We start from the raw sequence: 103,484 nt of genomic DNA, 5'->3' as shown, positions 1-103,484 counted from the left end.
ACCAGGAAACTCTAGAGCGAAGGTCGTCGTCGCCAGCAGCGCCGCCGCCCTCGTCAGTGATCGGGCTTATAGACCCCACACCTCGCAGACGTCAACAGACATCTTCAAAAAAACTTCAAAAACAGACAACCCATTGAAATAAAACATAAATACAGGCTGTTGATAAATTCGGTCGGTTTTGAAGACCGCTTTCCCGCGCTATCGGGCCGCAAATCACCGGCCGGACACCGGGAATTCGCAATCCCGCCATGATCCGACACCCATTACGGTCGCGACACGCGCCGCGCGCTCACCGGCAACGGCGCCGCCTCGCGGATGAAATCGCCGCGATTCTCCCGGACCGTCTGCAGCAGAAACTCCCGAACCGCCCTCACCCGTGGAACCGCCAGGAGATCCCGATGGCATACCATCCAATAGGTGCGCTTGAGCTCGATCTCGTCGGGCAGAACGATATCCAGATCCTCTGCCTCCCGCGCCATGAAGTGCGGCAGCACGCAGAGACCAAGTCCCTGACGCACCGCCTTCAGCTGGGTGAGAATGCTCGAACTCTGGAAATGCGCCCGCAGTCCCGGCTGCAATTCGCCGAGATAATCGAGGCCGGGCGCAAAGATCATGTCTTCGATGTACCCGACGAAACGATGCGCCGCGAGGTCGTTGCGACCGGTGATCGGCGCATGCCTGGCCAGATAGCTGCGTGCGCCATAGACATGCAGCGTATAGGGGGTGAGCACCTCGGAATGATAGGGGCCGGCCTTCGGCGCCGTCAGCGCCACCTGGATGTCCGCCTCCTTGCGCGACAGCGACATGATCTGCTGGATCGCCACCAGCTCCAGCGAGACGTTCGGGTAGCGCGCGGCAAAATCCGCCAGCCGGTCGGCGAGGAAGAAATTGCCGAAGCCTTCGAGCGTGCTCAGCCGCACCACGCCGCGCTGTGCGGTCAGCCCATCATTGATGTCGAGCTGCAGCTGTTCGGTCTCGCGCTCGATGCGCTCGGCCGTCTCGATGAAGCGCTGACCCATACCGGTCAGGACGTAGCCGCGCGGATTGCGCTCGAACAGCTTCACCTTGAGCGCGAATTCCAGCCGGTCGATCCGCCGCGAAACCGTGGCGTGGCTGGTTCTGAGCCTGCGCGCCGCCGTCGACAATTGCCCGGTGCGGGCGACCGCCAGAAAGAACTGCAGATCGTCCCATGTGAAATTCGGATTCATTGTCACTCCCCATCTGTTCGAAAATGAACAGACCCTGTTTGCAATTTACGGTCGGCGGCGCTTGCATCCAAGCGGTTTTTTCCGGATTGTAACGGATAGAGCCGACATCTGAGGAGCATGTCTGGCCAAATATGAACAGAACGAAATGGACGATCCGGCGTTGCTGACAGCGTGCCGGAAACGGCGCGCGCGTTTGCGCTGTGTTTCGTTACGGTTCCAAGCCCTGGAGGAGGACATGATGACGAAGAAACTGATCGTAACATTGGCAGCGATGCTTGCCAGCAGCACGGCCGCTTTCGCCGATGCATCCGACGGAAAGGTCAAGATCGGCATCCTGAACGACCAGTCCGGCGTCTATGCCGACTTCGGCGGCAAGTCCTCCTACGAGGCGGCGCTGATGGCGGTCGAGGATTTCGGCGGCAAGGTGCTCGGCGTGCCGGTGGAAGTGATTACCGCCGACCACCAGAACAAGGCCGACATCGCCTCCAACATCGCCCGTCAATGGTACGATACCGAACAGGTCGACAGCATCATGGAGCTGACCAGCTCCTCGGTCGGCCTTGCGGTACAGGCGCTGTCGAAGGAAAAGAAGAGGATCACCATCAACACCGGTGCAGCGACCACCGAGCTCACCGGCAAGCAGTGCTCGCCCTATGGTTTCCACTGGGCCTATGACACCCATGCGCTGGCCGTCGGCACCGGCGGCGCGCTCGTCAAGCAGGGCGGCGACAGCTGGTTCTTCCTGACCGCCGACTATGCCTTCGGTTATTCGCTCGAGGAAAACACCAGCAACTACGTCAAGGAAAACGGCGGCACGGTCGTCGGTTCCGTCCGCCATCCGCTGGCAACCACCGACTTCTCCTCCTTCCTGTTGCAGGCGCAATCCTCCGGCGCCAAGGTGATCGGCCTTGCCAATGCCGGCCTCGACACCTCGAACGCCATCAAGCAGGCGGCCGAATTCGGCATCGTCCAGGGCGGCCAGCGCTTGGCAGCGCTGCTCTTCACGCTCGCCGAAGTCCATGGTCTCGGGCTTGAAGCGGCGCAAGGCCTGACGCTCACCGAAGGCTTCTACTGGAACCGCAACGAAGAAAGCGCCAAGTTCGGCAAGCGCTTCATGGAGCGCACCGGCAAGATGCCGAACATGGTGCATGCCGGCACCTACTCGGCCGTGCTTTCCTATCTGAAGGCGATCGAGAAGGCCGGCACGGACGACGCCGATGCCGTTGCCAAGGAACTGCGTGCGCTGCCGGTCAACGATGTCTTCGCCGAAAACGGCAAGGTCGCCGAGAATGGCCGCATGATCCACGACATGTATCTTCTGGAAGTGAAGAAGCCGGACGAAAGCAAGGAACCCTGGGATTACTTCAAGGTGCTCGCCACCATTCCGGGTGCCGAAGCCTTCATCGATCCGGCCAAGAGCGGCTGCGACCTCGTGAAGTCCTGACGCGATGGGCGCACCGGTCAACGAACCGAACGGCGCGCCGCGGGTGGTTCTCTCCGCCCGCGGCCTGCGCCGCGACTTTGGTGGCTTCACCGCCGTCAACAACGTCAATCTCGACGTCCATCATGCGCGCGTGCATGCGCTGATCGGTCCGAACGGCGCCGGCAAGACGACGGTCTTCAACCTGTTGACCAAGTTCCTGCAGCCGACCGACGGCACGATCACGCTGCTTGGCGAGGACATCACCCGCACGGCACCGGACAAGGTGGCGCGCATGGGGCTGGTGCGCTCGTTCCAGATCTCCGCCGTCTTTCCGCATCTGAGCGTGCTCGACAATGTGCGCGTTGCGCTGCAGCGACCGAACGGGCTGGCGACCCAGTTCTGGAAACCGATCTCGGCGCTCGACAGCCTCAACGCCAAGGCCGACCAGCTGATCCGCTCGGTCGGTCTCGACCGGGAGCGCAATGCCATTGCCGCCGATCTTTCCTATGGCCGCAAGCGCGTGCTCGAAATCGCAACGACGCTGGCGCTCGATCCCAAGGTGCTGCTCTTGGACGAGCCGATGGCCGGCATGGGCCACGAGGATGTCGGCATGGTTGCCGAGATCATCCGCGAGGTGGCGCGCGAACGTGCCGTGCTGATGGTCGAGCACAACCTCTCCGTCGTCTCGACGCTCTGCCACCACGTCACCGTGCTGCAGCGCGGCGAGATCCTGGCGGAGGGCGACTACGCCGAGGTGTCCGCCGACCCGCGCGTGCGCACCGCCTATATGGGCACCGAGGAGGCCTGAGATGAAACCGCTCTTGAAAGTTTCCGGCCTCAACGCCTGGTACGGCGAAAGCCATATCCTGCACGGCGTCGACCTTTCCGTCGGCGAAGGCGAGATGGTGACGCTGCTCGGCCGCAACGGCGTCGGCAAGACGACGACGCTGCGCGCAATCATGGGCATCGTGCGCAAGCGCAGGGGCGAGATCAGTTTTGCCGATGCGGACCTGATGAAGGTGCCGCTACACCGGGTCGCCCATCACGGCCTCGGCTTCATTCCCGAAGAGCGCGGCATCTTTTCGACGCTGTCGGTGCATGAAAACCTGCTTTTGCCGCCGGCGGTCGCCAAGGGCGGCATGACGATCGACGAGATTTTCGAGCTCTTTCCGAACCTCTACGAGCGCCGCAGCAGCCCCGGCACCAAGCTTTCCGGCGGCGAGCAGCAGATGCTGGCGATCGCCCGTATCCTGCGAACCGGCGTGCGCATGATGCTGCTCGACGAACCGACCGAGGGACTTGCCCCCGTTATCGTCCAGCGCATCGGCGACGTGCTGAAAACCCTGAAGCAGCGCGGCATGACCGTGCTTCTGGTCGAGCAGAACTTCCGCTTCGCGAGCAAGGTCGCAGACCGCTTCTATCTGATGGACCATGGCCAGATGGTCGGCGAGTTCCCGGTTTCGGAGCTTTCCGCCCGCATGGACACGCTGCATGATGTGCTGGGGGTCTGAGCGATGAGTACGATTTTCGGAATTCCCATGCAGGCCTTGCTCGGGCAGCTCCTGATCGGGCTGATCAACGGCTCGTTCTATGCGCTGCTCAGCCTCGGCCTTGCCATCATCTTCGGCCTGCTGCGGGTCATCAACTTCGCCCATGGCGCGCAATACATGCTCGGCGCCTTCTTCGCCTGGCTGCTGCTGTCCCACTTCGGTCTCGGCTACTGGCCGGCGCTGGTCGTCGCCCCCATTGCCGTCGGCCTCGTCGGCGCGGTGATCGAGCGCACGATGCTGAGACGCCTCTATACGCTCGACCCCCTCTATGGCCTGCTCTTCACTTTCGGCCTGGCACTGACGATCGAGGGCACCTTCCGCTATCTCTATGGCGCCTCCGGCCAGCCCTATGCGACGCCGGCGGCCCTTGCCGGCGGCACCAATCTCGGCTTCATGTTCCTGCCCATCTATCGCGGCTGGGTGATTGTCTTCTCGCTTGTCGTGTGCATCGGCACCTGGCTTGTGATCGAAAAGACCAAGCTCGGCTCCTATCTGCGGGCGGCAACCGAAAACCCGGTGCTGGTGCAATCCTTCGGCATCAACGTGCCCTTCCTGCTGACGCTCACCTATGCGCTCGGAGCAGCACTTGCCGCCCTTGCGGGTGTGCTTGCAGCACCGATCTACCAGGTCTCGCCGCTGATGGGCTCCAACATCATCATCGTCGTCTTCGCCGTGGTGGTCGTCGGCGGCATGGGCTCGATCATGGGTGCGATCGTCACCGGCTACCTTCTCGGCGTCGCCGAGGGGCTGACCAAGGTCTTCTATCCGGAGGCCTCCAACATCGTGATCTTCGTGATCATGGCCATCGTTCTCCTGATACGGCCGGCAGGCCTCTTCGGCCGGGATGCTTGATATGACGCTGACACTCGACATCGAAAAACCGAAGGAAAAGAGCCCGGTCGTCGCCCAGACGGTGTTCCTGGGCTTGGGGTTGGCGCTCCTCATCCTGGCGCCGTTGTTCTTCTACCCCGTCTTCCTGATGAAGCTCCTCTGCTTCGCGCTCTTTGCCTGCGCCTTCAACCTGCTGCTCGGCTATACCGGCCTTCTGTCCTTCGGCCACGCGGCCTTCTTCGGCGGGGCGGCCTACTTCACCGCCCATGCCGTCAAGGAATGGGGCCTGCCGCCGGAACTCGGCATTCTCGTCGGCGTCGCAGGCGCGGCGTTTCTCGGGCTGATCGTCGGCTATCTGGCGATCCGCCGGCAGGGCATCTATTTCGCGATGATCACGCTGGCGCTGGCGCAGATGTTTTATTTCTTCTGCCTGCAGGCGGAGTTCACCAAGGGCGAGGACGGCATCCAGTCCGTGCCGCGCGGCCACCTCTTCGGCTTCATCGATCTCAGCCAGTCGACGAACATGTACTACTTCGTGCTCGGCGTCTTCGTCATCGGCGTCGCCATCATCTGGCGCATCATCCACTCGCCCTTCGGCATGATCCTGAAATCGATCCGCGAGAACGAAACGCGCGCCGTGTCGCTCGGTTACTCCGTGCGCAACTACAAGCTCGCGGCCTTCGTCATGTCGGCAGCGCTGACCGGCCTTGCCGGTGGCGTCAAGGCGCTGGTCTTCCAGTTTGCCACGCTGACCGATGTCGGCTGGCAGATGTCGGGCGAGGTGATCCTGATGACGCTGCTCGGCGGCATCGGCACGCTGATCGGCCCGCTCTTCGGCGCCGGTCTCGTCGTGACGCTGCAGAATTATCTCGCAACCTCCGAATTCCCGGTGACGATCATCACCGGCCTCGTCTTCATGGTCTGCGTGCTGGTCTTCCGGCGCGGCATCGTCGGCGAGTTCTATCATTCGCGGCTCGGCCGCAAGCTTGGATTTGAACACAGACAGTAGCTGGCCCTTCCCGCCCCGTCGGCGGGAGGGAGCCATAGCCCGATCCGGATGAGCCAAGGATCGAGCCCCGAACATTGAGAGAGAACCATGGACACGTTCGACTACATCGTCGTCGGGGCGGGTAGCGCCGGCTGCGTGCTTGCCAACCGCCTTTCTGAAAATTCGCGCCATCGCGTGCTGCTGCTGGAAGCTGGCGGCCGCGACAATTACCACTGGATCCACATCCCGGTCGGCTACCTCTACTGCATCAACAATCCGCGCACCGACTGGTGCTTCACGACGGCGGCGGAAGAAGGTCTGAACGGTCGTTCGCTCGGTTACCCCCGCGGCAAGGTGCTCGGCGGCTGCTCGTCGATCAATGGCATGATCTACATGCGCGGCCAGGCCGAGGATTACGACCACTGGCGCCAGCTCGGCTGCGCCGGCTGGGGCTGGGACGACGTGCTGCCGCTGTTCAAGAAATCCGAGGACCATTATCGCGGCGGAAACGACATGCACGGGGCCGGCGGCGAATGGCGGGTGGAAAAGGCGCGCGTGCGCTGGGACGTGCTTGACGCGTTCCAGAAGGCGGCGACCGAGGCCGGCATCCCCGAAACACCGGATTTCAACCGCGGCAGCAACGAGGGCTCCGGCTACTTCGACGTCAACCAGCGCTCGGGCATCCGCTGGAACACGGCCAAGGCATTTCTGCGCCCGGCGCAGAAGCGCGGCAACCTCACGGTCCTGACCAAGGCGCATGTGCGCAAGCTGATCATCGAGGGCGACCGCATCGCCGGCGTCGAGTTCCAGCACGACGGTGTGGTCAAACGTGCCCGCGCTGCCCGCGAGACCGTGCTTTCCGCCGGTGCGATCGGCTCGCCGCATATTCTCGAACTCTCGGGCATCGGCCGCGGCGACGTGCTGAAGGAAAACGGCATCGAAGTCCGTCACGAACGGGCGGGCGTCGGCGAGAACCTGCAGGATCACCTGCAATTGCGCATGGCCTACAAGGTGACGGGCGTGCCGACGCTCAACGAAAAGGCCAACTCGCTCTTCGGCAAGGCGTCGATCGGGCTCGAATATCTGCTGAAACGCTCGGGCCCGATGGCGATGGCGCCGAGCCAGCTGGGTATCTTCACCCGCTCGGGTCCGGAGAAGGAAACGCCGGACCTGCAATATCACGTGCAGCCGGTCTCGCTCGACAAGTTCGGCGAGCCCGTCCATTCCTTCCCGGCGATCACCGCCAGCGTCTGCAACCTTCGTCCAGAGAGCCGTGGCTCCGTGCATCTGAAAGGTCCGGATTTTGCTGCGGCCCCGGACATCCGCCCGCGCTACCTGACGGCCGAAGCCGACCGCAACGTCGCCGTCAGCGCCATTCGCCTGACCCGGCAGATCGTCAGGCAACCGTCCTTCGCCCGCTTCAATCCGGTCGAGTTCAAGCCGGGCCCGTCCTATGAGAGCGAGGACGACCTGAAGCGCGCCGCCGGCGATATCGGCACGACGATCTTCCACCCGGTCGGCACCTGCCGCATGGGCGCCGATCCCGACAGCGTCGTCGATCCGGAACTGCGCCTGCGGGGCCTTAAGGGATTGCGGATCGCCGATGCCTCGATCATGCCGACGATCACCTCGGGCAACACCAATTCGCCGACGATCATGATCGCCGAAAAGGCGGCGACGATGATCCTGGCGGCCAATCACTAGGGCTTGTCCGGCAACAGCGGGCATGGTTGGAGCACCAGGACTTGCGCGACGCGGCTCCCGCCGAAGGTGCTGATTCCATGTCGGATTCAGCCGGGATTGCGGTGTCGGATAACGGTAAACTGGCCAAAAAGCGACGCGGAAAGCTTAAATCTCAGGGCCTGAGCCCCTATATCAGGCCCTGATGGCTCGGACTTCGAGCCCAAGCAAGATTAGGGGTTGTGATGGCAATGCAGCTATTTGGGCGTTTTGGACGAACTCTGGCAATGATGGCGATCGGCATGGTCGTCGCGCTGACCGTTGTGGACGTCGCCGAAGCGCGGCGCTCGGGCGGCGGCTTTGGCAGCCGCGGCACCCGCACCTTCTCGCAGCCGCCGGTCACCCGTACCGCGCCGACCAACGCGGCACCGATCGACCGCTCGATGACGCCGCGTCAGGACGCTGGCCCGGCCGCCACCAATCCGGCAGCCGGCCAGACGCGCCCGACCAACGCCACCCAGCCGAACGCCCGTCCGGGCTTCTTCAGCGGCTTTGGCGGTTCGCTGCTCGGCGGCCTGATGGTCGGCGGCCTCATCGGCATGCTGATGGGCGGTGGTTTCGGCGGCGCTGCCGGCTTCCTCGGCCTGATCGTGCAGATGCTGCTGATCGGTGGCCTGATCATGCTGGCCATGCGCTTCTTCGGCCGCAACCGCCAGCAGACGGCCTATGCCGGCCCGTCCGAGCGCTCGTCGGGCCAGTCGCCGTCGAACGGCATGCCGTCGTTCAAGATCCCGAGCATCGGCGGCGGCCAGGCCGGCGGCCAGGCAAATGCACGCCCCCAGGCCGCGCCTCAGCCGGCGCCCGTCACCGACGGGCCGGCCGATGAAATCGGCATCCAGGGGACCGACCTCGAACAGTTCGAAAAGATGCTGAAGGACGTGCAGGCCGCCTACGCTGCGGAAGACTATGGCACGCTGCGTCGCCTGACGACGCCGGAAGCCATGTCCTATCTGGCCGAAGAGCTCAGCGACAACGCGACGAGCGGCGTCAAGAACGATGTGCGCGACGTGCACCTCGTCCAGGGTGATGTCGCCGAAGCCTGGTCGGAAAACGGAACCGAGTTTGCGACCGTCGCCATGCGCTATGAAAGCATCGACGTCATGCGCGACCGCACCACCGGCAAGGTGATCAGCGGCGATCCGGACAACCTGACGGAAGCGGTCGAACTGTGGACCTTCGTCCGCAAGCCGGGCGCCGACTGGCAGGTTTCGGCGATCCAGGGCGTCAGCCACGACTGACGCCAAGGCGAAATGAAATGCACGAAAGGCCCGGTCGGCTCCGCCGCACCGGGCCTTTCGCTTTTCAGCGCTGCGCGATCGCCGCAACCGTGCCCTACTGCAAAGGTTTACAGCGACCTTTGCGCGTCTGATAAGACGCGCGGCGCCGTAGGGACGAGAAGCTGGCCGATCAGGTCCCGCAGCCAGCGATGGGCGGGATCGCCGTCGCGCCGGCGGTGCCAGATCTGCCGGAACGCAAAGGGCGGGATGGCGAAGGGCGGATCAAAAACCGCCAAGGACCCGGCCCCGGCATCCTGCGGCAGGATCCGGCGTGCGACCGTCAGCACCAGATCGGTACCGAGCACGAGCCCGGGCGCAGCGCTCCAATGCGGCAGCGCCAGCGCGATGCGGCGTTTGTGCCCCGCTTCAGCCAGCGCCAGGTCGATCTCGTTGCCGGTATCGCCGCGCAGCGAAACCAGAATATGCGGCCGCTGCAGATAGGCCGGGAGATCCAACGTCCTCTTGTCGCCAAGGCTCGCGGCATCCGCCAGGCAGGCGAAGTGCTCCTCGAACAAGAGCGACGTCCTCAGATCATCGGCCAGCGTCGGGAAAACACCGAGCGCCAGATCGATCTCACCGTCGACCACCTGCGCCATCATCACTTCGCGGCTCGCCTGGCTGACGATGAGGTCGACGTTCGGCGCCTGCCGGCGCAGCACCGTCATCAATTGCGGCAAAAGCACAAGGGCGGCGTAGTCGGACATCGCCAGCCGGAAGACATGGCCCTCGCGCGCCGCATCGAACGGCTGAGACCCCATGAGCTGGCGCATATGCGCAAGCGCTTCGGCAAGCTGCGGCGCGATCTCCAGCGCCCGAACCGTTGGCTCGAGCCGGCCGCCATGGCGCACGAGCAGGGGATCGTCGAAGAGGGCGCGCAAGCGCGCCAGCGCATGGCTGACCGCAGGCTGGCTCTTGTTCAGCCGGATGGCCGCACGCGAGACGTGGCGCTCCGCCAGGAGGGCGTCGAGCACCACCAGCAAGTTCAGATCGACCGCGCCAAGATTATTCATGAAACGAATATAACACGTGAAAATTCGGAATTTCCATTCTTGAAATCGATGATGGATAAGGGATCAATCAAGAAGGAAAAAACAATGCCCACATACTCCTCCCTCCTCATGCTTGCCGCGGCGATCTTCGCCGGCGCCGTCGTCCCCCTCCAGGCCGGCGCCAATGCCAATCTTGGCCGCCTCCTCGGCCATCCGCTCTGGGCAACGGTCGTCTCGCTCGGCGTCAGCCTCGTCCTCATCCTGCCGATGCTGATCGCCTTACGCGTGCCGTTGCCTACCCTGGCTATGGCATTCAAGGGTCCGTGGTGGATCTGGATCGGCGGCGCAGCCGGCGTGATCTATATCACCGCGGCTCTCCTCCTTGCGCCGAAGCTCGGCGCGGCAAGCTTCATTGTCGCCGTCATCGCTGGCCAGATGGTGATTTCCATGGTGATCGACCATTTCGGCCTCATGGGTTTCCCGCAAAAGCCGGTCAATGCGGCGCGGCTGACCGGCTTGCTCTTTATCGTCGGCGGCATGGTGATCACACAGATCGCCAATGTCACGCCGGCCCTGGCCAACGCAACGCGATAGCCATGGCCCGCACCCCGACACAGCGGCAGCTACCGGCTGCCGCTTGCCACCTTTGAAGCGCCCATGGTAGATGGCCGGTCATGTCGAGCGAACCCCATTTGATGGCCTGATTTGCCCCGCAAGGCGGGGCTTGCAGCTGTGAGCCCAGAACCGTCCGCCTGTTGAGCGGGCCATTCCTGTTCGCGTCGATCCCATCTCACCTGCCCAGTGCAGCTGACCCGAGGTCGATTGCGTTTCATCGGGCTCTCCTTATGAAAAGTTCCAATCTCTGGGGCCATGCCGCCTTCCGGCGCATCAGCCTCGCTCTCGCCGTCGATTCCTTCTGCTCCTGGATGCTCGTCGCAGCACTTCCCCTGGTCGTTGCAAGCCGCTTCGGCGCCGGTGCGGAACTGGTCGGTAGTCTTGCGTTGCGCCTGCTGCCGAGCCTCCTGCTTGCGCCATTCGTCGCGACGCTGTTGCGGCGCAGCGGCCCCCGCCTTCCCGTTCTGTGCGCCCTGTCGGCGACCGCCGTCGCCATCCCCGGCCTTGCCTTCGCACCGGACGCAATGACATTGCAGATGGTCGTCCTGGTCATCGGCGCTGCGGATGCGGTGATCACGCCGGGTCTGTTGACGTTGCGCGCCGGCGTCGTTCCCGCCGGCCGCAACATGGAGGCCAACACCGCCTTCCAGGCCATCGACCGCTTCGCCAAGATTTTCGCACCGCCGGCGGCGGGTCTCGCCGTCGCCTCCACCTCGATCACGGTGACACTTCTTGCGCTGGCACTCGCCCAGATCGCCGCAGCCTGGCTGCTGATGCTTCAACCGTGCAACGAGCCTGCAAAACAGCAACCGGCGCCCTTGCCCGCATCGAGTTTCGGAAGGGAGGCCGTTGCGATCCTCCGCGAAAAGCCGTTGCTTTGGGCTTTGCTGTTGCCTGCCTTCGGCTACATGGTCTCGCTCGGTGCGCTGCAGCCGTTCCTGTTCTGGCTCAATCGTGACCAGTTCCATCTGGGCCCGGAAATGTGGACCTTGCTTCTGGCCGCACAGGGTGCCGGCGCCCTGATCGGCGCGTTCGTCTCGCACCGGCTGGCCGGGGCCTTGACCAATACAGGGACGCTGCTTCGCGCCTATCTCGTCGCCAGCCTGCTCGAAGGCCTCTCGACCTTCGCGCTGATCTTTGCCCCCAACCACCTCGTGGCCGGTGGACTGCTGATCGTCGGTGGCATACCGGAGATGGTCGCTTTCGCCACGTATTTCACCCTTGTGCAGCGCTGCCTGTCTCTGGAACGCCAGACGGTCCTTTACGCCATCAGCCTGCCACTGATGGATGTCTGCCTGATCGTCGGCATAGTCTCCGGCGCCTTGTATACGAGCAGTCTCATGACCCTCGGGCAGTTCTGGCTGTTTGCCAGCGCCTGCGCCGTGCTGCCGGTCCTGCCGTTCCTTAAGCGCCGAGCGGGCGACCGCTGAAGACCGGCCCGCCAATCCGAAAAAGATCAACGCCAGCCGTAACTTGCGGCTGGCGTGTTTCGTTTCGACTGGCCATACTTGCCCCGGGCTAAAAAGGGGTATGGCATGCAGGATCGGCTGTTCATCGACGGCAAATGGGAAAAACCGCGGCGCGGCGGCACGCTCGACGTGATCGATCCGGCGACGGAGGAGATCATCCATCGTGCGCCGGCGGCGACCTACGAGGATGTGGACCGGGCCGCAAAGGCCGCCCGCATCGCCTTCGACAGCGGTCCCTGGCCGAAACTGTCAGGCGCCGAGCGCGCCGTTTATTTGAGGGCGATCGCCGAAAAGATCGAAGAGAAGCGCCATTCCCTGGCGCGGCTTGAAGTGGCCGACAATGGCAAGCCGTTGCCGGAGGCGCTCTGGGACATAGACGATGCCGCCGGCTGCTTTCGCTACTATGCCGGCCTCGCCGACGAATTGGACGCCAATCCCGAGGAGACGATCGCGGTTGGCGACAATCGTTTCACCGCGCGTGCGGTACGCGAGCCGCTCGGCGTCGTCGGGGCGATCACGCCGTGGAACTATCCGCTGCTGATGGTCTCCTGGAAGGTGGCCCCGGCGCTTGCCGCCGGCTGCACCATCGTGCTGAAACCTTCCGAACTGACGCCGCTGACGGCGCTTGAGCTCGGCGTCATTGCCGAGGAGGTCGGGCTCCCGCCTGGCGTGCTCAATATCCTGACCGGCACCGGCCAGGACGCCGGCCAGCCGCTCACCGAACATCCGTTGATCGACAAGCTCGCCTTCACCGGCTCGGTCGTCACCGGCCGCAAGGTGATGATGGCCGGCGCCCAGGACATCAAGAATGTCAGCCTGGAACTCGGCGGCAAGTCGCCCTTCGTCGTCTTTGCCGACAGCGACATCGACAAGGCCGTCGAATGGATCATGTTCGGCATCTTCTGGAACCAGGGTCAGGTCTGCTCGGCGACATCGCGCGTGCTCGTCGAAGAGGAGATCTACGAGACCGTCGTCAGGCGCCTTTGCGCGGAGGCCGCGAAGATCAGGATCGGCAATGGCCTGGAGGACGGCACCCTGCTCGGACCGATCGTGTCCCGAGGCCAGTATGACAAGATCATGGGCGCCATTGACCGTGCCCGCCAGGACGGTGCGACGGTGGCTGCGGGCGGCGGCCGGCCGGCCGGCCTCAACAGCGGTTACTTCCTCGAGCCGACGGTGCTGACCGACATGCGCGAAGACAGTTATGTCTGGCGCGAGGAGATCTTCGGCCCGGTCGTCTGCGTCAAGTCCTTCCGCGAGGAGGCCGACGCAATCCGCATGGCCAATGACAGCCGTTTCGGGCTGGCGGCGGCCGTCATGTCGGCCGACAGGGACCGTTGCGAGCGCGTTGCCCGCGCGTTTCGCGCCGGCATCGTCTGGATCAACTGCTCGCAGCCGACCTTCACCGAGGCGCCCTGGGGTGGCTACAAGCAGTCGGGCATCGGCCGCGAGCTCGGGCGCTGGGGCTTGTCCAACTATCTCGAGACCAAGCAGATCACCAGTTTCGATGCGGACGAACCCTGGGGCTGGTATCTGAAGGGATAGGCTGAAACCGCGAACGTCAAATTCCCTTCATGCGGCTGTGAAATAAGCCGACTAACGATAGCAGCAAGCAAAGCTGCTGCGGGCAACTCAATCCGGAGGGTCAGATGATCAGGTCCAACGAGGATATCGAAACGCAGGACTGGCTCGAAGCGGAACTGGCCGACACGATCGATGAGGATTACGAGCTCGAGCTTTCCGAGCCGGCGCTGTCGGAAGAGATCCGCAAGATCTACCGCAAGAGCCACCCGCCTTCGATCCCGCGCATCGAGTACTTCCGCACGCTCTTGCGGCTGCAATCCGAGCTGATCAAGCTGCAAGACTGGGTGGTCCACCACAAGGAAAAGGTGGTGGTGATCTTCGAGGGCCGCGATTCCGCCGGCAAGGGCGGTGTCATCAAGCGCATCACCCAAAGGCTCAACCCGCGCGTCGTGCGCGTCGCCGCGCTGCCGGCGCCGTCCGACCGCGAAAAGACGCAATGGTATTTCCAGCGCTACGTGCCGCACCTGCCGGCCGGTGGCGAGATCGTGCTCTTCGATCGTTCCTGGTACAACCGCTCCGGCGTCGAGCGCGTCATGGGCTTTGCCACCGAGGACCAGGTCGACCAGTTCTTCAACGACGTGCCGGAATTCGAGCGCATGCTGGTTCGCTCGGGCATCCGGTTGGTGAAGTACTGGTTCTCGATCACCGACGAGGAGCAGCAAATGCGCTTCCTCGTGCGCATCCATGACCCCCTGAAGCAGTGGAAGCTCTCGCCGATGGACCTGCAGTCGCGGGTGCGCTGGGAGGCCTATACCAAGGCCAAGGAAGAGACCTTCGCCCGCACGAACATTCCCGAAGCGCCCTGGCACATCGTCGAAGGCAACGACAAGAAGCGCGCCCGGCTGAACTGCATCGACCATCTGTTGGCGCAGATCCCCTACGAGGATGTGCCGCACGAGGAAATCTCCCTGCCCGAGCGCGTCTTCAACCCGGACTATGAGCGCAAGGTGCTGCCGCCGGAGCTCTACGTGCCCTCAAAATACTGACGCGCAGGCAACTGCGCCCGTCGGCCGCAGTTTAAAGCGAGGCGGCACCCGCCCGCCTCGCTTGCAATATCCCCGCGAAAATCAGAGATTGCCGTGAAACGACAGTTTCATGGAATCGACATGAGCCCGAAAGAACGCTCCTTCCTCACGCGGGTCCGCCAGGTGCTGCCGGAGCTGCATCCGGCCGAACGGCGGTTGGGGGATTTCCTCTGCGATTTTCCCGGAGAGGTCGCGAGCTACTCCGCCCAGGAACTGGCGGCGCTGGCGCATGTGTCGAAGGCGACCGTCTCCCGTTTCATCCAGCGGCTCGGCTACGACAATTACGAGGAGGCGCGCCGCCATGCCCGCGCCGACAAGCAGACGGGCTCGCGCCTGTTCCTCGCAACGGCCACCGACAGCGGCGGCGAACAGTCGCTGTCCTCCCATGTGGCGCAAGGCGTCGCCAATATCGAGGCGACCTTTCTCGCCATTTCCGAAACCCAGGTGACAGCTGCGGCGACCGTCATCCTTGGTGCCCGCAAGGTCTGGGTCATCGGCTTTCGTGCCAGCCATTCCTTCGCAACCTACCTGCAATGGCAGATGACCCAGGTGATCGAGAATATCGCCGCCATTCCGGGCGGCGGCCAGACGCTCGGCGAACATCTGGTCAGCATCGGCAGCGACGATGTCGTCATCCTCTTCGGTCTGCGCCGGCGCGTTTCCCTGATGGAACCCATTCTCGCACAGCTCGAAAAATCAGGTGCGCGGCTGCTCTACATCACCGACGAGGGCGTTCCCTTCCTCAACCAGGCGGAATGGCACTTCCGCTGCCAGACGCTGGCGCCGGGGCCGCTCTTCAACCATGTCTCCGTCATGGCGCTTTGCCATCTGCTCACCACCCGGTGCATCGAAATCGCCGGCACTTCCGGCCGCAACCGTCTGCGCGGCATCGAAGCCATCAACGACGCGCTTGAGGAATTGTGAGCGCCGATTGGGCATTTGCCTGAAACTCCAGAACATTTTTCAGGCATAAGAAATCTGAGTTTCAACTCCTCGTTCGATCGTGATTTGCCGCCAAGCTTTTGACGGTAAACAAGAAACCTTGGTTTCTCTTGGGATGGCACGAAATCTGCTTTCCCTAATCTGGGTTGCGGGCGGCCATTTCCTTTCGCAGCGCGTCATAGAATCTTCTATGAAACCAGGATTTCATGATGTAGATTTCATGAAACTGAGTTTTCACATTTTCACGTTGTTAAGCCATAAAGGGGAACGAACCATGGCAGCGGAAAATATGGTGCCTTCCGGCAGGTCATCGCCGGTCATCAGACAGTTGGAATCAGCCTTCACCAAGATCGGCGTCACCGGCGCCCACAAGCAGATCCTCGCCCTGGTGCTCATCGGTTGCCTGTTCGACAGCTTCGAGCAGAACACCATCGGCGTCGCCGGCCCGATCCTCAAGGAACACTGGGGCCTCACCGGCACCGACATCGGCTTCCTCAACACCATTACCTTCGGCAGCGCGGCGATCGGCCGGCTGCTTTCCGGCATCCTCGGCGACCGCTACGGCCGGCGCGTGATGTTGACCATCAACCTGCTGCTCTTCACCATCGGCTCGGCCGCCTGCGCCATGGCGCCGAACTTTGCGACACTCTGCTTTGCCCGCGCCATCGTCGGCTTCGGCGTCGGCGGCGAAATCTCGACCGCCGTCACGATGCTGTCGGAATTCTGCTCGCCGAAATTCCGCGGCACGGCGGCCGGTCTCGTCAATGTCGGCGCCGGCGGCTTCGGCAACTTCCTGGCGCCTGCCTTCGGCCTGATGATCTTCACCCTCTTCCCGGGTGAAAACAGCTGGCGCTGGCTCTTCGCAGCCCTCGCCCTCCCGGCCCTGCTCGTCGTCTTCTACCGCCGCTTCGTGCCGGAAACGCCGCGCTTCCTTGCCTCGCAGGGCAAGATCGACGAAGCCAACAAGGTGCTGTCGATCCTTGCTTCCGGCTCGCTTCGCCCGCGCAATCTCAAGGTCCAGGAGTATCTGACCAAGGATCACCTGAAGGACGAGGAGCCGGCCAAGAGCGACTGGAAGGAACTCTTCCGTGCGCCCTTCATCGGCCGCACCATCCCCGTCGCCATCGCCATCCTGATGAGCTACGGCGCCCAGCTTTCGGTACTGACGCTGATGCCGATCATCTTCGTGTCCATGGGCTACACGCTGCAGGGCAGCCTGCTCTACAGCATGATCATCCAGAGCGGCAGCGTGCTCGGCGCCATCGCCGCCTCGATGTTCGGCTATTACTTCCCGCGCAAGAAGGTGCTCACACTCGGCGCCGTGTTCGCCTGCCTCGCTGCCGTCTCGATCGCCTATCTCGGCACCAACATCTATCTGGTGCTGATGTTCGGCGCGATCTTCCAGTTCTTCGTGCTGCTGCTCAACACCTCGATCTGGATCTATGCGCCGGAACTCTTCCCGACCCGCATCCGCGCCTTCGGCGTGGCGCTGATCCTTGCAACCGGTTCGGCCGCGGGCTCCTTCATCCCCACCATCGCCGGCGCGCTCTTCGACGTCTACGGCATGGTCGGTGTCTTCGGTCTTGCCGCCGGCATGTATGCGGTCTTTGCCTTCTGCATCCAGCTCGGGCCCGAGACCTACGGCATGTCGATGGAAGACCTCACCCAGCCTGCCGATGCCGACCTCGCAAAGGCTGACACTTCCGAAATCAAAGTCGGCGTGGAACTGAGAACGTGAGCGCACATATCCTTCTGATCAACCCGAACAGTTCGCGTGCCACCAGCGACATGATGGTCGCCATCGCACGCCGGGCCGCATCAGGACGCATGGCCGTGGCAGTCGCCACGGCCATGCGGAACCCGCCGATGATCGTCACGCCGGAGCAGCTGGATGCATCCGCTGCCGAGGTCGTGGAGATCGGCCAAAAGCACGACGCCGGATGCCTCGGCATCGTCGTCAGCGCCTTCGGCGATCCCGGCCTTGCCGCCCTCAAGCAGCGGCTCGATATCCCCGTGATCGGCATCTGCGAGGCCTCGATGATCGAGGCCTCGCAGAGCGGCCGCAGGTTCGGCGTCGCCACCACGACGCCGGAGCTGATCCAGGCGATCGACGATCGCGCCCGCGACCTCGGCGTCTGGCCGCAATATACCGGCATCCGCTGCACGCCCGGCGATCCGCTCGCGCTCTCCGCCCACCCGGAGCGACTGCTTTCGGCGCTCGGCGAAGCCGTCCGCCAATGCATCGAAGAGGACGGCGCAGAGGCGGTCATCATCGGCGGCGGCCCGCTCGGTCAGGCGGCCGACGAGCTTCAGCCGATGTTCTCGACACCGATCATCGCGCCGATCCCGAGCGCGATCGGCCGCATGCTCGACCTGATGCAGGTCGCCGCCTGACAGGCATTCCTCATCGCAGACACCCAAAAGGAGTATGGATCGGGCGGCGCTAATGCCTGTTTCCGCCGGCCGCCCTGTGGTATTTTCGCCCTTCCTAATTGGCGAGACCGAAGCTGGGGCGGAGGTTACGCGATGAAATCTCTCTTTGCTTCGCTGGCCGCGGTGGCGTTCTTCGCCGCGGCGGCAAGCGCGGGTCCTTTGCATGACGCGGCACGGGACGGCGACACGGAACGCGTCAAACAGTTGCTCGATCAGGGAACCGACATAACCGAGCCCGATGCGGCCGGCGAGCCGGCGCTGCTGATTGCGGCCCTGAAGGGACGCCCCGAGGTCGTTGCACTCCTTCTCGATCGCGGCAGCGACATCGAGATCCGCAACAAGGGTGGCCTGACGGCACTGCATGCCGCTGCCTATGGCGGCAATCTCGAAACCGTCAAGCTGCTTGTCGCCAAGGGCGCCGCCGTCAACGACACCGCCAACTTCTACAAGATGTCACCGCTGCATGCGGCCGCCGAAGAGGGCCACGCCGACGTGGTCGCCTTCCTGCTCGCCAACAAGGCCGACATCGAGGCCAAGGAACGCAACGGCTACACGCCGCTGACCCAGGCAGGCTGGCGATCCTATTGGCCGGCCGCCGAGCTTCTCTTGAAGGCCGGCGCGACCTGCCAGAAGGCCGAGCTTGTCGGCGAATGGCTCTATGGCGAATGCACGAAACGGCAATGATCGGATCCGGAAACGGAGGAAATGGCATGTCTCGACACTCCATACGATATGCAATCGCGGCGACAGCGGCGCTCCTTGCTTCCGCTGTCCCGTCGCTGGCGGAAGAGCCAGTTAATACCGGCTACTTCGGAGATGTGGCGATCAAGGGTTATGACCCGGTCGCCTATTTCACCGAGAACAAGGCGGTCGAAGGTTCACCCGAATTCAGCTATCGCTGGCTTGGCGCCACCTGGCAGTTCGCCAGCGCCGAGCATCGTGACCAGTTCATCAGGGAACCGACCCGCTATGCGCCACAATATGGCGGCTATTGCGCCGATGGTGTTTCCTTCGGCACGGTAACGACCAACATCGACCCCAAGGCGTGGCGCATCATCGAGGACAAGCTGTATCTCAGCTACGATCCGGGTGCCGCCGACGGGCTCGTCAAGAATCCGAACAAGGTGGTCGATTCGCGCAAGCACTGGTCCGAGGTCGAGCAGACGCTGCTGACCGAAAAGGCGAACATCAACTGGACGAAGCCTTCGCGCTGAGATCGCCGGCGGCCGTCACTTCTCGATCGAGAAGAACTTCAGAGCCTGCGGCGTGACGTTGATGTAGTCCGCCGTGCGCTCGCCTTTCGCGGTATTGCGGTAGACGTAGCCGCAGACCATGCGGTCGAGGAAATACCCGTCATATTTCTCGCAGAGCTGATTGCCCTTCACCTCGATGCGGCCGGTGATGTTGGTGTTGCTCGTACGGTAGGCGGTGTTGCCGTCCTTGTCGAAAAACTGGGCGAAGCCCGTGCCGTTCTTGTGCACGCCGACCCAGGTCTTGTCGGTGGTCAGTCGCTTGAGCTCGGCCGGGCCAAGCCGGTCACTGGCCGCACCGACGAAGCCGAAGGGCCATTCGGGAATGCCGGCGACACGAAGCCCGAAGAGGTGGCGATAGAGATCCTCCTCGCGCCAGTAGTCGTAGAGATAGCCGTAGTAGCTGAGGTTGGTGTCCGGGAAGAGCTTCAGCAGTTCCGACGCCTGCGCCGCGGCACTCTGCTGATCGCCGCGCTGGGCATAGGCGGACGCCAGATACTCGCGCACCGCCTCCGCCTTCGGCAAGGACGCGCCGGCCGCTTCGATCAACGGGATCGCCTTTTCGAGACGGCGCGTGGTGTAGTAGACGATGCCCGCCAGCAGTTGCAGGCTCGAGGACGGCGAGGGATCGAGCCTCAGCGCCCGCTCGACATCGTCGATCGCCTGCTCATGGTCGCCGGTCTGCGCCAGCACCAGCGCCAGATTGGCCAGCGCCTCGGCATCGTTCGGCTGCGCCGAGACGGCCCGAAGCGCCGATTCCTTGGCCTCCAGCGGACGGCCGTCGACGAGTTGCAGCAGCGCCAGCACCGTATGGGCACGGGCGTTGTTGGCGTCGAGCTTCAGCGCCTGGCCCGCAGCGTCATAGGCGATCTTGCGGGCAACGGCCGCCGACCAGAGATAGTTGTAGTCGTTGCGCCAGACGTCAACCGCCACGCGGGCGATACCGGCATGGGCGTCGGCAAAATCCGGATCGAGATCGATCGCGCGCTGATAATAGGCGAGCGTCTGGCGATAGGTGTCGACATCGCGCCAGATGAGGCCCTGCTGCTCGGCGCGCATGTAGTTGTCGTAGGCTTCCAGATTGTCGGTGGGGATGCGCGCCAGCTGGTCGCGCTCGCCCTCGCTGAGCTTGACCTCCAGCGCGGCGATGATCTTGCCGATGACATCATCCTGAACCGCGAAGAGATCGGCATATTGCCGGTCGTAGCGCTCGGCCCACAGCGATAGCCCGCTCATCGCGTCGATGAGCTTGACGTTGATGCGCAGCCGCTGGTCGGCCCGCTGCAGCGTGCCCTCCAGCACGTAGTGCACGCCCAGTTCGGCGGCCACGTCCTGGATCTTGGCGGCATTGCCCTTCAGCGCAAACACCGAATGGCGGGCGATGACGAAGAGGCCGGAAACCTTGGACAACTCAGTGATGAGATCGTCCGTCAGCCCTTCGGCCAAATGGTCGTGGTCGCTGTCGCCGCTGACATTGATGAAGGGCAGCACGGCGACGGACGGCTGGTCCGGCAACGGGTAGGCGAAACGTTGCGCCGGACCTGGGGAAGAGATCAACGTCCATGGCTGCCACCAGGCGGCCGCGGCGGCCAGCGCCAGCACCATCAGCCCAATCAGCAGGCTCCCCAACCAGGGACCGCTGCGCCCGTTCTTCGCGACGATGGTCTTGCCGGCCGCATCGGGATCGAGAAGCACCCGGTAGACCCGGATCGGCTCGGCAAGCCCCTTGACCGCCTGTTGGCCCAGCGAGGCAAAACCGACTCTCAGTTTGGAGACCACCTGGTCATAGGCCGTGCCGGAGATCGCGATGCCGCCCGGCTCGGCAAGCCCCTGGACCCGATCGGCGATGTTGACGCCGTCGCCATGGATGTCGTCACCCTCGACGATGATGTCGCCGAGATTGATGCCGATGCGGAAGGCCAGCCTCTCGCCGTTTGGTGCCTTGTCGGCTTCCGCCTCCGCCTTGCGCCGCTGGATTTCGACCGCGCATTGGGTCGCGTCGACGACGCTCCGGAACTCGACCAGCAGACCATCGCCCATCGTCTTCACCAGACGCCCGTGATGCTCCAGGAAGAGCGGTTCGAGGATATTGCCGAGGTCCGACTGGAATCGAAGACGCGTCCCTTCCTCGTCCAGCCGGCTCAAGCGGCTGTAACCGGCGACATCCGCGATCAGGACGGCAGCGAGGCGGCGCTCCATCGACGGGCTCTCAACGTGCGATGTACTCCAGCGACAATGTTACCGCAGCTTGGCAGGCGGCGCCATCGGTGCGCTCGGGCGATGGCGGTCGCTGGCATCGTAACCGTTACGTACTTGCGGGACCTCGCCGAAGTGGCACGATCGTCGGCACCATCTGAAGGGAGCTGACATGCTTAAACGACGTTCGCTGCTGATGCTTGGCGCCCTTGCGACGGCGCTGCCTGCGCTCAGAGTGACAAATGCGGACGCTGCCGATAGCGGCCTTAATGCCGAAGAGGCGCGCGCCATCGCCAAGGACGCCTATATCTACGGTTTCCCGCTGGTCGACAATTACCGCATCCAGCATTCCTACTTCGTCGATCGCAGCAATCCCGAATACAAGAGCGGCTGGAACACGCTCAACAACACCGCCCGCGTCTACACGCCCGAGGACAAGGCGATCCAGACGCCGAATTCCGACACGCCCTATTCGTTTCTCGGCGCGGATCTGCGTGCCGAACCGCTGGTCCTGACGGTGCCGGCGATCGAGAAAGAGCGCTACTACTCGCTCCAGTTCATCGACATGTACACTTTCAACTTCGCCTATGTCGGCAGCCGCGCGACGGGCAGCGAGGCCGGCAGCTTCCTGCTGGCGGGCCCAGGCTGGAAGGGCGAAACGCCGCCCGGGGTCAAGGCGGTGATCCGCTCGGAAACCGAGTTCGCCTTCGTGCTTTACCGCACCCAGATGTTCAATCCCGCCGACATCGAAAACGTCAAGAAGATCCAGGCGGACTACAAGGTCGAGCCGCTGTCGCGTTTCCTCGGCCAGCCGGCACCGGCACCCGCCGCGGCCGTCGATTTCGTCAAGCCGCTCAGTGCCGAAGAGGAAAAGACCTCGCCGGAGTTCTTCAGGATCCTCAATTTCATCCTCGGCTTCTGCCCGACGAACCCTTCCGAAACCGCCCTGATGGAGCGCTTCGCGAAGATCAATGTCGGTGGCGGCAAGAGCTTCGACTTCGAGACGTTTTCTCCTGATATGCAGCAGGCGATCGAAGGCGGCATCGCCGACGCCTGGGCCGCCTTCAAGGCGTTCAAGGAAACCGAGCTCGATACCGGAAAGCGAACGAGCGGCGACAGCTTCGGCACCCGTGAGTATCTGAACGGCCGCTATCTCGACCGCATGTCCGGTGCCGTACTCGGCATCTACGGTAACTCCAAGGACGAGGCGATCTATCCCGCCTATTTCACCAGCGACGACAAGAAGCCGCTCTCCGGCGAAAACAAATACACGCTGCGCTTCGAGCCGGGGCAACTGCCGCCGGTCAACGCCTTCTGGTCCCTCACCCTTTACCAGCTGCCGGCAAGCCTGCTCTACGCCAATCCGCTCAACCGCTACCTGATCAATTCGCCGATGGTTGCGGATCTGAAGAAGGACGCCGACGGCGGCGTGACGCTCTACATCCAGTACGAGAGCCCTGGGCCCGACAACGAGGCCAACTGGCTGCCTGCGCCAAGCGGCCCGTTCTTTACGGCCATGCGGCTCTATTGGCCGAAGCCGGACGCATTGGACGGCAAATGGAAAGCCCCGCCGATGCGGCGCGCCAACTGATCAACGAGGATTTGAAGCATGATGCACTATCGTTCGCTCCTCATAGCCAGCACACTGGCGATGGCTGCCGCAACCCAGGCCAGTGCCGCCGACCCCGTCATGGTCGGCGTCGACAATTTCATTCGCGCCGAGAGCGACATGTATGCGGCAAGCATGGTCAAGGACGGCGCCTTCGGCAAGTTCCTGCACCGGCGTGAGCCCGCTTCGATCGAAAATCAGACCGTCATCCGCCTCAACCGCGATACGCTCTACTCGTCAGCCGTGTTCGATCTCGATGCCGGTCCGGTCACGATTACCCTGCCGGACGCCGGAAAACGCTTCATGTCGATGCAGGTGATCAACGAGGACCATTATGTGCCCGAAGTCGTCTACGGGGCCGGCGAGACGACACTGACCAGGGAAAAGGTCGGCACGCGCTATGTCGTCGTCGGCGTCCGCACGCTTGTCGATCCGGCCGACCCGAAAGATATCGCCGAAGTGCACGCGCTGCAGGATGCGATCAAGGCCAGCCAAGAGACGGAAGGCAAGTTCGAGGTCCCGGCCTGGGATCCGGCAAGCCAGAAGAAAGTGCGCGAGGCTCTGCTCGCACTTGGCGCAACCATGCCGGACTTCAAGAAGGCCTTCGGCACCAAGAAAGAGGTCGATCCGATCCGCCACCTGATCGGCACAGCAACCGGCTGGGGGGGCAACCCGGACAGGGATGCGACCTATCTCAACGTCACGCCGGCCAAGAACGACGGCAAGACGGTCTACAAGCTCGACGTCAAGGACGTTCCGGTCGACGCCTTCTGGTCGGTCAGCGTCTACGACGCGCAAGGCTTTTACGAGAAAAACCCCTACGACGCTTACACGATCAACGACATCACCGCCAAGAAGGGCGACGACGGCGGCGTTTCGATCCAGTTCGGCGGCTGCGATGGCAAGATCGCCAACTGCCTGCCTGTCGTCGATGGCTGGAACTACACAGTGCGGCTCTACCGGCCACGCAAGGAGATCCTCGACGGCTCCTGGCACTTTCCCGAGCCGCAACCGGTGAATTAAGCTTCCCGCGTCGCGAAGCAGCCAGCGGAGATCGCATGCATGGAATTCAGGGATGACGACCTTGCGGCCTTCGCCGACCGCGGTGCAATGCCCCTGCCCGCAGCAACGGTTGAAGGCCATGTCGAGCATGACGGCGCACGGATCTGGTATGCGACCTATGGCCAGGGCAAGCCGGTGATCCTCCTGCATGGCGGTCTCGGCCACAGCGGCAACTGGGGCTTTCAGGTCCCGGCACTGCTTCAAGCTGGGCACTGTGTCATCCTGATCGACAGCCGGGGCCACGGCCGCAGCACCCGCGACAGCAAGCCCTATACCTATGAGCTGATGGCCTCGGATGTGCTTGCCGTGATGGACAGGCTGAATGTTCGGAAGGCGGCCTTTGCCGGCTGGAGCGACGGCGCCTGCATCGCACTTGTTCTTGCCTCCAAGGCGCAGGAACGCGCGACCGGCGTCTTCTTCTTCGCCTGCAACATGGACCCGACCGGCACCAGGGAGATCGAGCCGAGCCCGGTGCTCGACCGCTGCTTCGGCAGGCACTCGAGCGACTACAAGGTGCTATCGGCAACGCCAGACGATTTCGGCGCCTTCGTCGATGCGGTCAGCGCGATGCAGCGAACCGAGCCGAACTACACCGCCGAAGATCTCGGCAAGATCCGCGTACCGGTGTTGATTGTTCAGAGCGAAAACGACGAATTCATCAAACACGAGCACGCGGACTATCTCGCCCACAGCATTCCGGGCGCCGCCTTTATCCTGCTTGGCGGCGTCAGCCACTTCGCACCACTACAGCGGCCGGACAGCTTCAATGCGGCGCTCACGGCCTTCCTGGCCGCGCTGGATGATGAACCCGAGGCCGACGAGCATCAGCGGCAATGACGAGCCCGGATAGACCCGTCACCATGCTGCCCCGCGACGCTACTCCGCCGCTTCGGTCTCCGGCATCGGCACGTAGTTGAGGATCGGCGACAGCCAGCGCTCGACCTCGCGCACCGGCATGCGCTTGCGCGTCGCATAATCCTCGACCTGATCGCGCTCGACCTTGGCGACGCCGAAGTAATAGGCTTCGGGGTGACCGATATAGAGGCCGGAAACCGACGAGCCCGGCCACATCGCGTAGCTCTCGGTCAGGCTGACGCCGATCGTTGCTTCCGCGTCGAGCAGACGGAAGAGCGTTGCCTTTTCCGTATGGTCGGGCTGGGCCGGATAGCCCGGCGCCGGGCGGATGCCGGCATAGGGCTCGCCAATCAGTTCCTGCGGCGTGAAGGTCTCGTCCGCCGCATAGCCCCAGAGTTCGGTGCGCACATATTCATGCATGCGCTCGGCAAAGGCTTCGGCGAATCGGTCGGCCAGCGCCTTGACCAGGATCGAGGAATAGTCGTCGTTGGCACGCTCGAAGCGCTCGGCGATCGCCACTTCCTCGATACCCGCGGTCACAACGAAACCGCCGACATAGTCTTGGGAGCCGCTATCAACTGGCGCGACGAAATCGGAAAGCGCCACGTTCGGGCGCCCGTCGCGCTTGCTGAGTTGCTGGCGCAGGGTGAAGAAGGTCGCAAGCTCGGAGGCCCGGTCTTCGCCGGTGAAAAGCCGGATATCGTCGCCGACCGTGCCTGCCGGCCAGAAACCGACGACCGCCTTCGGCGCGAACCACGTCTCCTCGATGATCTTTTTCAGCATCGCCTGAGCATCTTCGAAGAGCTGGCGCGCCGCAGCGCCCTGCGCCTCATCGTCAAGAATCTTCGGATAGACGCCCTTCAGTTCCCAGGTCTGGAAGAACGGCGTCCAGTCGATGTAGCGGGCAAGCTCGGCGAGATCCCAGCTTTCGAACACCCGCGTGCCGAGGAAGGACGGGGCCTTCGCCTGATAGGCGGACCAGTCGATCCTGTGCTGGTTGGCGCGCGCCTGCGACAGCGGCAGCCGGCGCTTTTCCGCCTCGTTGCGCGCATGCGCGTCGGCAACCTTGCGATATTCCGCCCGGACGGTCTCCATGTAGCTGTCGCGGGCTTCCGGCGACAGCAGGCTCGATACGACGCCGACGGCGCGGCTCGCGTCGGTGACGTAGACCGTCTGGCCGCGATCGTAGCGCGGATTGATCTTGACCGCGGTGTGCACGCGGCTGGTCGTCGCCCCGCCGATCAGCAGCGGCACGGCGAAGCCTTCGCGCTCGAGTTCGGACGCCACATGCACCATCTCGTCGAGCGACGGGGTGATGAGGCCCGAAAGCCCGATGATGTCGACCTTCTGCTCGCGCGCCACTTCGAGGATCTTCGCCGACGGCACCATGACGCCGAGATCGATGATCTCGTAGTTGTTGCAGGCAAGCACGACGCCGACGATGTTCTTGCCGATGTCGTGCACATCGCCCTTGACCGTCGCCATCAGGATCTTGCCGGCGCTTTCGCGCGCTTCGCCGCCGTTGGCGAGCTTTTCGGCCTCCATGTGCGGCAGGAGCACAGCGACCGCCTGCTTCATCACACGCGCCGATTTCACCACCTGCGGCAGGAACATCTTGCCGGAGCCGAAGAGGTCGCCGACGACGTTCATGCCGGCCATCAGCGGGCCTTCGATGACGTGCAGCGGCCGCGCTGCCTCAAGCCGCGCCTCCTCCGTATCGGCCTCGATGTATTCGGTGATGCCGTTGACGAGCGCGTGCTCAAGACGCTTTGCCACCGACCATTCGCGCCAGGAGAGATCCTTCTCGCGGCCCTGCGCCCCGCCCTGTCCGCGGTAGCGCTCGGCGATTTCGAGCATGCGCTCGGTCGAATCGGCGCGGCGGTTCAGCACCACGTCCTCGCAGGCCTCGCGCAGATCCGGATCGATCGCGTCATAGACGGCGAGCTGGCCGGCATTGACGATGCCCATGTCCATGCCCGCCTGGATGGCGTGGTAGAGGAAGACCGCGTGCATCGCCTCGCGCACCGGCTCGTTGCCGCGGAAGGAGAACGAGAGGTTGGAGACGCCGCCCGACACGTGCACATGCGGCAGGGTCTTGATGATCTCGCGCGTCGCCTCGATGAAATCGACGCCGTAGTTGTTGTGCTCCTCGATCCCCGTCGCCACGGCAAAGATGTTCGGGTCGAAGATGATGTCCTCGGGCGGGAAGCCCGCCTGTTCGGTCAAAAGCTTGTAGGCGCGGGTGCAGATCTCCACCTTGCGCGCCTGGGTATCCGCCTGGCCGACCTCGTCGAAGGCCATGATGACGACGGCTGCGCCATAGGCGCGGCAGAGCCTTGCGTGGTGCAGGAACGCCTCTTCGCCTTCCTTCATGGAAATGGAATTGACCAGCGGCTTGCCCTGCACGCATTTCAGGCCGGCCTCGATCACCTCCCATTTTGACGAATCGATCATCACGGGTACGCGGGCGATATCCGGCTCGGAGGCAACGAGGTTCAGGAACTCGACCATCGCCTGCTTCGAATCGATCAGGCCCTCGTCCATATTGATGTCGATGATCTGCGCGCCGTTGGCCACCTGGTCGCGCGCGACATCGAGGGCTGCCGAATAGTCGCCGGCGGTGATCAGCTTGCGGAACTTCGCCGACCCCGTGACGTTGGTGCGCTCGCCGACGTTGACGAAAGGAATGTCGGAAGTGAGCGTGAAGGGCTCGAGCCCGGAAAGCCGCATCAGCGGTTCGACCTTGGGGATCTCGCGCGGCGGGTGCTTGGCGACAGCCTTGGCGATCGCGCTGATATGGGCCGGCGTCGAACCGCAGCAGCCGCCGACGATGTTGAGGAGGCCGTCGCGAGCAAAGGCTTCCACCTGTGCGGCCATCTGCTCCGGCGTTTCGTCATACTGGCCGAACTCGTTCGGCAGGCCGGCATTGGGATAGGCGCAGACGAAGGTATCGGCAACGCCCGAGAGCTCGTCGATATGGGCGCGCATCGCGTTGGCGCCGAGCGCGCAGTTGAGCCCGATGGTGAAGGGCTCGGCATGGCGAACCGAGTGCCAGAAGGCCGTCGGCGTCTGGCCGGAGAGCGTGCGCCCCGAAAGATCGGTGATCGTGCCGGAGATCATGACCGGCAGATCGACGCCCTTTTCGGCAAAGACTTCCTTGGTCGCGAAGATCGCCGCCTTGGCGTTCAGCGTGTCGAAGATCGTCTCGATCAGGATGATGTCGGCGCCGCCGTCGATCAGGCCGCGGATCTGCTCGGCGTAGGCGATCCGGAGATCGTCGAAGGTGACGGCGCGGTAGCCGGGATTGTTGACGTCGGGCGAGATCGACGCGGTGCGGTTCGTCGGCCCGAGCGCGCCGGCAACGAAGCGGCGGCGGCCATCCGCGGCCTCGGCCCGCTTGGCGGCGCGCCGCGCCAGCCGGGCGCCATCGCGGTTGAGCTCATAGACCATGTCCTCCATGCCGTAGTCGGCCTGGGCGATACGGGTCGAGGAGAAGGTGTTGGTTTCGAGGATGTCGGCGCCGGCGATCGCATAGGCGTAGTGAATGTCCTCGATCGCTTTCGGCTGGGTCAGGGTCAAGAGATCGTTGTTGCCCTGCTGGTGACAGGCGCAGCCGCCGAAGCGGTCGCCACGGAAATGCTGCTCGATGAAGCCGAGCTGCTGGATCTCCGTGCCCATCGCGCCATCCATGATCAGGATGCGTTCGCGCGCCGCTTGGGCCAGCGCCCGCTTGATCTCGGAGCCATCCGGCTTGGAGGAAACGTCGCCGAAAAGGGCGTCGATGGCGGACATGGGAAATCTCCCGTTCTGAAAACGACAAACAATAAGTTGAGTCAATCACATAAAGATATCTTTATGTCAACATATGCAACAATCACATTTGTCTTTCGAAGCAAAGAAAATGGCCCGCCGCGATTGCGACGGGCCACTAGGTGCATTCGGGTTCACAACGGCAAGCTTAGAGCCGCGCGAGGCAATCCTCGGTTTCGTAGATGGCGCAAAGGATGTGGTAGAAGCTGCTGGCGGGCGCCGGCTCGTCGACGAAGCTGCCGTCGGCCTTCTGCTTGTCGCGCCAGAGGCCCGCAACCGGCGTCTCCAGGAAGATCCGGAGTGCCGCCGCCGCCCGTGCAGCCGAAGCGAGATAACGCTCGCGCTCGGCACCATTGGTGAGGGCCGCAAAGCGCACGGCCGCCTTCAGCCACTCGGTCTGCGGCCAGAGCCTGGCGATCGGGTCGGCCACCGAGAGATCGTCGAGAAGCGTCATGATCGCGACATTGCGGTTCGCGCAGATGCCGTGCGCCTCGCCGATATCGAACAGCCGCCGCGCCTTCACGATCGCGTCGGCACAGCCGCGGCGCTCCGCCCAGCGCAGAAGCAGCCAGGCCCATTCGAACAGATGGCCGGGCTCGACGATCCGGCCCTTGTCGCCGGCCATCGGCGCCCAGTCGTGATCGAAGAATTCGCGCAGCACCCCGCTCTCGGCATCGATGAAGTGATCCATCGCCAGATCCGCAATCTCGTCGGCGAGATTGGCCCAGGCGACCCGGTCGAAGCCCTCGACCGTTTCGCTGGCCAGGCACGCCTCGAAGAGATGCATGTGCGGATTGGAGCAGAGCGGCAGGCGCGGGGGATTGTCTTCCTCGAAACCGGCGACCGGATGCTTGACATGCGCCTCGATCCGAGACCGAAGGTCGTTGCTGCGCTCGATCATCTCGGCCTTCCGTGCCGGCACGACCTCGGCAAGGTAGGCGAAGGCGAGCAGCGCGAAGGCCTGATTGTAGAGATCGAAGGACGGATCGAGCAGATTGCCTTCGGCATCGGCGAGCGCACCATAAAAGCCGCTCGGCTGCTTGAAGACGCGATCGAAATAGGCAAGCCCGCCTTCGGCGGCACCGCGCCAGTCACCCGACCAGCCGCGCCGCCCGGCTTCCGCGAAGCAATAGACCTGCCGCGGCTGCACCCGCGCGCGGCGGTTGGCATTGGTCGGCTCGCCGGCCATGTCGATCGTTTCGACGAAGCCGCCGGCAGCGTCGATGCCTTTGGCACGCCAAAGCGGCAGGGCCTTGTCCGCCAGCCACTGCGACAGCGCCCGCGATTGCGAAAAAATATCCACCGCCAACACTCAGTCCTCGAGCTTCAACGCGCCATGATCCTTGCCGAGCAAGGTTGCGAGCGCCTCGACCACCATATTGTGGTCCTCGCGCTGCGGCAGGCCGGAGACGGTAACGGCGCCGATGCAGCCGGTGCCCTTGACGACGATCGGGAAGCTGCCGCCATGCGCCGCATAGTCGGCATCGGCAAGCCCGAGCTTGGCCTGCAGGTTGGTTTGCGCCTTGGCGAGTTCGCGGCCGGTGGCGTAGCTGCTCTTGAACAGCCGGAACACGGTGTTGCGCTTGCGGCGCACCCAGTTCGGATTGTCGGGCGTCGCCCCTTCCAGCGCGGCGTAGAACACCTGCATCGAATACAGCGTAATGTCGATGACGACACCGAGCTTGCGCTCCGCTGCCGTCTTGCGCAGCAGCGAGCCGAGCGCCCAGGCCGTATCGAGATCGAAGCGATCGAACTGCAACTCCTGTTCCTGCCGCACGATGCGGGCGAGGTCCCTGTCGATATTCATGGGGTCAGTCCTTCCAGAGCCAGGCGGCACCGCGCACGCCGGAACTGTCGCCGTGCAGCGCCTTGCGAATGGGCGTTTCGAACGTGTCGCCGAAGAGGTAGTTGACCACTCGCGGCGGCACGTCGTCATAGATCTCGTCGACATTCGACATGCCGCCGCCAAGCACGTAGACATCAGGGTCGACGATGTTGGTGAGCAGCGCCAGGCTGCGCGCCAGTCGGTCGACAAAGCGCTCGTAAACGCCCGTTGCCACCGGATCGCCCGCCCGCTTCGCCTCGATGATGTCGCGCCCGCGCTTTTCGACGCCGGTCGCAATCCGGTAATCGAGCTCGACGCCGGTGCCGCAGGCATACATGTCGAGGCAGCCATGCTTGCCGCACCAGCACTTGTGGCCCGGATACTCGTCCTTCGTCATCCAGGGCAGCGGATAGTGGCCGATCTCGGCGGCCACGCCCTGGTAGCCGGCATGCACTTTCTTGTCGATCGCAAGCCCGCCGCCATGGCCGGTACCGACGATGACGCCGAACACCACATGCGCAGTCTTTCCGGCACCGTCGACCGCTTCGGAGACCGCCAGGCAATTGGCGTCGTTGGCCAGCCGGACCGGACGGCCGAGCGCCGCTTCGAGGTCGCGCCCGAGCGGCTTGCCGTTGATCAGCACGGCGTTGGAATTGCGCACGATACCGGTGCGCGGATTGGGGCTGCCGGGAATGCCGATGCCGATCGAGCCCTGTTCGCCGGCCGTCTGCTCTGCGGCGGCAACGAGGTCGAGAACGGCGCGGATGCAATCGTCATAGCCGCTGGTCGGGGTCGAGACGCGATGCCGGGCGCGCGTTTCGCCATCGCGGCCGAGCGCGATGACTTCCATTTTCGTGCCGCCCCAATCTATTCCGATGAACATATGTGGATCAGGTCTCTGATGAAGGTCTTAAAGGAGAGTGCCGGCTTCCTCGGGCCAACGCTCGCATGCTTAGCATTCGAAAGACCTGAAAGACCAGCCCCGTTTCACAATCGGTTTAAACCCGCTGAGGACGCTGCTGGCGTGCCGCCGTCGCGAGATTGCCAAGCGCGACGTCGCCCGCATTTCCGCCGTCACACACGCAAAAACACTTGGCGAAGACGCCTTGCTTTTGTATGGGTGCTATCCAAGTGGTCCCGTAGCTCAGCAGGATAGAGCACCAGATTCCTAATCTGGGGGTCGCGCGTTCGAATCGCGCCGGGATCACCAGTAAATCAACGAGTTAGCATCAATGCCGTTCTGATCGTTCTGAAAGCGTTCTGAAACGTTGTTCTTTGATTGTTATTCCAGTCAGTTTCGGAACCACGTGAATATCTCGATCACAGCCTTGCGATGCAGCATGGAAGAACATTTATGGCAATGTTTAGAAAATTAAGAACAAAACTAGGTTTAAGAAAAGAACGCCCTCCGCCAGAACATGTTAAAATTGGGCGTCATACTTATGGCATAAAACCAGACACCATTTATCATTTCGATAAAAATAACCCCCTCACAATAGGAAACTTCTGCTCTTTTGCCGATGAGGTTGTACTGCTTAATCGCGCTAACCACCCTACAAATTTTGCATCTACCTATCCGCTAAAAGAGCTTTTTATTCCGAGCATGAATGGCGGTCTCAATTTACTTGACCAAGGAGGTATTGAAATAGGCCATGATGTTTGGGTCGGGCGTCGTGCCATAATCCTACCAAAAGTAAAAATTGGCAATGGTGCGATTATTGGTGCGGGATCTATTGTGACAAAGGACGTTCCTCCTTATGCAATAGTTGCTGGAAACCCAGCAAAACTTATCCGCTATCGTTTTGATATATGTACGATACTAGCGCTTCAAAAAATTGAATGGTGGAATTGGGATGATAACAAAATCAAAAATCATTTAGATGATTTGTTCCTTCCGATTGAAGAGTTTGTAAAAATCCATTTGACTGAGGATTATTCAAGCTTGAACCAGCAGTTGTGATGCCCGCTCATCACCAAACAATTGAACTGCGATCTGTTGCAATAGTGGCCAAAGTTCGTGATCTGACCGCTATGCTCGAGCAGTTGCGAAAATCTGCCGCGTGCGGGATGACTGCTGAGACATTGCCGCCTCGATTTGAACGCCTTCCGCTTCCGTGTTGGCATAGATTCCTAATCTGGGGGTCCCGCGTTCGAATCGCGGGCGGGATCACCATAAAAATCAACCACTTAAAATAACATGCATTCCCCGGGCGTTCCCCACTTATGTTTGCGGAACGTTCTTTTGGCCGCGATGGGCGACCCGCAACTCCGCGACCTGCTTCGTTTCTTCGGGCGTACTTCTGTTGTAGCGTTGCGTCGTCTGAGCGTTTTTGTGGTTGGCGTGATGTCGGCAGATGAAGGAAACACCTTGGAAAGGCTACTGGGTACAGGATGGGAGCTTAGCGTCTTTCGGGAGAATGGCCGCCTTTTGATCGGCATACCCGTGGATTGTGGCCACTGGAGCAAGGGCTTCGACTTCGAGGCTTCCGAAAGCGACTATGAAGTGCTTCGCCAGGACATTTACCGCTGGAAGACATTGGAGTTTATCTTGCATGAGCGCCTTCAGCAGCGAATGGGAAACAACGACTACGAGAACATCGAAGACGAAGCGCATGCCGTCATTCGGCGTATCCTTCATGGCTCCGGTGACGACGTCGAGCATGAGATTTCAGTTTCTCCCAATGCCACCTTCATAAGAATTCAATTGCAAAAAGCTGGCTTGGGAAAGGAATGACCCGCAGCAAAGTGGGCCTGCGTATCGATTGCCATTGGAGTTCGATCTTACCGCGAGAGATTAATCGATCTCATATCATGCGCTGATTTCACTGACCTATCTGTACCCACATCATGTTTTGGCGGCGGGAGGGCCCGCCGCTAGCTGTCAATTTACGGCCGCCTGACGCCATACCTCACCGAAGCGGCTCCCACGCCGGACCGCGCCAGGCCTTCAACGCCTGGAGAAAGACCTGCAGTCGCGATGGCAGAAACCGCCGCGTCGGATAGACCGCATGCACGAAGACATCGGGCGCCGACCATCCGGGAAGGACGCGCACGAGCTTGCCGCTTGAAAGCAGGCTGTCGCAGAAGATCGGCGGAAGCCGGCCGATGCCGTGGCCACGCTCGGTGATGGCGCTCGCCGATTGGATGTCGTGGACCGTTACCGAACCGGTCACAGGAAGCGTAACCGCCTTGTCGCCGTTGACGAGATGCCAATCGGCCTCATTCTTCCGGGCATTGACGAGGACGCAGCGGTGGCCGCTTAGATCTTCGGGCCGCAAGGGAACGCCGTGCCTGTCGAGATACTCAGGGGCGGCCACGAGGAGGTGGGTGCTTCGGCCAATGCGCTGCGCGACAAGCGACGAATCACGCAATTCGCCGAACCGGACGGCGACGTCGATGTTCTCGGCGACAAGATCCATGAACATGTTGGTGACGAGAAGATCGACCTCGATCTCGGGATACTTTTTCAGGAACGCGGACAGGAAATCGAAGAAGGGCGGCTGCCCGAGTGTCACCGGAACCGTGATGCGCAGCAACCCCTCGGGTTTTCGCTGCGCCTCGCTCAGCACCCTCTCCGCGTCGTGAAGCTGCTTCAGCGGTTCGCTGCACTCGGCACAATAGGCACGCCCCTGAACCGTCAGGCTCAACTTCCGCGTCGTCCGCTGGATCAACGTGACACCCAGTTTCTGCTCCAGCGCGGTCACCTTGCGGCTGACGGTGGAGACCGGCATGCCGAGGGAGCGGGCCGCCCGGCTGAAGCTTTCGAATTGGGCAACGGCGGCAAAGACCGCGATATCGTTCAGGTCGACCATGCCGATATTTTTGCACTGATGGAAATGTAATTCCAGATATTTCCAGCTTATCGCGCAATCTCGCCGCAGCCATATTCATCTCACCAAAATCGTCCAACCACGGAGAGATCGAATGGCAAACAAGGTCGCAATCATCACCGGCGCCTCCCAGGGCATCGGCGCGGGCCTCACAAATGCCTTTCTGGCACAGGGCTATGACGTCGTCGCAACCTCGCGCAACGTCAGCAAGTCGGGCGAAATCAGCGATTCCGACCGCCTGGCCCGGGTCGACGGCGATATCGCCGATCCGGACACGGCGAAACGCGCGGTCGACACCGCGATCGACCGGTTCGGCTCGATCGACGCGCTCGTCAACAATGCCGGGATCTTCTTCACCAAGCCCTTCGTCGACTATACGGCCGAGGACTACCGCCAGCTCAGCGCGACGAACATCGAAGGATTCATCCACACGACCCAGCTCGTCGCCAAACAGATGCTGGCGCAGAAGCGGGGCGGCAGCATCGTCAGCATCACGACGCCGCTCGCCGATCGACCGATAGCAGGCATGAACGCTTCGGTCGCCATGCTGACCAAGGGCGGCATCAACGCGATTTCGAAGAACATCGCCATGGAATACGCAAGGGACGGAATCCGCGTCAACGTCGTCGCCCCCGGCGTCGTCGACACGCCGCTCCACAAGGACAATCCGAGGGATTTCCTCAACACCCTTTCGCCGATGCACAGCATTTCCAGCGTCGATGAGATCGTGGACGCCGTCCTGTTCCTGACCAGGGCACCGCGCATAACCGGGGAGGTGCTGAACGTCGACGGCGGCGCGCACTTGGGCAAATGGTAGACCTGGAGGACACGTCCACCGCTGACACAGAACAGCGGCTGACGGAACTCGGCATGGCACTGCCTCCTCCGCCAACGCCCTTCGGCAATTATGTCGAAGCGGTCCGGATCGGCCGGCTCGGCGCCGAGTTGACGGTCGATGAAGGACGCCGCGCGGCGGAGACCGCCACGCTCAGCGCTCTTGCGGCGATCAGGGCGGAGCTCGGTTCACTCGACCGGGTGACCGCCGTCGCCAAGCTCGGCGTCTACATCGCCACATCGGACGATTTCCGGGAGCACCCTCAAGTCGCCGACGGCGCGTCCGACCTGCTCGCCAAGGTCTTCGGTCCTGAAATGCTGTCGGGCCGCATCGTCCTCGGCGTCGCCAGCCTGCCGCTCGGACTGCCGGTCAAAATCGAACCCTTGGTCGAGGTGGCGGACTGAAATGCTGGACCGGCCTTCCGGAACGCCGACCCATCAGGAAAACGCCTTTTCGTCATTTGCCTGTCACGAACAACGGCTAAACACTGGGCATACCTTCTTGATGACCACGGATGAACTGGCATCGGCGAAGGTGATGAGGAAGGTCGGGTTTGCCCCGGCCTTTTTTGTTTTGTCAGCCTTGGCCGCCATTCTACATGCTTGACAGTAGCCGCTGCCTGCCCGAGTTTGCTCGCATGACGGGAGGAAACCATGGGTAAACTTCTGCAGATCATCGGCATCGTCATCATCGTGGCCACAATCGTTGTCGGCTTAGCCATGCTGGCAGGCGATCCGGCGACGGCGTATTTGCGCGTACTGTCTATTCTCCCCTGGACTTGGAGCGCGATACTAACCGGTATTCTTCTGGCTGCTTTCGGAACGATGCTGCGACAACTGAGCGCGATCCGGGCCGCCACCGAGAGACAGGCCACCCTGTTTCAAGCAATTCTCGACCGCAAGGCACCGACGACCGCGCAATAGATCGCGCCTGAAATCCAACGGGATAACCGGAAAGCCCTCAGCCGTCCGGCCGGCATACACGCAGCCGATGTCCATCGGGATCCAGCGCGACAAAGGTGCGGCCGAAGACGGCGGTCTTCAGTTCCTGCTCGATCGTCAGCCCCCGTTCCTGCCAGTCAGCGTAGAGCCGCTCGACCTCGGCGTCGTCCTTGACCATGAAGGCGATTTCCGACCGGTGGCCCGTGCCGGAGGACACGAAATCCCTCGCTGCGGTGGACCAGAGGCTGAAGGTCAGCCCGTTTTCCAGATCAAAGGCGACATAGGCCGGGAACGCCGCGGCGGGCTCGCGACCGAGCAGATCAGTATAGAAGCGGGCGCTCGCCATCGGGTCTTCGACGTAAAAGAGCACGAGGTTCGGTGACAGCATGGGTCGGATCTCCTTTTCGATCCCCGGACCCTAGGCAAAGCCACTGTCAGTTCCCGTCAGCATTCGACCGGGCACAAGAAACCGCCGGCCCATCGGAACCGGCGGCTTTCGTTTTGGCTGGAAGGCGGCGTCAGAAGACGGCCAGGTATTTCAACAGAGAGATGATGCCGATGATGATGACGATGATCTGCACGATCTGCTTGGCGCGTGCGTCGAGCGGCAGACGCTGGACGAGATAGAGCACCAGCACGATGACGAGGAATGTAATCAGGATTCCGATAAGCAGCCCCATGGATCAACTCCCTTTTCACAACGACAGCGCGACAGCGCCGGGATTGTAACTATGAAGCGAGGGCAAAAGTTCCGATTTTCAGCGGAAATTCTTCCGCTGGTCGCGCTGACCGCCCGGCAAGCATCGGAGGCGAGCGGAAGGTTCCATCAGGAGGCGGGCTTGCAGGCAATCCCCTTGTCCTCGTCGCCCTTGGTCGCGTCGAAAAGCGTCGCCTCCTCGCCCTTCGTCCACCAGACATATTGCCCGCCGGCATATTTGGCTCCGGATGCGGCAATCACGTTGGAGGCGACGACGAAGGTCCCGTCGATGGTGAAAGTCACCAGCGAAACCGGGCCGGCATTGATGTATTCGGCTTCGACGGATTTCCCGCCGCAGTCGTAGCGCACCGATTGCCGGTCCACCGCCTCGGCGCCGGGAATGCGGATGGTCACGTCGGCGCCCTCAGACGCTGCCGACATCGAGGCCAGCTTCAAGGCAGTGCCGCCGCCGGCCTTGCCAAGCATAAGCTTCGATCCTTCCACCGACCAGGAAAGCTCGCTGTTGAGCGCCTTGAGGAACTTCTGCTCCTGATTCATCACCGCCGGCACGCACATCTTGCGCGTGGACGCAGCAGGACCGAAGGTGATCCTCGAGCCTGAAAGGCTGAAGGTACCGGTGAAATGGTTGCAGCCGGCCATGCCGCCATAGGTGCCGTCCTCGCGGATCTCCAGCGTCGACTGGAGATTGTCGATGACCCCACCCCCGCCGATGTCTTCGGCAAGCCAGGTGCCGACCAGTTGCTCCGGTACGTTCTCAGCGGCGACAGGCTGCATCGAGGCCATCTCGATCGCGACGCAGGCGCAGGAAACGGCGGTTATGACTTTCAGCATCGCGAACTCCTTCGGACCCCGACTCACGGCATCCGATTCTTAGCCCGCCGACGAGACGGATTGAAGACCGTGCCCTTGTTGCCGGCGGATTTCGCCTGTAGAGCCTAGCAAACAACATAAAACTCGGATCGATCTCGTAGAGACCACCTGCCCGGCGAAGGCTCAGCCGGGCGTTCGTCCGGGAAGAAGAACATGGGTATTGGCATGGCATCCCGCGACACTGCGAAGCGCCGACTGACGATCCTCGGCTCGACCGGTTCGATCGGCACCAACACGCTCGACGTCATCGAGCGGTTGGGCGGTCGCGAGCGTTTCGACGTCGTCGCCGTCACCGGAAACGGCAACATTCCGCTGCTCGCAGAGCAGGCCAAAAAGGTGGGCGCAGAGCTCGCCGTCACCGCCAACGACAGCCAGTACGAAAACCTGAAGGCGGCCCTCGCCGGCACCGGCATCGCGGTGGCCGCCGGCCGAAGCGGCCTGATCGAGGCGGCCGAGCGCGACGCGGACTGGGTGATGGCCGCGATCGTCGGCAACGCCGGTCTCGCCCCGACGCTGGCAGCCGCCCGCCGCGGCGCCGACATCGCCCTTGCCAACAAGGAGTGCCTGGTTTCCGCCGGCAACCTGTTCATCGACGCGGTAAAGAAGGGCGGCGGCCGGCTGCTACCGGTCGACAGCGAACACAACGCCATCTTCCAGGTGCTGGAAGAGCACCAGCGCCATGCGGTCGAGCGCATCATCCTGACGGCGTCCGGTGGCCCCTTCCGCACCAAGTCGCTCGAAGACATGCGCCATGTGACCGCGGATGTCGCCCGCGCCCACCCGAACTGGTCGATGGGCCTGAAGATCTCGATCGACAGCGCCTCGATGTTCAACAAGGCACTGGAGATGATCGAGGCGAAGCACCTCTTCGCGCTCGAACCCGATCAGGTCGAGGTGATCGTGCATCCGCAGTCGGTCATCCACTCGATGGTCGGCTACACCGATGGCTCGGTGCTGGCGCAGCTCGGCTGCCCGGACATGCGCACCGCCATCGGCTATGCGCTCTCCTATCCGAGCCGCTGCAGCCTGCCGATCGAGCGGCTCGACTTCGCTAAGCTCTCGCGCCTCGATTTCGAAGCCCCGGACGAAGTTCGTTTCCCGGCGATCCGGCTGGCGCGGCGCGCCATGATCGAAGGTGGCGTGCAGGGGGCCGTGCTCAACGGCGCCAAGGAAACGGCGCTCGACGCCTTCATCGCCGGCCGAACCGGTTTTCTCGCCATGGCGGAGATCGTCGAAAAGGTGATGGACAAGCTCGCCGGCCTGCCGGCGGCAGCCACCATGGACGAGGTCTTTGCCGCCGACGAAAAAGCCCGGCAACTGGCGGCCGGGCTGCTTCAGTAGTCAGGTTCTCTGGGCGCGCCGCGCTCAGTAAGGGAAGCGCCCCTCATCCGCCTGCCGGCACCTTCTCCCCGCAAGCGGGGCGAAGGACGTTGCAGCTCCGACTCTGATCCACCAGCGACGTTCTCGGTCTGCTTCCGCCAAGGAGCAGGACAGCATCTTGGCAGTGGACGGACACGGAGTTGCATCCAACGTCCTCGTCCCCTCTCCCCGCATGCGGGGAGAGGGTTAGGGTGAGGGGCAGGTTTCTCGTAAGGTTAGCCGAAGCCTACGCGACGGCGCGGGCCAGCGCACAGCGCGACCACAGCGAATGCAGCGCACCGACGAGATGGTCGATGTCGGCGTCCGAATGCAGCGGCGTCGGGGTGATGCGCAAGCGCTCGGTCTTCTTCGGCACCGTCGGATAGTTGATCGGCTGGACGTAGACGCCGAAATTGTCGAGCAGGAGATCGGAGATCCACTTGCACTTGGCGGCGTCGCCAACCATGACCGGCACGATATGGCTCGGGTTCGGCATGTGCGGGATGCCGCGCTGGTCGAGCAGCGAACGCAGGCGACGCACGCGCTCCTGGTGGGCGAAGCGTTCGACCTGGCTTTCCTTCAGGTGACGGATCGAGGCGAGCGCGCCGGCAGCAAGCGTCGGCGGCAGCGCCGTCGTGAAGATGAAGCCGGAAGCAAACGAGCGGATGAAGTCGCAAAGGGCTGCCGAACCGGTGATATAGCCGCCCATGACGCCGAAGGCCTTGCCGAGCGTGCCCTCGATGACCGTCAGCCGGTGCATCAGGCCTTCGCGCTCGGCGATGCCGCCGCCGCGCGGACCGTACATGCCGACCGCATGCACTTCGTCGAGATAGGTCATGGCGCCGTACTTGTCGGCGAGGTCGCAGAATTCCTTGATCGGCGCGATATCTCCGTCCATCGAATAGACGGACTCGAAAGCGATGAGCTTCGGCGCGCGCGGGTCGGCAGCGGCGAGCTTGGCCTCGAGGTCAGCGACCGAATTGTGCTTGAAGATGACGCGTTCGCACTTGGAGTGACGGATCCCCTCGATCATCGAAGCGTGATTCCCGGCGTCCGAGAAGACGATGACGCCAGGAATCTTCGAACAGAGCGTGCCGAGCGCGGCCCAGTTGGACACGTAGCCCGAGGTGAACAGCAGCGCCGATTCCTTGCCGTGCAGGTCCGCGAGCTCGCGCTCAAGCAGGACGTGGTAGTGGTTGGTGCCGGAGATGTTGCGGGTGCCGCCGGCGCCGGCGCCGCATTCGTCGATCGCGCGCTTCATCGCCTCGGTGACAACAGAATGCTGGCCCATGCCGAGATAGTCGTTCGAACACCAGACGGTGACTTCCTGAACGCCGCCAGCCGTGTGGCGTGCGGCCTTCGGGAATTGGCCGCGATGGCGGGCGAGGTCTGCGAAAACCCGGTAGCGGCCTTCCTGATGCAGTCCGTCCAGCTCGTTCTTAAAGAAATTTTCGAAATCCATCATCTTCTCCAGTGCCCGGCCGCTTTTCTTCAATCAATGCGACCTGGGGTCAACCTCGGAATGCCCGGCATCTGCCAACTGCGGCAAAAGGCCCATCAAGTGCTGCCCGCCCAATGAATGCATCCGGGATGATCTAGCATTTTTGATCCAGAGCATCTTCGCTGCTTTCAGTGAAACCGTTTCAATCGAGACAACGCTAGTTTTGAAACATTCCAAAGAAAGCCTTAGCGCATGTTCATCTCTTCAAGCTTGATCGAAGTCAAGCAAGGATGAAAAAAGGACGGCCGAAGCCGCCCTTTTTCGCTGTTTGCACGGCGGCGGACGGCGCTCATGCCGCAGCCACGGCGCGTTTGGCCATGACCTTCACCAGATTGGCGCGATAGGCCGCGTCGGCGTGAATGTCGGAGAGCAGATCCGAGGCATCGACGCTGATCGTGGCGAGTGCATCCGGCGACCAGTTGGCGGCAAGTGCGGCCTCCATCTCCGCCTGCCGGAAGACGCCGTTTGCTCCCGCACCCGTGACGGCGACCCGGACCGCCCCATCGTCTCCCTTTGCCACGAAAACGCCGGTCATCGCATAGCGCGACGCAGGATTGGCGAATTTCTGGTAGGCGGCCTTGGCCGGCGCGTCGAAGCGGACGGCGGTAATGATCTCGCTGTCTTCCAGCGCCGTTTCGAACAGGCCGGCGAAGAAATCGTCCGCGGCAACCTCGCGCCGGTTGGTCACGATCGTCGCGGCGAGCCCCAGCATCGCTGCCGGATAGTCAGCGGCCGGATCATTGTTGGCGATCGAGCCGCCGATCGTGCCCATGTGCCGCACGTGCGGATCGCCGATATGGCTGGCGAGATGACAGATCGCCGGACAGACGGCCTTCAGCGCCGCCGACGAGGCCACGTCATAGTGGGTCGTGGCCGCACCGATCCGCACCGATCGGCCGTTGACCGTGATGCCCTGCATCTCGGCGATGTGCCTGAGGTCGATCAGGTCGCTCGGCGACGCCAGTCGCTGCTTCATCGTCGGGATCAGCGTCATGCCGCCGGAGACGTATTTGCCCTCGCCGGCAGCTTCCATTCGGCTGACGGCGTCCTGAACCGAAGACGCCCGGTGATAATGGGTCTCGTACATGTGGGTGTCCTCCCGTTCACTTGGCCGCGTGCGCCGCCGCCCACACCTTCTGCGGTGTCGCCGGCATGGTGAGCGCGTTGTTGCCGATGGCGTCGGTGATGGCGTTGATCAGCGCCGGCGGCGAGCCGATCGCACCCGCCTCGCCGCAGCCCTTGATACCCAGCGGATTGTTCGGGCACGGCGTGTTCGAGGTCGAGACCTGGAACGACGGCAGATCATCGGCGCGTGGCATGGCATAGTCCATGTAGCTCGCCGTCAGCAGCTGGCCCGAGGCATCGTAGTGCACACCTTCGAGCAGCGCCTGGCCAATGCCCTGGGCCAGCCCGCCATGTACCTGCCCCTCGACGATCATCGGGTTGATGATGTTGCCGAAGTCGTCGGCAGCCACGAACTGGACGATCTTGGTGCGCCCGGTATCGGGATCGACCTCCACCTCGCAGATGTAGCAGCCGGCCGGGAAGGTGAAGTTGGCGGGGTCGTAGAAAGCCCCTTCCTTCAGCCCCGGCTCCATGCCCGCTGGCAGGTTGTGGGCGGTATAGGCGGCGAGCGCCATCTGGAACCAGGGCACCGCCTTGTCGGTGCCGGCGACCTTCAGCTCGCCGTTCTCGATGACGATATCGCTTTCATCCGCTTCCATCAGATGCGCGGCAATCTTCTTCGCCTTGGCCTCGACCTTGTCGAGCGCCTTGACGACGGCCGACATGCCGACGGCACCGGAGCGCGAGCCATAGGTGCCCATGCCCATCTGCACCTTGTCGGTATCGCCATGCACGATGTTGACGCTGTCGAGCGGCACGCCGAAACGATCGGCGACGAGCTGGGCAAAGGTCGTCTCGTGGCCCTGCCCGTGGCTGTGCGAGCCGGTCAGAACCTCGATGGTGCCGACCGCATTGACGCGCACTTCGGCCGATTCCCAAAGACCGACGCCGGCACCGAGCGAGCCGACCGCCGCCGACGGTGCGATGCCGCAGGCCTCGATGTAACAGCTCATGCCGATGCCGCGTTTCATGCCGCGACGCTCGGCTTCGGCCTTGCGCGCCGCAAAGCCGTTCCAGTCGGCCGCCTTCATCGCCGCTTCGAGCGACGCTTCGTAGTCGCCGGCGTCATAGTTCATGATCACAGGCGTCTGGTGCGGGAAGGAGCGGATGAAATTGACCCGCCGCAACTCCGCCGGCGAGACGCCGAGTTCGCGCGCCGCCGTCTCCATGGTGCGTTCGAGCAGATAGGTCGCCTCCGGTCGCCCGGCACCGCGATAGGCATCCACCGGCGCCGTGTTGGTGTAGACGGTCCGCACATTGGCGTGGATCGCCGGGATGGCGTACTGGCCCGAAAGCAGCGTCGCGTAGAGATAGGTCGGCACCGCCGAGGAAAAGAGCGACATATAGGCGCCGAGATTGGCGACCGTGTCGACCTTGAGCCCGATGATGCGGTTGTTGGCGTCGAAAGCCATCTTCACCTTGGACACATGGTCGCGACCATGGGCGTCGGTGAGGAACGCTTCGGTGCGATCGGACGTCCATTTGACCGGAACGCCGGTGCGCTTCGACGCCCAGAGACAGACGATCTCCTCTGGATAGATATAGATCTTCGAGCCGAAACCGCCGCCGACATCGGGCGCAATCACCCGGAGCTTGTTTTCCGGGGCGACATTATAGAAGGCGCTCATCACCAGCCGGGCCACATGCGGGTTCTGGCTGGTGGTGTAGCAGGTGTAGTGGTCGTCGCCGGCGTCGTAGATGCCGAGGGCCGCGCGCGGCTCCATCGGGTTGGGCGAGAGCCGGTTGTTGTGGATGGTGACCTCGGTGACATGGGCCGCCGCTGCGATCGCCGTGTCGGTCGCCGCTTCGTCGCCGATCTGCCAGTCGAAGATCAGGTTGTTCGGCGCCTCGGGATGCAGTTGCGGCTGTCCGGCTTCGAGTGCCCTCGTGGCGTCGATGACGACGGGCAGTTCCCGGTACTCGACGACGACGGCCTCGGCCGCATCGCGCGCTTCGGCCACGCTGTCGGCAACGACGATCGCCACGGCATCGCCGACATAGCGCACCGTCTCGTGCGCAAGCGGCCGCCAGGCGCCCATCTTCATCGGCGATCCGTCCTTGGAGTGGATCATCCAGCCGCAGATCAGGTTGCCGATACCGTCGGCGAGCAGCTGCTTGCCGTCGAGCACGCCGATCACGCCGGGCATGCCCCTGGCCGCAGACGCGTCCACCTTCACGATCTTCGCATGCGCGTGCGGGCTGCGCACGAACACCGCATATTTCATGCCCGGCACGGACATGTCGTCCGTATAGCGGCCCTTGCCGGTCAGGAACCGCTTGTCCTCCTTGCGCGCCACGCGCGCGCCGATGCCTTCAACGCCCATTGCCTATCTCCTCCCGAGATATCCAGCGACAGTCTCTCGATGACATGCGTCAGGGGCGAGAGTCGCCCTTAAATCTACCGCTATTCTGCAGCCACGCGGGCGCCGCTCATCTCGGCGGCGGCGGCAAGGATCGCCTTGACGATGTTGTGGTAGCCGGTGCAGCGACAGATATTGCCTTCAAGTTCGGCGCGCACCGTTGCCTCGTCCAGCTGGCCCTGATGCCTTCGGATCATGTCGACGGCCGTCATCACCATGCCGGGCGTGCAGAAGCCGCATTGCAGGCCGTGATTGGCCTTGAACGCCGCCTGTACCGGGTGCAGCTCGCCGTCGGCGGCGAGCCCTTCGATGGTGGTGATCGTGGAGCCTGCCGCCTGCGCGGCAAGGATGGAACAGCTCTTGACCGATTTTCCGTCCATATGGATGACGCAGGCGCCGCACTGCGTGGTATCGCAGCCGACATGGGTTCCGGTCAGTCCGAGATTTTCACGTATGAATTGCACCAGCAATGTGCGGTCGTCGCAATGACCGCTCACCTGACGGCCGTTGACCGTCATCGTTACTTTCGCCATTTCGCTCCTCCGGGGTCGGTCAATGCCAACACGAGCGCGGCCGGAAAGTCGGGTGAGATGGTTCACGCGACTAGGGTACGCGCCAACTGATATCGATGCCCGTCGCCCACGGATCCGCTCCTCCGGATTTTGCAGGCTTGTTTGTATCATTTGTCTTTTTTTGGAATGCCGCAACCGCCCCTGCCCACCGGACGATAAAATTTTTCCACGCCGGTTGTATCTCGGGGAACTGAGCCTTCATGTCCCGTTCAGGAACGATATCATTATCTTGCCGCCAGGAAGAAACCGCAGCGCTCCCGTAGACTTTCGATGGGGACCGCGTATTTTCCGAATTGCAAGTTCAGGTGGAGCGGGATGTGCCCGGCTTCGCCATCATCCACGGGACGGACTGAGCGATAGGCTTGAGATCCGTAGAGATCGGAGAGAACAACATGAAGAAAGCCATCGCACTGGTGCTGGTCGCCCTGTCGGTCGCAAGCTGCACCCAGACGGAAAAGGGCGCCGGAATCGGTGCCGTTTCCGGCGCGATCATCGGTGGCGCGGTTACCGGCGACGTCCGTGGCGCAGCGGTCGGCGCAGCCATCGGCGGTGTCTCGGGCGCAGTCATCGGCAACGTCACCGAACAGCCCGGCCAGTGCTACTACCGCGACCGTTACGGCCGCCGCTACATCGACTCCTGCCCGCGCTAAGGCGCAGCAGGAACGATCGTCCTGAGGCGCAGCGCAAGCGCACCGACGGCACAGTTCCCCCTCCTGGCAGTCGCCGTGAGGGGGTTTTTCGTTGCGGCAGGCAGCGATCACGACAAAAACGACGCGCGCCTCACCCAAATGGCCGGGCGCGCAGAAACCGGGTGGCTCTTCTTCACGCAAATCCGTTTCGTGGCCCCGACCTAAATGATCGAGGCTCCTCATGTCGAAACCGGAAAACATCGCCCTGCCCCCGGCCTTCAAGCGAATCGGCTGGTCCAACCTGTTTGCACAGTTCTCCGAGCAGATGGCGCTCGCGGCCGCTCCGCTCGCGGCCGTGCTTCTGCTCGCCGCGGGCCCTGCGGAAACCGGCTGGCTGCAGATGGCCCAGACGCTTCCCTTCCTCCTGCTCTCCATTCCCGCCGGCCTCATTGCCGACCGCGCATCGAGACGCAGGCTGATGGTCTCCTCGGAAATCCTGCGCGCCCTGTCCCTGGTCGCCACCTTGCTCTTGATGGTCAGCGGCCTGCTGTCACTGCCGCTGCTTGCGGTCATGGGTTTCGTCGGTGCGATCGGCACGGTTTGTTACAATGTCGCCGCGCCAGCGCTGATCCCGGCGATCGTTCCCCGCGCCCAGCTGGGCGACGCCAACCGCTGGATGGAACTCGCCCGCAGCCTCGCCTATTCCGGCGGACCTGCGATCGGCGGCGCGATCGTCGCATGGACCGGCGCGTCGCTTGCCTATGTCGCCGCCACGTGCCTCTCCCTTCTCTCCGTCGTCCTGCTTGCCGGCCTTAGCGACCACCAGCAGCCAGCCAGTCCCAGGCGCAAGCTCCTTCAGGATCTGACGGAAGGCGCCCGGTTCCTGGCCGGTCACGCGCTGCTCAGGCCCATCCTGGTGACGGCCATCGTCTTCAATACGGCGTGGTTCGTGCTGCAGGCGATTTATGTCGCCTATGCCATTCAAACCCTTGGGCTGACGGCGACCGGCGTCGGCGTCACGCTCGGCATCTATGGCACCGGCATGATGCTCGGCGCCTTCGCAGCACCCGCCATTGCGCGCCGCGTCCCCTTCGGCCTGATGATCGTCCTTGGGCCGCTCGGTGGGCTGACGGCCGCCGCCGTGATGCTCTCGACCATTTGGGTTCCCTCCGGCGCGCTCGCCGGCTTGAGCTTCTTCCTGTTCGGCGCCGGTCCGGTGCTCTGGTCGATCGCCACGCTGACCTTGCGACAGGCCGTCACGCCCAATGCGATGCTGGGGCGCGTATCGGCCTTCATCACCACCGCCACCTTTGGCGCGCGGCCGATCGGCGCAGCACTCGGAGCCGTCGTCGCCACGCGCTTCGGCGTCGAGGCCTGCCTTGCCGTCGCAGCGGCCGGCTTCCTCATCCAGTTCCTCGTCATCATCGCGTCCGGCGTACCGCAATTGCGGGCGCTGCCCGAGGCGGCATAGCGGCTCGGCACGACGGACCAGGCGGGGCCAAGCCTGCAAAAGAGGCCCGGCGCCAGCGTGGTTGTCGGCGCCGCGGAGCCGATGGTTGTGCTGCGCTGACAACATTTCCGTGCTTTTTCGACGAAATCGGCACCGAAATTCGGCATCGGGGGTGGATGCAGCGGGTGGTCATCGTTAACAAATGGAAAACCTTAGGCATGCGATAGTGACCCGGCCGCATAAGCAGGCAGTTTGTATTGGGTCGCCTGAAGACGGGATGCGGAAGCGAATGTCCCCACCACGGTCGAGTATTGCGTACTGGAAGGCAGCGACTGCGTTTGCTGTTGCCTTTTCGTGCGCGCTTGGCCCGCTTTCCGCTGAAAAGGCCTACGCCTTCAAGCTCTTCGGCATGAAGTTCTTCGAGAGCGACGAGGAAGAGGCGCCAGTCATCGACCCCGTCAACTATTCGCTCACCTTCGATGCCGGCACCGACGACAAGGAACTGAAGGAAGCGCTGGAAAACAGCTCGCAGCTCGTCCAGGGCCAGGAAAAGCCGGTCTCCGGCGATCTCGGCCTTGCGATCCGGGCGCGTGACGACCGCGACCGGCTGCTTGCCGCACTCTACGAAAAGGCCCGCTACGGCGGCACCATAGCCATCCGCGTCAACGGCCAGGACATCGACAGCCTGCCGCCCGATCCGTCCTTCCCGGACGGCAAGCCGATCCCGGTCAGCGTCACGGTAACGCCGGGCCCCGTCTTCAAGGTCGGCTCGGTTCGCTTCGTGGGTGATGCGGCCGGCTTCAATCCGGCCGATTACGGCCTGCCCGCCGGCGCGCGCGCCGACTCGACCCTCATCATCAAGGCGGGCGAGAAGGTCGTCAACGACCTGCGCGAGCAGGGCCGGCCGCTCGCCAAGCTCACCGAGCGCAGTGCCGTCGCCAATCACGCCAATTCGACCGTCGACATCGTTATCGGCGCCGCCGGCGGACCGGTAGCACCTGTCGGCGAGGTGAGCGTCGATGGCACCAAGACCGTCGATCCCGGCTTCGTGCGCGACTATTCGCGGCTCAACGAAGGCCGCCCCTATTCGCCCGAGGACATCCGCAAGGCCTCCGAGCGCCTGCGCCAGCTCGGGGTCTTTTCGAGCGTCACCATCAAGGAAGCCAACACGCTTTCGCCTGATGGATCGATCCCGATGAAGATCGAGGTGTCCGAAGGCAAGCACAAGTATTTCGGCTTCGGCGCCCAGGTCTCGACCACCGACGGCCTCGGGCTTTCGGGCTACTGGGGACACCGCAACCTCTTCGGCCGCGCTGAATCGCTGCGCATCGAGGGCTCGGTCGATCGCATCGGCGAGACCAAGGAACTGGACAAGCTCGACTATTCGGTCGGCATCCTCTTTGCCAAACCCGGCGCCTTCGGCCCCGCCTCGACCTTTACCGCGAGCCTCAAGGCCAACATCCAGGACCCGGACGCCTACCGCGCCAAGATCCTGACGGGGGCGGCCGGCGCGACTTTCGAACTCTCGCCGACCGACACATTCTCCGGCGGCGGTGAGCTGAGTTGGGCCAACATCGACGACGCCTTCGGCTCGAATTCCTACCTGACGGCTGCCATCCCGCTCGAATATGTGCGCGACACCCGCAACGACAAGCTGAACGCGACCGAAGGCTATCGGGCGATGATCAACGCCAAGCCGAGCTACGAGATCAAGGGCCAGACCTTCTTCTCGTCCTTCGAAGCCTCGGCATCGGGCTACCATGCGCTCGGCGACGAGAAGCGCTTCGTGCTTGCCGGCAAGATCGGCGCCGGCGTGCTGGTCGGCGGCAGTGGGCTTGAGGACATTCCGGCAAACCGTCGCTTCTATCTCGGCGGTGGCGGCTCGGTGCGCGGCTATTCCTACCAGGAGATCGGCCCGCGCAATTCCGACAACGAGGAGACCGGCGGGCGCTCCTATGTCAACGCCTCGCTCGAAGCCCGCATCGCGATCACCGATACGATCGGCGTCGTTCCCTTCATCGACGCCGGCACGGTCTCGGCAAAGACGACGCCCGACTTTTCCGACATCCGCGCCGGTGCTGGCATCGGCCTGCGCTATGCGACGCCTTTCGGACCGATCCGTCTCGACTTCGCGGTGCCGCTCAACAAGTATCCGGGCGGCACCAAGTACGGCATCTATGCCGGTATCGGGCAATCCTTCTGACGCGCGCCGTTTCTCCCGCAGGAACAAGCAAATTGCCGTCTTCGGTTGATAGTTTCCACCCGCGGAGATTCCGCTGCAGCGCAACTTGCGTTATGGGTAAATGATGAATCAGGTCGTCCGCTTCCTTCGCGCGACGCTGCGCTTGCTTAGCGTGATCGCGGTCGTTGCCCTCCTTCTCCTCGCGTTCGTGGGCTTCACGACACCTGGCGCTCGCCTCGTTGCCTGGGCGATCGAGAAATATGCGGCAACGCCTGACCAGATCGTGCGGATCGCCGATCCGAGCGCGCTGCTGACGGGCGAGTTTACGGCCGGAAGCATCACGCTGCTCGACGGTGAAGGTATTTATGCGGAGGTGCGCGACCTCAAGCTCAACTGGTCGCCGGCGGCCCTTCTCGCCTTCCGCTTCGAGGCCGCAGCGCTCTCGGCCGGCACGGTGCGCGTCGAACGCCTGCCGATCCCCTCCACCGAGACCAAGGAAGTCCGCTCGACCTTTGCGCTTCCCGTCGACGTCAAGATCGACGCGATCGACATGAAGGAAATCATCATCGGCAAGGCGATAGCAGGCGAAGACCAGTTCCTGACCGCCAGCGGCAAGATCGACGCCACCAACGAAAGCATCGCCCTTGGGCTCGCTGCCGCCCAGCGCGACCGGCCGGAGGCCCGCGCGGTCGCCGATATCGTCTTCAATCCGGCGGGCAACGAACTGAAGCTCGAAGCAACCGTGGACGAGCCCGCAAACGGCGTATTGGCAAAGCTTCTTCGCCTGCCCAACGAACCCTCGGTCAACATCAAGCTGACCGGCGAAGGCCCTCTTTCCGACTGGGCGGGCAGCGCCACGGCAGCACTCGACGGCAGCGAAATCCTCAAGCTCGGCGGTCGCCACGTCCAGACGCCTGACGGAATGCATCGGCTGACCGTCGACGGCGGCGGTGGCTTCGGCGCGCTGATGCCCCCGGCGCTGCGCCCGATGTTTAAGGGCGAGACCAGGATCGACATCGCCACCGCGTTCAACGACCAGGGGCTGGTTCAGGTCGACAAGGCGCATGTGACGACGGGCGCGCTCTCCTTTGCCGCCTTCGGCACCTATGACAGCAAGGGCGAGAACAACCTCAAGGCCAGGCTCGCCGGCACCAACGGCGCGATCGACTTCCGCTGGCCGCTGCAGAAGGGCGAAGCGCAGGCCAAGGTCAATGCCGTTGACCTGTCGCTGATCGGCGACGCGCAGGCCGCCAATCTTGACATCGCCGCGGACGTCGCCTCGGTGGCGCTGCCGGACGTGGCGCTCGGCGCAGTCAAGCTTTCGGCGCGTAGCGACCGCTTCAATCTCCAGGCACAGTCCGGCCCGGTGAAGGCCGTGATCGAGGTGGGCGAGGCCGGCTTCAACGACGCCAACCTTGCGCGCCTGGTCCAGGTGCCGCTGAAGATTGACGCCAACCTGTCGGTGACGAAGGAAAACATCGCCTTCAATCCGGTGACGATCGAAAGCCCCGGCATCGGCGGCTCGCTCACCGGCGCCTTCTATCGCGACGAGAACACGGTTTCCGCCGCCTTCAAGCTCTTTGCCGTTCCAGGCGCCCTGCCGCCGGCGGCCGCGGCGAAGTTCGACGGCACGATCGCACTCTCGGGCGAGGTGAAGACGGCAAGCGACGGCAGCGTCACCGTCGAGGGTCTCGACCTCAAGTCGAGCACGATCGAGGCGGCCGGCACCGTTGCTCTGGCGGAGAGCAACCTGACGGCCGATCTCAAGGGCACCCTGCCCGATCTCGGCAAGCTGCTTGCCGACGCCAAGGGCAAGGCCGAGTTCACCGCCGCCGTGACCGGCCCGCTTTCGGAACTCGGCATCAAGGCCGAGCTGACCTCGAGCGGCGCGACATTGGCCGGGCGCACGCTCAGCGACCTCAACGTCAAGGCCGACGCCAAGGCCAACCCTTCGAGCCCGCAGGCAAGCCTGACGGCAACCGGCGCGCTCGACGGCCAGGCGATCGACGTCAAGGCTGACGTCGTCTCCAAGGATGGCCGCACCGCCATTCCGGTACTTGAAGCCCGAATCGGCGAGAACAAGCTGACCGGGGCGATCAATTTTACTCCCGATTTCAAGCCGGACGGCACGATCGATTTCAACCTGCCCGATCTCGGTCTCTTGGCGGCCATGGCCGGGCAGAAAGCCTCCGGCGACCTCAACGGCTCGGCCGCCATCAAGACCGAAAACGGCATCACCTCCGTCGTGGTCAAGGCCGGCGGCAGCGGCATCAAGCGCGATGCGCTGACGATCTCCAGGCCCACCGCCGACATCACCATCGCCGATGTTGCGGCCCTTGCGATCAAGGGCACCGTCCGCGCCGAAACCATCGCGCAGGGCGAAAACCGGGTTTCCGGACTTGCCGTCGATTTTACCCAGCAGGCCGGCCGCACCGGCTTTGCCGTCGACGGCAAGTATGACGGCGGCCCGCTGACCGCCAAGGGCGATCTCACCAGTGCCAAGGGCCGCACCGAAATCCGCCTCGCATCCTTTGGCGCGACGCCGAAGGGCATCCCGCTGAAGCTGGCGCAGCCGACGACGATCGTCATCGAGAACGGCATCGTCCGCCTCAACGGACTGACGATCCAGGCCTCGAAGGGCACCGTCGCCGTCAACGGCACCGCCGGCGAAAAACTCGACCTCACGGCCAAGCTCAATGCGCTTCCCGCAGCACTCGTCAACGCCTTTGCACCTGGTCTCGGCGCCGAGGGCACGATCGCCGGCACCGTCGATGTCGACGGTGCAGCGTCCGCGCCCGTGGTCGCCTACGATCTGAAATGGTCGGGCGCCTCGCTCGCCGCAGCGCGTACGGCCGGCGTCGCCGCCTTCGACGTCACCGCCAACGGCAGGTTCGCCAACAACAAGGTCACGCTCGACACGACGCTTTCGGGCGCCGGTGGCCTTTCCTTCAAGGGCGGCGGCACTGTCGATATCGGCGGCAACATGCCGATCGCGATGAAATTCAACGGCAACGTTCCCTTCGCCCTCATCGCCAACCTGATGGCGGAAAAGGGCTTTACGCTCACGGGCCAGGCAAACGTCGACGTCGCGATTTCCGGCTCGGCCAAGACGCCGCAGATCGCCGGCACGATCACGACGTCGGGCGGCCGCCTCGTCGACGTGCGCCGCAACCTGGCGCTCAACAACCTGACCGCCAATATCGCGCTCGACGGCAAGCAGGCGACGATCTCCAAGCTCTCGGCCAATCTCGCGACCGGCGGCTCGGTCGAGGCGTCAGGCACGGTCGGCACCGTACCCGGCTCCGGCTTCCCGGCCAACCTGACGATCAAGCTGAACAATGCAACCTACGTCGACGGCACGCTGTTCAACGCCAACCTTGCCGGTGAATTGACGCTCACCGGCCCCCTGGTCTCGACCCCAACTCTCGGCGGCAAGGTCACGATCCGCAAGGCATCGATCACCATTCCGGAGAAGCTGCCGACCTCACTGTCTGCGATCGACATCAAGCACAAGAATGCGCCGCCCAAGGTGCAGAGGATGGTCAAGGACCTGCGCAAGGACGAGGTCCCGGCCGCCGGCGCCAATGCCAGCGGTGTCATCGCCTTCGATCTCGGCGTCAACGCCCAACAGGTCTTCGTGCGCGGTCGCGGCATCGACGCGGAACTCGGTGGCAATCTGACGATCCGCGGCACCGCCGTGCAGCCGATCGTGTCCGGCGGCTTCGAAATGCGTCGCGGGCGCCTCGAAATTCTCGGCAAGCGCCTGACCTTCACCGACGGCAATATCGGCTTTGGCGGCGACCTCATCCCGACGCTCGATCTCAAGGCAACGTCCAGCGTCGGCGCGACCACCATCACCGTCTCGGTCGCGGGTCTCGCCAACAATCCGCAGATCGCCTTCTCCTCGTCGCCGGCCCTGCCCCAGGACGAGATCCTGGCGCAGCTGATCTTCAACCGGTCGCTGTCGAACCTGTCGGCCTTCCAGATCGCCCAGCTTGCCTCCGCGGTCAGCCAGCTCGCCGGCGGCGGCTCGACGTCGCTGCTCGACGGCCTGCGCAACAAGCTCGGCGTCGACGATCTCGACGTCACCACCGACGAGAACGGCGGCGCTTCCGTGCGCGCCGGCAAATATCTCAACGACCGCACCTATATCGAACTGCAGCAGGGCTCCGATTCCGCCTCCAGCAAGGCGGTCATCAACCTCGATGTCGGCAAGGGCGTGAAGCTCAAGGGATCGGCGGCCGGCGACGGCTCGGCCTCCGGCGGCGTCTTCTTCGAAAAGGAATATTGAGCGGCAGCCGGCGAATACCGCCGGCTCCGCTCCGCGGGAGCGAGAAAACCCGCGGACCGATCGCGATCCGCGGGTTCATTTCGACGATGACCCGTCTCGGCGGCCAGGTCCGCCACGGCCTTCAGCCACGCCCGGCGCTTTAAGTTCTTGAATCAGGCCTGTCGTCAGCGCAACCCGCTGCGCGTTCCTGCACGACCTGCGTCACGCCCAGCCATTCTCTGAAACCAACGAAGCCTCCCGGCGCGGACGCGTCTGCTCGTAACGGCGCCATGCGCCGGCGTCGGGTGACAGGCCGGTCATCCCGGTGTCCCTCGCAAGCACGACGAGTTCGTCGATCGAGACGGCGTCGCCGCGCTCGATCTTCCGAAGAGCGGCATCGATCAAGGACAGGCTGTGGTCGACGCGGTCGCGCAAGTCCGAGAACGCCGACTGCTGGACGGCCAGCGTTTGCCCGAGAGCAGGCGGGGTGCCGGCAAGCATTTCGGTAATCCGGGTGAGGCTGAGGCCAAGCCGCCTCAAGGCCAGGATTTCCGTCAGCCGCGCAATTTCGACGGCACCGTAGAGGCGCCATTTCTGCTCCGTCCGCCGCGGCGTTATCAGGCCACGATCCTCATAGACCTTGAGGGCGCGGATGGTGAGGCCGAGACGGTCGGCGCATTCGGCCGCCAACAGCAGTTCATTGTGGTTCACGCCCATGCGCACCTCCTCGAAACACGTTCAAAGGATGACCTTGCGGTCGGCCCGAGCGGTCTTTGCGAAGTTTTGACGGAGATTTGGCGAAGACGTGCGATGAAAGGCGCTCTGGCGGCACGCGCAGTCGAAACTTGCGGAAACAATCCGTGGAATTGCCACTTTGCCAAACCTACATCGGCATCGGCGCGCGACCGCGCCCCCTTTGTTTCATTCATTTTTCAGGTGGTTGTCTTGCCTTCTTCTTTTCCGCATCCCGAACTGCCCGACCCGTTCCGTCCCCTTGTCGCCGGCTATCAATGGAACCGTGATTTGCTCGGGCAATCCGACTCGAGCATCTTTCTGTTGAAGGCGCCGGACCGCCCCATGCTGGTGCTGAAGGTCGAGGAAGCCGGTCCGTTCAGCGAATTCGTCGACGAGGCGGCGCGGCTTGATTGGCTGGCGTCCAAGGGCATGCCCTGTCCGCGCGTGATCGCCCGCGCCTTCGACGCGGAAACGAACTGGCTGCTGCTGCAAGCGGTCGAAGGCACGGACCTTGCCTCCGCGACGCTGTCGCCCAAGGACCAGATCGTCATCCTCGCGGACGCACTGAAGCGACTGCATGCACTCGATGTCGCCACCTGCCCCTTTGATCACCGGGTCGAAAAGCGCATCGCCATCGCGAAGGCGCGCACCTGCGCCGGCGTGATCGATGAAAGCGACTTCGACGAAACGCGGCTCGGCCGCACGGCAGCAGATCTCTTTGCCGAACTGCAGGCCCGCAAGCCCCAGGCCGACACGCTCGTCGTCACCCACGGCGACGCCTGCCTGCCGAATATCATCGAGAAGAACGGCCGGTTTTCCGGCTTCATCGATTGCAGCCGCCTGGGTGTCGCCGACCCCTGTCAGGACATCGCGCTCGCCTGCCGCAGCATCGCCTACAATCTCGGTGAGGAATGGGTACAGCCGTTTCTCACGCGCTACGGCGTCGACAAGGATGACCCCAAGAAACGCGATTTCTACTGCCTGCTCGACGAGTTCTTCTGATCGCCTGTTGGCAAGCGGCACCCCTCCCCGCTCGGCTACGCGTGCAACGAAAGGCCCGCAACGCCTCAGGCGGCGTTGCGGGCCTCGATGCTCAGATCGACGATATCGGCGTCTTCGATCGCGTTGAATAGGGCCCATATATGGCCGAAGGGATCGATGAAGGCGCCGACGCGGTCGCCCGTCGACAGGGTTTCGGCCGCATTGCGAAGGCTCGCCCCGGCGCCGATCGCGCGGCCGATGACACGATCGACGTCGCGCACATGCAGCTCCAGGATCACCGCCGTCGTGCCGAGCGCATGCGGCGAGCGCGGCCCGCCGAGCTTGGGCTCCGCGTCGCGGCGCGGATTGGCCCCGGCAATCCGGAACACCGATTCCCCAATCCTCAGATCCGCACTCGTCAAAATGCCGCTCGGCCATTCATGCCGCTGCAGAAGCTCGGCGCCCAGCGCCTCGCGGTAAAAGGCGATGGCGCGATCCTCGTCGCCATGCCTGACAAACAGCTTCACACAGATCTGCCGATCGGCAAGCCTGCCGCCATTGGCAACCATGACATCCTCCATCTTGGGTGAGGCGGCCATCATAGCGAAACATTAGAACAAAGCAAGAACAATTCGACTCCGAGCCGTGATTTCGCCACCGGTTGAGGACCCGGCAAAAGACTAGAACGCGCCGGTCATCTTGCTGGTTTTCAACAGGATATTCGTCTCGGTAACAGTGATGCCGTCGATCAGGCGGATGCGCCGCAGCGTCTCGTCGAAGGAGACGAGATCGCGGTCTTCCAGTTCGGCGATGAAGTCCCAGCGGCCATTCGTGCTGTGCAGCGCCTTGACCTGCGGCAGGCCGCGCAAATGTTCCGCGACGCGATCGGCCATCTTGCCGTGCACCTCGATCATGACGACCGCGCGCACACCGGATGTCGGAATTTCCGCGCCGGTGCGGATCGTGAAGGCGGCGATCGTGCCATTGGCCACCAACCTGTCGATGCGGGCCGCGACGGTCGCCCGCGACACACCGGTCATTTCCGATAGCGTCGAAACGGGAATGCGCGCATTCTGGCGCAGTGCGCTGATGAGCGCCTGGTCGAGATCATCCATAGTCTGTCACTTTGTAAAATCGGACTTATCAATCTGTCGATTTTAGCTCGCTAATCGGCAGTTTTCCATCTTTTTGCCGACGCCCATTTTCGCCATAATCTGCGCGATCCCAACCGGGAACATGTCGGAATTATCTTTAGGAAGGAATCGGGCGGACATGACGACCATCACGCTGATCGGCGCACCCATCGAGGAAGGTTCTGGACGGCGCGGCGCGGCCATGGGCCCAACGGCCCTGCGCATCGCCGGCATCGACACGGTGCTGCGCGACCTCGGCCACACGGTTCACGACGACGGCGACGTCAAACCGCTTCCGGCGCGCGATCTCGCCAACCACCCGGGCGCCAACAACCTGCAGATCGTCGCAGCCTTCGCGCGCGCACTGCATGATTCCGTGCACGACACCGTGCGCAAGGGCCACTTCCCGATCATCCTCGGCGGTGACCACGCGCTCTCGATGGGCAGCGTATCCGGCATGGCGCGCTACGCCGCCGATGTCAGCCGGCCGCTCTTCGTGCTCTGGCTCGACGCGCATGCCGATTTCAACTCGCCGTCGACGTCGCCCTCCGGCAACATGCACGGCATGCCGGTTGCCTATTTCTGCGGCCAGGCCGAGTTCGCCCCGATCCTGCCCGCCGACCGTCCGCTCGTCGATCCGAAGAAGGTCTTCCAGGTCGGCATCCGCTCGGTCGACGACCGCGAACGCGAAGAGATCTCAGAACATGGCGTGCGCGTCTATGACATGCGCGCTGTCGATGAACTCGGCATGGCCCATATCATGCGCCAGATCCTCGAAGAGGTTCGCGCCGCAAACGGCCTGCTGCACGTGAGCCTCGACGTCGACTTCATGGATCCGGAACTGGCCCCCGGTGTCGGCACCACCGTTCCGGGCGGCGCCACCTTCCGCGAAGCGCACCTGATCATGGAAATGCTCTGGGAAAGCGACCTCGTGTCCTCGCTCGACGTCGTCGAGCTCAACCCCTTCCTCGACGACCGTGGCAAGAGCGCGCGCGTCCTGGTCGAACTGACGGCAAGCCTCTTTGGCCGCCGCGTGCTCGACCGGCCGACCCGCAGCGCCTGAGACCCTGCAATTCCTTGAAACGAACTGGTTTCAAGGAAAAATTATGCAGAAAATCAAAGTGCTACAGCGACCCTTGCGCGTCTGATCAGACGCGCGGCGCTGTAGAAGACAAACGGAGGATCATGCATGAACACGACGGCAGCCCTGATCGAAACCGAATACCGGCTCGGCGCCCATAACTACAAGCCGCTCGACGTGGTGCTCTCGCGCGGCGAAGGCGTCTATGTCTGGGACATGGAGGGCAATCGCTACCTCGATTGCCTTTCGGCCTATTCCGCCGTCAACCAGGGCCACTGCCATCCGAAGATCCTGAAGGCGATGATGGAACAGGCGCAGAAGCTGACGCTGACCTCGCGCGCCTTCCGCAACGACCAGCTGGCGCATTTCTACGAAGAGATCGCGGCGCTGACCGGCTCGCACAAGGTGCTGCCGATGAACTCCGGCGCCGAAGCGGTCGAGACCGCCGTCAAGGCGGTGCGCAAGTGGGGCTACGAGGTCAAGGGCGTCGCCGAGAACAAGGCCGAGATCATCGTCTGCTCGAACAACTTCCATGGCCGCACCATGGGCATCGTCGGCTTCTCGACCGATCCGGACGCCCGCACCGGCTTCGGCCCGTTTGCTCCGGGCTTCCGGGTCGTGCCCTTCGGTGACATCGATGCCTTCCGCGCTGCAATCAACGAAAACACCGTCGCCTTCCTCGTCGAGCCGATCCAGGGCGAGGCCGGCGTCATCGTCCCGCCGGCAGGCTACTTCACGACGGTGCGCGAACTCTGCACCAAACACGGCATCACGCTGATCCTCGACGAGATCCAGACCGGCCTTGGCCGCACCGGCAAGCTGCTTGCCGAAGAGCATGAGGCGATCGAGGCCGACGTGACGCTGATCGGGAAGGCGCTGTCCGGCGGCTTCTATCCGGTCTCGGCCGTGCTCTCCAACTCGGAAGTGCTCGGCGTGCTGAAGCCCGGCCAGCATGGCTCGACCTTCGGCGGCAACCCGCTCGCCTGCGCCATCGCCCGCGCGGCGCTGAAGGCGCTGACCGAAGAAGGCATGATCGAAAACTCGGCTAAGATGGGCGAGCGCTTCCAGAAGGGCCTCACCGACATCCGCTCCAACATCATCAAGGAAGTCCGCGGCCGCGGCCTGATGCTGGCCGTCGAGCTGGTGCCGGAAGCCGGTGGCGCGCGCAAGTACTGCGAAGCCCTGAAGGAGCGCGGCATCCTTGCCAAGGACACCCATGGCGACACGATCCGCATCGCGCCGCCGCTGGTCATCACCGCCGATCAGGTCGACTGGGCGGTCGAGCACTTTGCGGCGGTTCTCGCCTCCGCCTGATCTGAGATCGTTTCCGCCCCGGGTCTCTCTCGGGGCGGATCCTTCGTAAGCATTTGCAAAAGCAAGTCTTAACGAATCCCGGCCTATAGTCCTTTCCCAAAGCGCAAAGCGGTTCCTCCGCGCATGATGCAGCTGCGCCCCGCCGGATGTGATCGGCGGATTGTAAAGATCTCTCCTCGACGGATCATTGGCCGCGCCTCACGCGCCGGCAGCCATATGGAGAGATCTGGAGTTTGGCGGTGTCGCGCCCAGAGGCGTCGACCGGAAAGCTGGAAGGACCTTCGATGACAAGCACACTCAGGACGGCCGGTTTCGACGGCGAGACGCTGGAAATCATTGCGTTCCGCCTCCACGACCAGGAATTCTGCGTCAAGACGACGACGATCCGCGAAATCCGCGGCTGGGCGCCCTCGACGCCGATCCCGCATTCGCCGCCGGAAGTGATCGGCGTCATGAACCTGCGCGGCACGGTGATCCCGATCATCGATCTCGCCCACAAGCTCGGCATGAAATCGACGACCGCCAACGAGCGCAGCGCCATCGTCGTCGCCGAGGTGCACAACATGGTGATCGGTCTCGTCGTCGACCGCGTGTCGGATATCCTCACGGTCCAGGGCAGCCAGGTTCAGCCGGTGCCGGAAGTGACGGCGTCTTTCGACAAGAGCTTCGCCGAAGGCATCATCGCCAATGAGACCGGCATGATCTGCTTCCTCAATCTTGCCCGCATGTTCAAGGAACGCGAGGTCGAGGAACTCGCCGCCTAAAGCAACCGGCAAGCGACAATCAAGGCCGTTCCACGTATCGTGGGGCGGCTTTTTTGTTGGTTATTTGCCCAGTCAACGGGCAATACTTTAGAAAAACAGGAGGAACTAATTCAACTAAAATTGGATATATGAGTTTTTACAACTGAGATTTGATAGTTGCTATTTTAACACCTGCTTAATAGTCATGTCACTAACCTAGATTGTATCAACACGGCGCCTTGGGCATGAAGCCCGGTAGTTCGAACTCCTTCACGAAGCACGAAAGCGCTGACCGGATTGGGCCGGCGCAGGACGACCAGACATTATTCGGGTTGCCGGTATTTGTCCTAGTCCGGGAGTTGCGCCGCTCTGGCCCCGCAAGCCCTGTCAAATGAGGCACGAAGCCCCGGCTTAAGCCAAACAAACGAGATCAGAGGGTTACCATGTTCGCTCTCGGAAAAATTGCAGACGCGAGCCAGATCATCGCCGCGCTTTCGAAGTCGCAGGCCATCATCCAGTTCGACCTGACCGGCAATATCCTCACCGCCAATGAGAACTTCTGCGCCGCTATCGGCTACAGCCTCCAGGAAATCGTCGGCCAGCATCACCGCATGTTCTGCTCCGCCGACTACGCCCAGACGCAGGAGTACCGCGACTTCTGGGCCCGGCTCGGCCGCGGCGAATTCGATGCCAATGCCTACAAGCGCATCGCCAAGGGCGGCCGCGAAATCTGGATCCAGGCGAGCTACAACCCCGTCACCCGCAACGGCAAGCCCTACAAGGTGGTCAAGTTCGCAACCGACATCACCGCCGCCAAGGCAAGGGCCACGGAAGATGCCGGCAAGCTCGACGCGATCTCCCGCTCCCAGGCGGTGATCGAGTTCACGCCATCGGGCGAGATCCTGACGGCGAACGAAAATTTCTGCGCCGCACTCGGCTACAGCCTCCAGGAAATCCAGGGCAAGCATCACAGCATGTTCTGCGAGCCGAACTACGCCCGCACAGCCGAATATGCCGACTTCTGGAAACGCTTGGCCGCCGGCGAGTTCTTCTCCAACGAGTTCGTACGCTACGGCAAGGGCGGCAAGGAGATCTGGATCCAGGCGGCCTACAACCCGATCCGCGACTTCAGCGGCAAGGTCTACAAGGTCGTCAAGTTCGCGACCGATGTCAGCGAGCGCATGAGCGCCATCAACAACCTCGGCGCCGGCCTGAGGGCGCTCGCCGAAGGCGATCTGACGCGAAACCTCGACACGCCTTTCGTGCCGAGCATGGAAGCGGTGCGCACCGACTTCAACGATGCCACCGCCAAGCTGCGTGGGGCGATGCGAACCGTCGGCGACAATGCCAGTGCGATCGCCTCCGGCGCCCGCGAGATCCGGGCCGCTGCCGACGACCTGTCGAAGCGCACGGAACAGCAGGCGGCGTCGGTGGAAGAGACCGCAGCAGCGCTCGACGAGATCACCACGACCGTATCGGACTCCAGCCGCCGCGCCGAGGAGGCCGGCGGCCTGGTCGCCAAGACCAAGACCGGCGCCGAACGCTCCGGCAAGGTGGTCAAGAGCGCCATCGACGCGATGGGCCAGATCGAGCAATCGTCCCGCGAAATCTCCAACATCATCGGCGTCATCGACGACATCGCCTTCCAGACGAACCTCCTGGCGCTCAATGCCGGCGTCGAGGCGGCGCGAGCCGGTGAAGCCGGCAAGGGCTTCGCCGTCGTCGCCCAGGAAGTGCGCGAGCTTGCGCAACGCTCCGCCAGTGCCGCCAAAGATATCAAGGCGCTGATCGGCACCTCCACCGAACACGTCAAGAACGGCGTGTCGCTGGTCGGCCAGACGGGGGCGGCGCTCGAAGAAATCCTCGTCCAGGTCCAGGAAATCAACGGCAACGTCGCCGCGATCGTCGAGGCCGCACGAGAACAATCGACCGGTCTCAAGGAGATCAACCAGGCGGTCAACTCGATGGACCAGGCGACGCAGCAGAACGCCGCCATGGTCGAAGAGAGCACGGCGGCAAGCCACGCCATGGCCCGCGAGGCGGAAGCCCTGCACGAGCTGCTCCGCCAGTTCCGCTACGGCGAGCAGGCCCAGATCATCGACGCGAGCCGTCACCTCGACGATCGCACGCAACCATCACGCCTGCACGCAACCGCCCGCGCCATGCGCGGCGGTGGGCGAACAAGCCTCGCTGCGGCGCCGGCCGCGGATGGCTGGCAGAATTTCTGAGCGCACATCCCTGCACCCCGCGCTCGGGAATGGGGAAGGCGGCGACCGGTAGCCGCCTTCCCTTAAATCTTTTCAGAGGACCTGCTTGTCGAGAAATACGCCGTCTCGGCGACTTTTAGAGAAGCTGCGTCGGTTTGATGAAGCCGGTCAAGCCGCTTCCGGACGCTTGATCTTCGCGGCCGCCTCCAGCACCAGCGGCGTCAGCCCTTCCCCGCCATTGTCGATGTGCTCGAACAATTTGCGCCGCATGCGCGGTTCCCAATACTTGTTGATATGGGTGGCGACGCCCTGCGCCGCCTCGCTCTCAGGCTGGCTCTTGAAGAAGGTGGCGATCTGGTTCGCCATGTAGATCAGCTTGGCGTTGGTGTTGTCATGCGACATCGACGGCGGCTCCGGACTTGATGCGTTCGGCATGGGTGAAAATCTCGAACTCGTCACCGCGCACGAGCGCGATCAGCGTCATGCCCGCAGCGTCGGCTGTGCGGATGGCAAGCGCCGTCGGCGCCGAAATGGCGATGATCACGGGGCTGCCGACAACCGCCGTCTTCTGCACCATCTCGACGGACACCCGGCTGGTGACGACGACGGCGCCGGCGCTTCCCCTGAAACCGGCGCGCGCGGCGGCGCCCACCAGCTTGTCGAGTGCATTGTGGCGCCCGACATCCTCGCGCACGGCGATCAGGCCGCGGCCCGGCACGTAGAAGGCAGCGCCATGTACGGCGCGCGTTTCGAAATGCAGCGGCTGCTGGCCGTTGAGCAGCGCCACGGCCGCGACCACGTCCTCTTGCGAGAGCGTCAGCTTCGAGCCGGAAACATCCGGCGTCGGCCTGACCGCCTGCTCGATCGATTCGATGCCGCAAAGACCGCAGCCGACCGGCCCCGCCATGTGCCGCCGGCGCTGGCGCAGCATGTCGTTCTCTTCGTCGCGAAGCACGATCTGCAGGTCGATGCCGAGATTGCCTGCGATTGTTTCCGAGACGATCTCGACCGATTCGATCTGGTCGGGATCGGTGATGATGCCCTCGGTCAGGCTGAAGCCGACGGCAAAATCCTCGAGATCACCGGGCGTGGCCATCATCACCGCATGGGTCGAGCCGCCATAGCTGAAGGCAACCGGCGTTTCCTCCGGCACGGCGCGCGAGCCGTCCCGAAGTGCACCGTTGCGGCGAGCCGCCTCGGGAACGGTCTTGGATGTCCTAAACGTCGCCATGACCGGTCGCAGCCCGAACCATCACTCCGCCGCCTCCAGCTTGCCGGAAATCCGGCGCGACTGGCGGGCCTGTTCGTCGTAGTCCACCTGCCAGTCCGAAGGACCGTTCGACGGCATCACCTGTACCGCGGTCACCTTGTATTCCGGGCAGTTGGTCGCCCAGTCGGAAAAGTCTGTCGTGATGACGTTCGCCTGTGTCGTCGGGTGGTGGAAGGTGGTGTAGACGACACCGGGCGCCACGCGATCGGTGATCAGCGAACGAAGGGTCGTCTCGCCGGCGCGGCTCGCAAGCCGGATCCAGTCGCCGTCGCGGATGCCGCGCTGTTCGGCGTCGTGTGGATGGATCTCCAGCCGGTCCTCCGCATGCCAGACGACGTTGTCCGTGCGCCGTGTCTGGGCGCCGACATTGTACTGGCTGAGGATGCGGCCGGTGGTGAGAAGCAGCGGGAAGCGCGGGCCGGTGCGTTCGTCGGTCGCCACATATTCGGTGCGGATGAACTTGCCCTTGCCGCGCACGAAGCCGTCGACATGCATGATCGGCGAACCCTCGGGATGCTTCTCGTTGCAGGGCCACTGCACCGAGCCCATCTTGTCGAGATAGTCGTAGGAAACGAGCGCGAAGCTCGGTGTCGTCGCGGCGATCTCGTCCATGATCTCGGAGGGGTGGCGGTAGTTCCAGTTGAGGCCCATGGCCTGGGCGAGCTTCTGCGTGACCTCCCAGTCGGCATAGCCGTTCTTCGGCGTCATCACCTTGCGCACCCGGTTGATGCGGCGCTCGGCGTTGGTGAAGGTGCCGTCCTTTTCAAGGAAGGTCGAACCCGGCAGGAAGACATGCGCGTAGTTCGCGGTCTCGTTGAGGAAGAGGTCGTGCACGACGACGCATTCCATCGCGGCAAGGCCGGCGGCCACATGCTTGGTGTCCGGGTCGGACTGAAGGATGTCTTCACCCTGGATGTAGATGCCCTTGAAAGTGCCGTCGACGGCGGCATCGAGCATGTTGGGGATGCGCAGGCCCGGCTCGTTGGAGATCGCCACGCCCCAGAGCTTCTCGAAGGTCTCGCGGGTCGCGTCGTCGGAGATGTGGCGATAGCCCGGCAGCTCGTGCGGGAACGAGCCCATGTCGCAGGAACCCTGCACATTGTTCTGGCCGCGCAGCGGGTTCACGCCGACGCCCGGCCGGCCTATATTGCCGGTGACCATGGCGAGGTTGGCGATCGCCATGACCGTCGTCGAGCCCTGGCTGTGCTCGGTGACGCCGAGGCCGTAATAGATCGCGCCGTTGCCGCCGGTGGCATAGAGCCGGGCCGCACCGCGCACGAGATCGGCGGGCACGCCGGTATAGGCTTCGGTCGCCTCCGGGCTGTGATAGGGCTCTGCGACGAAGGCCGCCCAATCCTCGTATTCCGACCAGTCGCAGCGCTCGCGGATAAACTTCTCGTTGGCGAGCCCTTCGGTGACGATCACATGCGCAATCGACGTCAGGATCGCAACGTTGGTGCCGGGCTTGAGCGGCAGATGATAGGCGGCTTCCACATGCGCAGAGCGCACGATGTCGGTGCGGCGCGGATCGATGACGATCAGCTTGGCGCCTTCGCGCAAGCGCTTCTTCAGTCGCGACCCGAAGACCGGATGGCCGTCGGTCGGGTTGGCGCCGATGATGACGGCAACGTCGGTGAACTCGACACTGTCGAAGTTCTGCGTACCGGCCGACGTGCCGAAGGCCTGGCCGAGACCGTAGCCGGTCGGCGAGTGACAGACGCGGGCGCAGGTGTCGACATTGTTGTTGCCGAAGCCGGCGCGCACCAGCTTCTGCACCAGATAGGTCTCTTCATTGGTGCAGCGCGACGAGGTGATGCCGCCGACGGAATCGCGGCCATACTGGTACTGGATCCGCCGGAATTCCGAGGCCACGTGCGCATAGGCCTCCTCCCAGGTGACTTCGCGCCAGGGATCGGAGATCTTCTCGCGGATCATCGGGTTGAGGATGCGGTCCTTGTGGTTGGAATAGCCATAGGCAAACCGGCCCTTGACGCAGGAATGACCGCGGTTGGCCTGGCCGTCCTTCCACGGCACCATGCGCACCAGTTCCTCGCCGCGCATCTCGGCCTTGAACGAGCAGCCGACGCCGCAATAGGCGCAGGTCGTCACTTCGGAATGTTCCGGCTGGCCGATCTCGATCACCGACTTTTCGATGAGCGTCGCGGTCGGGCAGGCCTGGACGCAGGCGCCGCAGGAGACGCATTCCGACGACATGAAGTCTTCGGCCATGCCGGCCGACACGCGGCTGTCGAAGCCACGGCCGCCGATCGTCAGCGCGAAGGTGCCCTGCACTTCTTCGCAGGCGCGCACACAACGCGAGCAGACGATGCATTTGGCCGGATCATAGGTGAAGTAAGGATTGGACTCGTCCTTCGGCATCCATTTGGCGTTGATCCCGCCATTGTTGCGCGCCGTGACGTGGTTGTCGCCATCATAGCCGTAGCGCACGTCGCGCAGGCCGACGGCACCGGCCATGTCCTGCAGCTCGCAATCGCCATTGGCAGCGCAGGTCAGGCAGTCGAGCGGATGGTCGGAAATATAGAGCTCCATCACCCCACGGCGCACGTCCTTCAGCCGCGGCGTCTGGGTCGAGACCTCGATGCCGGCCGCAACCGGCGTCGTGCAGGAGGCCGGCATGCCGGCGCGTCCCTTGATCTCGACCAGACAGAGCCGGCAGGAGCCGAAAGCATCCATCATGTCCGAGGCGCAGAGCTTCGGCACCTCGATGCCGGCATCCATCGCCGCGCGCATGATCGAGGTACCCTCTGGCACCGTGACCTCGCGCCCGTCGATGGTCAGTGTCACCAGCTTTTCGGACTTCGAAGCAGGAGTGCCGTAGTCGATTTCATGAATGAGAGACATGGTCTTCTTCCTCACTCCGCCGCTTCAACGCGCGGTGCCGGCTGAAAGTCATCCGGGAAATGGGTCATGGCGCTCATGACCGGATAGGGCGTAAAGCCGCCAAGGGCGCAGAGCGAACCGAACTTCATCGTATTGCAGAGATCGGCGAGCAGTTCGCGGTTCTTCTCGGGCTCGATGCCCGCCGCGATCTTGTCGGCGACCTCGACACCGCGGGTCGAACCGATGCGGCAGGGCGTGCACTTGCCGCAGCTTTCGACGGCGCAGAACTCCATGGCAAAGCGTGCCTGGTGCAGCATGTCGACGGTGTCGTCGAAAACGACGATGCCGGCATGGCCGATGAGACCGTCACGCGCGGCAAAGGCTTCGTAGTCGAACGGCGTGTCGAACAGCGCCCGCGGAAAATAAGCGCCGAGCGGGCCGCCGACCTGAACGGCCTTGACCGGCCGGCCACTCGCCGTACCGCCGCCGATATGATCGATGATCTCGCCGAGCGCGAGACCGAAGGCGGTTTCGAACAGGCCCGCATGCTTGATATTGCCGGCGATCTGGATCGGGATGGTGCCGCGCGACCGGCCCATGCCGAAGTCGCGATAATAGGCAGCGCCCTTGTCCATGATGATGGGGACGGAGGCGAGCGAGATCACGTTGTTGATCACGGTCGGACAGTCGAAGAGGCCCTTGTGGGCCGGAAGCGGCGGCTTGGCACGCACGATGCCGCGCTTGCCTTCGAGGCTGTTCAGAAGCGCCGTTTCCTCGCCGCAGACATAGGCGCCGGCGCCCTCGCGCACCTCCATGTCGAAGGCGCGGCCGGAGCCGAGCACCGAAGGCCCGAGCACGCCGGCCTTGCGCGCGATCTCGATTGCCTCGGCCATCGCCGCGATCGCATGCGGATATTCGGAGCGGGTATAGATGAAGCCCTTGGTGGCGCCGGTCGCGATGCCCGCGATCGCCATGCCCTCGATCAGCACGAAGGGGTCACCCTCCATGATCATCCGGTCGGCGAAAGTGCCGCTGTCGCCCTCGTCGGCGTTGCAGACGATGTACTTGCGCGCGCCCGCCGCCTCGAGCACCGTCTTCCATTTGATACCGGTCGGGAAGCCCGCGCCGCCGCGACCGCGAAGCCCGCTCTCGGTCACCTGGGCGACGATCGCCTCCGGCGCCATGGCGATGGCGTTGCGCAGCCCGGTTAGCCCGCCATGGGCCTGGTAGTCGTCGAGCGACAGCGGATCGATGATGCCGCAACGCGCGAAGGTCAGCCGCGTCTGCTGCTTGAGGAAGGGGATCTCCTCGGTCTTGCCGAGACAGAGGGCGTGATCGCCGCCCTCGAGCAGGCCGGCGTCGAGCAGCGAGGTGACGTCCCTGGCCCTGACCGGGCCATAGGCGATACGGCCATCAGCCGTTTCCACCTCGACCAGCGGCTCCAGCCAGTGCATGCCGCGCGAGCCGTTGCGCACGATCGTGGCGTCGAGGCCGCGCGCGCCGATCGCCTCGGCCATCGCCTTGGCAACCTTCTCGGCACCGAGCGCAATCGCCGCCGCATCACGTGGGATATAGATCTTCACCGTCATCGCCGCGCCTCCTGAACGAGTGCTTCGAGGTCAGTGGCATCGAGCCTAGCATGCACCTCTCCGTCGAGCATCGCGGAGGGTGCGCAGGAACAGAGCCCGAGACAGTAGACCGGCTCCAGCGTCACAGCCCCATCCGGCGTCGTCTGATGGAAATCGATGCCGAGCAGCCGCTTGGCGCGCTCGGCGAGCTGATCGCCGCCCATCGACTGGCAGGCTTCGGCCCGACAGAGCTTCAGCACATGACGCCCGGCCGGGTGCTCGCGGAAGTCATGGTAGAACGTCATCACCCCGTAGACTTCGGCGCGCGACAGATTGAGTTCACGCGCAATGACGGGAAGACAGTCCTGCGGCACATAGCCGAACTCTTGCTGAAGTTCGTGCAGGATCGGCAGCAGGGGCCCTTCGAGCGCTTTGAGCTCCTCGACAATGGCCAGCGTGGTTTCCGCGATATCGGTGCGCGGCTGATGGATGTTCAACAGGAGCCCTCCCGGCTCGTAGACTGGATGGGCAAGGCCCGAAACGGGCGACCGATCCAGCCGACTATATTTCCTGACGGAGGCCGTTCCTCGGCGGTCTCCGGCCATGATCAAAAAAGCTTCGCGCTTATGGCCCTGAGGGTCAATAAGGCTGTTCCGTCGGTCGATAGAAAAAATCTATTGAGCCTGATTTCGCTCGCCGAGAATGCGTGCCTCGTGCAAGAGAGCCGAGACCAGCGGCGTAAACGGCTCACGATGCGTCGCGACCAGACCAACCGTGTGGCGGGCATCCGGATCGACGATCGGGATCATCCGGATATCTTCATGAAAGCCGAATGATTTCGCGACGTTGAATGGCATGATGCTGGCCCAGCGGCCGGTGCGCACATGCGAAAAAAGCACGATCATCGAATTCGATTCGAGCGTCGGCTTGGCGACGACTCCGGCTTCCGAAAAATGCTGGTTGACGATGCGGCGGTTCTGCATATCGGCCGTCAATAGACAAAGCCGAACGTCGCTAACCTCTTTCCAGGTCACGCTTTCCCGCTCCGAAAGCGGCGTTCCGGCGGCGGTGACGAGGTGATAGCGCTCGACCTGGAGCGGTACGCTGGTCACCCGGCCGAGCGGCTCGTTCTCCAGATAGGTGAGGCCCGCATCGATCTCGAGATTTTCGAGCAGCGCCAGGATTTGCACCGATGTGGTTGAGAGCACGGAAAAGGTAACGTCAGGATGCTTTTCCTGGAACGGCGCCGTCAGCATCGGCACCATCGCGAGCGTCGTCGGCACCGCCGCCAGCCGGATATGGCCGGAAAGCCCCTTGCGCGCCGCCCGCATCTCCTCGCGCATGGTGCGGGCATCGCCGACGATGCGGCGCGCCCATTCGAGCACGCGCTGGCCCTCGGGCGTCAACCCCTGGAAGCGCGACCCCCGGCTGACGAGCATGACGCCGAGCTGGTCCTCGAGCTGGCGGATGGCCGCCGACAGCGTCGGCTGCGTCACCCCGCACTCCTCCGCGGCCCGGCCGAAGTGCCGTTCACGTGCAAGAACGAGGAACATTTCCAGCTTGTCGATCATGTCCGGCCTTCAGCTATTGTGGCTCTGCCCCTCTCCTCGGGTTTAACCCGAGGACTAACCCTCTCCCCGCTTGCGGGGCGAGGGGACGTGGCGCTTCGCGAGGTCGCCCCTTCATGACGCAGGCCCCGAATGGAGTGGGGACGCGAGCGGGCGCTGCAGCCTTCCTTCTCCCCGCAGGCGGGGAGAAGGTGCCGGCAGGCGGATGAGGGGCAGCCGACTTCATCTACCGCTCAAGCGATCAGCTGCCCGCCGTTCACCTCCAGCACCTGGCCAGTGATGTAGCCCGACAGCGCATGCGAAGCGAGGAAGAGATAGGCGGGCGCGCAATCTTCCGCTGTTCCCAGCCGCCCGAGCGGAATGGTCTTGCGGGTCGCCTCCAGTTTTTCCGGGGACGAGTAGCGTTCATGGAACTCGGTGGTAATGGTGCCCGGCGAAACGCAGTTGACGCGGATACCATCCGGCGCAAGCTCGCGCGCCAAAGCCTTGGAATAGGTGGCGACGAAGGCCTTGGTCGCCGAGTAGATCGACGATCCGGCGCTGCCGCCGGTAACAGCCGAGATCGAGACCGTGTTGACGATCGCTGGATGCGTACCCTTGCGCAGCAGCGGCAGCATCGCGCGCGTCATTTCGACGACCGCGGTCTGATTGAGCTGCACGACGGTCTGATATTGTTCATCGGTCAATTCCGCCGCGGGGAAGCGACCGACCATCGTGCCGGCATTGTTGATGAGGATATCGATGGCATCGAACTGGCCCCTGATCACCTCGGCCAGCCCCTCGACGCCGCCGGGTGCGAGAAAGTCTGCCGTCACCACATGCGCCCGGCCTTCCGTCGCCGCAGATTCGAGAAAATCGGGCAAATCGCCGATCGATCGGCCGGCATGGACGAGCACATGCGCACCGCAATCCAGAAACTGCCGGGCGACCTCCAGCCCGATGCCGCGGCCGGCACCGGTGACCACAACGGTCATGCCCTTGAACAAGGCCGGATGAAACATGTCTTTTCCCTCTTCATTCTGAACGCAGGTTCGCCCATCGGCGAAACGAATGCAACGCGCGCCGATACCCTGGCCTCGTTGCGAAAGCGATTTCGTCACAAACGCCGATTCTGAAATTGCACGGCTTTCGTTTTTGCATATTATGAACCAAAACGAAAATGGGGAGGATGAAATGTATCTGACGGGTCGGCAGGCGGAGATCCTGGAGCTGGCAAAAATCGAAGGCCGCGTGCTCGTCGAGGAACTGGCGCAGCGCTTTTCCGTCACTCCGCAGACCATCCGAAAGGACCTGAACGATCTCTGCGACGCCAAGGTTTTGAACCGCATTCACGGCGGCGCGATCTTTCCGAGCGGCAAGGAAAACGTCAAATACGACGCCCGCCGGCAGATCGCAGCACCGGAGAAACAGGCAATCGGCAAGGCGGCTGCCGAGCTCATCCCCGACAACGCCTCGCTGTTCATCAATATCGGTACCACCACCGAAGCGGTGGGCGAGGCCCTGCTCGACCACAAGGAACTGATGGTCATCACCAACAACATCAACGTCGCCAACCGCTTACGCGTCTTCCCGTCGATCGAGGTGGTGATAACCGGCGGCGTCGTGCGCGGCTCGGATGGCGGCATCGTCGGTGAGGCCGCCGTCGACTTCATCAAGCAGTTCAAGGTCGATTTCGCCGTCATCGGCGCCTCGGCGATCGACCATGACGGCGCTCTTCTCGATTTCGACTTTCGCGAAGTGAAAGTCGCCCAGGCGATCATCGCCAATGCGCGCCATGTCATCCTGGTTTCCGACTCGACCAAGTTCGAAAGAACCGCGCCTGTTCGCATCGGCCATATCTCGCAGGTTCAGACCTTCATCACCGATCGCTGCACGCTCGAAAACGTCAGGAAAATCTGTGCCGAACAGGATGTTCGGCTGATCGAAACCGACGCCTGAAACGGGAGATTTAGCCACCCCTAAAGATTCGGGGAGCATTCGTTTGACATTCGATATGTTTTCGTTTTAACTGATTTCACTTTCGCTGATGCATCAATTTGTGCATCGCGAAATGTGGAGGGGAAACAGCAGTGTCAGAGCAGGCAATCTACGACGTCTTCGTCATCGGCGGCGGCATCAACGGATGCGGCATCGCGCGCGACGCGGTCGGCCGTGGGTACTCGGTCGCCCTGGCCGAAATGAACGATTTCGCCTCCGGCACGTCCTCCGGCTCCACCAAGCTCATCCATGGCGGCCTGCGTTATCTCGAGCATTACGAGTTCCGCCTCGTGCGCGAGGCGCTGATGGAGCGCGAAGTGCTCTGGGCGATGGCGCCGCACGTCATCTGGCCGATGCGCTTTGTGCTGCCCTATCACAAGGGTGGCCTGCGCCCGGCCTGGCTCATTCGCCTCGGTCTTTTCCTTTATGATCACATCGGCGGCCGCAAACTGCTGCCGGCCACGGCGACGCTGGACATGAACCGCGACCCCGCCGGCAAGCCGCTGAAGCGCCTGTTCAACAAGGCCTTCGAATATTCCGACGGCTGGGTTAACGATGCCCGCCTGGTCGTGCTCAATGCCCGCGATGCCGCCGATCGCGGCGCCGTCATCATGGCCCGCACCCGCGTCGTCTCGGCACGCCGCGACGGCGCCCTCTGGATCATCGAGACCGAAAACCAGGAAAACGGCGAGCGCAAGACGCTCAAGGCCCGCATGCTCATCAATGCCGCAGGCCCCTGGGTCGATGCCGTGCTCTCCGGTGCGCTCGGCAAGAACGACGTGCACAATGTCCGCCTCGTGCAGGGCAGCCATATCGTCGTGAAGAAGAAGTTCGATGACCCGCGCGCCTATTTCTTCCAGAATCCGGATGGCCGCATCATGTTCGCCATCCCTTACGAGGAAGACTTCACGCTGATCGGTACCACCGATCGCGACTACAAGGGCAATCCCGCCGATGTGCGCATCAGCGATGCCGAGGTCGACTATCTCTGCAAGGCGGCGAGCGAATATTTCCTCGAGCCGGTGACGAAGGGCGACATCGTCTGGACCTATTCGGCCGTGCGTCCGCTCTATGACGACGGCGCCAGCAAGGCGCAGGAAGCAACGCGCGACTACGTGCTGCGCATCGAAGGCGACACGGGTTCGGCCCCGCTGCTCAATGTCTTTGGCGGCAAGCTCACGACCTACCGCCGCCTCGGCGAATCCGCGCTTGAAAAGATCGGCGAAGCGATCGGCGTGAAAGGTTCGAAATGGACTGCCGGCTCCAGGCTACCGGGCGGCGATTTTCCGGCCCAGGGCTATGCCGACGAAGTGGCACGACTGCATAAGCAGTATCCCTTCCTTGCGCCCCAGCATGCCCGTCGCCTGGTGCGGCTTTACGGCACGCGCGCCGCAGCGCTTCTGGGTTCGGCGTCAAACGAGGCCGGTCTCGGCCACCATTTCGGCGCCGATCTCTACGAGGCCGAGGTCAAGTGGCTGATCACGCAGGAATGGGCACGGCACGCCGAGGACGTGCTGTGGCGCCGTACGAAACTGGGACTGAAGCTGACGCCCGGCGAGGCGGCGGCGCTGGAGGAATACATGCGAGGCGCGGCCAACGCAGCCGCCTAGGGTTGCTCGCATTCATGCGTATTTCCGACCGAACCGCGCAGCCGGTCTGCGCCCGGAAATGCGAAAGACGACAAGAGAGCGTTTCCGCGATGGGGTGAAAACGCTCGGGACTGCCTTAGGGTTGGGTGGAGAATTCAATGCTTGAAATGAAGAAGATATCCAAGGTCGTGGGCGGGGAGACGCATATCTACCCGACCGACCTGGTGCTGGAGAGGGGGTCGCTGAACGTTCTGCTCGGCCCGACCCTTTCCGGCAAGACGTCGCTGATGCGGCTGATGGCCGGTCTCGACAAGCCCGCCTCCGGCTCGCTTCTGTTCGACGGCGCCGACGTTACCGGCCAGCCGGTGCAGAAGCGCTCGGTCGCCATGGTCTACCAGCAGTTCATCAACTATCCGGCAATGACCGTCTATCAGAACATCGCTTCGCCGATGCGCATCAGCGGCGCCGACACCGCCACCATCGACCGCGAAGTGCGCAAGGCGGCCGATCTGCTGAAGCTGACGCCCTACCTCGACCGCACGCCGCTCAATCTCTCCGGCGGCCAGCAGCAGCGCACGGCGCTTGCCCGCGCCATCGTCAAGAATGCCGACCTCGTGCTGCTCGACGAACCGCTCGCCAACCTCGACTACAAGCTGCGCGAAGAACTGCGCGAGGAACTGCCGAAGATCTTCGCTGCCTCCGGCGCCATCTTCGTCTATGCGACGACGGAGCCTTCTGAGGCATTGCTGCTCGGCGGCAATACGGCAGCGCTCAGCCAGGGCCGCATCACCCAGTTCGACAAGACGATCGACGTCTATCGCCGTCCGGTCGACCTGATCACGGCGCGTACTTTCGCCGATCCGCCGCTGAACTGCATCGAGCTGGTCAAATCAAGCTCGGCCTTCACGCTCGACGGCAAGCCGGTGCTCACCGTCCCGGCACATCTGGCTGGCATCGCCGACGGTCCCTGCACTGTCGCCTTCCAGCCGCATCACCTGTCGTTTGACCGCCCGCAGGGCGGTGGCGATGCGCTGACGGTGAAGACGGCGATCTCCGAAATCGCCGGCTCGGAGAGCTTCATTCACGTCGGTTTTGCCAATGCGCGCTGGGTCATGCTGGCGCCGGGCATTCACGACATCGAACCCGACGCGACCCTCGAGGTCTTCGTCGATACCCGCCATCTCATGGCCTTCGGGCCGGACGGACGCGCCATCGGCAGCACGGCCTGAAGGAGGCGCTGGGAGGAAAACATGGCACGCATCAATCTCAACCATATCCGCCACGCCTATGGCGCCAAGCCGAAGTCGGAAAACGACTACGCGCTGAAGGAAGTACACCACGAGTGGAACGACGGCGGCGCCTACGCGCTGCTCGGGCCCTCCGGTTGCGGCAAGACCACGCTGCTCAACATCATCTCCGGCCTGATCAACCCGTCCGAAGGCGAGATCCTCTTCGACGGCAAGGACGTGACGCATCTGTCGACCCAGGAACGCAACATCGCCCAGGTGTTCCAGTTCCCGGTCATCTACGACACGATGACGGTCTACGACAATCTGGCCTTCCCCTTGCGCAACCGGCATGTGCCGGAAGCGGAGGTCGATCGCCGCGTCAAGGAAACGATCGAGATGATCGGCCTCGGCGGCTGGGCGAAGAAGACGGCTCGGGGCCTGACGGCCGACCAGAAGCAGAAGATCTCGCTCGGCCGCGGCCTCGTGCGCAACGACGTCAGCGCCATCCTGTTCGACGAGCCGCTGACCGTCATCGACCCGGAAATGAAATGGGTGCTGCGCTCGCAGATCAAGCGGCTGCACAAGCAGTTCGGCTTCACCATGGTCTACGTCACCCACGACCAGACCGAGGCACTGACCTTCGCCGACAAGGTCGTCGTCATGTATGACGGCCAGATCGTGCAGATCGGCACGCCGGCCGAACTCTTCGAGCGCCCGCGCCACACCTTCGTCGGTTATTTCATCGGCTCGCCGGGCATGAACGTGCTGCCGGTCAAGCTCGACGGCAACACTGCGACCGTCGGCGGCGAGCATGTGGGCCTGAATTTCCTGCCCAAGGTCAAAGCCGGTGCGAAGACCGAACTCGGGATCCGTCCGGAGTTCGTCTCGCTCGGCCGCGAGGGCATGCCGGTCGCCATCACCAAGGTCGAGGACATCGGCCGCCACAAGATTGTGCGCGCCCGCTTCGCCGACCAGCCGATCTCGATCATCGTCGACGAGGACGGCGAAATCCCCGCCGATCCGCGCGTCACCTTCGATCCGAAGGCCATCAACATCTACGCCGATTCCTGGCGCGTCGGCGAGGAGGCCTGACCATGGAGAAAACCTGGAACAACAAGGCCTGGTTCATGGTGCTGCCGGTGCTCGTGCTGGTCGCCTTCTCGGCCGTCATCCCGCTGATGACCGTCGTCAACTATTCGGTCCAGGACACCTTCGGCAACAACGAGTTCTTCTGGGCCGGCACCGACTGGTATGTGCAGGTTCTGACCTCCGACCGTTTCTGGGACGCGCTCACCCGCAACCTGATCTTCTCGGCGATCATTCTTGCGATCGAGATCCCGCTCGGCATCATCATCGCACTCAACATGCCGAAGAAGGGTCTCGGCGTGCCGGTCTGCCTCGTCCTGATGGCGCTGCCGCTCTTGATCCCGTGGAACGTCGTCGGCACCATCTGGCAGGTCTTCGGCCGCGTCGACATCGGGCTGCTCGGTCGCACGCTCGAAGCGATCGGCATCAACTACAACTACGTGCAGAACCCGGTCGCCGCCTGGGTGACGCTGATCGTCATGGACGTCTGGCACTGGACGAGCCTCGTGGTGCTTCTGTGCTATGCCGGTCTCGTCTCGATCCCGGACGCCTATTACCAGGCGGCCAAGATCGACGGCGCCTCGCGCTGGTCGGTGTTCCGCTACATCCAGCTGCCGAAGATGAAGCGCGTGCTGCTCATCGCCTTCCTGCTGCGCTTCATGGACAGTTTCATGATCTACACCGAGCCCTTCGTCGTCACCGGCGGCGGCCCCGGCAACTCGACCACCTTCCTGTCCATCGACCTCGTCAAGACGGCCATCGGCCAGTTCGACCTCGGTCCGGCGGCAGCGCTATCGATCATCTACTTCCTCATCATCCTGCTGCTCTCGTGGATCTTCTACACCGTGATGACCACGAGCGACGCGCAGGGCTGATACAGGCGGGAGGAGAAACAAAATGCAGACCAAACCGCTTACCGAACGCCTCTCCTGGCTGGTGCCGACGATCTACATCGTCTTCCTGCTCCTGCCGATCTACTGGCTCGTCAACATGAGCTTCAAGGAAACGAGCGAGATCCTGAGCACCTTCTCGCTCTGGCCTGTCAATCCGACGCTCAGGAACTACGAGGTGATCTTCACCGATCCCTCCTGGTATAACGGCTACATCAACTCGATCATCTACGTCGTCATGAACACGGTGATCTCGGTTGCGGCAGCCTTGCCGGCGGCCTATGCCTTCTCGCGCTACCGCTTCCTCGGCGACAAGCACCTGTTCTTCTGGCTCTTGACCAACCGCATGGCGCCGCCCGCCGTTTTCGCGCTGCCCTTCTTCCAGCTCTATTCGGCCTTCGGCCTGATCGACACGCACATCGCAGTCGCGCTGGCCCACTGCCTGTTCAACGTGCCGCTCGCCGTCTGGATCCTGGAAGGCTTCATGTCGGGCGTACCGAAGGAGATCGACGAGACCGCCTATATCGACGGCTACTCGTTCCCGCACTTCTTCGTGAAGATCTTCATGCCGCTGATCGCATCCGGCATCGGTGTCGCTGCCTTCTTCTGCTTCATGTTCTCCTGGGTCGAACTGCTGCTTGCCCGCACGCTGACGACCACGGATGCCAAGCCGATCGCCGCCACCATGACCCGCACGGTTTCCGCCTCCGGCCTCGACTGGGGCGTGCTCGCCGCTGCCGGCGTGCTCACCATCATCCCGGGCGCGCTGGTGATCTATTTCGTTCGCAACTACATCGCCAAGGGCTTTGCCCTGGGGAGGGTATGATGACCGCTCAACCCATTCGCAAGGCCCGCTGGCAGCTGCCCTTTGCCGCCGTTCTCGTCGTCTACGCCGCCATTGCTGGTCTTCTCATCAGCAGGCTGCCGATCAAGGACGGCGCGCGCGACTGGTTCGCGCCGCTCATCCCCGGCGGCTGGATGGCCTGGTCGTTTCCGTCGGCCATGTTCTTCCTCACCATCTTCGCGCTGCTGTCGATGATGGCAGTCTGGGAATATGCCTCGCCCGGTGGCAACCCGCGCGTCGGCATCCTGCGCTTCGAGACGACACGCGGCGATCGCCTCTTCGTGTCGCTGCTCGGTAGCGCCTTCATTCACCTCGCGTGGCTCGGCTTCGTCGGCGGGCAGAACCTGTGGTGGGCGCTCGCGCTCTCCCTGGTCTATGCCGTCGGCGTCTTCCGCTACGTCTGAGGCGAACCGAATTGAGGGGCCGCTAACCTAGCGGCCCCTCGAAAGCCAAAGAACCGCATTCGCAAACCTAAGGGAGGGAATTATGCGACGGCATCTTTTGACTACGACAGCGGCTATGCTGCTGGCTTTCACCGGCACCGCTTTTGCCGGCATGGACGAGGCTAAGAAGTTCCTCGACAGCGAGATCGGCGACATGTCCGCGCTCGACCGCGCGGCCCAGGAAGCCGAAATGCAGTGGTTCGTCGATGCGGCCAAGCCCTTTGCCGGCATGGAAATCAAGGTCGTTTCCGAAACGATCACCACCCACGAATACGAATCGAAGACCCTCGCCAAGGCCTTCTCCGACATCACCGGCATCAAGATCACCCACGACCTGATCGGCGAAGGCGACGTCGTCGAAAAGCTGCAGACGCAGATGCAGTCGGGCGAAAACGTCTACGACGCCTACATCAACGATAGCGACCTGATCGGTACCCATTGGCGCTACCAGCAGGCCCGCAGCCTGACCGACTTCATGGCCAATGAAGGCAAGGACGTCACCAACCCGAACCTCGACATCGACGACTTCATCGGCAAGTCCTTTACGACGGCTCCGGATGGCAAGCTCTACCAGCTGCCCGACCAGCAGTTCGCGAACCTCTACTGGTTCCGCTACGACTGGTTCAACGACGAGAAGAATAAGGCGGACTTCAAGGCGAAGTACGGCTACGACCTCGGCGTTCCGGTCAACTGGTCGGCCTACGAAGACATCGCCGAGTTCTTCACCGGCCGCGAAGTCGACGGCAAGAAAGTCTATGGCCACATGGACTACGGCAAGAAGGACCCGTCGCTCGGCTGGCGCTTCACCGACGCCTGGCTGTCGATGGCCGGCAACGGCGACAAGGGCATCCCGAACGGCAAGCCGGTCGACGAGTGGGGCATCAAGGTCGACGAGAATTCGCGTCCGGTCGGCTCCTGCGTTGCCCGTGGCGGCGACACCAACGGCCCGGCTGCCGTCTACTCCATCCAGAAGTACCTCGACTGGATGAAGGCCTATGCACCGGCTGCTGCCCAGGGCATGACCTTCTCGGAATCCGGCCCGGTTCCGTCGCAGGGTGAAATCGCCCAACAGATGTTCACCTACACGGCGTTCACCGCCGACTTCGTCAAGCCCGGCCTTCCTGTTGTCAACGAGGACGGCACGCCGAAGTGGCGTTTCGCTCCGAGCCCGCACGGCGTCTACTGGAAGGACGGCATGAAGCTCGGTTACCAGGACGCCGGTTCCTGGACGCTTTTGAAGTCGACCCCGGATGATCGCGCCAAGGCCGCCTGGCTCTATGCGCAGTTCGTCACCTCGAAGACCGTCGACGTGAAGAAGAGCCATGTCGGCCTCACCTTCATCCGCCAGTCGACGCTCGACCACAAGAGCTTCACGGACCGCGCTCCGAAGCTCGGCGGTCTGATCGAGTTCTACCGTTCGCCGGCCCGCCTGCAGTGGTCGCCGACCGGCACGAACGTTCCTGACTATCCGAAGCTGGCTCAGCTGTGGTGGCAGGCGATCGGCGACGCATCCTCGGGTGCGAAGACCGCGCAGGAAGCCATGGACTCGCTGTGCGCCGAACAGGAGAAGGTTCTCTCCCGTCTCGAACGTTCGGGCGTCCAGGGCGACATCGGTCCGAAGCTCGCCGAAGAGCACGATCTCGAGTTCTGGAACAAGGACGCCGTTTCCAAGGGCAACCTCGCTCCGCAGCTGAAGATCGAGAACGAGAAGGAAAAGCCGCAGACCGTCAACTACGACGATCTGGTCAAGAGCTGGCAGAAGTAACAAGGAGGCCGCCCAACGGGCGGCCTTTCTCTTTCAGGAGATGCGGCACCGGGGTCGGCAACGGCCCCGGTTTTTTTTCGTTGCCTGACGTCAGATCACCGAGGCGAACGCGGAAAGCCCTGCCGTCCGAGCCATGCCACGATCAGCGCCGGAACCAGGATCGCCAGGAGAACGACGGGAAGAACGGCCGCGCCGGCGCTGTCCAGCAAGAGCCCGCCGGCCAATCCGCCGCCCGCCATCGCGGCATTCCAGGCGGTGACGATCATCGACTGCGCCGCATCGGCCTCCGCGCCCGCAGCCTTTGCAGAAGCGGTCTGAAACAATGTCGGTGCTCCACCGAAAGCCAGCCCCCAGCCAGCGACGCCGAGATAGACCGCCGCCGGCTGCCCGCTGAAGACCGCAAGCAGCAGCGATGCGGTTGCAAACAGCGCCGTCGTCGAAAGCACCAGCAGCCGCAGGTGCCGGTCGACCAGCGCCCCGATGATCGGAATGACCACCAACGAGGCGACACCGAATAGGAGCAGCACCCGGTCGGCTTTGGCGTCCAGGCCGGACGGCTTCAGGTACGGCACGATGTAGGTGTAGAGGATGTTGTGGGAGAGAACGACGGAAAACATCACGACCAGCACCGGGCGGATTCCGGGCAGGCGGAACACCGACAAAAGGGGCAGCCGCCGTGCGCTGCGCTGCCCCGGGAAATCGGGCAGCGCCAGCAGGATCCAGCCGACGAGCAGCACGGTCATGACGCTGAGGAGACCGAAGGCCATGCGCCAGCCGGCCATTGCGCCAAGCATCGTGCCAGTGGGAATGCCGATCGACAGCGCCACCGGCGCGCCGAGCATGGCAATGGCGATCGCCCGTCCCTGCAGCTCAGGCGCCACCAGGCGGCCGGCATAGCCGGCCGCAAGCGCCCAGAGCAGGCCGGCAAAGACACCGGCAAGGAAGCGCGCCGCCATCGTCAAAGTGTAGTCGCTTGACAACGCGGTAACCGTGTTGACCACGGCAAAGCCGCAGATTGCCGCGATCAGCAGCGGCCGCCGGCGCCAGCTGCGCGTCAGCGCCACGAGCGGGATGGCGGCGACAAGCGAACCGATCGCATAGATCGTCACCATCTGTCCCGCCAGCGATGGCGAGATGCCGAGATCGGCGCTGATCTGCGGCAGCAGCCCTGCCGGCAGCGCCTCCGTCAGGATGGTGATGAAACCGGCGGTCGCGAGCGCAAGCAGGGCCGAAAGCGGCAGCCGGGCCGCGGGCGCGGCGGCGGACGTCGCTGCAGCCTCCGGTGAGGCCGGAGGCACATAGTCGATGGATTGCATGGAATCGGTCTTTCGGGACGGCACGCTGAGCGCGCCCGTCTGGCGTTGGCGGATTGAGGGCTGGTGAGGGCGTACGCCGCCGGCGCATGCGGGCGGCGTAGTCTCCTATGCCGATGCTGCAGGTGCAGTGCGCTTGGGCAGGATCAGATCGTCGACGCGATAGGTGTGGAACTCAAAGGTCGAAACGGAATCAAGCGCCCGGAACTTTTCAAGAAACACTGGATCGCCGAAGAACTCCTCGACGTTTCCTTCGCCCGCTATTGCTTCGATGTTGACGACCGTTTTGCCGTCGGTGCTCTTGGAGAGGTTGCTCCAGAGGAAGCCCTCCTTGCGCTCGGCCACATAGTTGACCACGTCCTGGATCAGGCGAAACGCCTCTTCCTGCTTGCCCTCGTGGGCGTGGATCACATTGACGATGAAGACGGTGGGTTCCGGATCCCGGCGGAAACCGGCCATAAGTGCCTGCTGCATGCTTTCTCCTATTTTCGCCGACAGTGTTGACGCGCTTCACAAGCGCGGTGTCGGTGCAGGCGGACTATGACGAGCTTCCAATCGCGGAAAAATGCGCTACAGCTCCAAAGATATCGGACAAAAATATCCGTAATCCCGGACGACGGGCGAGGAGGACGAATGGACAGCCTTGGCGCACTCAACGCTTTCGTGCAGGCCGCGGAGGCGCGCGGTTTTACCGAGGCCGCGACCCAGCTCGGCGTCTCCCCTTCCGCCGTCGGCAAGGCGATCGCCCGCCTGGAGGAGCGCTTGAGCGTTCGCCTCTTTCATCGCAGCACGCGCAGCGTCACGCTGACGCCGGAAGGCACACTGTTTCTCGAACGCTGCCGACGGATCTTCTGCGAGGTCGAAGCGGCCGAGGCAGAGTTGCTGCAGAGCCAGGAAGCGCCGCGCGGCAAGCTGCGCGTCAGCCTGCCGATGGCCGGCATGCTGTTGATGCCGACGCTGACGGCCTTCATGCGCGCCTATCCGGAGGTCGAGATCGATCTCGATTTCTCCGACCGCATGGTCGACGTCATCGAGGAAGGTTTCGATGCCGTGATCCGCAGCGGCGATCTCGGCGATTCCCGTCTGATGACGCGCCAGATCGGCACCTTTCACCCCTATCTCGTCGCCTCGCCCGCCTATTTCGAGAGACATGGCACGCCGACCGCGCCGCGCGATCTCAAACAGCATCATTGCCTGCACCATCGCTTTCCCTCGACGGGAAAGCTGGAGCCCTGGCCATTGATGGAGGGCGGCACCGCAGCAAACGTCGATCTGCCGGTGACCGCTGTCTCGAATGCCCTGGATCCGCTGATCCACATGGCCGAGGAAGGGCTCGGCATCGCCTGCCTCCCGGATTTCACGATCAGGCGGCAGATGCGCGAGGGGACGCTTGTGGCGGTTCTCGAAAACCAGCTGCGCCGCTGCGGCACCTACCGGATCCTGTGGCCCTCCAGCCGGCATCTCTCGCCGAAACTACGGGTCTTCGTCGATTTCATGGCCGCCAACCTCTTCCCGGCACATGGGCTGGCGGGCACGGATTCGGGCGCGGCCTGATAGGAAACGAGGTTCTACGATTTCACCATCACGCGGCGCGCGGATTTCTCCCATCGGCGCTTGTCGAAGACTGCCCTGACCGCCTGCGTCGAGCCGTCATCCATGCGCACGCTCATATCCATGTAGAGGTGCTCGTCGACAATCGTGATGCGGATGTCGAAGGGCTTGCCGCGATAGCGGCTGACGCCGTCCTCGTTCCAGCGACCGATGCCCTCGGCGGTCGAACCGCCACCGACGCGCCCGAGATGGGTCACGGCAAACCATCCGTCCCTGCCCGTCACCTTCAGGACCGGACCGTTCCGCCTGATCTCGACCCAGCAGCGCTCGCAATCATCGGTGCCGGAGGCCACCTGCTGCCATTGCCCGGCGAAACTCATGCCGTTCGCCCCGGCGACCGTCGGCCAGAGAACGACCAGCAGCACGAGAAGCACACGGCAACAAGAAGAAAGGGCCAAACTGCAAGATTTCATCGACATGATCCCAAACCGACCGCGCCGGGGCCTTCGCGCCGACGCGATGAACCATCGTCGTTGCGCATTGCAGCAACGTTGCATCGTTGCTAGGATCAATCGGTCTGCCGGCATCCCTTGGCCTGCGCGACGGCGATTGTCCCGGTGTAGGCCGTTCGGCAACCATCTCCGGACCTATCCCGCCCTCTTCTCCCCTCGACAATTTCCCCCGAAATCCGGAAAGTGTTTTCGCTCCGGCGACACTTGCGACATTCTGTCTCGACAACCGAAGATGGAGTTTCCCCTGTTGGAGGACGGGGGGAGCCGGACTGGTCGATGCAATGGGAGGAGGAACCATGAGCGACGTTTCCAGCATACACCCGGTGGACGAGAGGCTGCCCGTGGGCAGGCTTGCGACCCTCGGGTTACAGCATGTCCTTGTCATGTATGGTGGCGCCGTCGCCGTACCCCTGATCGTCGGCCGCGCCTTGCAGCTCAGCCCCCAGGACGTCGCTTTCCTGATTTCGGCCGACCTTTTCGTTTGCGGCCTCGTCACCATCATTCAGTCGCTCGGCCTCGGTCGCAGCATCGGCATCCGGCTTCCGGTCATGATGGGCGTCACCTTCGCCTCGGTCGGCCCGATGGTTTCCATGGCGGCCATGACACCCGGGCAGGAGGGCGCGCGCATGATCTTCGGCGCCATCATCGGCGCCGGTCTCGTGGCACTTCTGCTCGCGCCCATCATGGGCCGGCTGCTGAGATTCTTCCCCCCTGTCGTCACCGGGACGATCATCCTCGTCATCGGCGTTTCGCTGATGCGCGTCGGCGTGAACTGGATCTTTGGCAACCCCTTCGGCCCGACGGCGCCAAAGCTCGTCGACCCGACCCACGCGGAGTGGCTGGCTGGGCTCAAGAAAGCCGCTGCCACTGGCGGTCCCGCCGTGCCCGATGGGCTTGTCCTCGGGGCAACCGTGCCGAACCCCGTTTATGCCGAGCCAAGCCATATTGGCCTTGCCGCCTTCGTGCTCGTCTCCATTCTCCTGATCGCCCGCTTCGGTCGCGGACTGATCAGCAACATCGCAGTGCTGACCGGCGTCGTCGTCGGCTGCGTCGCCGCCGCAGCACTCGGCATGATGCATTTCGACCGGGTGGCCGACGCCGGCTGGTTCGCCGTGGTGACACCGCTGCGCTTCGGCATGCCGATCTTTGATCCGGTGCTGATCGCCACCATGTCGCTGGTCATGATCGTGGTCATGATCGAATCGACCGGCATGTTCCTGGCGCTCGGCGAGATCACCAACCGCGAGGTCTCGCGGCAGCAATTGACGGCAGGACTTAGGGTCGATGGTCTCGGCACCATGATCGGCGGCCTGTTCAACACCTTCCCCTATACGAGCTTCTCGCAGAATGTCGGTCTCGTCGGGGTCACCGGCGTCAAGAGCCGCTACGTCTGCGTCATGGGGGGCGTGATCATGATCGCACTCGGCCTGATCCCGAAGATGGGCGCGCTGGTCGAGGCGGTGCCGACCTTCGTTCTCGGCGGCGCGGGCCTGGTGATGTTCGGCATGGTCGCGGCAACAGGCGTGCGCATCCTGTCGACGGTCGATTTCAAGTCGTCGCGCAACAACCTGTTCGTGGTTGCTGTCTCCGTCGGCTTCGGCCTGATCCCGCTGATCGCGCCGAACTTCCTGATGTGGCTGCCGCATGCGATCCACCCGATCATCGAGTCCGGCATCGTGCTCGCCTCGATCTCGGCTGTCGTGCTCAACGCCTTCTTCAATGGCCTGCGCTTCGAAAGCACGGCCAGCGTCAACGCGGCCAAGCTCGCAGACAGCCATTGAGCCACCGACAATCACGAAACCCCGGCTTTCCCGCGAAAGCCGGGGTTTCGCTTTTCACGTCTCTGAAGATTTCGATACTTCGACCGCCAACGAAGCATCCGCTGCCAGCGTCGCGATAGAACGATGGCAACAATGACGACGCAAGGATGCGATCCCGATGGCCAAGACCAACCTTTCCCTCGAACTCCTGCTGCTTCTTGCGCTCGCAACGCTCTGGGGCGCCTCCTACACCTTCATCAAGATCGGCATCGGAACCATTCCGCCGATCACGCTGATCGCCGCGCGCACGCTGATCGCCGGCACGCTTCTTCTGGCGGTGCTGCGCTGGCGCGGCCTCAGCCTGCCGCGTGACGCCGCGACCTGGCGGCGCTTCCTGTTCCAGGCCTGCCTCAACAGCGTCGTGCCCTTCACCTTGATCGCCTGGGCCGAGCAGACGATCGATGCCGGCATCGCCTCCATCCTCAATGCGACGACGCCGATCTTCGCCTTCCTGATGACGGCCCTGATCACCCGCCATGAACCGGTCACCGCCCGCAAGCTCGTCGGCGTCGTCGCCGGCATGACCGGCATCAGCCTGATCATCGGCATGGAGGCCTTCGGCGGTCTGGGCGAACAATTGCTGCCGCAGCTTGCCGTGGTGCTTGCCACCGTCTGCTACGCCGGTGCCGCCATCTTCGGCCGCAGCTTCAAGGGACTGGACCCGATGATGCCGGCCGCCGGTTCGTTGATCGCAGGTGCTGCGCTGCTGATCCCGACGAGCCTTATCGTCGACAGGCCCTGGACGCTTGCGCCCTCAACGGAGTCGCTGCTGGCGCTGCTCGGCCTCGCCGTCTTCTCGACCGCACTCGCCTTCGCCATCTACTTCCGGCTGATCCAGACGCTGGGTTCGGTCGGCGCCACGGCCCAGGCCTATCTGCGCGTTCCGATCGGCGTTGCCATCGGCGCTCTCTTCCTCGGCGAAAGCCTGTCGGACACCGCCTGGATCGGCCTTGGCTGCGTCATCGTCGGGGTCGCGGCCATGACCATGCCGGCACGCCGACGCGCGACCGCCGTCGCCGGGCGCGGCTGACCTGTTCGTAGCTGGAGACGTCAGGCGCGCCCGATCGGGTGCGCCTCCCTACAAGCGGCTCAGTCCTTGCGCTTGCGGCAGTAGAGCTCGAGCCGGTGACGGACGAGATCATAGCCAAGCTCGGCGGCAATCTCCGCTTGCAGCTGCTCGATCTTGTCGGAACGGAACTCGATCACCGCACCGGTGTCGATGTCGATCAGGTGGTCGTGATGCGGCGCGTCGGCGGTCTCGAAACGGGCGGTGGCGCTTTCGAAGGCGTGGCGATGCACGACACCCTGCTGTTCGAGCGCCGACAGCGTCCTGTAGACGGTCGAAAGCGAGACGGTGGCGTCGATTTCCTTGGCGCGCCGGTGCAGTTCGCTCGCATCCGGATGATCTTCCGCGGTCGCGAGAATCTTCAGGATCGCGGAGCGCTGGCGCGTCACGCGCACGCCTCCGTCCCTCAAGACGCCTTCCAGTTCTTCGACACGATTCTTGTGCTGTTTCATGGTCGTACACTAGCCAAGGGCGCCCCGTTTGAAAATAGCCAGTTGCGAATGCTTCTCATTTGCATTGACTTATGCAAATCATTCCCCTACTCCTGTCAGCGTCAACATTTGGGAGTAGAGAATGATCGATCAGACGAGGCGCGCGATCCTGGCGGCCATGACAGCCGTCGCAGCCATTGCGCTCGTTCCAGGCGCCAGCTTTGCGCAGGAGAAATTCAAGGCCGTGACGACGTTCACGGTCATTGCCGACATGGCAAAGAACGTCGCGGGTGACGCTGCCATCGTCGAATCGATCACCAAGCCGGGCGCCGAGATCCACAACTATCAGCCGACCCCGCGCGACATCCTCAAGGCGCACGACGCCAAGCTGATCCTGTGGAACGGACTGAACCTCGAGCGCTGGTTCGAGAAATTCTTCCAGAACTTCGATGATGTTCCGGGCGTCGTCGTCTCGACCGGCGTCGAGCCCATGGGCATTGCCGAGGGCCCCTATACCGGCAAGCCCAACCCGCATGCCTGGATGTCGCCCTCGGCAGCTCTCGTTTACGTCGACAACATCCGCGACGCCTTCGTGAAGTACGACCCCGCCAATGCCGAGGCCTACAAGGCCAATGCCGAGGCCTACAAGCAGAAGATCGAGGCGACCATCGCGCCGATCCGCGCCGAGATTGAAAAAATCCCGGCGGACAAGCGCTGGCTGGTTTCGAGCGAAGGCGCCTTCAGCTACCTGATCCGCGATTTCGGGATGAAGGAGCTCTATCTCTGGCCGATCAACGCCGACCAGCAGGGCACCCCGCAGCAGGTACGCAAGGTGATCGACGCCGTCCGGGCCAACAACATCCCGGTTGTCTTCTCCGAAAGCACGATTTCACCGGATCCGGCCGAGCAGGTGGCGCGCGAGACCGGTGCAAAATATGGCGGCGTGCTCTACGTTGATTCCCTGAGCGAAGCGGACGGTCCGGTTCCGACCTATATCGACCTGCTGCGCGTCACATCGGAAACCATCGCCAAGGGTCTTGCCCAATGAACCTTCAGGTGAAGGCCCGCCCGGGCCCCGCGCCTTCTTCCGGCGAACAAGGAAGCGGCATCCGCGTTGCGGGTGCCACCGTCACCTACCGCAACGGCCTCAGGGCACTGCGCGACGCCAATTTCGAGATCCCGACCGGCACGATCACAGCGCTCGTCGGCGTCAACGGCAGCGGCAAGTCGACGCTGTTCAAGGCGATCATGGGCTTTGCCCGCCTGTCGCGCGGCGAGATCTCGATCCTCGGCCTATCCGTGGCCGAGGCGCTGAAGAAGAACCTGGTGGCCTATGTGCCGCAGGCCGAGGAGGTCGACTGGAACTTCCCGGTGCTCGTCGAGGACGTGGTCATGATGGGCCGCTACGGCCACATGAACATGCTGCGCATCCCGAAGAAGGCCGACCACGAGGCGGTCACGGCAGCACTTGCCCGCGTCGGCATGAGCGACTACCGCAAGCGCCAGATCGGCGAGCTCTCGGGCGGCCAGAAGAAGCGCGTGTTCCTGGCGCGCGCCCTTGCCCAGGACGGCAAGGTCATCCTGCTCGACGAACCCTTCACCGGCGTCGACGTCAAGACCGAGGACGCGATCATCCGCCTGCTGATCGGCCTTCGCGACGAGGGCCGGGTCATGCTGGTCTCCACCCACAATCTCGGCAGCGTGCCGGAGTTCTGCGACCGCACCGTGCTCCTGAAGAACACGGTGCTTGCCTACGGCCCGACCGAGACGACCTTCACCCGCGAAAACCTCGAGCTCGCCTTCGGCGGCGTGCTCAGGCATTTCGTGCTCGGCGGCGACAGCCTGCACGACGACGCCGATCCCCGCCAGCTTGCCGTCATCACCGACGACGAGCGCCCGCTCGTCATGTATGGCGACAAGGATCGCATGGTGGCGCAACCGGCAAAGCCCGAGACCAACGGGGAGCCGAACGGCCAATGACCGCCACGCTCCTTGAACCCTTCACCTATGGCTACATGCTGAACGCCATGTGGGTGAGCGCGCTGGTCGGCGCCGTCTGTGCGTTTCTTTCCTCCTATTTGATGCTCAAAGGCTGGTCGCTGATCGGCGACGCGCTCTCGCACTCGATCGTGCCCGGCGTTGCCGGCGCCTATATGCTCGGCCTGCCCTTCTCGCTCGGCGCCTTCTTTTCCGGTGCGCTTGCCGCCGGCGCCATGCTGTTTCTCAACCAGCGCACCCGGCTCAAGGAAGACACGATCATCGGCCTGATCTTCACCTCCTTCTTCGGCCTTGGCCTGTTCATGGTGTCGCTGTCGCCGACATCGGTGAACATCCAGACGATCGTGCTCGGCAACATCCTCGCGATCACGCCCGCCGACACGCTGCAGCTGGCAATCATCGGCATCGTCTCGCTGGTCATCCTGACGGCCAAGTGGAAGGACCTGATGGTGACCTTCTTCGACGAGAGCCATGCACGCTCGATCGGCATCCCGACGACCTTCCTCAAGGTGCTGTTCTTCACCCTGCTTTCGGCCTGCACGGTCGCAGCCCTGCAGACCGTCGGCGCCTTCCTCGTCATCGCCATGGTGGTGACGCCGGGGGCCACCGCCTACCTGCTGACGGATCGTTTCCCGCGGCTGATCCTGATCAGCGTCGCCATCGGCACGCTGACGAGCTTCTTCGGCGCCTATTTCAGCTACTTCCTCGATGGCGCCACCGGCGGCATCATCATCGTGCTGCAGACGCTGATCTTCCTGACGGCCTTCGTCTTCGCCCCGAAACACGGGCTGCTTGCCGCGCGCCGGCGTAGCGCGGAACCGGCGGAGGTTGGCCGGTGATCTCGCTCGACATGCTGCTTGCCGTCTTCGAATTCGAGTTCATGCGCAACGCGCTCTTGATCTCGGTGCTGGTGGCGATCCCGACCGCGATGCTCTCCTGCTTCCTGGTGCTGAAGGGCTGGTCGCTGATGGGCGACGCGATCTCGCATGCCGTCTTCCCCGGCGTGGTGATCTCCTACATCGTCGGCCTGCCGCTCGCCGTCGGCGCCTTTGCCGCCGGCATGTCCTGCGCGCTGCTGACCGGCTATCTCAAGGAAAACAGCCGCATCAAGCAGGATACGGTCATGGGCGTCGTCTTTTCCGGCATGTTCGGCTTCGGCCTGGTGCTCTACACCAAGATCCAGAGCGACGTGCACCTCGACCACATCCTCTTCGGCGACATGCTCGGCATCGGCTGGGCCGATATCGTCGAGACCAGCGTGATCGCCTTGGTCGCCGCCGGCATCCTTGCCGTCAAGTGGCGGGATTTCCTGCTGCATGCCTTCGATCCGGCCCAGGCCAAGGCCGTCGGCCTGCCGGTCAACTGGCTTCATTACGGGCTGCTGGCGATCCTGTCGCTGACGATCGTCGGCGCGCTGAAGGCCGTGGGGCTGATCCTCGCCATCGCCATGCTGATTGCACCCGGCGCCATCGCGTTCCTGATTACCCGCACCATGGGTGCGATGCTCATCGTCGCCGTGCTGATCGCGATGACGGCGTCCTTCACCGGCGTCTACCTGTCCTTCTTCATCGACAGCGCGCCGGCGCCGACCATCGTGCTCCTGATGACCGCGATGTTCCTGATGGCTTTCGCTTGGTCCTCCTGGCGGACCTACCGCAACGAAGCGCGGCGAACGGTAGCCGATTGAGCAAAGAGGCTCCCCTTGCGGGGAGCCTCTTTCAGTTCTCTCAGTGGCTCGGATGGAGCGCGTCGTTGAGATACATGCAGGTCAGCATGGTGAAGATATAGGCCTGGATCAACGCCATCAGCAGTTCGAGCCCGGTCAGCGCCACCGTCATCAGTAAGGGCATGACCGCCGCCAGGATCCCGAGCGCACCAAAACCGCTCAAGCCCACGACGAAGCCGGCAAAGACCTTGAGCGTGATGTGACCGGCGAGCATGACCGCAAACAGACGCACCGAGTGGCTGACGGGGCGCGAGAGGTAGGACACCACCTCGATCGGGATGATGATCGGCGCCAGCACCAACGGCACGCCCGACGGCATGAACAGCCGCAGGAAACCGAGGCCGTGCCGGTAGAGGCCGTAAAGCGTGACGGTCAGGAACACCAGCATCGCCAGCGCGAAGGTGACGGCGATGTGGCTCGTCACCGTGAAGGCATAGGGGAACATGCCGATCAGGTTGGCGGTGAGGATGAACATGAACAGTGAGAAGACCAGCGGAAAGAAGCGCATGCCCTTCTCGCCGGCATTGTCGCGCAGTGTCTTGGCCGCGAATTCATAGAGGATCTCGGCAGCCGATTGCGCCCGGCTCGGCACCAGCCCGCGGCTCCGCGTCGACAGGATCAGGAACAGGCTGGCGATCGCGATCGTCAGCACCATGTAGGCGGCCGAGTTGGTAAAGCTGATCTGGTGGCCGCCGACTTCGGCGATCGGGAAGAGCGACTTGATCTCGAATTGTTCGATGGGTCCGGCCATCATCAACCTCGTGCGTTGGTGACGAAACGTCGGCGGCGCGTGCAGGCGGCCACCAGCGCGTCAGTATGTTGGGAAAGCGAACGGCGGCCGAGATCATTCCACGAAGCGATGGCTTCCGGCGGGGTGGTCGGCTGCTCGACGGGGGAAAGGGGCGCGCGGACGCACCGCGGGCTTCGGGGCTGCATGATACGGTCGACTCCAATATCTCGTTCGAGATAATGGGGCCGTCCCCAGGCGAAACACCGACGCGGGTCGTCCCGCGTGCGCCTGACCTAGAGGCATTTTGCGCTGGGGTCAAGTCGACGCCGGCCGGTCCAACGGCCTCAGCCGTGGCGGCGATGATCCGCAAGCACCTCATCGATCACCGCGCGCTGCTTTGCCTTTTCGCTGGCCGGCGCGCCGGTCATGCCGGCAAGGACGATCAGCGCCTTCCACAGCGTCCAGCCGCGACCGCGCGCCCAGGCGCCGTGGTCAAGAGCCATGCCGTCGCGGAAGACCTCGCGGCTTTCACCGTGGAAAAACGTCCAGGCGATCGCCAGATCGCAGGCCGGATCGCCGATGCCAGAGGTGCCGAAGTCGATGACGGCGCTCAAGCGGCCGTCCTTGACCAGCAGGTTGCCCCAGGCGATATCGCCGTGAAACCAGACGGGCGCACCCTCGAACCGCGCGGCAAGAGCGGCGTCCCAGACCTCTTCTGCCGCCCTCGTATCGACGGCGCCCGCAAGCAATTTCAGCGCCTGACGCGTCTGTTCGTCATAGAAGGCAGGCGGACCGCCACGGTGGAAATTGTGCTCGCCCGGCAAGGGCCCACCCGTGGCATCCGCTTGCATTAGCGCACGCAGAAACCGCGTCAGGTCCCTTGCCACCTGCCTGACATCGTCGACCCGCTCGACCGCCAGGGTCTCCCCGGGGAGATAGCGATAGACCGACCAGGGCCAGGGAAAGCCTTCCCCCGGCGCGCCCTTTTTGAGTGGCATCGGGATAGGCAGCGGCAGATGCGGCGCCAGGAACGGCAGCCACCGATGTTCCTTTTCCACCTGCAGAACGTAGCGTTCGGCGCTCGGCAATCGGACGGTCATCCGGTCGCCGAGACGAAACGTCCTGTTGTCCCAACCGCCGGGCTCGATCGGCCGCACGTCGAGATCCGACCATTCGGGAAATTGCGCAGCGATCAGCCGGCGCACGAAGGCAACGTCGATCGAGGGAACTGTCGATGCCGGCTCGGTCATGGCGCCCATGCCCCGTTTCAAGCTTTGCCGCCCAAACCTATGCAATCGCCCCCGGACTTCAACTTTTCAGTTCACGTCGGATGCGTTTCACCGGCGCGTTGTGCCGGGATGCAACAGTCGCCGCGCCGTTATCGACGGTTGCATATTGCCGCCGCGACGGATTTCGAGGATGAAGGAGGCTTGGACATCTTGCTAGCCTGAGATCATGGAAACCCGGCAGACCGATCGCCCTTCGCTGGAGGCTCCGCAGCTCATCGCTCGTCACCGGGCGAGCGAGGGTGCATGAGCACGGCCAAGGGCAAGACGCCGGCCGCCAAGCCCCGCCGCACGGGTCTGCGCTTCTTCCTCGTGGCGCTGCTGCTGATCGCGACGGCCATTCTCGCGACCGCCCTGCTCGCCAATGAACAGCGCAATCTCAGGAAGGTCCTGCTGGCCTTCGGCCTTCCGACCACCTTTCTGGAACGGGCGAAACCCGCTGAGCAGGGGATGCCGAGGGCAGCACGGCGCCAACCGCCGCGCATCGCCCTGCCCGCCTGGACCTTTCAGGATCTGCGCACACCCGAGCAGCAGTTCCTGCGCGTCATCCGCAGCGACCCAAAGGCGCTTTGCGACGAGTTGCGCGAGGCCGGCTTCCGGGAACTCGAATGGAAAACGAGTGCCGGCGAGCGGGCCCAATGGGAATGCTCTTCGCTCGTCTCCTTCCCGCGGCCGGGCGAGGAGAAACCATCGTCGATCTTCATCTTCGTCAAGGGCAGCGGCGAGGAAGAGATCTCATCGTTCCGCGTCAAGCTCAACATCGAACGCCAGGAAGACGGCCAGGCAGTGACGACGGCGGCGGCACGGGCCGCATCCGTGTTCCTCGACCACGTGCGCTGGGCGGACGCGGCCAGCGTCACCTTGCAGATCCAGGCGCTGAGGGAATTCGACCTCAAGCGTTTCGGCAGCCGGATCCAGCTCAAGCGCGAATCCGACGAGGAGACGCAGCGCTACAACTTCCTCGCCAATCAGCCCGCCCGCGCCCGCCCGAAGAGCATTGCCGAACAATATTTCGACCGGAGCAAGTGGCTCGCCTATGGCGATGGCAGCCTGCGCAGTTTCGTCCGGGGGCCGAGCGCCTGGAACGCTCCAGCCAAGGTGCCCGATGGAACGGGTAGCGACAAAGAGGCATCCGCACCGTCCGCCAGCCCACCCTGACAACCGCGCCGAATAGCGCTTGAGCCGAAGGACGGCCTAGCGGTCGATCCGGGTCGAGAGAATGATCGACGACAGCGTCCGGTCGACGCCATCGATTTCGCCGATCCGGTCGATCAGAAGATCGAGCTCGCTGATCGATGTCGCCGCGACCACGGCGATCAGGTCGAAGCTGCCGCTGACGGAATGCAGGGTCTGGATCTCGCGGATTGCGCTCAGTTCCGGCGTGACGCGGGGCAGCGCCCGCGGCGCGATGGTGATCAGCACATGCGCTTTCACCAGCCCCTTCTCGTAGCTTTCCGACAGCCGCACGCCATAGCCGGCGATGACGCCTTCGCGCTCGAGCCGCTCGATACGAGCCTGCACCGTCGTGCGCGACAGGCCGAGCCTTCGGGCAATCGTCGCCGTCGGCATGCGGGCGTTTTCGCTCAAGATGGCGAGAAGCTCACGATCCTTGTCGGTGATCTGCATATCGTCGGTCCATTTAGGCAATCTGCCGAGTTTCAATAGGCGATTTAGTCATATCACAGCTTCAAATCAACAGCCCCCACGCCGACAATAGGCGCAGAAACAGTTCTCATGCCCTGGGGGAAAGAATGAAGAATATCGTCGTCATCGGAGCAGGCAAGATCGGCTCCACCATCGCTCGCATGCTCGCCCACACCGGCGACTACAGCGTCTGCGTCGCCGACCGCAGCGCCGAGCAGCTGGAGCAGATCGAAAAGCATGCCGCGATCACGACGGCAACCGTCGACATCGGTGACAAGAAGGCGCTCGTCGCGCTTCTTTCCGGAAAGTTCGCCGTGCTCAGCGCCGCTCCGTTCCACCTGACGGTCGCGATTGCCGAGGCCGCTGCCGAAGCCGGCATCCACTATCTCGATCTCACCGAAGACGTCGAATCCACCCGCCAGGTCAAGGCGATTGCCGCCAAGGCAAACACCGCCTTCATCCCGCAGTGCGGCCTCGCGCCGGGCTTCATCTCGATCGTCGCCAACGATCTCGCCAGCCGCTTCCAGACGCTCGAAAGCGTACGCATGCGCGTCGGCGCCCTGCCGCAGTATCCGTCCAACGCCCTCAACTACAACCTCACCTGGAGCACCGACGGCGTCATCAACGAATACATCGAGCCCTGCGAGGCGATCGTTGAGAGCAACCTGATCGAAGTTCCGGCCATGGAAGAGCGCGAAGAGTTCTCGCTCGACGGCGTCACCTACGAAGCCTTCAACACCTCTGGCGGTCTCGGCACGCTCTGCGAAACACTGAAGGGCAAGGTCCGCACGCTGAACTACAAGACGATCCGCTATCCGGGCCACGCCGCCATCATGAAGGCGCTGCTGAACGACCTCGGCCTGCGTCACCGCCGCGAAGTCCTCAAGGACATCTTCGAAAACTCGCTGCCGACCACCACCCAGGACGTCGTCGTGATCTTCGTCACTGTTTCGGGTTTCCGCGACGGTCGCCTGATCCAGGAAACCTACGCCAACAAGGTCTATAGCGGCGTCGTTGCCGGTCGCATGCAGAGCGGCATCCAGATCACCACGGCCGGCAGCATCTGCGCCGTGCTCGACCTGCTCGCCGAAGGCAAGATCGCCTCGAAGGGTTTTGTCCGCCAGGAAGACATCGGCCTCGACACCTTCCTCGCCAACCGCTTCGGTCACTACTACGCCCAGAAGGGCGAGACCGCGCGCGTCGCCGGCTGAGCCAATCAGCCCTGATGCGCCGACTTCAATGCCCGGGTTCAGCCCGGGCATTTTTCGTTTCATGGCAAAGCAAGACAGGGCGCGCTTCAGTTGCGGCCGAATTCGTCCTCGATGCGCACGGTGTCGTCGTCGCCGAGATAGGACCCGGTCTGCACCTCGATCAGCTCCAGCGGAATCCTGCCTGGGTTGTGCAGCCGGTGCACCATACCGAGCGGAATGAACACCGACTCGTTCTCGTGCAGGAGCCGCGTCTCCTCACCCATGGTGATTTCCGCCGTGCCGCGCACGACGATCCAGTGCTCGGCGCGATGATGATGCCTCTGCAAGGAGATCTTCTTGCCGGGCATCACCCGCAACCGCTTGACCGAGAAGCGCTCGCCGTCGGAAAGAGCTGCAACGGCGCCCCAGGGACGGTAGGAGGTCGGGTGCACTTCCGTCAGCGCCGCGGTTTGCGGAGAGCGGGCCAGAACCTTGACGATGTTGCCGACGCTCTGGCTGTCGTCCAGCCGCCCGACATAGACGGCATCCTCGCCGGCAATGACGGCCACATCCTCGAGCCCCTGCACTGCCAGGTGAATGTCGCGCGACAGAACCAGCGAATTGCGGGTGTTCGATACCGTTGCCCTGTCCGTTACGACATTGCCGTCTGCATCCTTGCGGCCTGTCTTCCAGACCGCGTCCCAGCTTCCGAGATCCGACCACAGGAAGGAAGACGGCACGACGGCAGCGCGCTCGGTCTTTTCGAATACGGCGTAGTCGACCGAGATATCGGGAGCGGATGCAAAGCTCTCCCCATGAAGCCGGGTGAAGTCCAGATCCTTGTAGGCGCTTTCCACGGCGCGCTGCGCCGCCTCCCACACCTGCGGCGCAAACCGCTTCAGCTCGTCGAGAAAGGGCGTCACCGGCAGCATGAACAGGCCGGAATTCCAGAGATAGCGCCCGGAAGCGAGCATCGCCTCGGCCTTCGCCCGATCCGGCTTTTCGACGAAGCGCGCCACCCGGTTCGTACCTTCGGCCAGTTCGTCGCCGCACTCGATGTAGCCATAGCCCGTGGCCGGCTCGGTCGGCGTGATACCGAACGTCACCAGCTCGCCCCGCTTGGCGGCAGCGTGCGCCCTTAGGATGCAATCGTTGTAGATGGCGCCGGCATCGATCTCGTGATCGGAGGCGAGCACCTGCATGATCGCGCCTTCGCCGTAGCGGGCAAGAACCGCAAATGCGGCAGCGGCAAGGGCGGGCGCGGTATTGCGCGCCACCGGCTCAAGCAGGATTTCGCCGAGCTGGGCATGGAGCGCGCGCGCCTGCTCGGCGACGATGAAGCGGAAATCGCTGTTCGTGACGACGATGGCCGGTTCATATTGCGCCGGGTCTCGCACCCTTTCGAGCGTCTGCTGGAACAGCGAGCGTTCGGAGAGGATCTGCAGGAACTGCTTCGGCGCAGCGGAGCGCGAGAGCGGCCACAGTCGGGTGCCCTTTCCACCGGCCATGATGACAGGAACAATCTTCGACGTCATGCCAGCGGTCTCTCTTGCTAGGCTGAACGATGCAGCACCAGTACAGCAGCGGAAATGTAGAATGGCCAAAATGGCCGGTCCCGCTGCTATTGCTTACAAGATCCGGCAGAGCGAGCAACAAAAAACCCCGCTCGAAGGCGGGGCTTTCTCATTCGCTTCACCCTTCCGGGTGTCCCTTTCAGGCCGGGATCACGATCTCGCCAAGCTTCGTCAGTTCGGCGACGAACTGCTCAAGACGGGTCTTCTTCTCGTCGCCAGCGCCTTCGAGCTCTGCACGAACCGCATCGATGCGGTTTTCGAGCACCGTGCGGTCGAGCTCATCGACATGGATGGCGGATTCGGCAAGCAGCGTGCAGCCGGTCGGCAGGATATCGGCGAAACCGCCAAACACCACAAAACGCTCCGTCTTGCCGTCGGCCGTCTTTACCGAGACCACGCCAGGCTTGATCGTCGTCATCGTCGGCGCATGATTGGCCATCACGGTCATCTCGCCCTCGGTCGCCGGAATGACGACTTCCGTCACCTTTTCGGAGAGGAGCAGGCGCTCGGGGGAAACAAGCTCAAAGTTGAAATCGGCCATGACCATTCACTTCTCGTGGGCGCGCCACCTAGGAGGGGGCTGTGCATGTCTTCCCTATCCTCAATGAAGGACAGGATGAAAGCCTCGGCGCTTGGGCGCGCCGAGGCTTAACAGTCAAATCAAGCGGCTTCGGCAGCCAGCTTCTTGGCCTTTTCGATCGCTTCTTCGATCGAGCCGACCATGTAGAAGGCAGCTTCCGGCAGGTGGTCGTACTCGCCGTTGACCAGGCCCTTGAAGCCCTTGATCGTGTCTTCGAGAGCGACGAGCTTGCCCGGCGAACCGGTGAAGACTTCGGCGACGAAGAACGGCTGCGACAGGAAGCGTTCGATCTTGCGAGCGCGGGCAACGGCCAGCTTGTCTTCTTCAGACAGTTCGTCCATGCCCAGGATGGCGATGATGTCCTGGAGAGCCTTGTAGCGCTGCAGGGTCGTCTGGACCTTACGCGACACTTCGTAGTGCTCTTCGCCAACGATCATCGGGTCGAGCATGCGCGACGTGGAGTCGAGCGGGTCAACGGCCGGGTAGATGCCCTTTTCGGCGATCGAGCGCGACAGAACCGTCGTTGCGTCCAGGTGGGCGAACGAGGTTGCCGGCGCCGGGTCGGTCAAGTCGTCGGCCGGAACGTAGATGGCCTGAACCGAGGTGATCGAGCCCTTGGTCGTGGTGGTGATGCGTTCCTGCATCTGGCCCATGTCGGTCGCCAGCGTCGGCTGGTAGCCCACGGCCGAAGGAATACGGCCGAGCAGAGCCGACACTTCGGAACCTGCCTGGGTGAAGCGGAAGATGTTGTCGACGAAGAACAGAACGTCCTGGCCCTTGTCGCGGAAGTCTTCAGCGATCGTCAGACCGGTCAGAGCGACGCGAGCGCGGGCGCCCGGCGGTTCGTTCATCTGGCCGTATACGAGGGCAGCCTTGGAGCCTGCACCGCCGCCGTGCTTGTTAACGCCGGATTCGATCATTTCGTGGTAAAGGTCGTTGCCTTCGCGGGTACGTTCACCCACGCCTGCGAACACCGAGTAACCACCGTGCGCCTTGGCGACGTTGTTGATCAGTTCCATGATGAGAACGGTCTTGCCGACGCCTGCGCCGCCGAAGAGGCCGATCTTGCCGCCCTTTGCGTAAGGAGCGAGGAGGTCGACGACCTTGATGCCGGTGACGAGGATCTGCGCTTCCGTCGACTGTTCGACGTAGGACGGCGCTTCCTGGTGGATGGCGCGCTTGCCGGAGGTGACGAGCGGACCGGCTTCGTCAACCGGCTCGCCGATGACGTTCATGATGCGGCCGAGCGTTTCGTCGCCAACCGGAACCGTGATCGGTGCGCCGGTGTCGGTGACCGACTGGCCGCGGACGAGACCTTCGGTCGAGTCCATGGCGATCGTGCGGACGGAGTTTTCGCCGAGGTGCTGCGCGACTTCGAGAACGAGGCGGTTACCGTTGTTGTCGGTTTCCAGCGCGTTCAGGATCTGCGGAAGCTGGCCTTCTTCGAACGCGACGTCGACGACGGCGCCGATGACCTGCGTTACGCGACCGACAGAGCCGGTTGCGGCCACTGCTGCGGTCTTGGCGGAAGCTGCCTTCCTCGGTGCAGCGGGCTTCTTCTCCGCTGCGGTTTCTTTCGGGGTAGCTGCCTTAGCCATAATCCTTACCCTCTTCTCGTGACCTTAGAGCGCTTCCGCGCCCGAGATGATTTCAATGAGTTCCTTGGTGATCTGAGCCTGGCGCTGACGGTTGTAGTTCAGCGTCAGCTTGTTGATCATCTCACCAGCATTGCGCGTCGCGTTATCCATCGCGCTCATCTTGGCACCCATTTCGCCAGCGACGTTCTCGAGCAAGGCCCGGAAGATCTGCACGGAAATGTTGCGCGGAATGAGATCGGTGAGGATCGCGCCCGCGTCCGGCTCATATTCGTAGACGGCCGAAGCATCGGATGCTTCCGCTGCGACCGGGCCGGCCGAAGCGGGGATCAGCTGCTGAGCCGTCGGAATCTGGGCGATAACGGACTTGAACTCGGAGTAGAACAGCGTGCAGACATCGAACTCGCCCTTTTCGAAGAGCGCGATGACCTTGTGGCCAATCTGGTCGGCGTTTTCAAAGCCGATCTTCTTGACCTCACGCAGGTCGACACGATCGATGATCAGCGACGCGTATTCGCGGCGCAGGATATCGAAGCCCTTCTTGCCGACGCAGATGATCTTGACCGTCTTGCCGGCTGCAAGCAGCTTGCGAACGTGGTCGCGGGCATGACGGGCGATCTGCGAGTTGAAGCCGCCGCAAAGGCCGCGTTCAGCCGTGCAGACGACCAGAAGGTGCGTATCGTCCTTGCCGGTTCCGGTCATCAGAGCAGGCGCGCTGTCGTCCGCGCCAACCGCCTGGGCGATGTTGGCGAGAACGGCAGCCATGCGCTGCGAGTAAGGCCGGGCGGCCTCGGCCGCCTCCTGCGCACGCCGAAGCTTCGCCGCGGCGACCATTTTCATCGCCTTGGTGATCTTCTGCGTCGCCTTGACGGAGGCGATCCGGTTCTTCAGATCCTTAAGTGAAGGCATCCGTTATCCGTCCTAAATGAAATCCGCTCAGGCGAAAGACTTGGCGAAGCTGTCGATTGCAGCCTTCAGCTTGCCCTTGACGTCGTCGGAGATCGCCTTGTCCTTGCGGATGGTTTCCAGGATGTCCTTGCCTTCCGAACGCATGTACGAAAGCAGGCCCTGCTCGAACTTGCCGACCTGGTTGACCGGCAGCTTGTCGAGGTAGCCGTTGACGCCTGCGAAGATGACAGCGACCTGCTCTTCCGTCTTCAGCGGCGAGAACTGCGGCTGCTTCAGGAGTTCGGTCAGACGCGCACCGCGGTTCAGGAGACGCTGCGTAGCGGCGTCGAGGTCCGAACCGAACTGAGCGAAGGCGGCCATTTCGCGATACTGGGCGAGCTCGCCCTTGATCGAACCGGCAACCTGCTTCATCGCCTTGATCTGCGCGGCGGAACCGACGCGCGAAACCGACAGACCGACGTTAACGGCCGGACGGATGCCCTGGTAGAACAGGTCGGTTTCAAGGAAGATCTGGCCGTCGGTGATCGAGATCACGTTGGTCGGGATGAACGCCGAAACGTCGTTGCCCTGCGTTTCGATGACCGGCAGAGCCGTCAGCGAGCCAGCGCCCATGTCGTCGTTCAGCTTTGCAGCGCGCTCGAGCAGGCGGGAGTGCAGGTAGAAAACGTCACCCGGGTAAGCTTCGCGGCCCGGCGGGCGGCGCAGCAGGAGCGACATCTGACGGTAGGCAACAGCCTGCTTGGACAGGTCGTCATAGCCGATAAGAGCGTGCTTGCCGTTGTCACGGAAGTATTCGCCCATCGCGCAGCCGGCGAACGGTGCGAGGTACTGCATCGGCGCCGGATCGGAAGCCGTAGCGGCAACGATGATCGAGTACTGCAGAGCGCCACGCTCTTCCAGAACCTTCACGAACTGGGCAACCGTCGAACGCTTCTGGCCGATTGCAACGTAGACGCAATACAGCTTGTCGCCGTCCGGACCATTGTCGTGAATGGCCTTCTGGTTGAGGATCGTGTCGAGAATGATCGCGGTCTTGCCGGTCTGGCGGTCACCGATGACGAGCTCGCGCTGGCCGCGGCCAACCGGGATGAGGGCGTCGATGGCCTTGAGGCCGGTCGACATCGGCTCATGCACCGACTTGCGCGGAATGATGCCCGGAGCCTTGACGTCAACGCGAGCGCGCTGCTTGGCGTTGATCGGGCCCTTGCCGTCGATCGGGTTGCCGAGCGCGTCGACGACGCGGCCGAGCAGTTCCGGACCAACCGGAACGTCCACGATGGCGCCAGTCCGCTTGACGGTGTCGCCTTCCTTGATGTCGCGGTCCGAACCGAAGATAACGACACCGACGTTGTCGGCTTCGAGGTTCAGCGCCATGCCGCGAATTCCACCCGGGAATTCGACCATTTCGCCTGCCTGAACATTGTCGAGGCCGTAGACGCGGGCAATACCGTCACCGACGGAAAGCACCTGACCGACTTCGGAGACTTCTGCTTCCTGGCCGAAATTTTTGATCTGATCTTTGAGAATTGCGGAAATTTCCGCGGCGCGGATATCCATCAGCCGACCTCTTTCAGTGCAAGCTTAAGGGTAGAGAGTTTGGTGCGAAGGGAAGTGTCAATCTGGCGGGACCCGACCTTGACGATCAGACCTCCAAGAATAGACGGGTCGACGGTGACGTTGACCGCCACGTCTTTGCCGGTGACGCCCTTGAGCGTCGCCTTCAATTCAGTTTGCTGCGCTGCGGAGAGCGCATGGGCCGACGTGACGTCGGCGGAGATTTCGCCACGATGGCGCGCAGCGATCAGGCGGAACGCCTTGATCATGCCCGGCAGCGCGAAGAGGCGACGATTGCGGGCAACGACCTTGAGGAAGTTGCCGACGAGCCCGGAGATGCCAGCCTTTGCGGCAACTGCCGAAATGGCCTTGAACTGGTCGTCTGCAGAAAAGACCGGGCTTGCGATCAGCCGCTTCAGATCGTCGCTGCCGTCGATCAGGGTCTGGACGCGGCCAAGATCCGCACCGACTGCCTCGACCGAACCGGCGCTGAGCGCGAGTTCAAAAAGCGAGGACGCATATCTTTCTGCAACACCGGAAATAAGCTGGGATGTGTCTGCCACGGGCACAAGCTTCTCTCAATTTCATCCAAGAACCGTGCTGGCGGTGGGCCGTCAACTTAAGCTCTTGAATTTGCTGCAATAATTTGCAGGATATCGAGGCCTGGCGACCCACTTCCCCCGCAATTCGCGGTTCGTCTAGCATAGGATGTTTGGACTCGCAACACGCGAACGGCAGGAATGCGGCATAAGTCGGCCACCTTGGGCCGAATTTTGCCGTAAATTCGGTCCTGCGCCGGTCAACAGCGGAGAAGCCCGCAATCGCGATCAGATCATGCCGAAGACATAGGCGAGCGGAAGGATGGCGAGTGCGGCCTGAACAATGAGCGCCGCCCAGTTGTAAAGCGTGCCGCCATTGTCGCTCATCATGGAGAGGATTCGACCGAAAGCGGCCAGCGCAAAGGCGGCACCAACAGCGAGATAGACCATCGGCTGCGCCAGCAGGATGGCGGCAAGCCCGAGCCCGACATGCATGCCGCCCATGGTCGAGCGCGCCTCGGCAAGGCCGCCACGCCGCCCCTCGGCAATGCCGATGCCTGCGGCGCGAAAGGTCAGCCGCGGGGCAAACAGCATGACGACACCGATCAGCGCTGCCGCTGCCGCCGCACAGAAGGCGAGGAATTCGCCGGTTTCCGTCGGAATGTAGAATTCCATGCCCGTTCCCGCTGTGCGCCCGTTGTCCCGTTGCTTCGTCCGCCGAAGCGACACGTCCTGACCTCTAGCGCAAGTCGCTCCGATTGTGAATCGCCCACAGGCTCTTATGCACCGGTCACAGGAAACTCGAACCTAGAGGAAGCTCTGCGGATCGATGTCGAGCTGGACGCTGATCGAGCCACGCTCCTTGGGGCCGGCGGCAATCATCGCCTTGACGAAGGCCTGCATGTCGCTGTTGCGCCGGCCATGCACCAGCAGACGGAAACGGTGGCGGCCGCGGATCAGCGCCAGCGGCGCCTCGGCCGGACCGAGAATGGCAATGCCATCCGTCCGGGGTGCTGCCATACGCAAGCCCCGCGCGTGCCCCTCGGCATCCTGGCGCGTGTCGGCCGAAACGATCAGCGAGGCAAGCCGGCCGAAGGGCGGCAAGAGCGCCTTCTCGCGCTCGGTGATCTCGCGATCGTAGAAGGCGTCGGCGTCGCCGGAGACGATCGCCTGCATCACCGGATGCTGCGGCTGGTAGGTCTGCAGCAGACCTAGACTTTTGAGGCCGGTTCGGCCCGCGCGGCCGGTCACCTGCGAGAGCAATTGAAAGGTCCGCTCAGCCGCACGCGGATCGCCGTTTGCCAGACCGAGGTCGGCATCGACGATGCCGACCAGCGTCATCAGCGGGAAGTTATGCCCCTTGGCGACGAGCTGGGTACCGATGACGATATCGGCTTCGCCACGCGTGATCGCTTCGAGCTCCAGCCGCAGACGCTTGACGCCCATCAGGTCCGAGGAAAGCACGATGGTGCGCGCGTCCGGGAAATGCCGCTCCACCTCTTCGGCGATGCGCTCGACCCCCGGGCCGCAGGCAACGAGATGATCGAGCGTGCCGCATTCCGGGCAGGCTTCCGGCGTGCGCTCGGAATAGCCGCACTGATGGCACTGGATCTGTCCGCGGAAGCGATGCTCGACGAGCCAGCTCGAACAGTCCGGGCACTGGAAGCGGTGGCCGCAGACGCGGCAGAGCGTCAGCGGCGCGTAGCCGCGGCGGTTGAGGAAAAGCAGCGCCTGCTCGCCGCGCTCGACCGCCTTGCCGACCTGGTTCAACAGCACCGGCGACAGGAAGCCGCCGCGCGCCGGGGGATGCTGGCGCATGTCGACGACGCCGAGTCTCGGCAGCGCCGCATCGCCGAAACGGGTCGGCAGATGGATCGGCTTGTAGCGGCCGACTTCGCCATTGACCCGGCTTTCGACCGACGGCGTCGCCGACACGAGCACGACGGGAAAGCCGGTGATGCGGCCCCGCACGACCGCCATGTCGCGCGCATTGTAAAAGACGCGGTCTTCCTGCTTGTAGGCCGGGTCGTGCTCTTCGTCGACGATGATGAGGCCCAGCTCCTCGAACGGCAGGAACAGGGCGGAGCGCGCGCCGGCGACGACACGGACCGTGCCCGTCGCCACCTGCCGCCAGACCTTTTCGCGGGTGCGGGGCGCCAGATCCGAATGCCATTCGGCAGGCTTTGAACCGAAGCGATCCTGGAAGCGCTCGAGGAAGCTCGACGTCAGCGCGATCTCCGGCAGAAGAATGAGCACCTGCTTGCCGGCTCGAAGCGTTGCCGCGATCGCCTCGAAATAGACCTCGGTCTTGCCCGAACCGGTGATGCCGTCGATCAGCGACACCGAAAAGCCGCCCTCTTCGACGGCGGCGAGCAGGTCGGCCGCCGCATCCTTCTGCGGACCTTCGAGTCGCGGGGCGACGAAATCGGGATCTGGCAGGGCGACCACCGGCGGCGGCGCCATGAAGACGGTCTCGAATACGCCCTGCTGCGTGAGACCATCGATGACACTGGAGGACGTGCCGGCCGCGTGCGCAAGTCCGGAGCGGGTCCAGGAGAAACCGTCGCCGGCGGCGGCGATCACCCGTTCGCGCGCTGCCGTCATGCGTTCTGGCCGCATCTCGGTGAGGCGCAGGGCTTCCACCATCGGCTCGGGATCGAACGCCGTCGGCGCGCGCAGCGCCATGCGCGCGACCAGTCCGGGCGGCGTGACGGTATAGGCTGCCACCCAGTCGAGAAAGGTGCGCATGTCGCGCGTCAGCGGCGGGCAGTCGAAGACCTTCTCGATCGTCTTGAGTTTCTTCGGATCGACGGAGCCGTCATCGTCACCATCCCAGACGACGCCGACGACGAGGCGGGGCCCGAGCGGCACCTGCACGA

The 103,484-nt window shown here is 63.4% G+C and carries 91 protein-coding genes and 1 tRNA gene (1 of these 92 only partly in view); 52 read left to right on the top strand and 40 right to left on the bottom strand.

What is annotated here, in order from left to right:
- Window positions 1–263 precede the first annotated feature (263 nt).
- Entirely contained in the window at window positions 264–1,208 is a 945-nt protein-coding gene (locus C1A35_RS17980) for a LysR family transcriptional regulator (RefSeq protein WP_104665626.1), read from the bottom strand.
- Between the two features lie 238 nt (window positions 1,209–1,446).
- On the opposite strand from C1A35_RS17980, the gene C1A35_RS17975 reads away from it, so the two are divergent.
- The 7 genes from C1A35_RS17975 (at window position 1,447) to C1A35_RS17945 (ending at window position 8,978) form a co-directional block, all read left to right on the top strand.
- Window positions 1,447–2,652: an ABC transporter substrate-binding protein gene (locus tag C1A35_RS17975; protein WP_104665656.1), complete on the top strand. Its 1,206-nt coding sequence runs from the start codon at window positions 1,447–1,449 to the stop codon at window positions 2,650–2,652.
- 4 nt (window positions 2,653–2,656) lie between these two features.
- The gene (locus C1A35_RS17970) at window positions 2,657–3,439 is read left to right on the top strand and encodes an ABC transporter ATP-binding protein (protein ID WP_104665625.1); all 783 of its coding nucleotides are present in this window, start codon (window positions 2,657–2,659) and stop codon (window positions 3,437–3,439) included.
- Window position 3,440: 1 nt separating this feature from the next.
- Window positions 3,441–4,142 carry an ABC transporter ATP-binding protein gene (locus C1A35_RS17965; RefSeq protein WP_104665624.1) on the top strand — a complete coding sequence of 234 codons (702 nt, stop codon included), beginning with the start codon at window positions 3,441–3,443 and terminating at the stop codon, window positions 4,140–4,142.
- Window positions 4,143–4,145: 3 nt separating this feature from the next.
- On the top strand, window positions 4,146–5,033 hold the full coding sequence (locus C1A35_RS17960) for a branched-chain amino acid ABC transporter permease (protein WP_104665623.1): 888 nt from the start codon (window positions 4,146–4,148) through the stop codon (window positions 5,031–5,033).
- Entirely contained in the window at window positions 5,026–6,021 is a 996-nt protein-coding gene (locus C1A35_RS17955) for a branched-chain amino acid ABC transporter permease (RefSeq protein ID WP_199772965.1), read from the top strand. Before C1A35_RS17960 ends, C1A35_RS17955 begins: the two co-directional genes overlap by 8 nt.
- Before the next feature lie 87 nt (window positions 6,022–6,108).
- Window positions 6,109–7,704, top strand: coding sequence for a GMC family oxidoreductase (locus tag C1A35_RS17950; RefSeq protein ID WP_104665621.1), 1,596 nt, complete (start codon window positions 6,109–6,111; stop codon window positions 7,702–7,704).
- Between the two features lie 227 nt (window positions 7,705–7,931).
- Window positions 7,932–8,978, top strand: a complete 1,047-nt coding sequence (locus C1A35_RS17945; protein ID WP_440271539.1) for a Tim44 domain-containing protein — start codon at window positions 7,932–7,934, stop codon at window positions 8,976–8,978.
- A gap of 107 nt (window positions 8,979–9,085) precedes the next feature.
- Here C1A35_RS17945 and C1A35_RS17940 read toward each other — a convergent pair whose 3' ends face one another.
- On the bottom strand, window positions 9,086–10,027 hold the full coding sequence (locus C1A35_RS17940; RefSeq protein WP_104665619.1) for a LysR family transcriptional regulator: 942 nt from the start codon (window positions 10,025–10,027) through the stop codon (window positions 9,086–9,088).
- Between the two features lie 84 nt (window positions 10,028–10,111).
- Here C1A35_RS17940 and C1A35_RS17935 point away from each other — a divergent pair, with 84 nt between their 5' ends.
- From C1A35_RS17935 to C1A35_RS17895, 9 genes are all read left to right on the top strand, one after another.
- A complete protein-coding gene (locus C1A35_RS17935; RefSeq protein WP_104665618.1) occupies window positions 10,112–10,600 on the top strand; it encodes a DMT family transporter in 489 nt (162 codons plus the stop codon).
- 251 nt (window positions 10,601–10,851) lie between these two features.
- Window positions 10,852–12,051, top strand: a complete 1,200-nt coding sequence (locus tag C1A35_RS17930) for an MFS transporter (RefSeq protein ID WP_104665617.1) — start codon at window positions 10,852–10,854, stop codon at window positions 12,049–12,051.
- Between the two features lie 105 nt (window positions 12,052–12,156).
- On the top strand, window positions 12,157–13,635 hold the full coding sequence (locus C1A35_RS17925; RefSeq protein WP_104665616.1) for an aldehyde dehydrogenase family protein: 1,479 nt from the start codon (window positions 12,157–12,159) through the stop codon (window positions 13,633–13,635).
- A gap of 104 nt (window positions 13,636–13,739) precedes the next feature.
- Entirely contained in the window at window positions 13,740–14,660 is a 921-nt protein-coding gene (ppk2, locus tag C1A35_RS17920; RefSeq protein ID WP_104665615.1) for a polyphosphate kinase 2, read from the top strand.
- A 120-nt stretch (window positions 14,661–14,780) separates the two neighbouring features.
- Entirely contained in the window at window positions 14,781–15,623 is an 843-nt protein-coding gene (locus C1A35_RS17915; protein WP_104665614.1) for a MurR/RpiR family transcriptional regulator, read from the top strand.
- Window positions 15,624–15,915: 292 nt separating this feature from the next.
- On the top strand, window positions 15,916–17,379 hold the full coding sequence (locus tag C1A35_RS17910) for an MFS transporter (protein WP_199772964.1): 1,464 nt from the start codon (window positions 15,916–15,918) through the stop codon (window positions 17,377–17,379).
- On the top strand, window positions 17,376–18,035 hold the full coding sequence (locus tag C1A35_RS17905) for an aspartate/glutamate racemase family protein (RefSeq protein ID WP_104665612.1): 660 nt from the start codon (window positions 17,376–17,378) through the stop codon (window positions 18,033–18,035). The genes C1A35_RS17910 and C1A35_RS17905 overlap by 4 nt, the downstream gene beginning before the upstream one ends.
- 132 nt (window positions 18,036–18,167) lie before the next feature.
- Window positions 18,168–18,758, top strand: a complete 591-nt coding sequence (locus tag C1A35_RS17900; RefSeq protein WP_104665611.1) for an ankyrin repeat domain-containing protein — start codon at window positions 18,168–18,170, stop codon at window positions 18,756–18,758.
- A gap of 26 nt (window positions 18,759–18,784) precedes the next feature.
- Window positions 18,785–19,288 carry a YHS domain-containing (seleno)protein gene (locus C1A35_RS17895; RefSeq protein ID WP_104665610.1) on the top strand — a complete coding sequence of 168 codons (504 nt, stop codon included), beginning with the start codon at window positions 18,785–18,787 and terminating at the stop codon, window positions 19,286–19,288.
- A 15-nt stretch (window positions 19,289–19,303) separates the two neighbouring features.
- On the opposite strand, the gene C1A35_RS17890 is transcribed toward C1A35_RS17895, so the two are convergent.
- Entirely contained in the window at window positions 19,304–21,523 is a 2,220-nt protein-coding gene (locus C1A35_RS17890; protein WP_104665609.1) for an adenylate/guanylate cyclase domain-containing protein, read from the bottom strand.
- Between the two features lie 169 nt (window positions 21,524–21,692).
- Between C1A35_RS17890 and C1A35_RS17885 the strand changes: the two genes are divergently transcribed.
- From C1A35_RS17885 to C1A35_RS17875, 3 genes are read left to right on the top strand one after another with little or no spacing between them, the layout of a single operon-like run.
- Window positions 21,693–23,111, top strand: coding sequence for a DUF1254 domain-containing protein (locus C1A35_RS17885; RefSeq protein ID WP_104665608.1), 1,419 nt, complete (start codon window positions 21,693–21,695; stop codon window positions 23,109–23,111).
- A gap of 18 nt (window positions 23,112–23,129) precedes the next feature.
- A complete protein-coding gene (locus tag C1A35_RS17880) occupies window positions 23,130–24,152 on the top strand; it encodes a DUF1254 domain-containing protein (protein ID WP_199772963.1) in 1,023 nt (340 codons plus the stop codon).
- Between the two features lie 39 nt (window positions 24,153–24,191).
- A complete protein-coding gene (locus tag C1A35_RS17875; RefSeq protein ID WP_104665607.1) occupies window positions 24,192–25,028 on the top strand; it encodes an alpha/beta fold hydrolase in 837 nt (278 codons plus the stop codon).
- 39 nt (window positions 25,029–25,067) lie between these two features.
- On the opposite strand, the gene metH is transcribed toward C1A35_RS17875, so the two are convergent.
- The 4 genes from metH to C1A35_RS17855 form a co-directional block, all read right to left on the bottom strand.
- Window positions 25,068–28,838: a methionine synthase gene (metH, locus tag C1A35_RS17870; protein ID WP_104665606.1), complete on the bottom strand. Its 3,771-nt coding sequence runs from the start codon at window positions 28,836–28,838 to the stop codon at window positions 25,068–25,070.
- Window positions 28,839–29,004: 166 nt separating this feature from the next.
- Complete coding sequence (locus tag C1A35_RS17865; RefSeq protein WP_440271538.1) at window positions 29,005–30,159, bottom strand: AGE family epimerase/isomerase; 1,155 nt, start codon at window positions 30,157–30,159, stop codon at window positions 29,005–29,007.
- A gap of 9 nt (window positions 30,160–30,168) precedes the next feature.
- Window positions 30,169–30,663, bottom strand: coding sequence for a heme-degrading domain-containing protein (locus C1A35_RS17860; protein WP_104665605.1), 495 nt, complete (start codon window positions 30,661–30,663; stop codon window positions 30,169–30,171).
- 4 nt (window positions 30,664–30,667) lie between these two features.
- A complete protein-coding gene (locus C1A35_RS17855) occupies window positions 30,668–31,564 on the bottom strand; it encodes an ROK family protein (protein ID WP_104665604.1) in 897 nt (298 codons plus the stop codon).
- Window positions 31,565–31,814: 250 nt separating this feature from the next.
- Between C1A35_RS17855 and C1A35_RS17850 the strand changes: the two genes are divergently transcribed.
- From C1A35_RS17850 to C1A35_RS35995, 3 genes are all read left to right on the top strand, one after another.
- A tRNA-Arg gene (locus C1A35_RS17850) sits at window positions 31,815–31,891 on the top strand.
- A gap of 144 nt (window positions 31,892–32,035) precedes the next feature.
- A complete protein-coding gene (locus tag C1A35_RS17845; protein ID WP_234822902.1) occupies window positions 32,036–32,641 on the top strand; it encodes a CatB-related O-acetyltransferase in 606 nt (201 codons plus the stop codon).
- 282 nt (window positions 32,642–32,923) lie between these two features.
- Complete coding sequence (locus C1A35_RS35995; protein ID WP_158665093.1) at window positions 32,924–33,415, top strand: hypothetical protein; 492 nt, start codon at window positions 32,924–32,926, stop codon at window positions 33,413–33,415.
- Between the two features lie 175 nt (window positions 33,416–33,590).
- Here the strand turns inward: C1A35_RS35995 and C1A35_RS17835 are convergent, their stop codons facing one another.
- Entirely contained in the window at window positions 33,591–34,493 is a 903-nt protein-coding gene (locus C1A35_RS17835; RefSeq protein ID WP_104665603.1) for a LysR family transcriptional regulator, read from the bottom strand.
- Between the two features lie 112 nt (window positions 34,494–34,605).
- Here C1A35_RS17835 and C1A35_RS17830 point away from each other — a divergent pair, with 112 nt between their 5' ends.
- From C1A35_RS17830 to C1A35_RS17815, 3 genes are all read left to right on the top strand, one after another.
- Window positions 34,606–35,328: an SDR family NAD(P)-dependent oxidoreductase gene (locus tag C1A35_RS17830; RefSeq protein ID WP_104665602.1), complete on the top strand. Its 723-nt coding sequence runs from the start codon at window positions 34,606–34,608 to the stop codon at window positions 35,326–35,328.
- Window positions 35,322–35,750 carry a RidA family protein gene (locus C1A35_RS17825; protein ID WP_104665601.1) on the top strand — a complete coding sequence of 143 codons (429 nt, stop codon included), beginning with the start codon at window positions 35,322–35,324 and terminating at the stop codon, window positions 35,748–35,750. Before C1A35_RS17830 ends, C1A35_RS17825 begins: the two co-directional genes overlap by 7 nt.
- Before the next feature lie 249 nt (window positions 35,751–35,999).
- Window positions 36,000–36,269 (top strand): hypothetical protein, encoded by a 270-nt coding sequence (locus C1A35_RS17815; RefSeq protein WP_104665599.1) that lies wholly within the window; start codon window positions 36,000–36,002, stop codon window positions 36,267–36,269.
- A gap of 37 nt (window positions 36,270–36,306) precedes the next feature.
- Here C1A35_RS17815 and C1A35_RS17810 read toward each other — a convergent pair whose 3' ends face one another.
- From C1A35_RS17810 to C1A35_RS17800, 3 genes are all read right to left on the bottom strand, one after another.
- On the bottom strand, window positions 36,307–36,675 hold the full coding sequence (locus tag C1A35_RS17810; RefSeq protein ID WP_104665598.1) for a VOC family protein: 369 nt from the start codon (window positions 36,673–36,675) through the stop codon (window positions 36,307–36,309).
- Window positions 36,676–36,805: 130 nt separating this feature from the next.
- A complete protein-coding gene (locus tag C1A35_RS17805) occupies window positions 36,806–36,967 on the bottom strand; it encodes a Thivi_2564 family membrane protein (RefSeq protein ID WP_089044368.1) in 162 nt (53 codons plus the stop codon).
- A 146-nt stretch (window positions 36,968–37,113) separates the two neighbouring features.
- Window positions 37,114–37,836 (bottom strand): META domain-containing protein, encoded by a 723-nt coding sequence (locus C1A35_RS17800; RefSeq protein ID WP_104665597.1) that lies wholly within the window; start codon window positions 37,834–37,836, stop codon window positions 37,114–37,116.
- 204 nt (window positions 37,837–38,040) lie between these two features.
- Here C1A35_RS17800 and dxr point away from each other — a divergent pair, with 204 nt between their 5' ends.
- Complete coding sequence (gene dxr, locus C1A35_RS17795; RefSeq protein ID WP_104665652.1) at window positions 38,041–39,216, top strand: 1-deoxy-D-xylulose-5-phosphate reductoisomerase; 1,176 nt, start codon at window positions 38,041–38,043, stop codon at window positions 39,214–39,216.
- Between the two features lie 265 nt (window positions 39,217–39,481).
- Here the strand turns inward: dxr and hemA are convergent, their stop codons facing one another.
- The 4 genes from hemA to C1A35_RS17775 form a co-directional block, all read right to left on the bottom strand.
- A complete protein-coding gene (gene hemA, locus C1A35_RS17790; protein ID WP_104665596.1) occupies window positions 39,482–40,696 on the bottom strand; it encodes a 5-aminolevulinate synthase in 1,215 nt (404 codons plus the stop codon).
- Window positions 40,697–41,024: 328 nt separating this feature from the next.
- Window positions 41,025–41,822 carry an FAD binding domain-containing protein gene (locus C1A35_RS17785; protein ID WP_104665595.1) on the bottom strand — a complete coding sequence of 266 codons (798 nt, stop codon included), beginning with the start codon at window positions 41,820–41,822 and terminating at the stop codon, window positions 41,025–41,027.
- Window positions 41,823–41,838: 16 nt separating this feature from the next.
- Window positions 41,839–44,184, bottom strand: a complete 2,346-nt coding sequence (locus C1A35_RS17780; protein ID WP_104665594.1) for a xanthine dehydrogenase family protein molybdopterin-binding subunit — start codon at window positions 44,182–44,184, stop codon at window positions 41,839–41,841.
- An 80-nt stretch (window positions 44,185–44,264) separates the two neighbouring features.
- The gene (locus C1A35_RS17775; protein ID WP_104665593.1) at window positions 44,265–44,753 is read right to left on the bottom strand and encodes a (2Fe-2S)-binding protein; all 489 of its coding nucleotides are present in this window, start codon (window positions 44,751–44,753) and stop codon (window positions 44,265–44,267) included.
- A gap of 431 nt (window positions 44,754–45,184) precedes the next feature.
- Here C1A35_RS17775 and C1A35_RS17770 point away from each other — a divergent pair, with 431 nt between their 5' ends.
- From C1A35_RS17770 to C1A35_RS17755, 4 genes are all read left to right on the top strand, one after another.
- A complete protein-coding gene (locus C1A35_RS17770) occupies window positions 45,185–45,442 on the top strand; it encodes a glycine zipper domain-containing protein (RefSeq protein ID WP_058321762.1) in 258 nt (85 codons plus the stop codon).
- A 220-nt stretch (window positions 45,443–45,662) separates the two neighbouring features.
- The gene (locus tag C1A35_RS17765; protein ID WP_104665592.1) at window positions 45,663–46,892 is read left to right on the top strand and encodes an MFS transporter; all 1,230 of its coding nucleotides are present in this window, start codon (window positions 45,663–45,665) and stop codon (window positions 46,890–46,892) included.
- Window positions 46,893–47,160: 268 nt separating this feature from the next.
- Window positions 47,161–49,074 (top strand): autotransporter assembly complex protein TamA, encoded by a 1,914-nt coding sequence (locus C1A35_RS17760; protein ID WP_104665591.1) that lies wholly within the window; start codon window positions 47,161–47,163, stop codon window positions 49,072–49,074.
- Window positions 49,075–49,174: 100 nt separating this feature from the next.
- Complete coding sequence (locus tag C1A35_RS17755) at window positions 49,175–53,344, top strand: translocation/assembly module TamB domain-containing protein (RefSeq protein WP_234822901.1); 4,170 nt, start codon at window positions 49,175–49,177, stop codon at window positions 53,342–53,344.
- Between the two features lie 201 nt (window positions 53,345–53,545).
- Here C1A35_RS17755 and C1A35_RS17750 read toward each other — a convergent pair whose 3' ends face one another.
- Window positions 53,546–54,040, bottom strand: a complete 495-nt coding sequence (locus C1A35_RS17750; RefSeq protein WP_104665590.1) for a MerR family transcriptional regulator — start codon at window positions 54,038–54,040, stop codon at window positions 53,546–53,548.
- A 228-nt stretch (window positions 54,041–54,268) separates the two neighbouring features.
- Here C1A35_RS17750 and C1A35_RS17745 point away from each other — a divergent pair, with 228 nt between their 5' ends.
- Window positions 54,269–55,060, top strand: a complete 792-nt coding sequence (locus C1A35_RS17745) for an APH(3') family aminoglycoside O-phosphotransferase (RefSeq protein ID WP_234822900.1) — start codon at window positions 54,269–54,271, stop codon at window positions 55,058–55,060.
- Between the two features lie 65 nt (window positions 55,061–55,125).
- Here the strand turns inward: C1A35_RS17745 and C1A35_RS17740 are convergent, their stop codons facing one another.
- Both C1A35_RS17740 and C1A35_RS17735 read right to left on the bottom strand, forming a co-directional pair.
- Complete coding sequence (locus C1A35_RS17740; protein ID WP_104665588.1) at window positions 55,126–55,608, bottom strand: VOC family protein; 483 nt, start codon at window positions 55,606–55,608, stop codon at window positions 55,126–55,128.
- Window positions 55,609–55,719: 111 nt separating this feature from the next.
- Window positions 55,720–56,154, bottom strand: a complete 435-nt coding sequence (locus tag C1A35_RS17735; protein ID WP_104665587.1) for an Lrp/AsnC family transcriptional regulator — start codon at window positions 56,152–56,154, stop codon at window positions 55,720–55,722.
- A gap of 157 nt (window positions 56,155–56,311) precedes the next feature.
- Here C1A35_RS17735 and rocF point away from each other — a divergent pair, with 157 nt between their 5' ends.
- The 4 genes from rocF to C1A35_RS17715 all read left to right on the top strand — a co-directional run bounded on the left by rocF (window position 56,312) and on the right by C1A35_RS17715 (window position 61,538).
- On the top strand, window positions 56,312–57,235 hold the full coding sequence (gene rocF, locus C1A35_RS17730; protein WP_104665586.1) for an arginase: 924 nt from the start codon (window positions 56,312–56,314) through the stop codon (window positions 57,233–57,235).
- 126 nt (window positions 57,236–57,361) lie between these two features.
- Window positions 57,362–58,567, top strand: a complete 1,206-nt coding sequence (rocD, locus tag C1A35_RS17725) for an ornithine--oxo-acid transaminase (RefSeq protein WP_104665585.1) — start codon at window positions 57,362–57,364, stop codon at window positions 58,565–58,567.
- Window positions 58,568–58,851: 284 nt separating this feature from the next.
- Window positions 58,852–59,331 carry a chemotaxis protein CheW gene (locus C1A35_RS17720; RefSeq protein WP_034803080.1) on the top strand — a complete coding sequence of 160 codons (480 nt, stop codon included), beginning with the start codon at window positions 58,852–58,854 and terminating at the stop codon, window positions 59,329–59,331.
- A gap of 422 nt (window positions 59,332–59,753) precedes the next feature.
- A complete protein-coding gene (locus C1A35_RS17715) occupies window positions 59,754–61,538 on the top strand; it encodes a methyl-accepting chemotaxis protein (RefSeq protein ID WP_104665584.1) in 1,785 nt (594 codons plus the stop codon).
- Window positions 61,539–61,685: 147 nt separating this feature from the next.
- Here the strand turns inward: C1A35_RS17715 and C1A35_RS17710 are convergent, their stop codons facing one another.
- The 7 genes from C1A35_RS17710 to C1A35_RS17680 form a co-directional block, all read right to left on the bottom strand.
- The gene (locus C1A35_RS17710; RefSeq protein WP_034802422.1) at window positions 61,686–61,919 is read right to left on the bottom strand and encodes a formate dehydrogenase subunit delta; all 234 of its coding nucleotides are present in this window, start codon (window positions 61,917–61,919) and stop codon (window positions 61,686–61,688) included.
- Window positions 61,909–62,748: a formate dehydrogenase accessory sulfurtransferase FdhD gene (gene fdhD / locus C1A35_RS17705; protein ID WP_104665583.1), complete on the bottom strand. Its 840-nt coding sequence runs from the start codon at window positions 62,746–62,748 to the stop codon at window positions 61,909–61,911. Before fdhD ends, C1A35_RS17710 begins: the two co-directional genes overlap by 11 nt.
- 21 nt (window positions 62,749–62,769) lie before the next feature.
- A complete protein-coding gene (gene fdhF, locus C1A35_RS17700) occupies window positions 62,770–65,649 on the bottom strand; it encodes a formate dehydrogenase subunit alpha (protein WP_104665582.1) in 2,880 nt (959 codons plus the stop codon).
- An 11-nt stretch (window positions 65,650–65,660) separates the two neighbouring features.
- Window positions 65,661–67,217 (bottom strand): formate dehydrogenase beta subunit, encoded by a 1,557-nt coding sequence (locus C1A35_RS17695; RefSeq protein WP_104665581.1) that lies wholly within the window; start codon window positions 67,215–67,217, stop codon window positions 65,661–65,663.
- Window positions 67,214–67,693 (bottom strand): formate dehydrogenase subunit gamma, encoded by a 480-nt coding sequence (locus tag C1A35_RS17690; protein ID WP_104665580.1) that lies wholly within the window; start codon window positions 67,691–67,693, stop codon window positions 67,214–67,216. Before C1A35_RS17690 ends, C1A35_RS17695 begins: the two co-directional genes overlap by 4 nt.
- Before the next feature lie 177 nt (window positions 67,694–67,870).
- A complete protein-coding gene (locus C1A35_RS17685) occupies window positions 67,871–68,767 on the bottom strand; it encodes a LysR family transcriptional regulator (RefSeq protein WP_104665579.1) in 897 nt (298 codons plus the stop codon).
- A gap of 230 nt (window positions 68,768–68,997) precedes the next feature.
- A complete protein-coding gene (locus tag C1A35_RS17680) occupies window positions 68,998–69,765 on the bottom strand; it encodes an SDR family NAD(P)-dependent oxidoreductase (RefSeq protein ID WP_104665578.1) in 768 nt (255 codons plus the stop codon).
- 172 nt (window positions 69,766–69,937) lie between these two features.
- Here C1A35_RS17680 and C1A35_RS17675 point away from each other — a divergent pair, with 172 nt between their 5' ends.
- From C1A35_RS17675 to C1A35_RS17640, 8 genes are all read left to right on the top strand, one after another.
- On the top strand, window positions 69,938–70,702 hold the full coding sequence (locus tag C1A35_RS17675) for a DeoR/GlpR family DNA-binding transcription regulator (RefSeq protein WP_104665577.1): 765 nt from the start codon (window positions 69,938–69,940) through the stop codon (window positions 70,700–70,702).
- A 131-nt stretch (window positions 70,703–70,833) separates the two neighbouring features.
- On the top strand, window positions 70,834–72,351 hold the full coding sequence (glpD, locus tag C1A35_RS17670; protein ID WP_104665576.1) for a glycerol-3-phosphate dehydrogenase: 1,518 nt from the start codon (window positions 70,834–70,836) through the stop codon (window positions 72,349–72,351).
- A gap of 137 nt (window positions 72,352–72,488) precedes the next feature.
- Entirely contained in the window at window positions 72,489–73,559 is a 1,071-nt protein-coding gene (locus tag C1A35_RS17665; protein WP_104665575.1) for an ABC transporter ATP-binding protein, read from the top strand.
- A gap of 21 nt (window positions 73,560–73,580) precedes the next feature.
- The gene (locus C1A35_RS17660; protein ID WP_104665574.1) at window positions 73,581–74,651 is read left to right on the top strand and encodes an ABC transporter ATP-binding protein; all 1,071 of its coding nucleotides are present in this window, start codon (window positions 73,581–73,583) and stop codon (window positions 74,649–74,651) included.
- Window positions 74,652–74,653: 2 nt separating this feature from the next.
- Window positions 74,654–75,520 (top strand): carbohydrate ABC transporter permease, encoded by an 867-nt coding sequence (locus tag C1A35_RS17655; RefSeq protein ID WP_104665573.1) that lies wholly within the window; start codon window positions 74,654–74,656, stop codon window positions 75,518–75,520.
- 22 nt (window positions 75,521–75,542) lie between these two features.
- The gene (locus tag C1A35_RS17650) at window positions 75,543–76,361 is read left to right on the top strand and encodes a carbohydrate ABC transporter permease (RefSeq protein WP_104665572.1); all 819 of its coding nucleotides are present in this window, start codon (window positions 75,543–75,545) and stop codon (window positions 76,359–76,361) included.
- Complete coding sequence (locus tag C1A35_RS17645) at window positions 76,361–76,783, top strand: DUF2160 domain-containing protein (RefSeq protein WP_104665571.1); 423 nt, start codon at window positions 76,361–76,363, stop codon at window positions 76,781–76,783. Before C1A35_RS17650 ends, C1A35_RS17645 begins: the two co-directional genes overlap by 1 nt.
- A gap of 82 nt (window positions 76,784–76,865) precedes the next feature.
- Window positions 76,866–78,587 (top strand): ABC transporter substrate-binding protein, encoded by a 1,722-nt coding sequence (locus C1A35_RS17640; protein ID WP_104665570.1) that lies wholly within the window; start codon window positions 76,866–76,868, stop codon window positions 78,585–78,587.
- Between the two features lie 95 nt (window positions 78,588–78,682).
- On the opposite strand, the gene C1A35_RS17635 is transcribed toward C1A35_RS17640, so the two are convergent.
- Together C1A35_RS17635 and C1A35_RS17630 are read right to left on the bottom strand one after the other, a co-directional pair.
- Complete coding sequence (locus C1A35_RS17635) at window positions 78,683–79,903, bottom strand: MFS transporter (RefSeq protein ID WP_104665569.1); 1,221 nt, start codon at window positions 79,901–79,903, stop codon at window positions 78,683–78,685.
- Window positions 79,904–80,008: 105 nt separating this feature from the next.
- Entirely contained in the window at window positions 80,009–80,374 is a 366-nt protein-coding gene (locus C1A35_RS17630; RefSeq protein WP_104665568.1) for an antibiotic biosynthesis monooxygenase, read from the bottom strand.
- A gap of 159 nt (window positions 80,375–80,533) precedes the next feature.
- Here C1A35_RS17630 and C1A35_RS17625 point away from each other — a divergent pair, with 159 nt between their 5' ends.
- Window positions 80,534–81,454, top strand: coding sequence for a LysR family transcriptional regulator (locus C1A35_RS17625; RefSeq protein ID WP_104665567.1), 921 nt, complete (start codon window positions 80,534–80,536; stop codon window positions 81,452–81,454).
- Window positions 81,455–81,468: 14 nt separating this feature from the next.
- Here C1A35_RS17625 and C1A35_RS17620 read toward each other — a convergent pair whose 3' ends face one another.
- A complete protein-coding gene (locus C1A35_RS17620) occupies window positions 81,469–81,924 on the bottom strand; it encodes a hypothetical protein (RefSeq protein WP_158665092.1) in 456 nt (151 codons plus the stop codon).
- Window positions 81,925–82,259: 335 nt separating this feature from the next.
- Between C1A35_RS17620 and C1A35_RS17615 the strand changes: the two genes are divergently transcribed.
- Together C1A35_RS17615 and C1A35_RS17610 are read left to right on the top strand one after the other, a co-directional pair.
- The gene (locus tag C1A35_RS17615) at window positions 82,260–83,744 is read left to right on the top strand and encodes a nucleobase:cation symporter-2 family protein (RefSeq protein ID WP_104665565.1); all 1,485 of its coding nucleotides are present in this window, start codon (window positions 82,260–82,262) and stop codon (window positions 83,742–83,744) included.
- A 157-nt stretch (window positions 83,745–83,901) separates the two neighbouring features.
- Window positions 83,902–84,813 (top strand): DMT family transporter, encoded by a 912-nt coding sequence (locus tag C1A35_RS17610; protein ID WP_104665564.1) that lies wholly within the window; start codon window positions 83,902–83,904, stop codon window positions 84,811–84,813.
- 59 nt (window positions 84,814–84,872) lie between these two features.
- On the opposite strand, the gene C1A35_RS17605 is transcribed toward C1A35_RS17610, so the two are convergent.
- Window positions 84,873–85,301 carry a Fur family transcriptional regulator gene (locus C1A35_RS17605; protein WP_077968009.1) on the bottom strand — a complete coding sequence of 143 codons (429 nt, stop codon included), beginning with the start codon at window positions 85,299–85,301 and terminating at the stop codon, window positions 84,873–84,875.
- A 121-nt stretch (window positions 85,302–85,422) separates the two neighbouring features.
- Here C1A35_RS17605 and C1A35_RS17600 point away from each other — a divergent pair, with 121 nt between their 5' ends.
- Genes C1A35_RS17600 through C1A35_RS17585 form a run of 4 tightly spaced genes read left to right on the top strand, consistent with a single transcriptional unit; the run spans window position 85,423 to window position 88,965 of the window.
- Window positions 85,423–86,328 carry a metal ABC transporter substrate-binding protein gene (locus tag C1A35_RS17600; protein WP_104665563.1) on the top strand — a complete coding sequence of 302 codons (906 nt, stop codon included), beginning with the start codon at window positions 85,423–85,425 and terminating at the stop codon, window positions 86,326–86,328.
- Window positions 86,325–87,260, top strand: coding sequence for a manganese/iron ABC transporter ATP-binding protein (locus C1A35_RS17595; protein ID WP_104665562.1), 936 nt, complete (start codon window positions 86,325–86,327; stop codon window positions 87,258–87,260). The genes C1A35_RS17600 and C1A35_RS17595 overlap by 4 nt, the downstream gene beginning before the upstream one ends.
- A complete protein-coding gene (locus C1A35_RS17590) occupies window positions 87,257–88,117 on the top strand; it encodes a metal ABC transporter permease (protein WP_104665561.1) in 861 nt (286 codons plus the stop codon). The genes C1A35_RS17595 and C1A35_RS17590 overlap by 4 nt, the downstream gene beginning before the upstream one ends.
- Before the next feature lie 11 nt (window positions 88,118–88,128).
- A complete protein-coding gene (locus tag C1A35_RS17585) occupies window positions 88,129–88,965 on the top strand; it encodes a metal ABC transporter permease (RefSeq protein WP_104665650.1) in 837 nt (278 codons plus the stop codon).
- 40 nt (window positions 88,966–89,005) lie between these two features.
- Here the strand turns inward: C1A35_RS17585 and C1A35_RS17580 are convergent, their stop codons facing one another.
- Window positions 89,006–89,755: a F0F1 ATP synthase subunit A gene (locus C1A35_RS17580; RefSeq protein WP_104665560.1), complete on the bottom strand. Its 750-nt coding sequence runs from the start codon at window positions 89,753–89,755 to the stop codon at window positions 89,006–89,008.
- A gap of 323 nt (window positions 89,756–90,078) precedes the next feature.
- A complete protein-coding gene (locus tag C1A35_RS17575) occupies window positions 90,079–90,993 on the bottom strand; it encodes an aminoglycoside phosphotransferase family protein (protein WP_234822899.1) in 915 nt (304 codons plus the stop codon).
- Between the two features lie 273 nt (window positions 90,994–91,266).
- Between C1A35_RS17575 and C1A35_RS17570 the strand changes: the two genes are divergently transcribed.
- Entirely contained in the window at window positions 91,267–92,178 is a 912-nt protein-coding gene (locus tag C1A35_RS17570) for a DUF6030 family protein (protein WP_234822898.1), read from the top strand.
- Window positions 92,179–92,214: 36 nt separating this feature from the next.
- Here the strand turns inward: C1A35_RS17570 and C1A35_RS17565 are convergent, their stop codons facing one another.
- Window positions 92,215–92,646 (bottom strand): Lrp/AsnC family transcriptional regulator, encoded by a 432-nt coding sequence (locus tag C1A35_RS17565; protein WP_104665559.1) that lies wholly within the window; start codon window positions 92,644–92,646, stop codon window positions 92,215–92,217.
- 125 nt (window positions 92,647–92,771) lie between these two features.
- Here C1A35_RS17565 and C1A35_RS17560 point away from each other — a divergent pair, with 125 nt between their 5' ends.
- Window positions 92,772–93,875 carry a saccharopine dehydrogenase family protein gene (locus C1A35_RS17560; RefSeq protein ID WP_104665558.1) on the top strand — a complete coding sequence of 368 codons (1,104 nt, stop codon included), beginning with the start codon at window positions 92,772–92,774 and terminating at the stop codon, window positions 93,873–93,875.
- Window positions 93,876–93,961: 86 nt separating this feature from the next.
- Here the strand turns inward: C1A35_RS17560 and C1A35_RS17555 are convergent, their stop codons facing one another.
- The 8 genes from C1A35_RS17555 to C1A35_RS17520 all read right to left on the bottom strand — a co-directional run.
- Window positions 93,962–95,389 carry a mannose-1-phosphate guanylyltransferase/mannose-6-phosphate isomerase gene (locus C1A35_RS17555; RefSeq protein ID WP_104665557.1) on the bottom strand — a complete coding sequence of 476 codons (1,428 nt, stop codon included), beginning with the start codon at window positions 95,387–95,389 and terminating at the stop codon, window positions 93,962–93,964.
- A gap of 178 nt (window positions 95,390–95,567) precedes the next feature.
- Window positions 95,568–95,969, bottom strand: a complete 402-nt coding sequence (locus tag C1A35_RS17550) for a F0F1 ATP synthase subunit epsilon (protein WP_104665648.1) — start codon at window positions 95,967–95,969, stop codon at window positions 95,568–95,570.
- 119 nt (window positions 95,970–96,088) lie between these two features.
- Window positions 96,089–97,606: a F0F1 ATP synthase subunit beta gene (gene atpD / locus C1A35_RS17545; protein WP_104665556.1), complete on the bottom strand. Its 1,518-nt coding sequence runs from the start codon at window positions 97,604–97,606 to the stop codon at window positions 96,089–96,091.
- A 24-nt stretch (window positions 97,607–97,630) separates the two neighbouring features.
- Window positions 97,631–98,512 carry a F0F1 ATP synthase subunit gamma gene (locus C1A35_RS17540; RefSeq protein ID WP_104665555.1) on the bottom strand — a complete coding sequence of 294 codons (882 nt, stop codon included), beginning with the start codon at window positions 98,510–98,512 and terminating at the stop codon, window positions 97,631–97,633.
- 27 nt (window positions 98,513–98,539) lie between these two features.
- Complete coding sequence (gene atpA, locus C1A35_RS17535) at window positions 98,540–100,069, bottom strand: F0F1 ATP synthase subunit alpha (RefSeq protein WP_043619148.1); 1,530 nt, start codon at window positions 100,067–100,069, stop codon at window positions 98,540–98,542.
- On the bottom strand, window positions 100,069–100,635 hold the full coding sequence (locus C1A35_RS17530) for a F0F1 ATP synthase subunit delta (RefSeq protein WP_104665554.1): 567 nt from the start codon (window positions 100,633–100,635) through the stop codon (window positions 100,069–100,071). The genes atpA and C1A35_RS17530 overlap by 1 nt, the downstream gene beginning before the upstream one ends.
- 258 nt (window positions 100,636–100,893) lie before the next feature.
- Window positions 100,894–101,280 (bottom strand): AGROH133_08824 family phage infection protein, encoded by a 387-nt coding sequence (locus C1A35_RS17525; RefSeq protein ID WP_104665553.1) that lies wholly within the window; start codon window positions 101,278–101,280, stop codon window positions 100,894–100,896.
- 132 nt (window positions 101,281–101,412) lie between these two features.
- Window positions 101,413–103,484, bottom strand: the 3' portion of a protein-coding gene (locus C1A35_RS17520) for a primosomal protein N' (RefSeq protein ID WP_104665552.1). The gene runs 145 nt beyond the window's last position; the window shows 2,072 of its 2,217 coding nt (coding positions 146–2,217); its start codon lies off the right edge, out of view; the stop codon is at window positions 101,413–101,415.

Source organism: Ensifer adhaerens (assembly GCF_002940685.1).
Taxonomy (GTDB): domain Bacteria; phylum Pseudomonadota; class Alphaproteobacteria; order Rhizobiales; family Rhizobiaceae; genus Ensifer; species Ensifer adhaerens_E.
The sequence above is the reverse complement of the archived record's forward strand: the minus strand, read 5'-3'. Positions and strand labels throughout refer to the sequence as shown.

Bases quoted from the DNA above. Each gene is read 5' to 3' on its own strand.
- C1A35_RS17560 (WP_104665558.1), top strand. From the start codon at position 92,772: ATGAAGAATATCGTCGTCATCGGAGCAGGCAAGATCGGCTCCACCATC.
- atpD (WP_104665556.1), bottom strand. From the start codon at position 97,606: ATGGCTAAGGCAGCTACCCCGAAAGAAACCGCAGCGGAGAAGAAGCCC.
- C1A35_RS17665 (WP_104665575.1), top strand. From the start codon at position 72,489: ATGCTTGAAATGAAGAAGATATCCAAGGTCGTGGGCGGGGAGACGCAT.
- C1A35_RS17575 (WP_234822899.1), bottom strand. From the start codon at position 90,993: ATGGGCGCCATGACCGAGCCGGCATCGACAGTTCCCTCGATCGACGTT.
- C1A35_RS17740 (WP_104665588.1), bottom strand. From the start codon at position 55,608: ATGGTTGCCAATGGCGGCAGGCTTGCCGATCGGCAGATCTGTGTGAAG.
- C1A35_RS17945 (WP_440271539.1), top strand. From the start codon at position 7,932: ATGCAGCTATTTGGGCGTTTTGGACGAACTCTGGCAATGATGGCGATC.
- C1A35_RS17965 (WP_104665624.1), top strand. From the start codon at position 3,441: ATGAAACCGCTCTTGAAAGTTTCCGGCCTCAACGCCTGGTACGGCGAA.
- C1A35_RS17780 (WP_104665594.1), bottom strand. From the start codon at position 44,184: ATGGGCGTTGAAGGCATCGGCGCGCGCGTGGCGCGCAAGGAGGACAAG.
- rocF (WP_104665586.1), top strand. From the start codon at position 56,312: ATGACGACCATCACGCTGATCGGCGCACCCATCGAGGAAGGTTCTGGA.
- C1A35_RS17630 (WP_104665568.1), bottom strand. From the start codon at position 80,374: ATGCAGCAGGCACTTATGGCCGGTTTCCGCCGGGATCCGGAACCCACC.
- C1A35_RS17540 (WP_104665555.1), bottom strand. From the start codon at position 98,512: ATGCCTTCACTTAAGGATCTGAAGAACCGGATCGCCTCCGTCAAGGCG.
- C1A35_RS17720 (WP_034803080.1), top strand. From the start codon at position 58,852: ATGACAAGCACACTCAGGACGGCCGGTTTCGACGGCGAGACGCTGGAA.
- C1A35_RS17605 (WP_077968009.1), bottom strand. From the start codon at position 85,301: ATGAAACAGCACAAGAATCGTGTCGAAGAACTGGAAGGCGTCTTGAGG.
- C1A35_RS17765 (WP_104665592.1), top strand. From the start codon at position 45,663: ATGTCGAAACCGGAAAACATCGCCCTGCCCCCGGCCTTCAAGCGAATC.
- rocD (WP_104665585.1), top strand. From the start codon at position 57,362: ATGAACACGACGGCAGCCCTGATCGAAACCGAATACCGGCTCGGCGCC.
- C1A35_RS17600 (WP_104665563.1), top strand. From the start codon at position 85,423: ATGATCGATCAGACGAGGCGCGCGATCCTGGCGGCCATGACAGCCGTC.
- C1A35_RS17735 (WP_104665587.1), bottom strand. From the start codon at position 56,154: ATGGATGATCTCGACCAGGCGCTCATCAGCGCACTGCGCCAGAATGCG.
- C1A35_RS17940 (WP_104665619.1), bottom strand. From the start codon at position 10,027: ATGAATAATCTTGGCGCGGTCGATCTGAACTTGCTGGTGGTGCTCGAC.
- C1A35_RS17580 (WP_104665560.1), bottom strand. From the start codon at position 89,755: ATGGCCGGACCCATCGAACAATTCGAGATCAAGTCGCTCTTCCCGATC.
- C1A35_RS17930 (WP_104665617.1), top strand. From the start codon at position 10,852: ATGAAAAGTTCCAATCTCTGGGGCCATGCCGCCTTCCGGCGCATCAGC.
- C1A35_RS17680 (WP_104665578.1), bottom strand. From the start codon at position 69,765: ATGTTTCATCCGGCCTTGTTCAAGGGCATGACCGTTGTGGTCACCGGT.
- C1A35_RS17640 (WP_104665570.1), top strand. From the start codon at position 76,866: ATGCGACGGCATCTTTTGACTACGACAGCGGCTATGCTGCTGGCTTTC.
- C1A35_RS17570 (WP_234822898.1), top strand. From the start codon at position 91,267: ATGAGCACGGCCAAGGGCAAGACGCCGGCCGCCAAGCCCCGCCGCACG.
- atpA (WP_043619148.1), bottom strand. From the start codon at position 100,069: ATGGATATCCGCGCCGCGGAAATTTCCGCAATTCTCAAAGATCAGATC.
- C1A35_RS17760 (WP_104665591.1), top strand. From the start codon at position 47,161: ATGTCCCCACCACGGTCGAGTATTGCGTACTGGAAGGCAGCGACTGCG.
- C1A35_RS17830 (WP_104665602.1), top strand. From the start codon at position 34,606: ATGGCAAACAAGGTCGCAATCATCACCGGCGCCTCCCAGGGCATCGGC.
- fdhD (WP_104665583.1), bottom strand. From the start codon at position 62,748: ATGGCGACGTTTAGGACATCCAAGACCGTTCCCGAGGCGGCTCGCCGC.
- C1A35_RS17750 (WP_104665590.1), bottom strand. From the start codon at position 54,040: ATGGGCGTGAACCACAATGAACTGCTGTTGGCGGCCGAATGCGCCGAC.
- C1A35_RS17645 (WP_104665571.1), top strand. From the start codon at position 76,361: ATGACCGCTCAACCCATTCGCAAGGCCCGCTGGCAGCTGCCCTTTGCC.
- C1A35_RS17895 (WP_104665610.1), top strand. From the start codon at position 18,785: ATGTCTCGACACTCCATACGATATGCAATCGCGGCGACAGCGGCGCTC.
- C1A35_RS17555 (WP_104665557.1), bottom strand. From the start codon at position 95,389: ATGACGTCGAAGATTGTTCCTGTCATCATGGCCGGTGGAAAGGGCACC.
- C1A35_RS17810 (WP_104665598.1), bottom strand. From the start codon at position 36,675: ATGCTGTCACCGAACCTCGTGCTCTTTTACGTCGAAGACCCGATGGCG.
- C1A35_RS17845 (WP_234822902.1), top strand. From the start codon at position 32,036: ATGGCAATGTTTAGAAAATTAAGAACAAAACTAGGTTTAAGAAAAGAA.
- C1A35_RS17925 (WP_104665616.1), top strand. From the start codon at position 12,157: ATGCAGGATCGGCTGTTCATCGACGGCAAATGGGAAAAACCGCGGCGC.
- C1A35_RS17550 (WP_104665648.1), bottom strand. From the start codon at position 95,969: ATGGCCGATTTCAACTTTGAGCTTGTTTCCCCCGAGCGCCTGCTCCTC.
- C1A35_RS17660 (WP_104665574.1), top strand. From the start codon at position 73,581: ATGGCACGCATCAATCTCAACCATATCCGCCACGCCTATGGCGCCAAG.
- C1A35_RS17915 (WP_104665614.1), top strand. From the start codon at position 14,781: ATGAGCCCGAAAGAACGCTCCTTCCTCACGCGGGTCCGCCAGGTGCTG.
- C1A35_RS17710 (WP_034802422.1), bottom strand. From the start codon at position 61,919: ATGTCGCATGACAACACCAACGCCAAGCTGATCTACATGGCGAACCAG.
- C1A35_RS17610 (WP_104665564.1), top strand. From the start codon at position 83,902: ATGGCCAAGACCAACCTTTCCCTCGAACTCCTGCTGCTTCTTGCGCTC.
- C1A35_RS17885 (WP_104665608.1), top strand. From the start codon at position 21,693: ATGCTTAAACGACGTTCGCTGCTGATGCTTGGCGCCCTTGCGACGGCG.
- ppk2 (WP_104665615.1), top strand. From the start codon at position 13,740: ATGATCAGGTCCAACGAGGATATCGAAACGCAGGACTGGCTCGAAGCG.
- C1A35_RS17910 (WP_199772964.1), top strand. From the start codon at position 15,916: ATGGCAGCGGAAAATATGGTGCCTTCCGGCAGGTCATCGCCGGTCATC.
- C1A35_RS17980 (WP_104665626.1), bottom strand. From the start codon at position 1,208: ATGAATCCGAATTTCACATGGGACGATCTGCAGTTCTTTCTGGCGGTC.
- C1A35_RS17525 (WP_104665553.1), bottom strand. From the start codon at position 101,280: ATGGAATTCTACATTCCGACGGAAACCGGCGAATTCCTCGCCTTCTGT.
- C1A35_RS17650 (WP_104665572.1), top strand. From the start codon at position 75,543: ATGCAGACCAAACCGCTTACCGAACGCCTCTCCTGGCTGGTGCCGACG.
- C1A35_RS17785 (WP_104665595.1), bottom strand. From the start codon at position 41,822: ATGTACGAGACCCATTATCACCGGGCGTCTTCGGTTCAGGACGCCGTC.
- C1A35_RS17815 (WP_104665599.1), top strand. From the start codon at position 36,000: ATGGGTAAACTTCTGCAGATCATCGGCATCGTCATCATCGTGGCCACA.
- C1A35_RS17675 (WP_104665577.1), top strand. From the start codon at position 69,938: ATGTATCTGACGGGTCGGCAGGCGGAGATCCTGGAGCTGGCAAAAATC.
- C1A35_RS17695 (WP_104665581.1), bottom strand. From the start codon at position 67,217: ATGACGGTGAAGATCTATATCCCACGTGATGCGGCGGCGATTGCGCTC.
- C1A35_RS17805 (WP_089044368.1), bottom strand. From the start codon at position 36,967: ATGGGGCTGCTTATCGGAATCCTGATTACATTCCTCGTCATCGTGCTG.
- dxr (WP_104665652.1), top strand. From the start codon at position 38,041: ATGGCATCCCGCGACACTGCGAAGCGCCGACTGACGATCCTCGGCTCG.
- C1A35_RS17835 (WP_104665603.1), bottom strand. From the start codon at position 34,493: ATGGTCGACCTGAACGATATCGCGGTCTTTGCCGCCGTTGCCCAATTC.
- C1A35_RS17955 (WP_199772965.1), top strand. From the start codon at position 5,026: ATGCTTGATATGACGCTGACACTCGACATCGAAAAACCGAAGGAAAAG.
- C1A35_RS17625 (WP_104665567.1), top strand. From the start codon at position 80,534: ATGGACAGCCTTGGCGCACTCAACGCTTTCGTGCAGGCCGCGGAGGCG.
- C1A35_RS17825 (WP_104665601.1), top strand. From the start codon at position 35,322: ATGGTAGACCTGGAGGACACGTCCACCGCTGACACAGAACAGCGGCTG.
- C1A35_RS17655 (WP_104665573.1), top strand. From the start codon at position 74,654: ATGGAGAAAACCTGGAACAACAAGGCCTGGTTCATGGTGCTGCCGGTG.
- C1A35_RS17565 (WP_104665559.1), bottom strand. From the start codon at position 92,646: ATGCAGATCACCGACAAGGATCGTGAGCTTCTCGCCATCTTGAGCGAA.
- C1A35_RS17585 (WP_104665650.1), top strand. From the start codon at position 88,129: ATGCTGCTTGCCGTCTTCGAATTCGAGTTCATGCGCAACGCGCTCTTG.
- C1A35_RS17975 (WP_104665656.1), top strand. From the start codon at position 1,447: ATGACGAAGAAACTGATCGTAACATTGGCAGCGATGCTTGCCAGCAGC.
- C1A35_RS17890 (WP_104665609.1), bottom strand. From the start codon at position 21,523: ATGGAGCGCCGCCTCGCTGCCGTCCTGATCGCGGATGTCGCCGGTTAC.
- C1A35_RS17615 (WP_104665565.1), top strand. From the start codon at position 82,260: ATGAGCGACGTTTCCAGCATACACCCGGTGGACGAGAGGCTGCCCGTG.
- fdhF (WP_104665582.1), bottom strand. From the start codon at position 65,649: ATGTCTCTCATTCATGAAATCGACTACGGCACTCCTGCTTCGAAGTCC.
- C1A35_RS17775 (WP_104665593.1), bottom strand. From the start codon at position 44,753: ATGGCGAAAGTAACGATGACGGTCAACGGCCGTCAGGTGAGCGGTCAT.
- C1A35_RS17855 (WP_104665604.1), bottom strand. From the start codon at position 31,564: ATGTTCATCGGAATAGATTGGGGCGGCACGAAAATGGAAGTCATCGCG.
- hemA (WP_104665596.1), bottom strand. From the start codon at position 40,696: ATGGATTTCGAAAATTTCTTTAAGAACGAGCTGGACGGACTGCATCAG.
- C1A35_RS17950 (WP_104665621.1), top strand. From the start codon at position 6,109: ATGGACACGTTCGACTACATCGTCGTCGGGGCGGGTAGCGCCGGCTGC.
- C1A35_RS17590 (WP_104665561.1), top strand. From the start codon at position 87,257: ATGACCGCCACGCTCCTTGAACCCTTCACCTATGGCTACATGCTGAAC.
- C1A35_RS17715 (WP_104665584.1), top strand. From the start codon at position 59,754: ATGTTCGCTCTCGGAAAAATTGCAGACGCGAGCCAGATCATCGCCGCG.
- C1A35_RS17635 (WP_104665569.1), bottom strand. From the start codon at position 79,903: ATGCAATCCATCGACTATGTGCCTCCGGCCTCACCGGAGGCTGCAGCG.
- C1A35_RS17875 (WP_104665607.1), top strand. From the start codon at position 24,192: ATGGAATTCAGGGATGACGACCTTGCGGCCTTCGCCGACCGCGGTGCA.
- C1A35_RS17595 (WP_104665562.1), top strand. From the start codon at position 86,325: ATGAACCTTCAGGTGAAGGCCCGCCCGGGCCCCGCGCCTTCTTCCGGC.
- C1A35_RS17685 (WP_104665579.1), bottom strand. From the start codon at position 68,767: ATGATCGACAAGCTGGAAATGTTCCTCGTTCTTGCACGTGAACGGCAC.
- C1A35_RS17755 (WP_234822901.1), top strand. From the start codon at position 49,175: ATGATGAATCAGGTCGTCCGCTTCCTTCGCGCGACGCTGCGCTTGCTT.
- C1A35_RS17880 (WP_199772963.1), top strand. From the start codon at position 23,130: ATGATGCACTATCGTTCGCTCCTCATAGCCAGCACACTGGCGATGGCT.
- metH (WP_104665606.1), bottom strand. From the start codon at position 28,838: ATGTCCGCCATCGACGCCCTTTTCGGCGACGTTTCCTCCAAGCCGGAT.
- C1A35_RS17860 (WP_104665605.1), bottom strand. From the start codon at position 30,663: ATGAATATCGACAGGGACCTCGCCCGCATCGTGCGGCAGGAACAGGAG.
- C1A35_RS17960 (WP_104665623.1), top strand. From the start codon at position 4,146: ATGAGTACGATTTTCGGAATTCCCATGCAGGCCTTGCTCGGGCAGCTC.
- C1A35_RS17900 (WP_104665611.1), top strand. From the start codon at position 18,168: ATGAAATCTCTCTTTGCTTCGCTGGCCGCGGTGGCGTTCTTCGCCGCG.
- C1A35_RS17935 (WP_104665618.1), top strand. From the start codon at position 10,112: ATGCCCACATACTCCTCCCTCCTCATGCTTGCCGCGGCGATCTTCGCC.
- C1A35_RS17620 (WP_158665092.1), bottom strand. From the start codon at position 81,924: ATGAAATCTTGCAGTTTGGCCCTTTCTTCTTGTTGCCGTGTGCTTCTC.
- C1A35_RS17800 (WP_104665597.1), bottom strand. From the start codon at position 37,836: ATGCTGAAAGTCATAACCGCCGTTTCCTGCGCCTGCGTCGCGATCGAG.
- C1A35_RS17770 (WP_058321762.1), top strand. From the start codon at position 45,185: ATGAAGAAAGCCATCGCACTGGTGCTGGTCGCCCTGTCGGTCGCAAGC.
- C1A35_RS17970 (WP_104665625.1), top strand. From the start codon at position 2,657: ATGGGCGCACCGGTCAACGAACCGAACGGCGCGCCGCGGGTGGTTCTC.